This window comes from Vreelandella aquamarina (genome assembly GCF_900110265.1).
Taxonomy (GTDB): domain Bacteria; phylum Pseudomonadota; class Gammaproteobacteria; order Pseudomonadales; family Halomonadaceae; genus Vreelandella; species Vreelandella aquamarina.
Genome location: NZ_FODB01000005.1, coordinates 1 through 90,039, shown reverse-complemented (window position 1 = coordinate 90,039; position 90,039 = coordinate 1). Strand labels below are relative to the sequence as shown.

General features: G+C 57.8%; 90 protein-coding genes and 5 pseudogenes. 44 read left to right on the top strand and 51 right to left on the bottom strand.

Features of this window, described 5'->3' with window-relative positions:
- Positions 1 to 300, top strand: a 300-nt coding sequence (locus BMY49_RS02605) for a hypothetical protein (protein WP_244154897.1), incomplete at its 5' end; no start/stop codon positions are given.
- 108 nt (positions 301 to 408) lie between these two features.
- Here the strand turns inward: BMY49_RS02605 and BMY49_RS02600 are convergent.
- The 8 genes from BMY49_RS02600 to BMY49_RS02565 form a co-directional block, all read right to left on the bottom strand.
- Positions 409 to 2,193 (bottom strand): methyl-accepting chemotaxis protein, encoded by a 1,785-nt coding sequence (locus BMY49_RS02600; protein WP_089674749.1) that lies wholly within the window; start codon positions 2,191 to 2,193, stop codon positions 409 to 411.
- A gap of 316 nt (positions 2,194 to 2,509) precedes the next feature.
- Complete coding sequence (gene ureG / locus BMY49_RS02595) at positions 2,510 to 3,145, bottom strand: urease accessory protein UreG (RefSeq protein ID WP_044630219.1); 636 nt, start codon at positions 3,143 to 3,145, stop codon at positions 2,510 to 2,512.
- A gap of 26 nt (positions 3,146 to 3,171) precedes the next feature.
- Positions 3,172 to 3,885, bottom strand: coding sequence for an urease accessory protein UreF (locus tag BMY49_RS02590; RefSeq protein ID WP_089674739.1), 714 nt, complete (start codon positions 3,883 to 3,885; stop codon positions 3,172 to 3,174).
- Positions 3,875 to 4,426 (bottom strand): urease accessory protein UreE, encoded by a 552-nt coding sequence (gene ureE, locus BMY49_RS02585; RefSeq protein WP_089674747.1) that lies wholly within the window; start codon positions 4,424 to 4,426, stop codon positions 3,875 to 3,877. Before ureE ends, BMY49_RS02590 begins: the two co-directional genes overlap by 11 nt.
- Positions 4,427 to 4,717: 291 nt before the next feature.
- Positions 4,718 to 6,433 carry an urease subunit alpha gene (ureC, locus tag BMY49_RS02580; protein ID WP_089674737.1) on the bottom strand — a complete coding sequence of 572 codons (1,716 nt, stop codon included), beginning with the start codon at positions 6,431 to 6,433 and terminating at the stop codon, positions 4,718 to 4,720.
- Between the two features lie 161 nt (positions 6,434 to 6,594).
- Positions 6,595 to 6,903, bottom strand: a complete 309-nt coding sequence (locus BMY49_RS02575; RefSeq protein WP_089674735.1) for an urease subunit beta — start codon at positions 6,901 to 6,903, stop codon at positions 6,595 to 6,597.
- A gap of 23 nt (positions 6,904 to 6,926) precedes the next feature.
- Positions 6,927 to 7,229, bottom strand: a complete 303-nt coding sequence (ureA, locus tag BMY49_RS02570) for an urease subunit gamma (RefSeq protein ID WP_016915359.1) — start codon at positions 7,227 to 7,229, stop codon at positions 6,927 to 6,929.
- 33 nt (positions 7,230 to 7,262) lie between these two features.
- The gene (locus BMY49_RS02565) at positions 7,263 to 8,147 is read right to left on the bottom strand and encodes an urease accessory protein UreD (protein ID WP_089674732.1); all 885 of its coding nucleotides are present in this window, start codon (positions 8,145 to 8,147) and stop codon (positions 7,263 to 7,265) included.
- A gap of 145 nt (positions 8,148 to 8,292) precedes the next feature.
- Here BMY49_RS02565 and BMY49_RS17680 point away from each other — a divergent pair, with 145 nt between their 5' ends.
- Both BMY49_RS17680 and BMY49_RS17675 read left to right on the top strand, forming a co-directional pair.
- Positions 8,293 to 8,562, top strand: a complete 270-nt coding sequence (locus BMY49_RS17680) for a PepSY domain-containing protein (protein WP_062375536.1) — start codon at positions 8,293 to 8,295, stop codon at positions 8,560 to 8,562.
- Positions 8,559 to 8,741 carry a PepSY domain-containing protein gene (locus tag BMY49_RS17675; RefSeq protein WP_062375534.1) on the top strand — a complete coding sequence of 61 codons (183 nt, stop codon included), beginning with the start codon at positions 8,559 to 8,561 and terminating at the stop codon, positions 8,739 to 8,741. Before BMY49_RS17680 ends, BMY49_RS17675 begins: the two co-directional genes overlap by 4 nt.
- A 17-nt stretch (positions 8,742 to 8,758) precedes the next feature.
- Here BMY49_RS17675 and BMY49_RS02555 read toward each other — a convergent pair whose 3' ends face one another.
- Both BMY49_RS02555 and BMY49_RS02550 read right to left on the bottom strand, forming a co-directional pair.
- A complete protein-coding gene (locus tag BMY49_RS02555; RefSeq protein ID WP_244154896.1) occupies positions 8,759 to 9,259 on the bottom strand; it encodes a copper chaperone PCu(A)C in 501 nt (166 codons plus the stop codon).
- Between the two features lie 73 nt (positions 9,260 to 9,332).
- Complete coding sequence (locus tag BMY49_RS02550; RefSeq protein ID WP_062359182.1) at positions 9,333 to 10,694, bottom strand: diguanylate cyclase; 1,362 nt, start codon at positions 10,692 to 10,694, stop codon at positions 9,333 to 9,335.
- Positions 10,695 to 10,956: 262 nt separating this feature from the next.
- Here BMY49_RS02550 and parS point away from each other — a divergent pair, with 262 nt between their 5' ends.
- Both parS and BMY49_RS02540 read left to right on the top strand, forming a co-directional pair.
- A complete protein-coding gene (parS, locus tag BMY49_RS02545; protein WP_089674729.1) occupies positions 10,957 to 11,406 on the top strand; it encodes a type II RES/Xre toxin-antitoxin system antitoxin in 450 nt (149 codons plus the stop codon).
- Positions 11,403 to 11,867: an RES family NAD+ phosphorylase gene (locus BMY49_RS02540; RefSeq protein WP_089674727.1), complete on the top strand. Its 465-nt coding sequence runs from the start codon at positions 11,403 to 11,405 to the stop codon at positions 11,865 to 11,867. Before parS ends, BMY49_RS02540 begins: the two co-directional genes overlap by 4 nt.
- A gap of 16 nt (positions 11,868 to 11,883) precedes the next feature.
- On the opposite strand, the pseudogene BMY49_RS17670 reads toward BMY49_RS02540, so the two are convergent.
- Positions 11,884 to 11,976 (bottom strand): annotated as a pseudogene (locus BMY49_RS17670) (ABC transporter ATP-binding protein); the annotation flags it as partial.
- A 435-nt stretch (positions 11,977 to 12,411) separates the two neighbouring features.
- On the opposite strand from BMY49_RS17670, the gene BMY49_RS02535 reads away from it, so the two are divergent.
- Genes BMY49_RS02535 through BMY49_RS02525 form a run of 3 tightly spaced genes read left to right on the top strand, consistent with a single transcriptional unit; the run spans position 12,412 to position 15,250 of the window.
- Entirely contained in the window at positions 12,412 to 13,500 is a 1,089-nt protein-coding gene (locus tag BMY49_RS02535) for a DUF262 domain-containing protein (protein ID WP_089674743.1), read from the top strand.
- Positions 13,497 to 14,210, top strand: a complete 714-nt coding sequence (locus tag BMY49_RS02530; RefSeq protein ID WP_089674725.1) for an MAE_28990/MAE_18760 family HEPN-like nuclease — start codon at positions 13,497 to 13,499, stop codon at positions 14,208 to 14,210. The genes BMY49_RS02535 and BMY49_RS02530 overlap by 4 nt, the downstream gene beginning before the upstream one ends.
- Positions 14,210 to 15,250, top strand: coding sequence for a DNA cytosine methyltransferase (locus BMY49_RS02525; RefSeq protein ID WP_089674723.1), 1,041 nt, complete (start codon positions 14,210 to 14,212; stop codon positions 15,248 to 15,250). Before BMY49_RS02530 ends, BMY49_RS02525 begins: the two co-directional genes overlap by 1 nt.
- Positions 15,251 to 15,463: 213 nt before the next feature.
- On the opposite strand, the gene urtE is transcribed toward BMY49_RS02525, so the two are convergent.
- The 10 genes and pseudogenes from urtE to BMY49_RS02475 form a co-directional block, all read right to left on the bottom strand.
- Entirely contained in the window at positions 15,464 to 16,171 is a 708-nt protein-coding gene (urtE, locus tag BMY49_RS02520; protein ID WP_089674721.1) for an urea ABC transporter ATP-binding subunit UrtE, read from the bottom strand.
- Positions 16,171 to 17,007, bottom strand: a complete 837-nt coding sequence (urtD, locus tag BMY49_RS02515) for an urea ABC transporter ATP-binding protein UrtD (protein WP_089674720.1) — start codon at positions 17,005 to 17,007, stop codon at positions 16,171 to 16,173. The genes urtE and urtD overlap by 1 nt, the downstream gene beginning before the upstream one ends.
- A complete protein-coding gene (gene urtC, locus BMY49_RS02510) occupies positions 17,004 to 18,149 on the bottom strand; it encodes an urea ABC transporter permease subunit UrtC (RefSeq protein ID WP_062359185.1) in 1,146 nt (381 codons plus the stop codon). Before urtC ends, urtD begins: the two co-directional genes overlap by 4 nt.
- Before the next feature lie 3 nt (positions 18,150 to 18,152).
- Positions 18,153 to 19,763 carry an urea ABC transporter permease subunit UrtB gene (gene urtB / locus BMY49_RS02505; protein ID WP_089674718.1) on the bottom strand — a complete coding sequence of 537 codons (1,611 nt, stop codon included), beginning with the start codon at positions 19,761 to 19,763 and terminating at the stop codon, positions 18,153 to 18,155.
- Between the two features lie 83 nt (positions 19,764 to 19,846).
- Complete coding sequence (gene urtA / locus BMY49_RS02500) at positions 19,847 to 21,199, bottom strand: urea ABC transporter substrate-binding protein (RefSeq protein WP_089674716.1); 1,353 nt, start codon at positions 21,197 to 21,199, stop codon at positions 19,847 to 19,849.
- A gap of 378 nt (positions 21,200 to 21,577) precedes the next feature.
- Positions 21,578 to 23,077, bottom strand: a complete 1,500-nt coding sequence (locus BMY49_RS02495) for a tripartite tricarboxylate transporter permease (protein ID WP_089674713.1) — start codon at positions 23,075 to 23,077, stop codon at positions 21,578 to 21,580.
- A gap of 49 nt (positions 23,078 to 23,126) precedes the next feature.
- On the bottom strand, positions 23,127 to 23,609 hold the full coding sequence (locus BMY49_RS02490) for a tripartite tricarboxylate transporter TctB family protein (protein WP_054644893.1): 483 nt from the start codon (positions 23,607 to 23,609) through the stop codon (positions 23,127 to 23,129).
- Positions 23,610 to 23,716: 107 nt separating this feature from the next.
- Positions 23,717 to 24,712: a Bug family tripartite tricarboxylate transporter substrate binding protein gene (locus BMY49_RS02485; RefSeq protein ID WP_044629922.1), complete on the bottom strand. Its 996-nt coding sequence runs from the start codon at positions 24,710 to 24,712 to the stop codon at positions 23,717 to 23,719.
- A gap of 244 nt (positions 24,713 to 24,956) precedes the next feature.
- Positions 24,957 to 25,688 (bottom strand): annotated as a pseudogene (locus BMY49_RS02480) (response regulator).
- Positions 25,689 to 25,730: 42 nt separating this feature from the next.
- Positions 25,731 to 27,425: pseudogene (locus BMY49_RS02475) on the bottom strand (ATP-binding protein).
- Between the two features lie 137 nt (positions 27,426 to 27,562).
- Between BMY49_RS02475 and BMY49_RS02470 the strand changes: the two are divergent.
- Positions 27,563 to 28,300 carry a DUF481 domain-containing protein gene (locus BMY49_RS02470; protein WP_044629928.1) on the top strand — a complete coding sequence of 246 codons (738 nt, stop codon included), beginning with the start codon at positions 27,563 to 27,565 and terminating at the stop codon, positions 28,298 to 28,300.
- Positions 28,301 to 28,326: 26 nt separating this feature from the next.
- Here the strand turns inward: BMY49_RS02470 and BMY49_RS02465 are convergent, their stop codons facing one another.
- The 4 genes from BMY49_RS02465 to BMY49_RS02450 all read right to left on the bottom strand — a co-directional run bounded on the left by BMY49_RS02465 (position 28,327) and on the right by BMY49_RS02450 (position 31,797).
- Entirely contained in the window at positions 28,327 to 29,073 is a 747-nt protein-coding gene (locus BMY49_RS02465) for an outer membrane protein OmpK (protein ID WP_044629921.1), read from the bottom strand.
- An 85-nt stretch (positions 29,074 to 29,158) separates the two neighbouring features.
- Positions 29,159 to 29,920 carry an ABC transporter permease gene (locus tag BMY49_RS02460; RefSeq protein WP_044629920.1) on the bottom strand — a complete coding sequence of 254 codons (762 nt, stop codon included), beginning with the start codon at positions 29,918 to 29,920 and terminating at the stop codon, positions 29,159 to 29,161.
- Positions 29,921 to 29,959: 39 nt separating this feature from the next.
- Positions 29,960 to 30,742, bottom strand: coding sequence for an ABC transporter ATP-binding protein (locus BMY49_RS02455; protein WP_044629919.1), 783 nt, complete (start codon positions 30,740 to 30,742; stop codon positions 29,960 to 29,962).
- A complete protein-coding gene (locus BMY49_RS02450; RefSeq protein WP_089674711.1) occupies positions 30,742 to 31,797 on the bottom strand; it encodes an ABC transporter substrate-binding protein in 1,056 nt (351 codons plus the stop codon). Before BMY49_RS02450 ends, BMY49_RS02455 begins: the two co-directional genes overlap by 1 nt.
- A 397-nt stretch (positions 31,798 to 32,194) precedes the next feature.
- Here BMY49_RS02450 and BMY49_RS02445 point away from each other — a divergent pair, with 397 nt between their 5' ends.
- Positions 32,195 to 33,748 carry a BCCT family transporter gene (locus BMY49_RS02445; protein ID WP_089674709.1) on the top strand — a complete coding sequence of 518 codons (1,554 nt, stop codon included), beginning with the start codon at positions 32,195 to 32,197 and terminating at the stop codon, positions 33,746 to 33,748.
- A 20-nt stretch (positions 33,749 to 33,768) separates the two neighbouring features.
- Here the strand turns inward: BMY49_RS02445 and BMY49_RS02440 are convergent, their stop codons facing one another.
- The gene (locus tag BMY49_RS02440; RefSeq protein ID WP_089674707.1) at positions 33,769 to 34,590 is read right to left on the bottom strand and encodes a flagellin N-terminal helical domain-containing protein; all 822 of its coding nucleotides are present in this window, start codon (positions 34,588 to 34,590) and stop codon (positions 33,769 to 33,771) included.
- A gap of 127 nt (positions 34,591 to 34,717) precedes the next feature.
- Positions 34,718 to 35,158, bottom strand: a complete 441-nt coding sequence (folK, locus tag BMY49_RS02435) for a 2-amino-4-hydroxy-6-hydroxymethyldihydropteridine diphosphokinase (RefSeq protein ID WP_089674706.1) — start codon at positions 35,156 to 35,158, stop codon at positions 34,718 to 34,720.
- A 231-nt stretch (positions 35,159 to 35,389) separates the two neighbouring features.
- Between folK and BMY49_RS02430 the strand changes: the two genes are divergently transcribed.
- Positions 35,390 to 36,148 carry an SDR family oxidoreductase gene (locus tag BMY49_RS02430; protein WP_074211295.1) on the top strand — a complete coding sequence of 253 codons (759 nt, stop codon included), beginning with the start codon at positions 35,390 to 35,392 and terminating at the stop codon, positions 36,146 to 36,148.
- 52 nt (positions 36,149 to 36,200) lie between these two features.
- Here BMY49_RS02430 and ybiO read toward each other — a convergent pair whose 3' ends face one another.
- The 4 genes from ybiO to trhO form a co-directional block, all read right to left on the bottom strand.
- Positions 36,201 to 38,591, bottom strand: coding sequence for a mechanosensitive channel protein (gene ybiO, locus BMY49_RS02425; protein ID WP_074211294.1), 2,391 nt, complete (start codon positions 38,589 to 38,591; stop codon positions 36,201 to 36,203).
- A gap of 210 nt (positions 38,592 to 38,801) precedes the next feature.
- Positions 38,802 to 39,233 carry a YqaA family protein gene (locus BMY49_RS02420; protein ID WP_044629912.1) on the bottom strand — a complete coding sequence of 144 codons (432 nt, stop codon included), beginning with the start codon at positions 39,231 to 39,233 and terminating at the stop codon, positions 38,802 to 38,804.
- 19 nt (positions 39,234 to 39,252) lie between these two features.
- Positions 39,253 to 40,077 carry an IclR family transcriptional regulator domain-containing protein gene (locus BMY49_RS02415; RefSeq protein WP_044629911.1) on the bottom strand — a complete coding sequence of 275 codons (825 nt, stop codon included), beginning with the start codon at positions 40,075 to 40,077 and terminating at the stop codon, positions 39,253 to 39,255.
- 188 nt (positions 40,078 to 40,265) lie between these two features.
- Positions 40,266 to 41,225, bottom strand: coding sequence for an oxygen-dependent tRNA uridine(34) hydroxylase TrhO (trhO, locus tag BMY49_RS02410; RefSeq protein ID WP_062359201.1), 960 nt, complete (start codon positions 41,223 to 41,225; stop codon positions 40,266 to 40,268).
- Positions 41,226 to 41,449: 224 nt separating this feature from the next.
- Between trhO and BMY49_RS02405 the strand changes: the two genes are divergently transcribed.
- Entirely contained in the window at positions 41,450 to 42,139 is a 690-nt protein-coding gene (locus BMY49_RS02405; RefSeq protein ID WP_074211293.1) for a pirin family protein, read from the top strand.
- Positions 42,140 to 42,192: 53 nt separating this feature from the next.
- On the opposite strand, the gene serA is transcribed toward BMY49_RS02405, so the two are convergent.
- Complete coding sequence (serA, locus tag BMY49_RS02400) at positions 42,193 to 43,437, bottom strand: phosphoglycerate dehydrogenase (protein WP_089674705.1); 1,245 nt, start codon at positions 43,435 to 43,437, stop codon at positions 42,193 to 42,195.
- A gap of 277 nt (positions 43,438 to 43,714) precedes the next feature.
- On the opposite strand from serA, the gene BMY49_RS02395 reads away from it, so the two are divergent.
- The 5 genes from BMY49_RS02395 to BMY49_RS02375 all read left to right on the top strand — a co-directional run bounded on the left by BMY49_RS02395 (position 43,715) and on the right by BMY49_RS02375 (position 48,308).
- Positions 43,715 to 43,990: an exodeoxyribonuclease VII small subunit gene (locus BMY49_RS02395; RefSeq protein WP_074211292.1), complete on the top strand. Its 276-nt coding sequence runs from the start codon at positions 43,715 to 43,717 to the stop codon at positions 43,988 to 43,990.
- A complete protein-coding gene (gene ispA / locus BMY49_RS02390) occupies positions 43,984 to 44,877 on the top strand; it encodes a (2E,6E)-farnesyl diphosphate synthase (RefSeq protein ID WP_044629906.1) in 894 nt (297 codons plus the stop codon). The genes BMY49_RS02395 and ispA overlap by 7 nt, the downstream gene beginning before the upstream one ends.
- A gap of 3 nt (positions 44,878 to 44,880) precedes the next feature.
- Complete coding sequence (dxs, locus tag BMY49_RS02385) at positions 44,881 to 46,815, top strand: 1-deoxy-D-xylulose-5-phosphate synthase (protein ID WP_074211291.1); 1,935 nt, start codon at positions 44,881 to 44,883, stop codon at positions 46,813 to 46,815.
- Between the two features lie 43 nt (positions 46,816 to 46,858).
- On the top strand, positions 46,859 to 47,617 hold the full coding sequence (gene djlA / locus BMY49_RS02380; RefSeq protein WP_044629904.1) for a co-chaperone DjlA: 759 nt from the start codon (positions 46,859 to 46,861) through the stop codon (positions 47,615 to 47,617).
- A gap of 67 nt (positions 47,618 to 47,684) precedes the next feature.
- Positions 47,685 to 48,308 carry a glutathione S-transferase family protein gene (locus tag BMY49_RS02375; protein ID WP_044629903.1) on the top strand — a complete coding sequence of 208 codons (624 nt, stop codon included), beginning with the start codon at positions 47,685 to 47,687 and terminating at the stop codon, positions 48,306 to 48,308.
- A gap of 3 nt (positions 48,309 to 48,311) precedes the next feature.
- Here the strand turns inward: BMY49_RS02375 and ribA are convergent, their stop codons facing one another.
- Entirely contained in the window at positions 48,312 to 48,947 is a 636-nt protein-coding gene (ribA, locus tag BMY49_RS02370) for a GTP cyclohydrolase II (RefSeq protein WP_089674704.1), read from the bottom strand.
- Positions 48,948 to 49,168: 221 nt separating this feature from the next.
- Between ribA and hemE the strand changes: the two genes are divergently transcribed.
- The 7 genes from hemE to BMY49_RS02335 all read left to right on the top strand — a co-directional run bounded on the left by hemE (position 49,169) and on the right by BMY49_RS02335 (position 56,723).
- Positions 49,169 to 50,284 (top strand): uroporphyrinogen decarboxylase, encoded by a 1,116-nt coding sequence (gene hemE, locus BMY49_RS02365; protein ID WP_044629901.1) that lies wholly within the window; start codon positions 49,169 to 49,171, stop codon positions 50,282 to 50,284.
- On the top strand, positions 50,281 to 51,141 hold the full coding sequence (speE, locus tag BMY49_RS02360) for a polyamine aminopropyltransferase (protein WP_089674703.1): 861 nt from the start codon (positions 50,281 to 50,283) through the stop codon (positions 51,139 to 51,141). Before hemE ends, speE begins: the two co-directional genes overlap by 4 nt.
- A gap of 88 nt (positions 51,142 to 51,229) precedes the next feature.
- Positions 51,230 to 52,255 (top strand): amino acid ABC transporter substrate-binding protein, encoded by a 1,026-nt coding sequence (locus tag BMY49_RS02355; RefSeq protein WP_089674702.1) that lies wholly within the window; start codon positions 51,230 to 51,232, stop codon positions 52,253 to 52,255.
- Between the two features lie 225 nt (positions 52,256 to 52,480).
- Positions 52,481 to 53,506 (top strand): amino acid ABC transporter substrate-binding protein, encoded by a 1,026-nt coding sequence (locus BMY49_RS02350; RefSeq protein ID WP_044629898.1) that lies wholly within the window; start codon positions 52,481 to 52,483, stop codon positions 53,504 to 53,506.
- A gap of 89 nt (positions 53,507 to 53,595) precedes the next feature.
- Positions 53,596 to 54,786, top strand: a complete 1,191-nt coding sequence (locus tag BMY49_RS02345) for an amino acid ABC transporter permease (RefSeq protein WP_062359210.1) — start codon at positions 53,596 to 53,598, stop codon at positions 54,784 to 54,786.
- Positions 54,787 to 54,807: 21 nt separating this feature from the next.
- Positions 54,808 to 55,908, top strand: a complete 1,101-nt coding sequence (locus BMY49_RS02340) for an amino acid ABC transporter permease (RefSeq protein WP_054640765.1) — start codon at positions 54,808 to 54,810, stop codon at positions 55,906 to 55,908.
- An 86-nt stretch (positions 55,909 to 55,994) separates the two neighbouring features.
- Positions 55,995 to 56,723: an amino acid ABC transporter ATP-binding protein gene (locus tag BMY49_RS02335; RefSeq protein ID WP_054640785.1), complete on the top strand. Its 729-nt coding sequence runs from the start codon at positions 55,995 to 55,997 to the stop codon at positions 56,721 to 56,723.
- 97 nt (positions 56,724 to 56,820) lie between these two features.
- On the opposite strand, the gene BMY49_RS02325 is transcribed toward BMY49_RS02335, so the two are convergent.
- Positions 56,821 to 57,408 carry a histidine phosphatase family protein gene (locus tag BMY49_RS02325; RefSeq protein ID WP_228219191.1) on the bottom strand — a complete coding sequence of 196 codons (588 nt, stop codon included), beginning with the start codon at positions 57,406 to 57,408 and terminating at the stop codon, positions 56,821 to 56,823.
- 89 nt (positions 57,409 to 57,497) lie between these two features.
- Between BMY49_RS02325 and BMY49_RS02320 the strand changes: the two genes are divergently transcribed.
- The 3 genes and pseudogenes from BMY49_RS02320 to BMY49_RS02310 all read left to right on the top strand — a co-directional run.
- The gene (locus BMY49_RS02320) at positions 57,498 to 57,929 is read left to right on the top strand and encodes a host attachment protein (protein ID WP_044629926.1); all 432 of its coding nucleotides are present in this window, start codon (positions 57,498 to 57,500) and stop codon (positions 57,927 to 57,929) included.
- 101 nt (positions 57,930 to 58,030) lie between these two features.
- Complete coding sequence (locus BMY49_RS02315) at positions 58,031 to 59,899, top strand: methyl-accepting chemotaxis protein (RefSeq protein ID WP_089674700.1); 1,869 nt, start codon at positions 58,031 to 58,033, stop codon at positions 59,897 to 59,899.
- 125 nt (positions 59,900 to 60,024) lie between these two features.
- Positions 60,025 to 60,534 (top strand): annotated as a pseudogene (locus BMY49_RS02310) (methyl-accepting chemotaxis protein); the annotation flags it as partial.
- A gap of 3 nt (positions 60,535 to 60,537) precedes the next feature.
- On the opposite strand, the gene BMY49_RS02305 reads toward BMY49_RS02310, so the two are convergent.
- On the bottom strand, positions 60,538 to 61,464 hold the full coding sequence (locus BMY49_RS02305) for a LysR family transcriptional regulator (protein ID WP_044629892.1): 927 nt from the start codon (positions 61,462 to 61,464) through the stop codon (positions 60,538 to 60,540).
- A gap of 191 nt (positions 61,465 to 61,655) precedes the next feature.
- Here BMY49_RS02305 and BMY49_RS02300 point away from each other — a divergent pair, with 191 nt between their 5' ends.
- Positions 61,656 to 62,432, top strand: coding sequence for a ferredoxin--NADP reductase (locus BMY49_RS02300; RefSeq protein WP_089674698.1), 777 nt, complete (start codon positions 61,656 to 61,658; stop codon positions 62,430 to 62,432).
- A 175-nt stretch (positions 62,433 to 62,607) separates the two neighbouring features.
- Here BMY49_RS02300 and glnK read toward each other — a convergent pair whose 3' ends face one another.
- The 3 genes from glnK to BMY49_RS02285 form a co-directional block, all read right to left on the bottom strand.
- On the bottom strand, positions 62,608 to 62,946 hold the full coding sequence (glnK, locus tag BMY49_RS02295) for a P-II family nitrogen regulator (RefSeq protein ID WP_009098335.1): 339 nt from the start codon (positions 62,944 to 62,946) through the stop codon (positions 62,608 to 62,610).
- Between the two features lie 265 nt (positions 62,947 to 63,211).
- The gene (locus BMY49_RS02290) at positions 63,212 to 64,459 is read right to left on the bottom strand and encodes an ammonium transporter (RefSeq protein ID WP_089674696.1); all 1,248 of its coding nucleotides are present in this window, start codon (positions 64,457 to 64,459) and stop codon (positions 63,212 to 63,214) included.
- Between the two features lie 100 nt (positions 64,460 to 64,559).
- Complete coding sequence (locus tag BMY49_RS02285) at positions 64,560 to 64,898, bottom strand: P-II family nitrogen regulator (protein WP_044629889.1); 339 nt, start codon at positions 64,896 to 64,898, stop codon at positions 64,560 to 64,562.
- Positions 64,899 to 65,247: 349 nt separating this feature from the next.
- On the opposite strand from BMY49_RS02285, the gene BMY49_RS02280 reads away from it, so the two are divergent.
- The 5 genes and pseudogenes from BMY49_RS02280 to BMY49_RS02260 all read left to right on the top strand — a co-directional run.
- Positions 65,248 to 65,604 (top strand): accessory factor UbiK family protein, encoded by a 357-nt coding sequence (locus BMY49_RS02280; protein ID WP_089674694.1) that lies wholly within the window; start codon positions 65,248 to 65,250, stop codon positions 65,602 to 65,604.
- A gap of 134 nt (positions 65,605 to 65,738) precedes the next feature.
- Positions 65,739 to 66,674 carry an AraC family transcriptional regulator gene (locus BMY49_RS02275; protein ID WP_089674691.1) on the top strand — a complete coding sequence of 312 codons (936 nt, stop codon included), beginning with the start codon at positions 65,739 to 65,741 and terminating at the stop codon, positions 66,672 to 66,674.
- A 137-nt stretch (positions 66,675 to 66,811) separates the two neighbouring features.
- The gene (locus BMY49_RS02270) at positions 66,812 to 68,908 is read left to right on the top strand and encodes a TonB-dependent siderophore receptor (protein WP_089674689.1); all 2,097 of its coding nucleotides are present in this window, start codon (positions 66,812 to 66,814) and stop codon (positions 68,906 to 68,908) included.
- 109 nt (positions 68,909 to 69,017) lie between these two features.
- On the top strand, positions 69,018 to 69,887 hold the full coding sequence (locus BMY49_RS02265) for an ABC transporter substrate-binding protein (protein WP_058579763.1): 870 nt from the start codon (positions 69,018 to 69,020) through the stop codon (positions 69,885 to 69,887).
- Between the two features lie 17 nt (positions 69,888 to 69,904).
- A pseudogene (locus BMY49_RS02260) lies at positions 69,905 to 70,075 on the top strand (magnesium chelatase domain-containing protein); the annotation flags it as partial.
- Between the two features lie 12 nt (positions 70,076 to 70,087).
- Here BMY49_RS02260 and BMY49_RS02255 read toward each other — a convergent pair.
- Both BMY49_RS02255 and BMY49_RS02250 read right to left on the bottom strand, forming a co-directional pair.
- Positions 70,088 to 70,585: a type II toxin-antitoxin system YhaV family toxin gene (locus BMY49_RS02255; protein ID WP_089674685.1), complete on the bottom strand. Its 498-nt coding sequence runs from the start codon at positions 70,583 to 70,585 to the stop codon at positions 70,088 to 70,090.
- On the bottom strand, positions 70,582 to 70,917 hold the full coding sequence (locus tag BMY49_RS02250) for a type II toxin-antitoxin system PrlF family antitoxin (RefSeq protein WP_044629885.1): 336 nt from the start codon (positions 70,915 to 70,917) through the stop codon (positions 70,582 to 70,584). The genes BMY49_RS02255 and BMY49_RS02250 overlap by 4 nt, the downstream gene beginning before the upstream one ends.
- A gap of 199 nt (positions 70,918 to 71,116) precedes the next feature.
- Between BMY49_RS02250 and BMY49_RS02245 the strand changes: the two genes are divergently transcribed.
- Positions 71,117 to 72,625: a YifB family Mg chelatase-like AAA ATPase gene (locus tag BMY49_RS02245; RefSeq protein ID WP_089674684.1), complete on the top strand. Its 1,509-nt coding sequence runs from the start codon at positions 71,117 to 71,119 to the stop codon at positions 72,623 to 72,625.
- Between the two features lie 9 nt (positions 72,626 to 72,634).
- Here the strand turns inward: BMY49_RS02245 and BMY49_RS02240 are convergent, their stop codons facing one another.
- Complete coding sequence (locus BMY49_RS02240) at positions 72,635 to 73,219, bottom strand: NADPH-dependent FMN reductase (protein WP_089674683.1); 585 nt, start codon at positions 73,217 to 73,219, stop codon at positions 72,635 to 72,637.
- 218 nt (positions 73,220 to 73,437) lie between these two features.
- Between BMY49_RS02240 and BMY49_RS02235 the strand changes: the two genes are divergently transcribed.
- Positions 73,438 to 74,751: an esterase-like activity of phytase family protein gene (locus tag BMY49_RS02235; RefSeq protein WP_089674681.1), complete on the top strand. Its 1,314-nt coding sequence runs from the start codon at positions 73,438 to 73,440 to the stop codon at positions 74,749 to 74,751.
- 106 nt (positions 74,752 to 74,857) lie between these two features.
- On the opposite strand, the gene BMY49_RS02230 is transcribed toward BMY49_RS02235, so the two are convergent.
- Positions 74,858 to 75,841: an alpha/beta hydrolase gene (locus BMY49_RS02230; RefSeq protein WP_089674679.1), complete on the bottom strand. Its 984-nt coding sequence runs from the start codon at positions 75,839 to 75,841 to the stop codon at positions 74,858 to 74,860.
- A 219-nt stretch (positions 75,842 to 76,060) separates the two neighbouring features.
- On the opposite strand from BMY49_RS02230, the gene BMY49_RS02225 reads away from it, so the two are divergent.
- The 3 genes from BMY49_RS02225 to BMY49_RS17665 all read left to right on the top strand — a co-directional run bounded on the left by BMY49_RS02225 (position 76,061) and on the right by BMY49_RS17665 (position 79,243).
- Positions 76,061 to 78,235, top strand: coding sequence for a malate synthase G (locus BMY49_RS02225; protein ID WP_089674677.1), 2,175 nt, complete (start codon positions 76,061 to 76,063; stop codon positions 78,233 to 78,235).
- A gap of 245 nt (positions 78,236 to 78,480) precedes the next feature.
- Positions 78,481 to 78,897 carry a PaaI family thioesterase gene (locus BMY49_RS02220; protein ID WP_054640757.1) on the top strand — a complete coding sequence of 139 codons (417 nt, stop codon included), beginning with the start codon at positions 78,481 to 78,483 and terminating at the stop codon, positions 78,895 to 78,897.
- Positions 78,875 to 79,243: an EAL domain-containing protein gene (locus tag BMY49_RS17665; protein WP_244154888.1), complete on the top strand. Its 369-nt coding sequence runs from the start codon at positions 78,875 to 78,877 to the stop codon at positions 79,241 to 79,243. The genes BMY49_RS02220 and BMY49_RS17665 overlap by 23 nt, the downstream gene beginning before the upstream one ends.
- Here the strand turns inward: BMY49_RS17665 and BMY49_RS02210 are convergent.
- The gene (locus BMY49_RS02210; protein WP_044629873.1) at positions 79,230 to 79,670 is read right to left on the bottom strand and encodes a DUF411 domain-containing protein; all 441 of its coding nucleotides are present in this window, start codon (positions 79,668 to 79,670) and stop codon (positions 79,230 to 79,232) included. The two genes, BMY49_RS17665 and BMY49_RS02210, sit on opposite strands and share 14 nt — an antisense overlap.
- A gap of 165 nt (positions 79,671 to 79,835) precedes the next feature.
- Here BMY49_RS02210 and BMY49_RS02205 point away from each other — a divergent pair, with 165 nt between their 5' ends.
- Positions 79,836 to 80,591, top strand: a complete 756-nt coding sequence (locus tag BMY49_RS02205) for a glutaredoxin (RefSeq protein WP_198517525.1) — start codon at positions 79,836 to 79,838, stop codon at positions 80,589 to 80,591.
- Between the two features lie 6 nt (positions 80,592 to 80,597).
- Here BMY49_RS02205 and BMY49_RS02200 read toward each other — a convergent pair whose 3' ends face one another.
- A complete protein-coding gene (locus BMY49_RS02200; RefSeq protein WP_044629871.1) occupies positions 80,598 to 80,978 on the bottom strand; it encodes a DUF423 domain-containing protein in 381 nt (126 codons plus the stop codon).
- A 142-nt stretch (positions 80,979 to 81,120) separates the two neighbouring features.
- On the opposite strand from BMY49_RS02200, the gene thiS reads away from it, so the two are divergent.
- Genes thiS through trmB form a run of 3 tightly spaced genes read left to right on the top strand, consistent with a single transcriptional unit; the run spans position 81,121 to position 82,926 of the window.
- Positions 81,121 to 81,342 (top strand): sulfur carrier protein ThiS, encoded by a 222-nt coding sequence (thiS, locus tag BMY49_RS02195; protein WP_044629870.1) that lies wholly within the window; start codon positions 81,121 to 81,123, stop codon positions 81,340 to 81,342.
- 27 nt (positions 81,343 to 81,369) lie between these two features.
- Positions 81,370 to 82,164 (top strand): thiazole synthase, encoded by a 795-nt coding sequence (locus BMY49_RS02190; protein ID WP_044629869.1) that lies wholly within the window; start codon positions 81,370 to 81,372, stop codon positions 82,162 to 82,164.
- Positions 82,165 to 82,176: 12 nt separating this feature from the next.
- A complete protein-coding gene (gene trmB / locus BMY49_RS02185; protein ID WP_044629868.1) occupies positions 82,177 to 82,926 on the top strand; it encodes a tRNA (guanosine(46)-N7)-methyltransferase TrmB in 750 nt (249 codons plus the stop codon).
- Between the two features lie 3 nt (positions 82,927 to 82,929).
- On the opposite strand, the gene BMY49_RS02180 is transcribed toward trmB, so the two are convergent.
- Both BMY49_RS02180 and BMY49_RS02175 read right to left on the bottom strand, forming a co-directional pair.
- A complete protein-coding gene (locus BMY49_RS02180) occupies positions 82,930 to 83,532 on the bottom strand; it encodes a glutathione S-transferase family protein (RefSeq protein WP_054640752.1) in 603 nt (200 codons plus the stop codon).
- Between the two features lie 365 nt (positions 83,533 to 83,897).
- Entirely contained in the window at positions 83,898 to 84,812 is a 915-nt protein-coding gene (locus BMY49_RS02175) for an AEC family transporter (protein ID WP_089674674.1), read from the bottom strand.
- 122 nt (positions 84,813 to 84,934) lie between these two features.
- On the opposite strand from BMY49_RS02175, the gene BMY49_RS02170 reads away from it, so the two are divergent.
- Together BMY49_RS02170 and BMY49_RS02165 are read left to right on the top strand one after the other, a co-directional pair.
- Complete coding sequence (locus BMY49_RS02170) at positions 84,935 to 85,438, top strand: hypothetical protein (protein ID WP_062373046.1); 504 nt, start codon at positions 84,935 to 84,937, stop codon at positions 85,436 to 85,438.
- A gap of 4 nt (positions 85,439 to 85,442) precedes the next feature.
- Positions 85,443 to 86,048, top strand: a complete 606-nt coding sequence (locus BMY49_RS02165; RefSeq protein ID WP_089674672.1) for an SCO family protein — start codon at positions 85,443 to 85,445, stop codon at positions 86,046 to 86,048.
- 39 nt (positions 86,049 to 86,087) lie between these two features.
- Here the strand turns inward: BMY49_RS02165 and BMY49_RS02160 are convergent, their stop codons facing one another.
- The 5 genes from BMY49_RS02160 to BMY49_RS17140 form a co-directional block, all read right to left on the bottom strand.
- Positions 86,088 to 87,125 (bottom strand): alpha/beta hydrolase family protein, encoded by a 1,038-nt coding sequence (locus BMY49_RS02160; RefSeq protein ID WP_244154887.1) that lies wholly within the window; start codon positions 87,123 to 87,125, stop codon positions 86,088 to 86,090.
- Positions 87,126 to 87,158: 33 nt separating this feature from the next.
- The gene (locus BMY49_RS02155; protein ID WP_054640749.1) at positions 87,159 to 87,839 is read right to left on the bottom strand and encodes an FKBP-type peptidyl-prolyl cis-trans isomerase; all 681 of its coding nucleotides are present in this window, start codon (positions 87,837 to 87,839) and stop codon (positions 87,159 to 87,161) included.
- Positions 87,840 to 87,992: 153 nt separating this feature from the next.
- The gene (locus tag BMY49_RS02150; RefSeq protein ID WP_054640748.1) at positions 87,993 to 88,436 is read right to left on the bottom strand and encodes a universal stress protein; all 444 of its coding nucleotides are present in this window, start codon (positions 88,434 to 88,436) and stop codon (positions 87,993 to 87,995) included.
- A 21-nt stretch (positions 88,437 to 88,457) separates the two neighbouring features.
- Positions 88,458 to 89,741 carry a TRAP transporter large permease gene (locus BMY49_RS02145; protein ID WP_044629862.1) on the bottom strand — a complete coding sequence of 428 codons (1,284 nt, stop codon included), beginning with the start codon at positions 89,739 to 89,741 and terminating at the stop codon, positions 88,458 to 88,460.
- A gap of 179 nt (positions 89,742 to 89,920) precedes the next feature.
- Positions 89,921 to 90,039: transposase (locus BMY49_RS17140; RefSeq protein ID WP_143058107.1), on the bottom strand; the 119-nt coding region annotated here is incomplete at its 5' end.

Here is a 90,039-nt window from a genome sequence, read left to right as displayed (position 1 = left end):
GACAGAGCAAACAGCCGGAGGCCACCGTTCATGCGCATTGAGGACATGAGCATCGACCAGTTGCTGGAATTGAATCAATACGTCTGCCGGCGCATCGACGAACTGAGGGATCAGGAAAATCTGCAGGCACTGAGTCAGTTGCGGGTGGGCCTGAAAGTAACCTTCGAGGGCCGGGAAGGCCCGGTGTTGGGGATCGTCACCAAGATCAACCGCAAGAGTGTGATTGTTCTGGCCGAGGACGGCCCCAAACAGTACAAGGTCTCGCCGGAGTTATTAAGGCCTCTGCGTGACGTGAAGTAGGTCAACTACGTCGTGGAATGAACGCTTACGCTAAACAGCGCCACTAGTAGAAAGAAAAAAAGGGCTTGCCGTTTGGCAAGCCCCTTTTGATTGATATCACCTCATAACTTAAAACTCTTCCCAGTCGTCTCCACCAGCTTTAGTGGGTGCAGGCTTAGAGGAGAGTGCCGGGCGCTTGAGCTCTTGGCTGGTCCCGGACCGGCTGGCAGGCAGCGCTTGGCGCGTCTGGTCATTCAACTGGGGTGTTGTCTGGCTTTGTGAGTCGTCTTCCCCTAATACGAAGGAGTTGACTAGCTCATTAAGGTGCTCAGCGTGGCGGCGCATATCCGCAGCGGCCGTGGTGGACTCTTGCACCATGGCCGCGTTCTGCTGGGTCATGGTATCCATTTCGGCTACGGCGGTGTTGATCTGGCCAATACCACTGCTCTGCTCTTTGGCGCCGGCGCTGATTTCACCGATCACATCGGTAACTTTTGATACGCTCTCAACGATCTCGCGCATGGTGGCACCGGCATTACGCACCAGCTCGGCGCCAGTGTGGGTGTGCTGAACGGAGGTATCGATCAGCGCGCGGATCTCTTTAGAGGCATTACTGGAGCGGCTGGCCAGGGTGCGTACTTCTTGAGCAACCACCGCAAAGCCACGGCCATGCTCACCCGCACGGGCAGCTTCCACCGAGGCGTTTAGCGCCAGAATGTTGGTCTGGAAGGCAATCGCATCAATCATGGTGATGATTTCACTGATGCGCGTAGCCGAGTCGTTGATATCGCGCATCGTGTTTTCTACCTGCCCCATGGCCTCTTCACCCTGGTGGGCCACTTCCGCAGTGGACTGCACCAGCTTGTTGGCCTGTTGGGCATTGTCAGCACTGTGGTTCACGGTGGAGGTAATCTCCTCCATGGAGGCCGATGTCTCTTGAAGATTGGCCGCCGCCTGCTCGGTGCGAGTAGACAGCTCCTCGGAGCTACGCGAGATTTCGCCAGCAGAGTGATAAACGCTGACCGTGCTGCGGCGTACGTCGCGCAGAGTATCCTGCATGCGGCTGGCAAAGGCGTTGAACTGCACGGCTAAGTTGCCCACTTCGTCGTTGCTCTCGACCGAGAGACGGCGGGTCAGGTCGCCACGGCCTTGCGCAATATCCCCCATCGCATCAGCGGTGCGCTTTATCGGACCGACAATACGACGCACAAAGCCAAAGGCCAGCAGAGCAATAGCTGCAAATAGTGCAGCGCCTAGCAGCGTCGCGGATATAATCGTATTTCGTAGGTCGGCAGCGGCAGCAGCCTCTAACTCGGCCATTGCTTCATCAACATCTGTTACATACACACCAGCGCCTACAATCCAGCCCCATTTTTCTAAACGATCAATGTAGGAGTGCTTGGGCTCAGACTCATTGGTACCGGGGTATTCCCACGGGTATTCGTAAAAACCACCGCCATCTTGGCCAACTCGGATGAAATCCCGCACGATATAGGTGCCATCAGGTGCTTGCAGGTCTCTCAGGTTTTGACCTTCACGCTCCGGAGAGTGAGGCAATACGATGTTAGTACCATCGTACTCATATACGAAAATATAGTTTTCGCCTTCAAAGCGCATGGAGCGCAGCATTTCGGCAGCGCGCTCCTTCGCTTCACGGTCATTGGCACCGGCGTTTTCATAAATCGGGGCAATAGCCGTTGTTGCCATCTGCACGATATTGCGCACCGAGGCACGACGCTCTTCAATCAACAACTCACGCTGTGCCGCTAACGCTTCGCGGGAGTCCTTGACATTGCTATAGGCTTCAAAGCAGACCAAGACAACGGTGACCAACAGTAAGGGGAGTAATACCAGCATCAGCACCTTGGTCTGCAAACCCAAGGCCCAACGACTTCTCTTCTCAGAAGTAGCCATCATGTTCGAGTTCTATCCTCATCAAGTGGGGGATATGCGTTGTAATCGGTGCTTTGTTATCGGCAAAAAGTGTGTCAACTTTAGTCACTTCTCATGATTTTTTGCTTTATGAACAATAAATTCAAGCTACAAAACACCTTTACATAACATGAGTTAAGGATATCAACAGCCTATCAGTTCATTGTAGAAATGTGGTGGCCAGGGATGGCCCGTTTTGGCAGGATCTCACCTAAACAACTGCAACTGCCCAGCCTTTCATACCATCAAAGCTGGGCAGTTTTTTATATCTGCTAATTATACCTATACCCACTTCCATTTAATGTGTTACAGCGGCCCTTGGGCGACGCTCGTCCAGCATGCCTTTATCGAGAATAAAGCGGATGATCTCTTCAAGCCCGACGCCATCGTAGAGGTTGGTGAACACGAACGGGCGCTCACCGCGCATCTTTTTCGAGTCGCGCTCCATCACTTCCAGTGAGGCGTGGACCTGCTCGGCAATATCGATTTTGTTGATAATCAGCAGGTCGGATTTGGTGATGCCGGGACCGCCTTTGCGGGGAATTTTGTCGCCTGCCGACACGTCGATCACGTAGAGCGTTAAATCAGAAAGCTCGGGGCTAAACGTGGCGGAAAGGTTATCGCCGCCAGACTCGACCAGCACTAGCTCCAGCTTGGGATGACGGGCGTGTAGCTCATCAATCGCCGCTAGGTTCATCGAAGCATCTTCCCGAATCGCCGTGTGCGGGCAGCCGCCAGTTTCTACGCCCAAGATGCGATCCGCTGGCAGCGCATCGTGCTTGAGCAGGAAATCGGCGTCTTCGCGGGTATAGATATCGTTGGTGACAACGGCAATGTCATAGTGGTCTCGCAGCGCGGTGCAGAGCTGCTTGAGCAGGGCGGTTTTACCTGAACCGACCGGGCCACCCACGCCAACGCGTAAACAGTGAGTCATGGTTTTCTCCTAAATAACAACGCTCGTTAGCTTCTAAACAAACGGGAATATTGGGTTTCGTGTAGGGCGCTGGCCAGCGCCAAGCCGGGCAGCGCAGGGCCAAGCTCGTCATCGTCTAGCCGCTGGGCCTTCTCGACGGCATTCACCAGTTCGCCACGTAACTGCTCGATAATGCGCTGAGCAGCGGTGTGCCCCAGCGGCAGCGCTTTACAAGCCACCGCGAGTTGATTTTCCAGCCACGCCCAGCCAAAGCCGAGCTGCGCTTGACGCACAGGGATGCCGCGCTGGTAGGCCGCCCAGGCAAATAGGGTCACATAGCCTGCCTGTACCGGTAGCAAGGGCGTAAGTGAGTCTTCACTAGGCAGCCCTTCATTTTTGGGTAATAGGTCGAGGCTGCCCAGCAGCCGCTTCAGCGAGGCGCCCAGGCGGCTGTCTTCAGCAGCCAGTTCAGCGGTTTCACGGGTAGCGGCCAGCCAGTCGTCCCACTTTGACACCGCAGTGCCATCCTGCTGCTCGAAAGCACGATATAGCCGCTCGATCAGCGGCAGCTCACAGCAGCTTATGCCATCTTCCAGCACGCCGGATAGCCACTGAGACAGGCTTGGCTCATCACTCACCCAGCCTAGTTCAAAAGCGCTCTCTAGCCCTTGGGAAAAGGCGAAGGCCCCAATGGGCAGTGCGGGGCTGACGAGCTGCATCAGCCCTAGCAGGGCGAGGTCTGAGGGCTGTTCAGTGGGCATGGTGGTGCTCATGCGCGTGGTCGTGGTCGTGGTCGTGGGAGTGAGCATGACCGTGGCTGTGTGAATGACCGTGCGAATGGCTGTGCGAATGTCCACCGCCCACTTGGTTGTAGGCGCCCGGTTCGGGGTCGAAGGTGGCGTTGTGGTGCTCGAGCGTCGCGCCCAGCAGCTCAGCCAGCTCTTCGAGAACGTGGTCGGGCGGGAAGCGTACCCAGCCACCTTTAGCATCTTCACCCAGCGCCAGCTGTACATGGCGGTTGCCGAGGTGGTAAGCCAGCCGGGCCAGCGGTAAGCCAGTACTCACTCGCGCGGTCACCACGGGTTCAATGGCGGCGCAAATGCGCACGATCTCGCCATTTTCGGCTTTCAAGCCTTCGCCATCGCGCAGCACGGGGCCGCGATCCAGAAACAGCCCCAGCGGCTGGCCGCTGTCGCTTTCGGCTTTTAAGCGGCCACGAATGCGTAGCTCAAAGGGCAGTGTCAGCGTGTCGCTGGCGGTGCCCTCATCTATGGGGCCGAGGCGTTCAATCAGTTTCAACATTACTACCGTCCCGTTGAAAGAGTTGTTCGTCATATTCTGTGTCTCACTCTCCAGCTTGAAGCCATGGAGCCAGCAACCTCTGTGGGAGGCCGCTTCAGCGGGCGAAGGGTACCGAAGGCACGCTCAATTAATTTCAGCATGATGCTCTCATCCTTTCTCGATCCATGAAGGCTGAGCCGGGGGTAGGCCGTAGAGAGGGTCTTTTGCCATGGATGGCAAAAGTAGCGTACAGGGAGGTATTTACAGCGCCCTCTCGTAGGCCTACCCCCGGCGCCCCGGGCAACAACTCAATCAAAACAAGTGATACCGCTGCGCCAGCGGTAGCTCGGTCGCGGGCTCGCAGGTGAGCAGTTCGCCGTCGCAGCGCACTTCGTAGGTTTGCGGGTCGACGGTGAGTTCTGGGCAGGCATCGTTGAGCTTCATGTCTTTTTTACGCACGCCGCGCACGTTTTTACAGGCAGAAAGCGTGCTTTGTAGTCCCAGGCGCTCTTTGATGCCCGCGTCAATCGCCGCTTGGCTGACAAAGTTGAGCCGTGTCTGGCTGGCGGCGCGGCCAAAGGTGCCGAACATGGGGCGGTAGTGCACCGGCTGCGGCGTGGGGATGGAGGCGTTGGGATCGCCCATGGGCGCACCGGCAATCATGCCGCCTTTCAAAACCAGCGCCGGTTTGACGCCGAAGAAGGCCGGCTTCCACAGCACCAAATCGGCCAGTTTGCCCACTTCAATGGAGCCTACTTCATGGGCGATGCCGTGGGTAATGGCGGGGTTGATGGTGTACTTGGCGATATAGCGTTTAGCACGCAGGTTATCGGCCCCCAGCGCTTCATCTTCCGGCAACAGGCCGCGCTGCACTTTCATCTTATGGGCGGTTTGCCAAGTGCGGCAGACCACTTCGCCCACGCGGCCCATGGCCTGGGAGTCAGAGGCGATCATCGAGATCACGCCCAGGTCGTGCAAAATATCCTCGGCGGCGATGGTTTCACGACGAATACGCGAATCGGCAAAGGCCACGTCTTCGGGAATATTGGGATCCAGGTGGTGGCAGACCATGAGCATGTCGAGATGCTCGTCGATGGTGTTCACCGTGTAGGGCCGCGTGGGGTTGGTGGAGGACGGCAGCACGTACTCTTTGGAGCAGGCGGTGAGGATATCCGGGGCGTGGCCGCCGCCTGCGCCTTCGGTGTGGTAGGTGTGAATGCCGCGCTCTTTAAACGCCGCCAGGGTGTCTTCCACGAAGCCGGATTCGTTGAGCGTGTCGGTGTGAATGGCGATCTGCACATCGTACTTTTCCGCCACGCTTAAGCAGGTATCAATCGAGGCGGGGGTGGTGCCCCAGTCCTCATGCAGTTTGAGACCCATCGCGCCCGCTTCCAGCTGTGCTTCGAGCCCTTCTGGCAGGCTGGCGTTGCCTTTGCCGAGCAGACCGATGTTCATGGGCAGGTCGTCCACCGCTTGAAGCATCTTGCCAATGTGCCACTCGCCGGGGGTGCAGGTGGTGGCGTTGGAGCCGGTAGCAGGGCCGGTGCCGCCGCCCAGCATGGTGGTAACACCGCTCATCAGCGCTTCTTCCACCTGCTGGGGGCAGATAAAGTGGATGTGGGCGTCGATGCCGCCTGCGGTGAGGATTTTGCCTTCGCCAGCAATCACTTCGGTGCCGGGGCCAATAACGATCTCCACATCCGGCTGGGTATCGGGGTTGCCTGCTTTACCAATGGCGGCGATGCGGCCGTTTTGCAGACCTACATCGGCTTTGACGATGCCCCACCAGTCGAGAATCAGCGCATTGGTGATCACGGTGTCCATCACCGTGGCATCTTGGCGCTGGCTTTGGCCCATGCCATCGCGGATAACTTTACCGCCGCCGAACTTCACTTCTTCACCGTAGTGGGTGGCGTCTTTTTCGACTTGAATCCATAGCTCGGTGTCGCCCAGGCGCACGCGGTCGCCTACGGTGGGGCCGTACATATCGGCGTAGGCTTGCCGACTGATTTTGTTTACCGGTTTCATATTTGCCTCTGCCTCAAGCGTTGAGTCCAGTGCTGGGCGGCCATCGTCTGTGTGACACGCTGTGAATACATCCCTGTAAGCTTGACTGCGCCATCCATGGCGCAGACAGTCACCCAACCGATGCCCGCCCTACCGTCGGTTGTTCTTTATTAATCCGTTGGCTAATCGAGCGGCCCCATCACATCGCCACGGAAGCCGTAGATTTCCCGCTTGCCGACAAACGGAATCAGCGTGACTTCGCGGGTTTGGCCGGGTTCGAAACGGATAGCGGTTCCGGCGGCGACGTCCAGGCGGTAGCCACGGGTTTTATCGCGGTCAAACACCAGCGCGGGGTTGGCTTCGGCAAAGTGGTAGTGGGAGCCAAGCTGAATGGGCCGGTCGCCGGTGTTGGCCACCTCCACGGTGATACGCTCGCGACCCGCGCACAGCTCGATATCACCCTCTTGTAACTGATACTGTCCTGGAATCATGGCGCTCTCCTAACGGTGGATGATTAGTTGATCGGCGTGTGAACGGTGACCAGCTTGGTGCCGTCGGGGAAGGTGGCTTCCACCTGTACTTCATCGACCATCTCCGCCACGCCTTCCATCACGTCGTCTCGGGTGAGGATTTCGCGGCCGTAGCTCATTAAATCCGCCACGCTGCGGCCATCTCGCGCGCCTTCCATAATCTCAAAGCTGATCAGCGCTACCGCTTCGGGGTAGTTCAGTTTTAAACCACGCGCTTTGCGGCGCTCGGCAAGCTGGGCGGCGGTAAACAGCATCAGCTTGTCTTTGTCTCGTGGGGTCAGTTCCATGGAGTGTCTCCAGCGTTATCAGCGTGTTGCCAATTAAGTTAGCCAAATGCGCGGCGTATGCGCTTCGCGCCCGATCCAGCGCGGCCGTAGTAGCTGCCAGGCGTGTTCACACAGGGCCCAGGCTTCGTTACGGGATGTGCCTAGATAGCGCATCAGCAGTACGCCGTGGCGCACGGTTACCGCCCAGCGGGGGTTATCCGGCAGCGCTTCGCGCAGTGCTTCAATAGCCACAGCGGCATCGTCAATACCCACCGCCCAGAGCGTGGCCTGCACCGTGGCGCCGCCCTGCCCCCAGCGGCCCGCAAAGCGTGGGTGTGCGGGGTCCAGCGGCTGGCGTTCAAGCCACAGCGGCTTGCCATCCAGGGTTAAGCGAAAGTGCTGTTCGATGCGCCCCGTGACATAGGGCAGATCGCTGGCCGGGCGTCCGAGCGCCATCACTTCCCAGCCTAGGCAGCGGGCATTACCCTGCAGCGCAATATGGGTGCGCTGAGTACCCTTTGAGCCGTTAAACGCGATGGTTTCCTGGGGTAGCCACTCTAAGGTGCCGCCCTCTTCTACCGTCAGCTCGGTGTGCTGCGTCCAGGCCACGCCTTGGCTGTCGGCTTTGTAGAGCTTATTGGCAGCGGGCGTGGTGAGCAGCGCATGGGCACCGCGCTCTACATGGGCGCGGATGGTCAGCGCATCACCGCTCACGAGCCCGCCGGGCGGGTGCAGCACGTAAATGTGGCACGCTTCCTGGCTGCCTTCCGGGTAGAAGGGGCGCTGTACCCGTAACGGCCCTTGGTGGCGCGCCTGAATTAGCCTTGTCACGTCGTCGCGGTTGGCAAAGCGCAAGGCCAGCGAGGCGGCCCAGCGGCGCTCGGCGTCAAAGCGGTGGCCGGAACCAGCAGCGGGTGGGGCAAGTTCGCTCAACATCATGGGGCGCTGTCGCTTCCTTGTGGATTCATCATTGCCTTATAAATGCAAAGAATGCGCCAAAATGGTGAAAGGCGCTTTTTTACCGTCATAAAGACCTTTTTTTGAGCCTCAACCCTCTTGCCCAGCCCTCCAATGCACCAAATATGTGCATATAGCCATCACATTGCACCTAACCGGCGAACGGCTGGCCGTGTACGTCAATCCCTATACGGCTGAGGTGCTTGGTTCGCTGGATGACCGGGGAACGGTGATGTGGACCGTTCGCTACCTGCATAGCTTCAAGTTCTTCGGGCAAACCCCGCGCAAGCTGATTGAGATTGCCGCGGGCTGGTCGATTTTGTTAGTCGCCACCGGCATTTATCTCTGGTGGCCGCGCAACGGCAGGGGCGGCGTGGTGAGCCGCTGCTCGATATGAGCTACGCCGACTATGGCCCGCTAGGCCGCTGGCTGGAGTTTGGGATTAACGTTCACTTGGGGCAGGAGTTTGGGCTTACCAATCAGCTCTTCCTGCTGGCGGTATGCATCGCCATCATCGTGATGTGCGTGGCCGCAGGCGTGATATGGTGGAAGCGTCGCCCCGCTCGCCAAGGCTAACAGGACGGTAGGCCGACTTAGTGCGCCGCGTGCCCATGATCATGGGCACCTTCATGGTGGCTCCCTTCCGGAGAGGCACCCACTGGCAGCACCTGAAGTTCGATCTCCATCGGCTCGGCGTGCTGGAATTCAAGCGTCACAGGGACAGGTTCACCCTCAACGATGGGAGAACCCAGTTCCATCAACATCAAGTGTAAACCGCCCGGCGCTAGCGTCACGCTCTCGCCCGCCGGTAGCTCAATGCCACCGGGCAGGGGTGCCATGCGCATCACATCGCCGTCCATCTCCATAATATGAATCTCGACACGCTCGGTGATCGGGCTGGTCGCCCCCAGCAGCATGTCATCGCCATCGCCGTGATTGGTAAGGGTGACAAAGCCACCGCCCGCTCCGGCCCCCGGCGGAGTGGCGCGTGCCCAGGGGTGGGCAACCTCAATAGAGGATGCCTGCCCCGCCATACCTTCCTGGCGGGCACCACCATGATGGGCGGCCGATAGCGGTGCGCTTATTAACAGCATCGTTAGTAGCCACACAACCTTTGACGGCATTATGCGCTGCGGAAACATGATTCTCTCCCCAATCAATCCGTTACTAGCAGACAACCACTCGGTCGCGACCACTGCGTTTCGCCTGGTACAGCGCTTGGTCGGCGCGCTGCATCGAGCGTTGGTAGTCTGGGTGGCCATCATGAAGCGTAACCCCGACGCTCACCGTGACGTTCAATAGCGTATCGGCAGCGGCTAACATCGGCTCTTTGGCCACCGCGTGGCGCAGCCGTTCGGCAAACAGTCGGCTGCCGTCTTGATCCGTATCCACCAGCACAATCAGAAACTCTTCACCGCCCATACGAAACACGTAGTCGCCACCTCGGGTCGAGCGGTCAAGAATTCTGGCCACCTGCTGCAGTACGTTATCGCCAGCATCATGGCCATGGGTGTCATTAATTGATTTGAAGTGATCAATATCCACCATGAGCAGCGCAAAACACTTTTCCGAATGCCGGGCGATCTCTATTTCACGGCTCAGCACCACCGAGAGGAACTTGCGATTGAGCAGACGCGTCAGGCTATCGCGGCCTGCTTCGAGCCCCGAGGCGCGATCCAGAACGTCATCCAACAGCATCAAGATCGTGCGAGCCGCATCGCGAATGCTGCTCAACGCAGTCAGGCGACGCTGGCTGTCTGAGTCGCCTAGCTGGGCGAGCCACTCCTCGTCCACGCGACGAACATGCTGTGAAATGGTGGTAATTTCCGGCGCGCCCTCAAAGGCGTGGCACGCTTTATGGTGATACCAAAGCCCAAACTCGGAGCTGGCTAATCGGGGTAAAGCCGTCGTTGCCTGCTGCGCAGCCACGGCAAACATCAGTGCGTTCTCCCAATCGAGCAGTGCGGAGCGCTGTCGCTCGCGCTCATCGCCGATGCTCTGGGTTAAAGAGAACAGCTTATAGGCTTCTTCCATACGGGTATTACGATTATTCGCCACTGAATAGGCATGGCTCATTATTTCCATGGCCATATCAATATGATCAGACACGTAAACCGCTGCATCACCGGAAGAGAGTTCAGCGCTAAAGGTGCTGTTAATGTGCTCATAAAGCGCCTGCTTTAGCTGCCGTGCGCCATTAAGTACCAAGTTCACCGGGATATCGATACGCGCATGCACCTGGCCGACTTTTTCCTGCTGCTCGACCAGGGATTCGAAATCGGCGTGCTCGACGGCAAACATAGCGCTGAGCCAGCGCTGCATGGAGGGGTGAAGCCGGTTTTTCACCTGCTCATTGGAGAGAAACAGCGACGCGTGGGGGTCTTCCAGCATCACTTGATAGAAATGATCGGCAAAGATATCGCGGCGGGATTCCACCAGTGTCTCCACCGCTTGGCGTAGCGCCAAAGGCGTGCGCTCCAGGAGTGACTGCCACTCGGCAGCGAGCTGATGTTTGTCTTTATAACGCATATCCCACCCGATGGTTATTGTTGAAACCCGCCATATTACACATAAAACGCAGCGCCAAAACCTACTCAGCGCAGGGTTTTAAGCAAAAAGCCCGCCTTTTTGATGTTTTAATAAGAGCGGGTAAAGTGAGCGCGCATAATTCATTATTGCTAATAAAGCATATTTTTATAAAAATATTTAACTAGCCATGTCGCTTGACGGTGAAGCAGGCACCACGTATACCAATTGATATTCTTTAAAAGTATCAAACGAGGATAAGGCCATGGATATCCACTTCACGCAATACCAGCCACCCAAAGCGCTCGCTTCCGGATTCTGGCAGCAGATCGGCTTGCCTGCTCGCGGCCGGAAGCTGCATGAGCTGCTACATGCAGGCGTCGAATATCGTGTTTACCCCAAGCTTGCCAAGGTGTCAGGTATTGAGCAGAAAGCGCTGGCACGCTATGTGGATATCCCTTCTGCCACGCTGAGCCGCCGTGCCAAGTCAGGCCGCTTCAAGATGGCGGAAAGCGACCGGTTATATCGCTTTGCCGAGTTGTTCAAGGCGGCGCTGGACCTGTTCGAGGGCGACGCGGAGGGTGCCCGTGCCTGGCTGCTCAAACCCAATGCCGGGCTAGGCGGGCGTCGCCCTGTCGAAATGAGCGCTACCTCAGCAGAGTACCAAACGGTACTAAACCTGATTGGACGGTTGGAGCACGGGGTCTCGGTATGAGCGAGGTCACCGCTTACCGGCTGGTGAAGCGCAAGTTTCAGGAGACAGCGTTTGATGGCGAGGGCGCACGGCTTTACGGCGGGCGTTGGAACAGCCCAGGCAATGCCTGTGTGTATGTGGCGAGCTCAGAGTCGTTGGCGCTGCTGGAAATCATGGTGCATCTGGAAAGCTATCGGCTGCTCAACGCCTATGCACTGCTGCGCCTGACGCTGCCCGCAGAGAGTATTTTAAGCGTTGGCGTAGACGACCTACCAGATCACTGGCAGGAAGCGCCAGCGCCTGCGGAAACGGCTGATTTAGGCGATGGCTGGCTAGCCTCCGGCCAGAGTTTGGCGCTGGCCCTGCCCAGCGTGGTGGTGCCGAGAGAGCTTAATTACATGCTCAACCCGGCCCACCCTTTATTCGAGCAAGCCATTGCCAGCGCCGAGGAACTGCCCTTCCAACCCGATACACGGCTGTAAACCGGGTGTGGATAACTTAAACCGTCAAATGCTGCTTAATCAGCTCGTTAGAGAGCTCGCTGATCTCGCCTTTGGCCACTGGGCGTCCGCGGCCCATGATCACGATGCGACCCATTTCAGCACAACGCTTAATTTTATTTCTATCGCATCCATCAGCCGCAGCACATATTTAAAAAACTCTTACCAATCAATAAGATAAATATATAAAATGCATGCCAGCACTAGATGTACTCCACCACGACTGCATCTTCTTGCAAGGACAAGTTTCATGATAGAATGTTAACCCTAAAACGGTTCGTATCACTATGTCCTTACGATGGACTATTACATGGCAATCTCAGTCATAAATAGAAAAAAATATTTAACTTATTAACGAAGTGACGCAAAAAACTTTACATCACCCTTCTTAAAGCATTTCTATTTAACTATTTTTTGTTAATTACTGGCTATTAAACTTCTGGAGCTAAAACATGGCTCTATAAACTTCAATCAACTTTATGACTTGAGGATCACTATGACTAACAGTCAAAAAAAACAACCAGACATGATTCAGATTGAAGAAGCTGAAAAGCAGATAAAAGATTACTCTCGCACTGTAAAATTTACGGTCACGGAATATTCTTTTGAATTCATTGTTCAGAAATTAAAGCAAGAACGGTACTATGTCCCTGAATATCAACGAAATCTGATTTGGTCTCCCGCCGTTCAATCTAAATTCATAGAGTCTGTACTCATGGGGCTTCCAATTCCTTTTGTTTTCTTTTGGCAAGATGAAAATGGTCGGATGGAAATTGTAGACGGCTCACAGCGATTAAGAACAATTCGAGCCTTTATGGAAAATAAAATTCGCTTGCAAGGCCTTGAAACTATTCCTGCAGCTAATGGACTACTTCACTCAGACTTCCCAATTTCAAGGCAACTTAAATTTGCAGAAACACCTATACGAGTCATCATCTTAGACAATGCGACTGATGCACTTACCAGAACAGAGATGTTTGCCCGTATAAACACTGGCGGAACAACAGCTAATGACGCTGAGGTTAGGCGTGGCAGTTTGCCTGGCCCAGTAATGGACTTAATCATTGAATTGGCCAATAGCCCCGAATTCATATCCCTAACCCCTATAAGCAAAGCTCATATCGAAAAACGTGAGCGAGAGGAGTTAGTTACAAGGTTCTTTGCTTATCTAGAGAGATTTGAGCCTGATTTAGCTGACGGCTCGGGAGACATTCCTACCTATAAGGAATCTCCCAGAACCTTCTTTTTCAAATTTATAAAAGATGAAAATGCGAGAATTCTAGCAGAGTTAGAGAATAATGGCGCTTCCAGCTCGTTAGAAAAAATGCGGAACGATTTTTACCAGATGCTTTCTTTTGTGAAAATGACATCTCCTAACGGCTTCACGAAATCGACAACAGGGACGCAAGTTCCAAGGGTAAGATTTGAAGCAATTGCTGTTGGTTCAGCTCTTGCATTGCGTTCTGACCCAAAGGTAATGACACGTGCAAAAGATATGACCAATTTTTTAGAGTCAAAGGATTTTCAGTCTGTCACTAAATCAGACGCAGCCAATGTGAAAAGCAAACTCCTGGGACGAATAAATCTCGTCCGCAATTGGTTGGTAAAGCAATGAATGAAGTTTTAAGCTATTTAGAAGAGCGAAGAGAGGAATTCAATCGCCATCTTAAGATTGCGCGCATGCTTGAATCCCGAGTCGATGAATCACTTGACGAAGGAGATGAACCGATTGAGATCAGGCACGTCAACACTTTAAAATCAGGACTCTTAATCCATCTTTATAATATCGTTGAGGCAATAACTACAAGAACACTTGAAACAGTTGGCCAGACAATCGTAGCTGACAGGCCTGCAAATTGGAAAGAAAAAGTCTTAAACGAATGGGTACGTGCTGAGATTTGGAGCGGTGAAGATCGAATTGGCGACGGTGCTTTAAAGCGTTTAACTGAATTAGGAGCAACACTTGCATCTGGAAATTGCCCTCCAGGCTTCAGCATTAAAGGTGAGCCCGGCAGTTGGAACGATAAGTCGATAAAAAAAGTTGCTTCTCGTCTTGAGTGCGAAATTTTTTTATCAGGAGAAGTCCGTAGGGGAGCGTATGAGCCCTACTATCGCAATGATACAACAGCTTTGACTTATCTTGCTAATAGAAGAAATGCAATAGCTCATGGAGCAATTACTTTTGAGGAAGGAGCATATGACTTAACTCTCAACGAAATTGATCAACTAGCTAATAGAATTTTACCTTATTTAAAAGAGGTTTCAATTTCTTATCAAAACTACCTTGAAAACAAACTCTATCTTGCAAACGAGGAGGTAGGGTAATGAGTTCTACGAAAAAAATCGCTGCCGTAGATTTATTTTGTGGCGCTGGAGGTCTTACCCATGGCTTAATAAAAGCAGGCATTGATGTGCGCGTCGGTATCGATCTTGATCCAGCATGTCACTATCCTATTGAAAAAAACAATAACACCCGCTTTATAAAAGCTGACGTATCTCAATTGACCCCATTAGAAATACTAAGTATATTTAAAAATTCTGAGATTAATTTAATGGCTGGCTGTGCGCCCTGCCAACCATTTTCATCATATTCACGTTCCACTAAACAACATAAAGCGCATAAAGACTGGGGTCTTCTTTCCTCCTTCTCAGACCTAGCAATCAAGGTTAAGCCAACGCTTGTTACAATGGAGAATGTTCCTCCTCTACGGAATCAGGAAATTTTTAAAAACTTCGTCTCACAACTTATTGCGCATGGCTACTTTGTTGATTTTAAAGTGGTAAAATGCACAAAAATTGGCTTACCACAAAGTCGTCAACGCCTGGTTTTAGTTGCATCTTCTTTAGGGCCCATCACACTTCCAGACACATATATATCAGCTAAAACAGTCCGAGAAACTATATCAGATCTTCCTGCAATTTCAGCGGGTTCTTCTCATTCTCAAGACCCATTGCATGCTGCTGCATCATTGAGTGAACTGAATTTGGCACGTATACGACATTCCAAGCCTGGAGGAACATGGAGAGATTGGCCAGAGGAGCTTCGCGCGCCATGTCACGTTCGAGACAGTGGCTCGACTTACCCATCAGTGTACGGTCGAATGGAATGGGATGAACCAGCACCAACAATTACTACTCAGTGCTATGGTTTTGGAAATGGAAGGTTTGGGCATCCTGAGCAAGACAGAGCTATCAGCCTAAGAGAAGCTGCCATGTTACAGAGTTTTCCTAAAGAGTATTCCTTTTCTCCAGCTGGCACTCGTATCAACTTTAATAATCTTGGACGCCTAATTGGGAATGCCGTTCCTGTAGTACTGGGAGAGTATATTGGAAAGACTCTTGTTGAGCATGTCAGAACTGCTTAATCAAAGGAGTAATATTTAAACAAATAAATAGCATTCATAAAATTTCCTTTAGCGATTTCAAGGCACATTTTAAAATTTTCTGTTCCAGAAAAATTGATCATATAAAAACTGCAACTCACATTCCTAGTATAGGCATGGCGGAGAGAAGCCTCCGCCATGCATTCTTCATTTTGAGCTTGATCAGCACATAAGCCTATATAGCTATAATAATTATCAAACCGTCAAATGCTGCTTAATCAGCTCGTTGGAGAGTTCGCTGATCTCGCCTTTGGCCACCGGGCGGCCGCGGTCCATGATCACGAAGCGGTCGGCGTATTTGCGGGCGAAGGGCAGCTTTTGCTCGACCAGCAGCACCGTTAAACCATCCTCTTTGATCAGTTGGCGAATCACCTGGCCGATTTGGGCGACGATATTGGGCTGAATGCCCTCCCCTGGCTCATCGAGAATCAGCAGCTTCGGTTCGATTACCAGCGCGCGGCCAATGGCGAGCTGCTGCTGTTGCCCGCCGGATAGGTCACCGCCTCGGCGGTGCTTCATCTCTTTGAGCACCGGAAACAGCTCGTAGATGCGCTCGGGGATTTTTTTCAGCCCATCACCTCGGGCGGCCAGTCCAGTGCGCAGGTTCTCCTCCACCGTGAGCAGCGGGAAGATCTGCCGCCCCTGGGGCACAAAACCGATGCCCAGTCGCGAGCGCGCTTCCACGGCTTTTTTGGTGAGTTCGATCTCGCCATCATTGCCCTGGTAGCGCAGTTGGCCGCTCTTCACCGCGACTTCTCCCATGATGGCTTTCATCAGGGTGGTTTTACCCACCCCGTTGCGACCCATCACACAGGTGCACTGCCCGGCGGGCACGTCTAGGTCTAAGTCCCACAGCGTATGGCTCTCGCCGTAGAACTGGTTGAGCTTTTCAATCGCCAGCATCAGGCGCTCTCCTCTTCATCCGACCCTAGATACACCTCGACCACTTTGGGGTCGTTGGAGACCTGATCCATGCTGCCTTCGGCCAGCACGCTGCCCTGGTGCAGCACGGTTACTTTGCGCGCAATCGAGCGCACAAAGCCCATGTCGTGCTCTACCACCACCACCGACTGCTTGCCAGCAAGGCCGGTGAGCAGCTCGGCGGTGCGCTCCATCTCCTGCTCGGTCATCCCGGCCACCGGCTCGTCCACCAGCAGCAGGCGCGGGCGCTGCATCAGCAGCATGCCAATCTCCAGCCACTGTTTTTGGCCGTGGGAGAGAATCCCGGCGGGCTGGAAGCGCAGCGCGGTCAGGCCGATGGTTTCCAGCACGTCGTCGATGCGGTCGCTGATCTCGCTGGTCATGCGGGCGGTCAGCGTGGGAAAGATGCGCTTGTCGGCGGCCATGGCGAGCTCCAGATTGTCGAATACGCTGAGCGCTTCGAACACCGTGGGCTTCTGGAACTTGCGGCCAATGCCGAGGCTAGCGATTTCCGGCTCGTTCATCTGCAGCAGGTTATGGCGGCTGCCGAACCACACGCTGCCTTCGGTGGGGCGGGTTTTGCCGGTAATGATATCCATCATGGTGGTTTTACCGGCCCCGTTGGGGCCGATAATGCAGCGCAGCTCGCCGTCGTCGATGGTCAGGTTCAGGTTATTGATCGCCTTGAAGCCATCAAAGCTGACGGTGACATCTTCCATATACAGAATCGGGCCGTGGCGCACGTCGACCGGCGAGGCCTCGGTGGCCATAAAATCAAACACCCGATCCCGCGCTTTTAGCGATTGTAATAGGCTCATGCGGCGGCCTCCTTGGGTGGGTGATCATCCTCTTTGCGGCGTTTTAGGTGGCCTAACAGCCCCGCTACACCTTTGGGCAGCAGCACCGTGACCAGCACGAATAGCGCGCCCAGAGCGAACAACCAGGCGTCGGGCATAATGCCGGTGAAGATGGTTTTGGCGTAGTTGACCAAAATAGCGCCGATCACCGCGCCGTACAGCGTGGCCCGGCCACCCAGCGCCACCCACAATACAATTTCAATCGAGAACAGCGGCGAGAACTCGCTGGGGTTGATAATTCCTACTTGCGGCACATAAAGCGCCCCGGCAAGGCCCGCCAGCATGGCCGAGACCACAAACACAAACAGCTGGAAGCGCTCGACGCGGTAGCCAATAAAGCGCGTGCGCGCTTCGGCGTCCCGGGTTGCCACACATACTCGGCCCAGCTTGCTGGTCACAATCGCCCGGCAGAGGATATAGCCCAGCGCCAGCGCTACGCCGGTGGCGATAAACAGCCCCAAGCGCGTGGCATCGCTACGCAGGTTAAAGCCCAGCAGCTCACGGAAGTCGGTCAGGCCGTTATTGCCGCCAAAACCCATCTCGTTGCGGAAGAAGGCTAGCATCAGGGCAAACGTCAGCGCCTGGGTAATAATCGACAGATACACCCCGGTCACCCGCGAACGGAACGCCAGGAAGCCGAACACCAGCGCCAGCAGCCCCGGTGCCAGTAGCACCATGGCAAAGGCGAACCAGGCCATATCGAAGCCGTGCCAGTACCAGGGCAGGCTGTCCCAGTTGAGGAACACCATAAAGTCCGGCAGGACCGGGTGACCGTAGGTGCCACGGTCACCGATTTGGCGCATCAGGTACATGCCCATGGCGTAGCCGCCAATGGCGAAAAACGCCCCGTGGCCCAGGCTCAAGATGCCCAGGTAGCCCCATACTAAATCTACCGCCACCGCGAGCAGCGCGTAGCTCAGGTACTTGCCGAACAGGTTAACGGTGTAAGCGTTCACATGCAGCGGGTGCCCCTGGGGCACCGCCAGATGCAGCACGGTGACCAGCAGCAGCGCGGCAAACAGCACGCCGAGGAAGGTCTGAGTGGCCCGCTCACCGAACGGGCGGGTGAGCCAAAACTGGCTGGATGTTGCTTGCGTCATCATGGGTTAGCCCTCCGCAGCCCGGCCCTTCTGCGGGAAGAGTCCACGCGGGCGTTTTTGAATAAACAGAATGATGAAGACCAGCACGATAATCTTGGCCAGCACCGCGCCCGCCCAAGGTTCCAGCACCTGGTTGATCACCCCCAGCGAGAGCCCCGCCACTAGCGTGCCCCACAGATTACCCACGCCGCCGAACACCACCACCATGAACGAGTCGATGATGTAGTTCTGGCCGAGATTGGGGCCTACGTTGGTGAGCTGGGAGAGCGCCACGCCCGCCAAGCCCGCCACGCCGGAACCTAGCGCAAAGGTCATGATATCCACGCGGGTGGCGCGAATACCCATAGAGCGCGCCATAGCGCGGTTCTGGGTAACGGCACGCACTTCAAGCCCTAAGCGGGTACGGCGCATAATCAGCATCAGCGCAGCGAACACCACCAGCGCAAAGCCCAGCACGAACATCCGGTTGAGCGTGAGCGACAGCGCGTCGTTGATGACCAGCGAGCCGCTCATCCACTCCGGCGTCACCACGGTGCGGTTGAGTGGAGAGATCACCGTGCGCACCAGCTGCTGCAGAATCAGGCTGATACCGAAGGTTGCCAGCAGGGTTTCCAGCGGGCGGCCTTTGAGGAACTGGATCACACCCCGCTCAATGGCAATGCCCACCAGGGCGGCCACCATAAAGCCTGCGGGGATAGACAGAATCAGCGCCAGCCCGGGCTGGCCCGGCAGCAGCTGCTGCATCATCCAGGTGGTGTAGGCGCCCAGCATCATCAGCTCGCCATGGGCCATGTTGATCACGCCCATCACGCCAAAGGTAATCGCTAAGCCAATCGCTGCCAGCACCAGCACCGAGCCCAAGCTCAAGCCGAAATAGAGCGTTTCCAGGCCCCGGTTAATTTTGAGCTGCTGTTCAATACCGGCCAGCGCCGTGGCTGCTGCCTCGGCAACAACAGGGTCGTCGCTATTAGCCGCACGGCCTAACGCCACGCGAGCACGCGGGTGAAGGCTGCCGGTGAGCGCCTCGACACCCGCCATCTCGCCCTGCTCGGCGCGATAAATCGCTACCGCTTGGGCCAAGCGCGTGCGAACGTACTCATCTTCCGCGTCAGCAATCACCGGTTCCAGCGTTTCGGCCAGCTCGCCGTCCACTTCGCCCAGCAAACGGTCGGCGGAGGTACGGCGGCGTTCCACATTGGGCGAGTAGAGGTCCACCACGGCGATGGCGCTACGTAGCTGGTTACGCAGCGCATTGTTGATGCCGATACGGTCCAGGTCGCGGCGGGACATTTCACCCAGCGGCTCGTTAGTCAGCGCATCGGCCACCGGCCAGTCACGGCCGCGATTATCCAGCACCAGCACGAAGCGGCCATCGTCAGTGCGCTGCAGGCGGCCATCCAGCAGTGCCTGCAGCCAGTCGCGGGCGCGCTCATCGTCGCTTTGTAGAATAGCGGTAATGGCTTCGCCTTTATCGCGGTAGGAGTCCACATCCAGCGCGGTCAACAGCGCGAGTGCGGCTTGGTCATCGGGAGTCGAGGAGCTGCTTTGTGCCTGCGCCGACACGGCGGTGCCGAGTAGCATCAGGCACAGTAGCCCCAAGGAAAGGAAACGCCTCATGGGGTTCTTCCTTTGGTGATCAAATGGGAGAGGTAGCGTGCTCCCCTACTGCGCCATTGCGCTGGCACAGTAGGGGACGAAAGTTACTCGGCGAGCGCTGCTTCGGCTTCTTCTGCTGCGGTGCTGCCCCCACAGGAACCGTTCACAACGTTAAAGTTGCCGCACTCCATAGGCTTGCGCCAATCAGAGATCAGGTCACGGGAGCCCGGCAGGTAATCCGACCACGCATCACCGGCCACGGTAGAGGGCGTTTGCCAGACGATATCGAACTGACCGTTATCCTGAACTTCACCGATCAACACCGGCTTGGTGATGTGGTGGTTAGGCATCATCGCCGAGTAACCGCCGGAGAGGTTCGGCACGGTCACGCCGATAATCGCGTCTTTCACCGTATCCACGTCGGTGGTACCCGCTTTACGCACCGCTTCGGCCCACATGTTGAAGCCGATGTAGTGCGCTTCCATGGGGTCGTTGGTGACCGCTTCTTCATCGCCCGTCCAGTCGATCCAGGCGTCGATAAAGTCGTAGTTGGCGTCGGTGTCCACGCTCATGAAGTAGTTCCAGGCGGCCAGGTGGCCCACCAACGGCGCGGTATCGATACCGGAAAGCTCCTGCTCACCCACCGAGAAGGCAATCACCGGAATGTCGGCGGCATCGATCCCCTGGTTGGCCAGCTCACGGTAGAACGGCACGTTGGCATCGCCGTTAATGGTGGAGATCACGGCGGTGGGCTTGCCCTCTTCGCCAAAGCGGCGGATTTCGGAGACGATGTTCTGCCAGTCCGAGTGACCAAACGGCGTGTAGTTGACCATGATGTCTTCTTCGGCCACACCGTGCTCATCTTTCAGGAACGCTTCCAAGATGCGGTTGGTGGTGCGCGGGTAGACGTAGTCGGTGCCGATCAGCGCGAAGCGTTCAATACCGACTTCGTTGATCAAATACTCAACGGCAGGAATGGCCTGCTGGTTGGGGGCGGCACCGGTGTAGAAGACGTTTTCAGACGACTCTTCGCCTTCGTACTGCACCGGGTAGAAAAGCAGGCCATTCAGCTCTTCCACCACCGGCAGCACCGCTTTACGGGAGACGGAGGTCCAGTTGCCGAAGATCACATCCACTTCTTCCTGGGCCAGCAGCTCGCGGGCGCGCTCGGCAAACAGCGGCCAGTTAGACGCGGGGTCAACCACCACGGCTTCTAGCTGACGGCCAAGCAGGCCACCGGCTTCGTTCTGCTGCTCGATGAGCATTTCCACGGTGTCTTTCAGGGTCGATTCACTGATGGCCATGGTGCCGGAGAGCGAGTGCAGAATACCGACTTTGATGGGGGCGTCGTCTTGGGCAACCGCTTGCACGCTGGCGCCCATCACAGCGGCGGTGACCAGGGCAGTGGCGAAACGGCTAAGGGTACGTGGGTGTGTCTTGCGCTGCAGTGTGGTCACTTGAACCTCCTTGCGCCCCTTATGGTTAGGGCTCGTGTTTGGGGTACCGCGACCAAGCGTTGTCGTTATTGAGGCGACGGGGCACTTGGTGCGTCCACTCGTGGGTCGCGAGTTACAACTCGTATTCACACGTCGCTATACACACTGCAAGGGGTGCGCCAATGTGGAACAAAGGCCACTATTAAAAATACAATCAATCACTTAGCCGTGTACAAAAAAACACAACTCAGGCGGCTTAGCACCAAGATGGCGCAACGCGGCGGCGCGCATGCACGATATTCATGCACCAACACGGCGCTTTGCACCACCGGCGGGGATGCACCATAAAAAAAGCGCCCTAGCAGACGCTAGGGCGCTTTGGGGGTACCGCACTGAGCGTTAGTTAGCGGCAGTGGCCGCTTTATTACGACGCTTCTTGAGCAACGGCAGGCCCAGCGACAGCATCGCAATCACCAACAGAGAGAGCGAAATCGGCTTATCGATAAAGGTGCTCCAGTCGCCACCAGAGATCTGCAGCGCCCGGCGCATGGACTCTTCCATAATGTTACCCAGGATCAGCGCCAGAATCAGCGGCGCGGTGGGGAAGCCAAACAGGCGCATGCCCAAGCCCAACAGGCCAAAGCCCAACAGCAGCAGCAGGTCGAAGACGCTGAAGCTCATGCCGTAAACGCCGATCATGCAGAAGATTAAAATCATCGACAGCAGCAGCGGGCGCGGCAGATCGAGGATTTTAGCGATCAGCGGGATCAGCGGCAGGTTCAGTACCAGCAGGAAGATGTTGCCGATGTACATACTGGCAATCACGCCCCAGAACACATCCGGACGTTGCTCCAGCATCATCGGGCCAGGGGTGACGCCCATTACCAGCAGCGCGCCCAGCAGTACCGCCGTAGTGCCGGAACCCGGTACACCCAGGGTTAAAAGCGGCACGAAAGAGCCGGTACAGGCGGCGTTGTTCGCCGCTTCCGGGGCGGCCACGCCCTTAATGTTGCCCTGGCCAAAGGTGTCGCCATCTTTCGCCAGGCGCTTCTCCATGCTATAGCCCAGGAAAGAGCCAATGGTGGCGCCCGCCCCCGGCAATACGCCGGTAAAGAAGCCCAGTACCGAGCTGCGGCTGATGGGGCCAGCAATTTTCTTCACTTCACTACCGCTCAGCTTGAGCGAGCCGATGGCATTGCGCGGAGCTTCCTTGCCACCGCCCCCACGCAGCAGCATGTAGAACACTTCCGCCAGGGCGAAGATACCCAGCGCCACTACCAGAAAGTCGATACCGTCGAGCAGTTGAATCGAGTTGAAGGTAAAGCGCTCGGTACCGGTTTGCGTGTCGATCCCCACAATCGAGATCATCACACCCACTACCGCCGCAATCAGGCCTTTTACCAAGGATTTATCCGACAGTGACACCACCGCCGTTAAGCCCAGCACCATCAGTGCAAAGTACTCAGCAGGGCCAAAGCTTACCGCCACTTTGGAGAGCAGCGGTGCCACCAGCATCAAAAAGATCACCGATACCGTACCGCCGATAAAGGAGGCATACGCCGCAATGGCCAGTGCCTTACCCGCCATGCCCTGCTTGGCCATCGGGTAGCCGTCAAAGGAGGTTGCCACCGTGCCCGCCACGCCGGGGGCGTTGAGCAGAATGGATGAGGTCGAGCCGCCGAAAATAGCGCCGTAATAGACCCCTGCCATCAGAATCAAACCGGAGGAGGGCTCCATGGCAAAGGTAATCGGAATCATCAGCGCCAGCGCGCTGATCGGCCCTAGGCCTGGCAGCATACCGATAATGGTACCGGCAAACACACCGGCGAAAACGTAAGCGATATTGATTGGCTCAAGCGCGATGCCAAAGCCATACATCAGATTGTTTAAGGCATCCATGGGAGTGTCTCGCGTTAAAACCCGCTAAGCGTGCGTCAGCACGCCCTGCTTAGAACGGCAGTACGCCGGTGGGTAGGTAAACATCCATTACCCGTGTCATGGTCAGGTAAAGGGCCAGTACCACACCCAGCGATGCCGCCAGGTTGACGCCGTGGCGGCGATAGCCGTAGTAGGCGGTTAAACCAACGCTTAAGAGCGTGGAAGCCAAGACAAAGCCCAGCGGCACCAGCAAAAACGCATAGGCGGCGATGGCTAACGAGGTCACAATGACACGCGCCCAGGGGGTGAACAGCAGCGGGCCGTTGGTGGCCTCATGGTCGATCTCATCGGCCCCGGCAATAGCGCTCGGCTTTTCAAAAAACAGCAGCGCCGCCAGCAACAGCAGAGACACGCCCAATACTTTGGGGAACAGGTCGGAATCCACCGGACGCGGTAAGGGGAACGTCGGGATTTGCCAAGCCATGGCTAAATAAGCAGCCGCCACCAGCGCCAGTACAAGCGCTAGCCACTGGTTAGTATTCAATCGGGTCATTGGGATTTCTCCGAAGGAGCCAACGCGGATGCGCTGGCCCTCGCGGTAACAGACAGAAGATCCCAGCGGCGTGGCGCCACCGGGGAATCTCTAACGGGCGCTGGCGCTTACTGGCGCAGCAGGCCCAGATCGGTCAGCACGCTGCTGAACTGCGCTTGCTGCTCATCCAGGAAGGCACCAAACGTTTCGCTATCCTGGTAGGCATCGATCCAGCCCAGCTGGTCGCTGGCTTCGCGCCATGCGTCGGTTTCGAGCATTTCAGCGAATAGCGTTTCGTAGTACTCCACCGCTTCTTCCGGCATTTCCGGCGCGCCCATCACGCCACGCCAGATATCGAAGGTGTAGTCGTAGCCCTGCTCTTGGTAGGTGGGCACTTCGGCCAAACCGCCGCCCAGACGCTCTTCAGAAGAGACGCCCAGCGCGCGCAGCTGGCTACCTTCGCCAAGCTGGCCCACGGCTTCACCAGCACCACCGATCACCGCTTCAATGTGGCCGCCCATCAGGTTGGTCATGGCATCGCCGCCGCCAGAGAACGGGATATAGTTCACTGCCGAGGGCTCCATTCCCGCCGCCGACGCCAAGCCCGCCATCGAGATGTGGTCCATGGAGCCTGGCGCACTGCCGCCGCCCACACTCAGGCCGGGGTTGGCTTTGAGCGCTTCAAACAGGTCTTCCAGGGTTTGGTATTCGGAATCCGCCGCGACCAGAATAATCGAGTAGTCGGTGTTGATACGCGCAATCGGCGTGAAGTCAGTGTGGTCGTAGCGGGAAGCGCCTGCCAGCGGTACCAGAATCATCGGCGGGCTGGTGGCAAACAGTTTGTGGGGGTTGCCGCTATCGCGGGCGACCTGGGCCCACGCCACGACACCGCCGCCGCCAGGTACGTTGATGGCCGCGAAGCTTTCGTCTGCCAGAGACTCCTGCTGAATCACGCGGGACATGGTGCGTACCAGGGTGTCCCAGCCGCCACCGGGGTTGGCGGGGGCGATGAATTCGATGGACTTGCTCGGCGTCCACTCCTGCGCTTGGGCAGATGTCGTCATGGCCAGGGCCGCCATCGGCAGGGCCAGCACGGCGATGCGCTTCAAGGAAAGCGTAGTCATTGGCGTTCTCCACGTTTTTGTTCAGGCGTTATTGTTCAAACGGTGTTTTGGTGGGCGCGGTTTGTTGTGTGCGCCGAACAAACCAAAAGCACGGCTAACCAGCAGCGCGGGCGCTGGAGTGGTTAGCTTTGTGTGGTTACGCCGTGAACGTTAGAAGAGTGCTACCCCCGACGACAAGCTTATGACCATAAACGACAAACTGTTCTTTTTGTGCGTTTTGTTCATTTTGTTCACGCCGAGGCACTTAGAGACTGTCCAACCACCCCTTAGCGGCGCCTAGCAGCCGATAGCGCCGTTCGGGGCGGCCAACATCGCCATACCCTAGCTCGGCGCTCACCGCCTGTTCAGCGACTAAAAACTCCAAATAGCGCCGCGCGGTTGAGCGGCTGGCGCCCATGGTGCGTGCTACCTGCATCGCGGTGAGCGAGTCGGGCGCGGCAGCCAGCGCATCCACCACCCGGCGCAGCGTTAAGCGGTCGATGCCCTTGGGTAGCGCTCGGCTGTCGGAGCGTGTGGGTTCGCTCGGGGTAACCCGGGCCAACACGTGATCCAGCTCGTCCTGGCTCATCTCGGCACGGTTCGCCAGCACTTCACGCTCGCGGCGGAAGCGGGTCAACATCTGGTTCATGCGGGCCGCTTCAATGGGTTTGATCAGATAATCGAATACGCCGCCGCGCAGCGCTTCGCTGATGGTCTCCACCTCCTTGGCGGCGGTCACCATCACAATATCCACATGAACATGATCCCGTCGGATGGCTCAGAGTAGTTCGAGCCCCTCCACGTCGGGCAAGTAGGCATCCAGCAAAATGAGCTGAATATCAGCGGCGTGCTGGGCCATCAGCGCCTTGGCTTCACTGCCGTTGCGCGCCATGCCGACCACATAAAACCCGTCGCCCTGCTCAATAAAGGCGCGGTGGATATCGGCGATGCGAAAATCGTCTTCGACGACCAAAATGCCGTATTGCGTCGCAGACATGGCGTTTCCTCTTATTCATTAGCGTCGTCATTATTCGTGTCGTTATGAGGGCGCAGGCTCGGTGGCGGCCTCGGCGCATAGCGAGCGGTCCAGCACGGCAATAAAGCATGCGCCGCCCAGTTCGCTCTCTTCCAGCGTCACTGCGCCCCCGTGCTGGCGGCACAGCCGCGCCACCAGAGCCAGCCCTATGCCCCGATGCTTGCCGGTTTTGGTGGAAAATCCTTCGGCAAAAATCGACTCCGCATGCTCGGCGGGCACCCCGGCACCGTTATCTTCCACTTCAATAAGTAGCTGCTCGCCCAGGTCGGTGAAAAACAGCCGCACAGTGGGCTGGTCGCCGTGAGGGCCGTTGAGCGCGGCGTGGCAGGCGTTATCCAGTAAGTTACCCACCACGCTCATCATGACCTCTTGGCCGGTGGGCGTTAGCGGGCAGGAGAGCGAGCTCTGCTCGTCGATTTCTAACGTAACGCCCAGCTCGCGGGCGCGGGTGAGTTTGCCCAGCAGCGTGCCGCTCAATACCGCATCCGCCACGTGGCGCATTAAAAAGCTCATTTGCGCCTGGGCGCGCTCGGTTTCCTGATGAATCAGCGCCAGCGCTTCGTCGATACGCTGCAACTGCAACAGGCCGGAGATGGTGTAGAGCTTGTTGGAGAACTCGTGGGCCTGGGCGCGCAGCATATCCACATCGCGACTGGCTTGGGTGAGTGCTTGGGAGAGGTCGATAATTTCTCGGCGGCTACGAAAAGTGGCCACAGCCCCTTCTATTTCCCCTTCATGCAGAATCGGCACTCGGTTGACCACCACCGGGTGATCCCCCAGCCACATCTCCTGGTCAAACTCCTGCTCGCCATGCTTCAAGACTTCCAACAGCCGCGAATTGGGCACCACCTCACGGATCGGCTGACCCAGCAGCACATGCTCGTCGGGCAGCTCTAAAAAGCGCCGCGCCTGCTGGTTCACCAGGGTGATATGGCCATCCTGGTTCACCGCGAGAATGCCTTCGTGAATCGATTGCAGGATGGCCTCTTTCTCCATCGCCAAGCGGGCGATTTCGTAAGGCTCCAGCCCTAAAATGATCTTTTTCAAGTGCTGCGACAGCCAGTAAGCGCCCGCAAACCCCAGCACAATCATCAGCGCCACCAGCGCCCAGCCGAGGCTGGTGTAGCGGGCCACATCCATATCGACGCGGTCGAGCATAAAGCCCACCGAGACCACCCCGATGATATTGCCCTCCTCATCCCACACCGGCGTTTTGCCGCGCATGGCCGTACCCAGCGTGCCGGTGGCTTCGGAGACATACGACTGGCCATAGATAAGCGCCTGGTCGTTATCGCCGCCCACCATGGGCTGGCCGATACGCTCGGGCACAGGGTGGGAGTAGCGGATCGATTGGGCATTACCCACCACCACGTAGCGCGCGCCGGTCTCCTGACGCACTCGTTCGGCAAGGGGTTGAATAATGGCGGAGGGGTCAGGAGAGGAAAAAGCGTTTACAATCTGCGGCATCCCGGCCACGGTTTTGGCCACAGCCAGTGCCCGCTAGCCCATTTGGTGGGTGATGATCTCGGCTTTGCGGTGGTTCAAATAGGTGCCCTGGGCCAGCAACATGCCCGATAACAGTAGCCCCACCAGCATCATTACCTGTAGGCGAAAACTGCGCTTATACCAGCGGCGCTTGGCGCGGGTGCGGCGCCAGCGCTGTAATTCGGCCAGTGTTCTAGGGCGGGGGGCGGTCATAACGGAACTCATGGTGCGCGACCGCGTCATTATGGCACGCAGTGCCAAGCGGCGTTAGTCGTTGCGCTTTCACCTCACTTTGCTTATATAGCAGCCACTTACTGAACCCAAGCTCAAGGAGGAGTGTCGTGCGACATTTGCTACGCTCACTGGTATTCACTAGCAGCGCACTTTGGGCGACCGGCGTTGCGGCCTCGCCGTTCTATGCGCCGCCGCCTCCGAAAGAGGACACCCCCGAATTTAGCGGCGATGCGGAGCTTGGTTTTACCCGTCTTTCTGGCAACACCGACAGCCAAACACTGATCGGCAAATCGCGTCTGACCTGGCTGACCGGTCAGTTGACCCATTCGCTACGCGGCGAAGTGCGTAACGTCAGCAAGGATGGCGAAACCAGCGCGGAGCAATATCTGCTCGCAGGGCGTGAACGCTACGACTTTAGCGGGCCGCACTACCTGTTTGGCTTTGCCCGCTGGGAGAAGGACCGTTTTGCCGGGTACGACCAACAGCTTTCGGTAATTGGTGGCTATGGACGGCAGTTGTTAGAGAATAAGCAGCACACGCTCTCGCTGGAAGCAGGCCCGGGTTACCGCAATGATCGCCCGCGAAAAGAAGATAACCAGCAGTTGGCCGTGGCCTATACCGCGCTGGACTACCGCTACCGACTCTCTGATTACGCTGATATTGCCCAGGAGATGTCGGTAGAGTACACCGATGCAAACACCACCGGCCGTTCGCTAACGGCGCTTACCGCCCGTCTTAACGCTAGGCTGTCGCTGCGCCTCTCTTATGAAGTGAAGCACAACTCACAACCCCCGGAGGATGCCAGCGAGCGCACTGATACCACGACCAGCGCCTCGCTGCTGTATAGCTGGTAGCACCATCATGGTGCTACCCACGCCGATTAGAAGTGAAATTTAACCAGTGCACTCACCGCGCTTTCCGTATCCATAACGCTGTCGGAAAGGCCATATTTATTGTGCCAGTAGGAGTACTCAATCCCTGCGTAGAGCACTCCTGGACGGCCACGGTAGTGCCCTAAGTCTAATTTTAGCTGTGGGTTGAAATGAAACTCTGCGTCATGGTCCGATGCCGACGTTGAGTAGTCGATATAGCCATCAAACAGAAAACGCGATGCTCCCACCTCAAACGGCGCACCCCAGGTGAGCGTCATTTGCAGATCATCGGCGATTTCACTGTTATTGACGTAGTAGAACGTGCTGTTGAAGTACGTTGTGCCTGGCACGTCCCAGGCGAAGCTCACGCCTGTCAGAATGTTGGTAGCATTGGTGCCACCGCCAAATTCATAGGTTCCTGCTAGCGACACATCTTTCAGCGCGCCCCGCTGCAAATCGACGCCACTTAGCCAGCCAAGGCTGAGCGTTGGGGAGAATTCGCCATACAGATCGTCGTCACCATCGGCTTTACCTCGCCCTTGGTTACGATCCACAAACAAAAAAGTGCCGCCCCAGTCGTGTGCCGTCACGTTTTCAAAGGTGACATAGGTATCGGTGCGCTCATTACGCCCAAACGCTTGGTACTGATCGCTATATAGCAGCGAGATACTTGAGTCTGAAAATAGTTTTTCAGCCGAGGCAAGCGGTGATATCAACATGGCAGCGGCTAAACTAGCGATGGGTAAATATTTCATTGGGTCCCCTTATTGTTCAACACTGGCTATGCCAGCAAATTCAGTTAAACCGCAGCGGTACTTCGCCGCTACGGCGTTTCTTTTCTCAACTACGGTGTGCCCAGGCAGTCATACGCTTTTCTAATTGGGCAAACAGTTCGTACATCACCATGGCCATCGCGCTGATCACCAGCAGCCCGGCGAATACCAGCCCCATACGCATTTGCGAACCAGCGCTCATCATCAGGTAGCCGATGCCCTGGTTAGAGGCGACGGTTTCCGATACGACGGTGCCCACAAACGCTAGGGTGATGGCGATTTTCAACGAGGCAAAAAAGTACGGCAGCGAACGCGGCAGCCCTACTTTCAAAAGCACATCCATGCGCCGCGCACCCAGTACTCGCAGCACGTCTTCCATTTCTGGCTCCAGGGTTGCCAGCCCTGTGGCCACATTCACGACAATGGGAAAAAAGCAGATTAAAAAGGCAGTGAGAATCGCAGGTACCGAACCGATACCAAACCAGACCACCAGAATTGGCACAAAGGCCACTTTAGGAATGGCATTAAACCCCACCAGCAGCGGGTAGCAGGCGTTATACAAAAAGCGCGACGAGCCGATGATAAAGCCCAGCACTAACCCGACCGCCACTCCCAACCCAAAACCGATCAGCGTGGTCCAGAAGGTTTGCCAAGAGTGCTGACCAATGGGGCCTGCATAGGTAATCAACGCCTGCGCGGTTTCCAAGGCGCCGGGGAAGATAAAGCTCGGTACGTTAAATAGCCGCACCGTGACTTCCCAGATCATCACCAGCACCACCACCGCAATCCAGGGCGCCAGACGTTCAATCAGTTTGCTATTTACGGTCATAAAAAATGCCTTAATGGTGCCGACGCAGAGAGTCATCGATCAGGTGCTACGCACTTCACCAATCTGGGCGCGTAGTTCCTGCACCAGATCAATAAAGGGTTTTTCGTAGGTGGTCTCCAACGCTCGGGGGCGAGGCAGCTCAATGGAGCGACGCTCAATCACGCGTCCTGGGCGGCGGCTCATCACATACACCGTATCGGCTAAGAAGGCCGCTTCACGAAGGTCATGGGTCACCAGCACAACGGTAAATCGCTGGGCTTCCCATAAATCCCGCAGTACGCACCACAGCTCTTCGCGTGTAAACGCATCCAGCGCGCCAAACGGTTCATCCAACATCAGCAGACGCGGCTGGTGGATCAGCGCCCGGCAAATGGACGCCCGCTGCTGCATACCGCCTGATAGCTGCCAAGGGTATTTATTCTCATGCTCGGCGAGCCCGACGGTTTTCAGCAGTGAGCGCGCCCAGCCCACAAACTCCTCGCGGCGCTTACGAAACTGCCGACGGTAGGGCTCAACAATTTCCAGCGGCAGCAGCACGTTATCCAGCGTGGTACGCCAGGGCAGCAGGTTGGCATTCTGAAACGCCATACCGGAGATTTTCAGTGGTCCGGTGACCGGCGCGCCATCCACGCTGACACTCCCTTGGGTAGGTGCGTGCAGGCCTGTGCATAACTTCATAAAGGTGGATTTACCGCACCCGGATGGCCCCACGAAGGCGACAAACTCGCCCTCGCGGATGGAGAGATTAATATCCTCAATGGCGTTGCCTGTGCCGTCATAGGCCAGGCTTACATCATCAAAGCGGACAAACGCTGCCGACATTACTCAGCCTCCGGCAGCAGCATGCGCTCATCGACGGGCGGTAAGAAACGGGAGTCGAAGACTTGGCTGGGTGATGGCAGTGTGGGTAGGTCGTAGGCCTTAGCCACTAGCGCAACAGCATCCCGTAGGCGCTCATCGTCCACTCCCCCCACGCCATATTCGCGGGCATCTGGGGTGTCTACCACGCTTTCCAGGGCCAGCTTCAGACGGCGGGTTTCCATTTCAACGTCAATCAAGCTATCGCGCTCGCGCACGTACTCAATCGCCGCTTCGGGATCATCCAGGGTGTCGCCCAGGGCGCGGTTAAACGCCCGCAAAAAGCCTTGCACAGCCTCAGGGTTCTCGTTGGCGAAGGACTCGCTAACAATGATGGCATTGCCGTAAAGCGGAACCCCATACTCGGGGAACGGCATGATGGTGAGCTCCTCTTCGCTCATTCCCCGCTCTTCCAGGTTCAGCAGGCTGGTGAAGTAGAAGCCGGTAATGGCATCTACATCACCTCGGGTAAGCAGTGTTTCGCGCAGCGTAGGGTCGACGTTTTGCCACTCCACCGCATCGGCCGCTAGATCATTGGCCGCTGCAAAAATACCCCAAGCGCGGTAGCCGGTATCAAAGGCCGGGGCAGCGATGGTTTTACCGGCTAAATCAGCGGGACTTTCGATCCCGCTCTCTTTACGGGTGAATACCGCGGTGGGCGTTCCGTCGTAAACGATATAGACACCTTGAATGCCAGGGCCATCAGGGTTTTCAGCAAGAAATTCGACTAGCGCGTTAAGATCACCAAAGCCCATCTCATAGGCACCCGAGGCCACTCGGTTAATCGCGCCTGCTGACCCGCTGCCGGAATCAATTTGTACATCAAGGCCTTCTTCAGCAAAGTAGCCGCGGGATTCAGCCAACAGAAAGGGGGCGGAAGGCCCTTCAAAGCGCCAATCTAACTGGAAGCGAATGGTTGTCTCTTCCGCCTGACCGACCCCAGGCAGCCATAAAAGAGCCGACGCCCCCAATAATGCAACGCGTTTTAATCCCGGAAAAACCGCTGTTGAAGCATTCATAGCAAGCACACCTTGTATACAAAATTGTGCTACGTACCAAGCATGAATGCTGCCAATCTTTTACAACTATAATTATCTCAATACGTTAATAAGCATTGATAGATAATACTTAGGAATATATCGCCGTCTATCGCCTTATCTTCCCAAGCCAACATGCCTTATGAAGGTGCGTAGACATAACCATATGCACCAAATAGCAACTTTTTTAGACTTTCGTCTATACACCACGTATACTATGCGCAGTTTCCTGTCCTCGCGCCATTCATTGAATGGCGCTTTTTTTTGCTTTGAAAACCTGTGGCCAGCGGCGTTAAGTCGGCTCCCTCTTGGGTTTATTAAGCTAAAGGTTCTGCTCCCGCTCTTTCCTGCAACCTCCCATTCCAAATAGGTACTCTTCATGAACCAACCTGCCCAACGCGCCGAGGGGCCCTCGCGGTTTTCCCTCGGTGACCCTATTGTGCTGGTGCTTAGCATCGGCTTCATCGTGGCATTTCTGGCGCTTTCGTTTTACGACATTGACCTAGTCGCCAATTCCATCAGCGCAGGCTTTGCCTGGACCGCGCTGGTGCTGGGCAGCTATTTCCAGCTGCTGCTTCTGCTGACGTTTTTTATCGCCATTGGCGTGGCGTTAACGCCTGCGGCAAAAGCTAAGATCGGCAATCTCGATGCACCAGAAATGAGCACCTTTAAGTGGCTCTCGATCATTCTATGTACGCTGTTAGCCGGTGGTGGGGTGTTTTTTGCCGCAGGCGAGCCGGTGTACCACTTTGTGGTTACCCCACCCGCCTTTGATACCGAAGCGGGCACCGCTGAAGCGGTATCCGGCGCGCTGGCGCAGTCGTTTATGCACTGGGGCTTTATGGCCTGGGCGGTGCTGGGCTCGCTCACTGCCGTGGTGCTGGCACATGCGCACTACGTGAAAGGCCAACCGCTGCAGCCGCGAACGCTGCTCTACCCTGTTTTGGGAGAGCGCTTGATGCGTGGCCCGCTGGGCGGCTTAGTGGATGCCTGCTGCGTGATTGCGCTGGTGGCGGGCACAGTCGGCCCCATCGGCTTTTTGGCCACTCAGGTAAGCTTTGGCCTGCATGAGCTGTTTGGCCTGCCGGAAGGCTACACCGGGCAGCTGATGATTCTGGCCGTACTGGGCACTGTTTATGTGCTCTCTTCGATGAGCGGGGTGCATAAAGGCATCCAACTGCTGAGCCGTTTCAACGTACTGCTGGCCTTAGCGATCGGTGCCGTGATTATCGTGTTCGGCCCCACGCTGTTTTTGGTGAACACCTACGTTTCCAGCATGGGCGCGTATGTCAGCGAGTTTTTCACCATGGCCACGATGACCGCTGAAACCGCCCCGGCGTGGTGGATGCAGTGGTGGACGGTGTTCTTCTTTGCTTGGTTTATCGGCTATGCACCGCTGATGGCGATTTTCGTGGCACGCATTTCACGGGGCCGCAGCATTCGCGAAATGATTCTGGCGGTTGCCGTACTCGCCCCGATTGCCACTACCGTATGGTTTACGCTACTGGGCGGCTCCGGCATTTACTATCAGTTGACCGGGGTAATTGACCTGACCGAAGCGCTCAATAACTTCCAGTTTGACGTGGCGACTCTCACGGTGGCTCAAGCTCTGCCCGGCGGCACCTGGATGGCGCTGGCGATTCTACTACTGACCACGATTTTTGTGGCCACCACCGGCGACTCCATGAGCTATGCGATTGCCGTCGTCGGCGCAGGCCATGATGACCCTAGCCCTTACATGCGCGCTTTTTGGGGTATTGCGATGGCCCTGATGGCGGCCGTGCTGCTGTATATGGGTGCAGGTCAAATTGGCGCGCTGCAGCAGTTTATCGTGATCACCGCGATCCCGGTGTCGCTGATTCTGCTGCCCTCGCTATGGAACGGCCCGCAAGCGGCTTACGCCATGGCGCGGGAACAGGGCATCATCGACTAACGGTGATCAGCTAGCTCTAACTACAGCCCTTCCAACAGCCGCAGAATCATCTGCGGCTGTTGGTTCACTCGGGTTAGCATGGCAATACCCACCTGCTGAAGCAGTTGGGCGCGAATAAGATTGGAGACTTCTTGCGCGTAGTCGGCGTCTTGAATACGCGACTGTGCGGCGGAGGTGTTAATGATGTTGGTGTTAAGCCCGTCAATGACGCTCTCGAAGCGGTTCTGCACCGCGCCTAAATAGCTGCGCTGGCGGTCGACCTGCTTCATGGCTTCATCCACGACATCCATCGGCTTGGGCGTGGCCGAACCATTATCTAATACGCTGAAGTTATCCAACCCCAGCGCCTGACGCCCCATCGCCGAAAAGCTCACGCCAATCACATCCCCGGCGTTGGCCCCTACCTGAATATTGAGCGTTTTATCGCGCTCGATCAGCTTAATGCCGTTAAAGTTGCTCTGCTTGGCGACGCGGTCAATCTCTTCCAGCCGTTGGTCGATCTCTAACTGAATAGACGCCCGATCTTCTGAGGAATTGGTGCCGTTGAGCGCCTGAACGCTGAGTTCGCGGATGCGCTGAAGGCTGTCGTTGATCAGGTCCAGCGAGCCTTCGGCGGTTTGCACCATAGAGATACCGTCGTTGGTATTGCGGATCGCCTGGTTCATACCGCGAATTTGTGCGCCCATGCGATTGGCAATCGCCTGGCCTGCCGGATCATCCTTGGCGCTATTAATACGCAGCCCAGATGACAGACGCTCCATGGAGGTCTGCATCGCTTGCTGGCTACTGCGTAGATTATTCATCACCAGTAGCGACGTGATATTAGTCGCAAGGCTGATCACGGGCGTGACCTCGGAAGTGAACGCAAACAGTGCGGTGGTAGCGTGAATATCGGCCTATCTTTAGAAAACGTGAGCCCTGCCCCGTAAAACTTTCCCAGTCGCTACTATTTTTTTCAGTTCGTTTTTTTCAGTTCGGTCTCTTCAGTACGGCTAGCACTTCGTCCACTGGCCCCCGAACATAGTCGTGATGAAAGTAGCCATCGTCGACCACTTCGCCATCCCAGACCACAATGTCTAAGTCCATGGTCCGGGGGCCAGATTTGATCGGCCCGCGAACACGGCCTAAGCGATGCTCAACCTCTTTTAGGTAGGCTTTAAAGTCGCCCAGCTCAAGCGTAGTGCGCACCACCAGGGCGGCATTTAAGAAGTCTGGCTGCTGCTGAAAGCCTACCGGGGCAGTGCGCACCGCTTCGGAGCGGGCCAGCAGTTCGCACTCACTGCTCAAAATCTCAAGGGCTTTGGCAAAGTGATGCTCTGGCTCAATATTGGTTCCTAGCGAGATAACGCACTCGTGTTGAGCCGACGCGGGCGGGGGGGTTGACGTTACGGGTGACGACCTTAATGACATAACTATATCCCAATATAAGAGGCTGGATGACTAACGGCTGGTGAGCCGATGACCTAGCCCACACCGTTTTAGCGTATAGGTATCAATCGGCGCTCCAACAGAGTAGACGGTTAACCATCCCGTTCAAGCTCTGTACAAGTTATTGACAAACGCTGCACTCACGCAGAGAGTCTTTTTGATTACCATGACAACGTTAGTTAACAAACACTACCTGCTGCGAGGGATAAAGCAATGGAGACACCTGCTGCACTTGTAACCGGCGGCGCCACGCGCCTGGGCCGCTATTTTGCTGAAGCGCTAGCCGATAAGGGCTTTGATATCGCGCTACACGTGAATAGCTCCCGGGGGGAAGCAGAGGAAGTGGCAGACGCAATTCGCGGGAAGGGTCGTGAGTGCGAGATTCTGCCCTGCAACTTTTTAGAGGATTCGCTAGAAGGATTAATCACCCAAGCTAAAACGCGTTTTCCTGGGTTGAACGTGCTGCTCAATAGCGCCTCAGCTTATGAACCAGCGCCGATTGCCCGTACCGATATGGCCATGCTGGAGACTCAGTTTCGAGTCAATATGTTTACCCCGCTGTTATTGACGCGCCACTTTGCCGAGGTGGTCGAACACGGCCAGGTCATCAATATCATCGACAACAAAGTGGCCTATCACCAATATCCGTATGCGGCGTACCTGCTCTCCAAGAAAAGCCTAGCTGAGATGACCCGTATGGCAGCGCTGGAGTTTGCTCCGCGCCTACGGATTAACGGTATCGCCCCTGGTGTCGTGCTGCCTGCCTCCCAGCGTACCAGCGACTATATCCAGTGGCGCATCGAAGGCATTCCGGTCAATCACCAAGGCAACCCAGCACACCTTGTACAAGCCCTGCACTATTTGCTGGATAATGCCTTTGTGGCCGGGCAAGTGCTATTTGTAGACGGCGGCGAATCGATCAACCTAGAGGGTCGCCACTCCGAAAACTACCCTGGCGAGCGGCGCGACTGACCCAACACAATGAGGCCGCCCGAAGGCGGCCTTGTCGTTGATGCGTCGAGGATCACACGTCCTCATCGTCAGGCTTATGGTGCTCAGCCTCTTGCGCACTCGGTGATTTTCCACGCCGTGGGCGATGGCGGTCATCCACTTCGAGCTCTGCTCGTTTGGGCTGCCCTGCCGGGCTACCATCGATGGTGAAGTCCTGCTGCATGACACGCAGGTTGGCAGGCGGCGCAGAGCCGGACTTGTCCTGCCCGAAGTACAGGGTGGTATGCGGGAACGGAATCTCGATACCCGCCGAGTCGAAGCGCATCTTGACGAGGCGATTGTATGCCCGGCCAACGCCCCACTGGTCACCCGGCGTGGTCTTGATGACCACACGGATATTGACCGAGCTGTCGGCCAGCGCAGTAACGCCCGCCACAGTCATGTCCGCCAACAGTTGATGGCCATGTTCGTCACTGGCTTTAAGGTCTTCGAAGGCCAACTGGAGCTGGGCAATGGCATCGTCGATGTTCTCGCGGTAGGCAATACCGTATTCGCCCACGTGATTACCGTACTCACGCATGTAGTTGGAGACCGTGTCCACACTGGAGAACGGCACGATATGGTAGGTGCCGGAAAGGTCGCGAATACCCACCGAACGTATGCTCAACCGCTCAGCAGTGCCGGTAATACCGCCTACGGTCACGACATCGCCAGTATTCATGGCGTTTTCGACCTGGATGAAGACGCCGGTGATGACATCCTGCACCAGTCTCTGGGCACCGAAACCGATCGCCAGACCCAGCACACCGGCACCGGCAATCAGCGGCCCGATGTTGATGCCGATCTCCGACAGAACGATCATGCCGGTAATGGTCACCATGGCAATGGCCAGCGCATTACGGAACAGGCTCAGCAGCGTTTTGGCACGGGCAGAGGGTTCGCCGTGACCGGTTTCCGGGTTGAGCTTGTGCTCAATCAGGCTTGCCAAGCCCAGCCATATGCCCAGCGACACAATCAGGATCACTGCTACGCTGATCAGGTTACCCACCAGATTGGCACCGCGCTCGGAAGCATACCAAGCGGCGAGGTTAAAGGCTCCCCAGGCATCCAGCACCACCATGATCACCGCAACGACGATCACCGTGCGCAGCACGCGCAGCGCGTTGGGCACGTAGCTATTCAAGCGCACTTCCAAAAGCGGCAGTTTGCGGCGCAGGTCATCGGAGAGTTGAATACGACGACCAATGGTCTGTGTCAGGAACGTAGACAGCAGCAGGCCCACGACCACGGCGCCGAGCGTCTTCAACGTCGCAAAGAGGACAAAGGGCAGCGCATCACCCGGACGGGTAAGCGTCAGCACAAACACCATTAAGAAATAGATCAGCGCGAATAGGTGCCACGTGCGGGCAAACAGCTGCAGCGATACACGGCTCGCCGTCAGCGTCGAGCGCGCGCTCATTTTATTTAGATTATCGCGCAGGCGCACGCGGTTTTTGAGCACCACGCCCACCGCATAGATGAACGCCAGCAGCATGATCAGCGTGCCGACCGCTTGTCCCAGGGTGGCGGCCACATAGAAGTTGACCAGCGGTACGACGACCATCAGGCCGTATCCCACCATGCCAATCAGGCGCGCCAGCCAGCGGTTCCAATACGAGGCTTCTTGAGCTGAAATCGGTAATAAGCGAAGACCCTCGTAACGCGAGGAGAACAGCATTCGCACACCGGCTTTGAGCAGCTCGATGATCAAGAAGGCATTTAAAAAGAGCGACGCGCGGGTAGAGAGTTCACCGGTCTCCCCCACGGCAAAGGTGGCCACCAAGTTACCGCCAACGTACGCCAGGGCGATCAAAAGAATATCGACGACCGCGGCGACCGCGACACACAGCACTAAACGTAGCACCGGCGTCAGTCCCGTGCCCTGCTGTGACCAGCCGCTGATTTTGGTGAACAATGATTTTGCCAACCGGCGGAACACCATAAAAATGGCGAAGGTCGCCACGATCACGATTCCCAGATTGATGGCTGCGTTCATGAAGGCCGCCATATCGAAGCTGCTGCCCGCGCCTTGGCCGGTAAATATATTGCCGACGATCGCCACAGCCTGCTCGATCTGACCGCCCACATCACCTACTACACGGCTGGTCAACTCTGCCAACTGGCGGGGTAGTGAGACGTCCTCGGGCGCTACGTTGCCCCCCGCGGCAGCGGCTTCCGGCGACAGCTCGGCCGCAACGCCAGCAGGCAACTCAGACGCTTGATTACGCAGCAGTTCAATGAGCTCCTGGCGGGCCTGCTCGTCTTCCAGCAGGTCGGCCAGCGCCGCATAAGAGGGCTGCTCTTCAGCGACGGACGCATCGCTCTCGGCGCTTAACGTGGTTTGCGCCATGGCTGGCCCGGCCAGCATGGCGAACAGCGCCAGCATCCAGACGCTGAGCCAGGGGAGTAAACGTAGTGACGTCACACCATAACCTCCTTTTGGGTGAGTATTTGCCATCCTGCCCTCGTTAAAGTTCAACCTAAGAATGTTAAACACAGGATAGTGCATCCAATGGAAATGCAAGCTTTGTATAACGCTCGATCCAAAGTGACTAGCGTAACATGACTCGATGTAAGAGACGTTAACGCGGCTGTTTTTGGTACACCAATGAAACCGAGTGAAGGTAATTGCCGTTTATTGGCAGTAAGGCGCCAACCATTGATGGGCCAGCGCAATCAGCAGCCCATAGCGGGCACCTTTTGCCAGCACAATCCAGAGCAGCGCCCGCCACCAGGCAAGGCGCATCACCCCTGCCAGCACGGTGAGCGGGTCGCCAATCACGGGTAACCAAGACAGCAGCAGGCTCGCCTCACCAAAGCGGTGGTACCAGCGCTCGGCGCGGGCCAGACCCTCAGGCGACGCCGGAAACCAGCGGCGATGTTGAAACTGACGAGCGTAGCGGCCCAGGGCCACATTGATCAAACTGCCCAGCGTGTTGCCAGCCGTCGCCACAACCCACAGCACCAGTGCCGGCTCACCAACACACCATAGCCGCGCCAGCCACACTTCCGAGCCACCAGGCAGCAGGGTGGCACTGGCAAGCGCCACCCAAAACAGGCTGAACACGATACGCGCCCTCTAACGTTTAACGGGGCAGCTGGCCGCCGAGCTGCTGGGTAATTTCGTCGGCTATTTGACGCACCAGCGCCCCCAGTACCAGCAGGCGCTCTTCGGGAATGCGCGCCATGGGGCCAGACACAGAAATAGCGGCTAACGGGGTGCGGTGCTCGTCGAAAATGCAGGCCGCCACGCAGTGCAGGCCAATCGCATGCTCTTCCCGGTCGCAGGCAAAGCCTTGGGCGCGAATGGCGGCCATTTCCGCCTGCAGTGAATCCGTTTGATAGAGGGTATTTTCAGTCACACGGGCCAGCTCGTAGCCGCCTTCTAACAGCGCGCTGCGCTCCTCCTCGCTCATCCACGCCAGCAGCGCCTTGCCCACGCCGGAGGCGTGCAGCGGCGCACGGGACCCCAGCCGCGTGATCATGCGCATCATCTGCGGGGATTCGTTTTGAGCCAGGAAGACCGCCGTAGCGCCATCGCGGATACCCAGGTTCGCCGTTTCGCCGGTTTCTGCGGTTAAGCGGCGCAAAAACGGGCGGCTTTTGGCCACCACGTCGCGAGCTTCAAGGAAACTGTTACCAATGCGGAAGGTTTTGACGTCGATGCGCCACAGGCCCTGTTCGCTCTCTTGGGTAACAAAGCCCTGGCTTTGCAGCGCCTGCAGCAGGCGGTGGGTGGTCGAGGGGGCAAGGTCAGCCATCTCCGCCAGTTCCGAGAGCGCAAGGCCCAAGGGGCTGGCGGACAAATACTCGAGTAGCGTGAGGCCGCGTACTAACGATTGGCTATGCCCACCGCTGGCTTTGGTGGCTCCCGCCGGACGTCCGACTGATCTGCGCTTGGCTTCACTCACCTGATACTCTCCTGAAGGCGCTGAATGACGTAAAAAGCCAGCAGGATAACGCGCCGCGCGGGCGCTGTCGCGTTTACGGAAACAAATTCCACCAATGGCTAGCAGCGTGTACTAGCGATGCTGCCAGCGAGGCGCGCGCTTTTCGATAAACGCATCGATGCCTTCTGCCACATCGTCGACCAGGATGATTACGCTTTCTCGCGAGTGCCTTGGCGATGGTTATAGCCCAGCGGATGAGGCTCACCACGGGCTTTGGCCAGCTCAATCTGGCGCTGACGCTCGCGGGCGGCGGCGCGGGTTTTCTCGGGCAGTGAGTCGATACAGTGCGGGCAGCTGATGCCGGGCTCGTAGGCCGACGACTGCATATCTTCCTGAGAGATAGGCATCCGGCAGGCGTGGCACTGCTCGTGCTCGCCTTCGGTGAGGTCGTGGCGAACGGTGACCCGGTTATCGAACACGAAGCATTCGCCGCGCCACAGCGACTGCTCTTCCGGCACTTTTTCCAGGTAGTTCAGCACGCCGCCTTTCAGGTGGTACACCTCTTCAAAGCCCTCTTTCAGCATAAAGCTGGAGGCCTTTTCGCAGCGGATACCGCCGGTGCAAAACATAGCAACCTTCTTATGCTGCTCCGGGTTATAGTGCTTGCGCACATACTCTGGAAACTCGCGGAAGGTGGTGGTTTTCGGGTCCACCGCACCTTCGAAGCTGCCAATCGCCACTTCGTAGTCGTTGCGAGTATCGATTACCAGCACTTCGGGGTCGGAGATGACGTCGTTCCAGTTCTCTGGCTCCACGTAAGTGCCCACGGTGTCGTTGGGGTCGATGCCCGGCACGCCCAGCGTGACGATCTCTTTTTTCAGTTTGACCTTGGTGCGGTAGAACGGCGGCTCGTCGCAAAATGACTCTTTGTGGTCGATATCGGCAAGGCGCGGGTCGGCGGTGAGCCATGCTAGCAGCGCGTCGATGCCTTCGCGGCTACCGGCCACGGTACCGTTGATGCCCTCTTTGGCCAGCAACAGCGTGCCTTTTACGCCGTTATCCAGCATAGTTTGGCGCAGCGGCTCGCGCAGGGCTTCGAAATCGTTCAGGGTGACAAATTTATACAGCGCTGCCACCACAACGGGCGCAGTGGGAGTTGGGGTCGTCATGGAGTGCTCCTGGTAGTCGCCCTCGCAAAGGGCGGACCGGGTCAATAAAGGCGCGCATGATAACAAAAAGCCCGCCGTGGGTGCATCTCGGCGTGTTTGATGCAGATCAACGACACCGCCAACCGTCGATTATTTCGACGACATCATTGAGAAAGCTTCACCCCACGCCACGCGCACTCGGTCGTATAGTAGGCGGTAACTTAACTCAGTGATGAGGTGCTTTAATGAAGATTCGTCGCTCCCACGAGCGGGGCTACGCCGACCACGGCTGGCTGCGCTCCTACCACACGTTTTCGTTCGCCAATTACATGGACCCCAACCACATGGGCTTCCGCGCGCTGCGGGTGATCAACGAAGACCGTGTGGCCCCCGGCCACGGCTTTGGCGCCCACCCCCACCGGGATATGGAAATTATCTCCTACGTGCTTGATGGCGAGATGGAGCACAAGGACAACATGGGCAATGGCGAAGTGATGCGCCCCGGCGATGTGCAGCGCATGTCCGCAGGCACGGGCGTACTGCACAGCGAGTTCAACCACTCTCAAGAAAACGGGCTGCACTTTCTGCAAATCTGGATCGAAACCGCCCAGCGTGGCATTCAGCCCAGCTACGAGCAGAAGCACTTCTCCACCGCCGAGCGGCAGGGCCAGTGGCGCTTGGTGCTCTCCCCAGATGGTCGCGATGGCTCGGTGAGCGTGAATCAGGATGTCAGCCTGTACGCCAGCCTGCTGAGCGCCGGGGAGCAAGTCACGTCCCCGCCCTCACGCTACGCATGGCTGCATGTGGTGAAGGGGGCTGTCGAGGTGAACGGCGAGCGGCTCACCACCGGCGATGCCGCTGCGTTTACGCCGGATGAGCACGTCGAGCTCACCAGCAGCGACGCCAGCGAAGTACTGCTGTTCGACCTGGCCTGATAGGCAAAACGGCCCTTTCGGGCCGTTTTGTGACGCTGCGCGGGTCGGTAATATCAGCTATTCTGCGCCGAATAGAGCACGCGAATCTTCAGCGTGTGCTCTACTTGCTTCAACGCTTCCAGCGCCTGCGGGCCGTAGGCTTTATCGACATCAATCACCACGTAACCGACCTTATCGTTGGTCTGCAGATACTGGCCAGAAATGTTGATGCCGTTTTCTGACAGCACGCGGTTGATCTGAGAAAGCACGCCGGGCACGTTGTCGTGAATGTGCAGCAAACGGTGCTTGTCCGGGTGCGCGGGCAGTGCCACTTCGGGGAAGTTGACCGAGGTGACCGTGGTACCGTTGTCCGAGTACGTGATCAGTTTTTCGGAGACCTCGATACCAATGTTCTCCTGGGCTTCCAGGGTAGAACCACCGATATGCGGCGTCAGAATCACGTTATCCAGGCCGCGCAGCGGGCTTTGGAACTCTTCATCGTTGCCTTTCGGCTCAACCGGGAAGACGTCGATGGCCGCCCCATTGAGTTTTCCTGCTTTAATGGCATCCGCCAGCGGCTCGATTTCCACCACGCTGCCACGGGCGGCATTGATCAGGATAGCGCCATCCTTCATGGCGGCGATCTCTTTCGCGCCAATCATCCAGCGGGTAGAGGGCAGGTCCGGCACGTGCAGGCTGACCACGTCCGAACGATCCAGCAACTCCTCCAGGCTGGCGACCTGGCTGGCATTACCCATACCCAGCTTAGTGATCACATCGTAGTAAATCACGTTGAAGCCGAGCGACTCTGCCAATACAGAGAGCTGTGCGCCGATACTGCCGTAACCCACGATACCGAGGGTTTTACCGCGCGCTTCGTGGGAGTTTTTCGCCGACTTCAGCCAGCCGCCCTGGTGCGCGCGAGCATTCTTCTCGGGAATACCGCGCAGCAGCATAATGGCTTCTGCCAGTACCAGCTCCGCCACTGAGCGGGTGTTGGAGTAAGGCGCATTAAATACCGCGATACCGCGCTTGAGCGCCGCATCCAGGTCAACTTGGTTGGTACCGATACAGAAACAGCCAACGCTTACTAACTTCTCGGCCGCCTCAAACACGCGCTCGGTTAGCTGAGTGCGGGAGCGGATGCCGATAAAGTGAACATCACGAATCTTCTCGATCAGCGACTCTTCATCCAGCGAAGTCGGCAGATGCTCGATGTTCTCGTAACCTGCGTTGTGAAAATTGTCCACCGCGCTTTGGTGGACGCCCTCGAGTAGCAGGATCTTGATCTTGCTCTTTTCCAGGGACGTTTTGGCCATGGCTGAATCAACCTCTATGGTCGGCGGCATGCGCCGTGTATCGGTTCACGGGAGGCCCGTATAGTAGCACAGCCGCTTGCGCTCCCGGTGTCTTGGCGTGATGAAAAGTGTGCGCTTTCAAGATGAACAGAGTGCAAGTCGAACAATCACCCCATAGGGAGGGCAGACGCCACCCCCTCGCCTCGGTGTATACTGTGCGTTTATTTAACAGCATCCGCAGCCACACTCGTCGCCCTTGCTGATACCAGGGCGCCCGGAAAACGGTAGGCATTGCCCAATGAGCGACACCACACCCCCACAAGATTTTGCCGCAACGGTTGCCCAGCTAGAGACCATTGTGGAACGCCTGGAGTCCGGCGAACTCTCATTGGAAGATGCGCTGACCGCTTTTGAGCAGGGCGTTCGCCTGACCCGCGACGCCCAGCAGCGCCTCGATAGCGCTGAGCTAAAAGTACGGGCCCTGAGCGAAGATACCGACGGCAAACTGGCAGTTGCCCCGTTCGCAGGTGCCCCGGATGCTGGCAACGACAGCGAGGAGACGCCGCCATGGTGACCGCCCACGCCTCCCGACTAGCCACGCTGCGCCATGCCAGCAGCACCCGAGTAGATGCCACGCTGGCCGCGCTATTCGATGCACGCCCAGCGGTAGATGAGCGTTTAGAGGCGGCCATGCGCCACGGGCTTTTGGTCGGCGGCAAACGTTTACGCCCGCTGCTGGTCTATTTAGCGGGTCAAGCCCTTGGGGCAAGTGACGACGCCCTGGATGCTCCCGCGGCGGCCATCGAGCTGATTCACGCCTACTCGCTAATTCACGACGATCTGCCCGCCATGGATGATGACGACCTGCGCCGCGGCCAGCCCACGGTGCATAAAGCCTTTGATGAGGCGACGGCTATTTTAGCGGGCGATGCCTTGCAAGCCCTGGCGTTTGAAGTGCTGGCCAGCCGCCCGCACCCGCGCCTGGGCCAGCTAGTCACCACGCTGGCGGTCGCCTCTGGCCGCGATGGCATGGTGGCTGGCCAAGCGCTGGATTTAGCCGCCGTAGGAGGCCACCCGGACGCCGAAGCAATGGCGCATATGCACGCCCATAAAACCGGCGCGCTGATCGTGGCGGCCGTACGCTTGGGCGGTCTGGTCGCGGTGGAAGAGGACGACCCGCGCCTAGCAGCGCTAATTCGCTATGCCCGCGCCATTGGCCTAGCCTTCCAGATTCATGACGACATCCTGGATGTGACGGGTGACACCGCCACGCTGGGCAAAATTTCCGGCGCTGACGCCGCCCGTGCCAAGCCCACTTACCCAAGCTTACTGGGGCTGGCGGGGGCGCAGCGCAAAGCGAACACGCTTATTGACGAGGCCATTGCCGCCCTCGCCCCGTTAGGCGAGCAGGCCGCACCCCTGGCCGATCTTGCCCACTATATGATCGAGCGCGACCACTAACACATGCCTATGAAGCTGTTCGACGAGATACCCCGCGAGCGCCCGGCGACGCCACTGCTCGACTCTTTTGATCATCCCGCCGCGCTGCGGGCCATGAATGCTAAACAGCTCGCCCAGCTAGCGGATGAGCTGCGCGCCTACCTGCTCTACAGCGTTGGCGTGACGGGTGGCCACTTTGGCGCAGGCCTGGGCGTTGTTGAGCTCAGTGTCGCGCTGCACCACGCCTTTCACACGCCGAAAGACCGCTTGGTGTGGGACGTGGGTCATCAAGCCTACCCGCATAAAATCCTCACCGGGCGACGCGATGCCATGCTCAGCATTCGCCAGCACGGCGGCCTGGCGGCGTTTCCCCGCCGGGCAGAGTCCGAATACGACACCTTTGGCGTTGGCCACTCCAGCACTTCCATTTCTGCAGCGCTGGGCATGGCCCTGGCCGCCCAGGCGCAAAACGACCCGCGCAAGGTCTGCGCCATCATTGGCGACGGTGCGCTCACCGCAGGGATGGCGTTTGAAGCGCTGGCCCACGCAGGCCACGTGAATGCCAATATGCTGGTAGTGCTGAACGACAATGAGATGTCGATTTCTGAAAATGTCGGCGGCATTGCCACGTATTTAGCACGGGTGCTCTCCAGCCAGCCCTACCTCAAAATGCGCGAAGAGGGCAAAAAGGTGCTATCCCACCTGCCCGGCGCCCTGGAGCTTGCCAAGCGTACCGAAGAGCACATGAAGGGCATGGTCAGTCCCGCCACCCTGTTTGAGGAGATGGGTTTCCACTACGTTGGTCCCATCGACGGCCACGACTTAGAGGCGCTGACTCAAACGCTGCGTAACCTGCGCGACCAGAAAGGCCCGCAGTTCCTGCATATCAAAACGGTCAAAGGGAAAGGCTTCCTGCCCGCCGAAGCCGACCAGATTGGCTATCACGCGATTACTAAGCTGGAAAAAACCACCACGACCGTCAGCGCTCCGCTGGTGAAGCAAGCAGCGGCCTCCAGTGCGCCGAAGAACGCCCTTAAGAAAAAGTATTGCAACGTGTTTGGCGACTGGCTATGCGACATGGCCGCCGCCGACTCACGCCTCATGGGCATTACCCCCGCTATGGGCGAAGGCTCGGATCTGATTCGCTTCTCGCAAACCTATCCCGAGCGTTACTTCGACGTCGCCATTGCTGAACAGCACGCGGTCACGCTGGCCGCCGGCATGGCCTGCGAAGGCATGAAACCAGTGGTGGCGATCTACTCCACCTTCTTGCAGCGCGGCTACGACCAGCTGATTCATGACGTGGCGGTACAGGAGTTAGATGTCACCTTCGCCATCGACCGGGCAGGCCTAGTGGGCGAAGACGGTCCCACCCACCACGGCAGCATGGATCTTTCGTTCCTGCGCTGCGTGCCGGGCATGGTGATTCTCGCCCCGTCGGATGAAGCCGAATGCCGCGCCATGCTCAGCGCTGCCTACCACCATCCTGGCCCGGCTGCCGTACGCTACCCCCGTGGCACCGGCCCTGGGGCCGTCATTCCAGAGCACCTAGAGCCGCTGGCGATTGGCGAGGCCCAGGTGCGTCGCGAGAGCACCAGCGACGGCGTACGCATCGCGCTGCTGGCGTTTGGCAGCGTCAATAGCGCCGCCGCCGAAGTGGCTGAGAAGCTCAACGCCACCCATATCAACATGCGCTCGGTGAAACCACTGGACCGCGATGCTGTGCTCCACGCGGCGGACGAGCATGAACTGCTGGTCACCCTGGAAGAGAACGTCATTGCGGGCGGCGCGGGTAGCGCAGTGAACGAGCTGCTCAACGCGGAAGGCGTTCAGGTGGAAGTGCTGAACTTAGGCCTGCCGGACGCCTTTGTGGAACACGGCACCCCCGCCGAGCTATTGCGCGACTGCGGCCTGGACGCTGAAGGCATCGAGCGCGCTATTCGCGCCCGGCTGCCGTAACCTCCGCGTGTGAACCACGTATTTTTAACCTGTTGAGATGTCTATGTTATTTCTAATTATTGTGTTTGGTTTGATTGGCCTTGCCGTCGGTGGCCCCATTGGCTTACTCGTAGGTGGCGGCCTTGGCTGGTGGCTGGGTCGGCGCATCAGCCGTCGCTTGAACGCTGCCCGTGTGCAAATTCAAGAAGGCTTTTTGGAATCGATCTTCTCCGTGATGGGCTGCCTCTGCCAAGCCGATGGCAAAGTCACCGAGGGCGAGCTAGACGTTGCCGAAAAGCTCTTCGATCAAATGCACCTGCAGGGCGAGCACCGCGCCAAAGCTCGCGCCGCCTTTGACCGGGGCCGCGCGGCTGACTTCAACCTGGATGCCGAGCTGGCCAAGGTCAACCGCCTCACCCAGCGCCAGCCGGTACTGCGCCAAGTGTTTTTACAGGTTCAGTTGAGCGCGATTGCCGCCGATGGCGTGCTGCACCCCGCCGAGCACGAGATGATTCTGCGCGTTGCCCGCGGCGTTGGCTGTAGCGAGGCCGAAGTTCAGCAAATCGAAGCGATGCTGCACGGTGCGGCGGCCAACTCCCAAGGTGCCAGCGAAGAAGCCTTAAAAGATGCTTACCGCGTTCTTGGGGTATCAGAAGACGCCAGCGACGCCGAGATCAAGAAAGCGTATCGTCGCCTGATGAGCCAGAATCACCCGGACAAGCTGGCGGGCAAGGGGCTTCCGGAGAGCATGCGCGAGGTGGCGCAGGCCCGCACCAGCGAGATTGGCAATGCCTACGAGCGCATCCGCGCGGCGCGGGGCTAGTAGCTCGTGACAGGGTTCCAGGGAGTCGCTACAGTGAAAACTTCACGGTACTGCCTGGAGCCGCCAAATGATCACGCTATACAGCTTTCCCAATTCCCGCTCGCTACGCGCTGCTTGGACGCTTGAAGAGCTGGGCCTAGAGTACCAGTGCCACCACGTAGCGCTGGATAAAGGCGAGGGGCAAAGTACCGAGCATCTTGCTCGCCACCCGGATGGCAAGGTGCCGGTGCTGGAAGATGGCGAGCTAATGCTGTTTGAGTCTGCGCCTATCTGCCGTTATCTCGCCGAGCAGTATGGCGCTGGGCAACTGCTGCCTCAAAGCGTTGCCGAGCGCGCCCAGGTCGACCAGTGGCTCAGCTTTATCGTTACCGAGATCGAGCAGCCGCTGTGGTTACAGGCCAAGCACAAGTTCGCCCTGCCTCAAGATAAGCGAGTCCCCTCAGTGCTACCCACCGCCGCTTGGGAATTCCAGCGAGCCCTGCTCGCGCTCGAGCGCCGCTATCGTGGCCAGGAAAATCTAGTGGGTGATACCTTCACGTTGGCGGATCTGTTCTTAACGCACACGCTCACTTGGGCCACAAGCATGAAACATCGCTTGCCGGAGCCGCTGGTGGCCTATCGCGCCCGCCACGCCAATCGCCCAGCGCTTGCCCGCGCCGCCGAAAAAGAGCAGGCGGCAGCGCAAGATTGAACGCTACCCCTTACGCTCGATATCCACATCGCTGGCTTGGGTAAAGTCATCCAGCACCATCATGTGGCCGAGCTTGCCCGCTTTGGTGGAGAGGTACTGTTCGTTGTGGGGGTTTAAACCGGTGGTAATGGGCAGACGCTCGACGACGTTCACGCCATCGCGGGTTAGCGCATCCACCTTGCGGGGGTTGTTGGTCATCAGCTTGAGCGCGGTAATGCCCAAGTGGTTGAGCATCGGCACGCAGAGGTCGTAGCGGCGCATGTCGGCGCCAAAGCCGAGCTGCTCGTTGGCTTCTACGGTATCGGCGCCCTGGTCCTGCAGATGATAGGCGCGAATTTTATTGAGCAGGCCAATGCCACGCCCTTCCTGGCGTAAATAGAGCAGCACGCCGCGCCCCTCTTCGGCAATACGCTTCAGCGCTTCTTGCAGCTGGTAGCCGCAGTCGCAGCGCATGGAGAATAGCGCATCGCCGGTTAAACACTCAGAGTGCACGCGCCCTAACACCGGCTCGCCGCCGCTCACATCGCCCAACGTTAGGGCGATATGGTCTTTACCCGTGGCGTCGTCTTCGAAGCCATGCATGGTGAATGTGGCCCAGGGAGTGGGCAGCCGAGAGGCAGCAATGAAGCGAATGGTCACAGGGTTCCTCGCTGATTAACCAAACCAGTTAACCACACCAGTGTTGGCGAAGTGGGCGGACAGTTTACCAGGAAGCCGCGCAGGCCTCACGGTCTTAGCGGGGTGCGACGATTTTTGCCACGGTTTGCGCCGCCACCCACGGCTATCTTCACGTACAATTCCTATCTTCAGGTACGATGACTCCCTTACAATGCGGGCAAATTTCTCAAGAGCAAGTGTTTATGACCACCACACCTTTGCAAAACGACCGTTTTCTTCGCGCGCTGGCTCGCCAGCCCGTTGACCGCACTCCGGTGTGGATGATGCGCCAAGCCGGCCGCTACCTGCCGGAGTACCGCGCCAGCCGCGCCGACGCAGGCAGCTTTATGGACCTGTGCCGCAATCATGACCTGGCTTGTGAAGTGACCCTCCAGCCGCTAGAGCGCTACCCGCTCGACGCTGCAATTCTGTTTTCGGATATTTTGACCATCCCCGATGCCATGGGGCTGGGCCTCTACTTCGAAACCGGTGAAGGCCCCAAATTCAGAAAAACCGTCCGCACACCGGAAGAAGTCGCTGCGCTGACGGTGCCAAACGCCGAGCGCGACCTGGACTACGTGATGCGGGCGGTATCCACGATTCGCCGCGAGCTGAACGGCCGCATGCCGCTGATCGGTTTCTCCGGCAGCCCCTGGACGCTGGCGACGTATATGGTGGAAGGCGGCTCCAGCAAAGACTTCCGTCACTTAAAAACCATGCTGTATGACACGCCGGACACCATGCACCAGCTGCTGGACACCCTGGCACAAGCGGTCACCGACTACCTGAATGCGCAGATCCGCGCCGGTGCCCAGGCGGTACAGATTTTTGATACCTGGGGCGGCGCGCTCTCCACGCCTGCTTATTTAGAGTTCTCGCTGCGCTATATGGAGCAGATCGTTTCCGGGCTGATCCGTGAACACGATGGCCGCCGCGTGCCGGTGATCCTGTTCACCAAAAACGGCGGCCAGTGGCTTGAACACATTGCTTGCGCCGGTGCCGACGCGCTGGGTATCGACTGGTCGACCGAGCTTTCCGACGCCCGCGCCCGCGTAGGCCATAAAGTCGCCCTGCAGGGTAATTTAGACCCCAACGTGCTGTTTGCTCGCCCTTCGGCCATTCGCGCCGAAGTGGCCCGCGTGTTGGAGAGCTACGGCCACGGCCCGGGCCACGTGTTCAATTTGGGCCACGGCATCAGCCAGTTTACCAATCCCGATCACGTCACCGCCTTTATGGAGGCGCTGCACGACTTAAGCCCGCAGTACCATCAGGGCATTCCGACTCAAACGAACGACCAGTGCCCAGGAGCCAAGCAATGAGCGACTTACGCGACGACCAGTGGTTTACCGAAGTTTTTGATAGCCACGGCAGCGCTTTCTCGCTGAAAGTGACCGAAAAGCTGCTGGATGTGCAGAGCCCTTACCAGCACCTGGAAGTGTACGCCACCGAAACCTACGGCAACCTGATGGTGCTGGATGGCTGTGTGATGCTCACCGATCGCGACAACTTCCTATATCACGAAATGATCGCCCACCCGGCGCTGTTCACCCACCAAGACCCCAAGCGGGTGGTGATCATTGGCGGCGGCGACTGCGGCACGTTGAAAGAAGTGCTGCGCCATCCGGGCGTTGAAAAAGTCACTCAGATCGATATTGATGAAGAAGTGACCAAGGCTTCCGAGCGTTTCTTCCCGTCGCTGGTAGAAGCCAACGGCGACCCCCGCGCCGAGCTGCTGTTTGCCGACGGCGTGAAGTGGGTAGACGACGCGGCCGACGAGAGTATCGACGTGCTGATCATCGACTCCACCGACCCGGTCGGCCCAGCCGAAGGCCTGTTCAAAACCGACTTTTTGAAGCGCTGCCACCGCATTCTGAAAAGCGGCGGGGTGATGGTACAGCAGAGCGAATCGCCGCTTTATCATAGCGGTTCGATCATTCGCGAACTGCGCAACGACATGCGCGAAGCAGGCTTCGATAGCGTTGCCACGCTACCTTTCCCCCAACCGGTGTATCCCTCGGGTTGGTGGAGCGTGACGTTGGCCGGTAAAGCGACCAGCGTTGAAAGCTTCCGCGAAGAGGCTGCCGCCAGCCACGAAATGCCGCTACAGTACTACACAGTAGATGCCCACCGTGGTGCCCTGGCGCTGCCGCCCTTTATGCGTAAAGACTTCGCATAAGGTTGCGGTAACGTCATGCATCAGGCCGGGCTCTGCTCGGCCTTTTTTATGCGCAAGTGTTGCTGCGCTCGACGTTAAGGAATAACAAATGAACACCACGCGTTGGTTAGGATTGGGAATCACTCTATTAGCCCCGACCCTCTGGGTACCTGCCACGGCCATGGCCGATACCCTTGAGGCTGTTCAAGAGCGCGACAGCGTGCGCTGCGGCGTTAACGCCGCCCAGCCCGGCTTCTCATCGCTGGACGATAACGACCAATACCGCGGCCTGGACACCGATGTGTGCCGCGCCATTGCCGCTGCCGCGCTAGGTGATGCCAGCAAAGTCAATTTCGTACCGTTAGACTCGGTGGAGCGTTTTGCCGCGCTGCAGTCTGGCGAGGTGGACGTGCTCTCCCGCACCACCACCTGGACCTCTAGCCGCGACACCACGCTAGGGATGAACTTCACTGGCGTCAGCTACTACGACGGCCAGGCGTTTATGGTGGCCAGCGACCTCGGCGTACAGAGCGCCAAAGAACTGGATGGGGCGGCTATTTGCACTCAGTCAGGCACCACCAGCGAACTAAACCTTTCCGACTACTTCCGCATTAACAACATGACCTATGATGCGGTGGTGTTTGATTCACCTGAACAGTCGATTGCAGGCTTCGAAGCAGGCCGCTGCGACGTATTGAGCTCGGATGCCTCGCAGCTCTATGCCCAGCGCATTCAACTGGCCGACCCCAATATGGCCGTGGTACTACCGGAGATCATCTCCAAAGAGCCGCTTGGCCCAGCAGTGCGCCAAGGCGATGACCAGTGGTTCAACATCGTGAAGTGGTCGCTGTTTGCCATGCTGAATGCCGAAGAGCTGGGCGTCAGTCAAGCCAACGTGGATGAGCAGCTAAGCTCAGAAAACCCCGATGTGATGCGCCTACTTGGGCAAGATGGCGATTTTGGTGAAGCCATGGGCCTTTCGTCAGACTGGGCTTACCAAATCGTCAAACAGGTGGGTAACTATGCGGACATTTATGACCGTAACGTGGGCGCGGACTCTGATTTCAACATTGCGCGCGGCCTGAACGCTCTGTGGAAAGATGGCGGCATTCAGTACGCGCCACCTATTCGCTGACACGCTAGGCGACTAGCCACCGACCTCCGCCAGCGGCTGCGCACCAAAAAAGCGCAACGCGTAGCTGCTGACCTACTTTTTTGCACCACTACCTTCGTCAAATTCGCTGATTTTACGTTGAAAAGCGCTGAATTTGACGGCATATCTTTCTTGGCACCTTCCTTGCTAGCTTTTAATGATGCATCACCATGCATAATGACATTAAATCGAGGAAGGGGAACAAACATGATTAATAAGAAACACCTGGTACTGCTCGCCTCAGCGGGTGCCATCTCCCTCGCCGGTATCGCCACCGCACAAGCCAATACGTTAGAAGATACCCGCGCGCGCGGTGCTGTACAGTGTGGCGTTAGCGACGGCCTACCAGGTTTTTCCGCCCCAGATGATAGCGGTAACTGGCAGGGCCTCGACGTTGACGTATGTCGCGCCGTTGCTGCAGCGGTACTGGGCGACGCGGATGCCGTCAACTACATCTCCCTGAATGCTGTTGAGCGTTTCACCGCGCTGCAGTCTGGCGAAGTGGATGTACTGTCCCGTAACACCACTTGGACCACTACCCGTGACACCACCTTGGGCCTGAACTTCACCGGCGTTACCTTCTACGACGGTATCGGCTTCATGGTGAACAAGGATTTAGGTATTAGCAGCGCAGACGAACTCGATGGCGCCGCGATCTGTATCCAGTCTGGTACTACCACCGAGCTTAACGTCGCCGACTACTTCCGTGCCAATGGCATGGAGTTTGACCCCATCGTATTCGACACGTCTGAGCAAACCGTGGGCGGCTTCCAAGCTGGCCGCTGTGACGTGCTGACCTCCGACACTTCTCAGCTAGCGGCCTTACGCATCCAACTGGACGACCCCGCTTCTGCAATGATTCTGCCTGACATCATCTCCAAAGAGCCGCTGGGCCCAGTGGTACGTCAAGGCGACGATGAGTGGTTCAACATCGTAAAATGGTCGCTGTTCGCCATGATCAACGGTGAAGAGTATGGCATTACCAGCGAAAACGTTGACGAGATGCTCAACTCAGACAACCCGGATATTGCTCGCCTGCTGGGTCAGGACGGCAACTACGGTGAAGGTATGGGCTTAGAAGCCGACTGGGCTTACAACATTCTGAGTCAGGTAGGTAACTACGGCGAAAGCTTTGATCGCAACGTAGGCATGGGCTCACCGCTGGAAATTGAGCGTGGTATTAACGCTCTGTGGACCCAAGGCGGCATTCAGTACGCACCGCCGATTCGCTAAGCGTCTCGCTTGACCCCGGCCCGCCGCTCCCTCTTAACAGGGAATGGCGGGCCATCTGATTGACCTGCCGTATCGCGGAGACGCCATCCATGTCTGTAAGACCTAATGCTCGCCCGGCTGGCCACAAGCCACCGTTTTGGCGAGACCGCGCCAAGCGTGCGCTCATTTTCCAGTGTCTATTGATTGCCGCTGTCATTGTGTTTCTGTTCTATATTGTCGGCAATGTTCAAGACAACTTATCCTCACGGGGTATCACCACCGGCTTTGGTTTCCTAAACAATACCGCCGGTTTTGGGATCGTGCAGAGTCTGATCGACTACTCCTCCCAAAGCACCTATGGCCGCACCTTCTTCGTGGGCCTGCTGAATACGCTGCTGGTGGGTGGGTTAGGCGTGATCGCCGCCACCATCATTGGTTTTATTGTCGGTATCGCTCGTCTATCGCCCAACTGGCTGATCGCCAAGCTAGCCGCCGCGTATATCGAAACCTTTCGTAACATTCCGCTGCTGCTGCAGATTTTCTTTTGGTACTTTGCCGTGCTGCGCACTCTGCCAAGCGCCAGGGACAGCCTTGCCTTTGGGGAAGCGTTTTTCCTCAACGTGCGCGGACTGTATCTACCAGAACCGCTGTTTGAGTCCGGTTTTGGGCTAATTCCCGTGACCTTTGTGATCGCCATTGTGGCCAGCATTGCGCTGGTGATTTGGGCGAAGCGCCGCCAGGAAGCCACGGGGAAACGTATTCCTGCCTACTGGATCTCCTTTGCGCTGATTTTTGGCTTGCCGCTGTTGGTTATGTTGGTGACTGGCGTGCCTATCACTTGGGAAATGCCCGAACTGCGTGGCTTTAACTTCCGCGGCGGTATTACGGTGATTCCCGAGTTCCTGGCGCTATGGTTTGCACTATCGATCTACACCGCCTCGTTCATCGCCGAAATCGTGCGCTCCGGCATTCAGGCCATTTCCCATGGCCAAACCGAGGCCGCACAAGCGCTGAGCCTGCCGCGTAACCTGGTGCTGCGTCTGGTGGTCATTCCGCAGGCGCTGCGGGTCATCATCCCCCCGCTCACCAGCCAGTACCTCAACCTGATCAAGAACTCGTCGCTGGCCACGGCCATTGGCTACCCGGACCTCGTTTCGGTCTTTGCAGGCACCACGCTGAACCAGACAGGCCAAGCCATCGAGGTCATTGCCATGACCATGGCGGTTTATCTGACCATCAGTCTGCTGGTCTCCATGTTCATGAACTGGTTCAACGCCCGTGTGGCGCTGGTTGAACGCTAGGCCGTTGTCGAGGGCATTCCCATGATTCACAACCGAACGATGATCGAGCCAAAGCCGGCGCCCAGCAGTTCTGTGGGCCCTGTGGCATGGCTACGCAGCAACCTGTTCAACGGCCCGATCAACACGATCTTTACTCTGATCGGCCTGTATATTCTCTACCTGCTCGTGGTTCCCACGGTGCAATGGGCGTTTATCAACGCCGACTGGGTAGGCACTACCCGCGACGACTGCTCTCGCGAAGGCGCCTGCTGGGTGTTCATCAACGCACGCTTCACCCAGTTCATCTACGGCCTGTACCCGCGCTCGGAAATCTGGCGTGCCAATATCGTCTTTGCCGGGTTCTTCACCCTGATTGCCTGGCTGGCGATTCCACGCCTGCCCTTCAAGCACTGGGTGGCCGTGTTTGCGCTGGTCGGCTTCCCCGTGATCGCCTACGTGCTGCTGCACGGCGGCTATTTCGACCTGCCGCGTGTGCCGACCCATCGCTGGGGCGGCCTGATGCTGACCCTGCTGCTGGCCACCGTGGGCATGGTAGGCGCGCTGCCGATCGGTATCGTGCTGGCCCTGGGGCGGCGTTCGAACATGCCCATCGTCAAGAGCTTCTGCGTCATCTTTATCGAGTTCTGGCGTGGCGTGCCGCTGATCACCGTGCTGTTTATGGCCTCGGTCATGCTGCCGCTGTTCCTGCCCTCCGATATGAGCGTTGACCGCCTAGTGCGTGCCCTGATCGGCTTAACGCTGTTCCAGAGCGCCTATATGGCAGAGGTCATTCGTGGCGGCTTGCAGGCGATTCCAAAAGGCCAGGAAGAGGCCGCGGCAGCGCTCGGCATGACTTACTGGAAGCGCATGGGGCTGATCATTCTTCCCCAAGCGCTGAAGATGATGATTCCCGGCATCGTGAATACGTTTATCTCGCTGTTTAAAGACACCACCCTGGTCATGATTATCGGGCTCTTTGACCTTTTGGGGATCGTGCAAGCGGCACTGGCCGACTCACGCTGGTTAGGCTTCTCGTTGGAAGGCTATGTCTTTGCGGCCTTCATGTTCTGGATCTTCTGTTTCAGCATGTCGCGCTACAGTCAGTACCTAGAACGCAAGCTGCATACCGGCCACAAGCGCTAACGCCGCTTTTATCAACGATTTTTTAGCAGGATAGTGACATGACTCAAGCAGCCACCAACAACCCTGGTACCAGTACTTCTGACCTGATGGTTGAAATGCGCGGCGTGAACAAGTGGTACGGCGATTTCCACGTGCTGCGCGATATCTACCTGGAAGTAAAACGCGGCGAACGGATCGTCATTTGCGGGCCTTCTGGCTCGGGAAAATCCACCATGATCCGCTGCATCAACCACCTGGAAGAGCACCAAAAGGGCGAGATCGTGGTCGGCGGCGTGCCGCTGACCCAAGATGTTAAACGCATCGAGCAGATTCGCCGTAGCGTCGGCATGGTGTTCCAGCACTTCAACCTGTTCCCTCACCTCACGGTGCTGGAGAACTGCTGTATCGCACCGATGTGGGTGCAGAAGAAGCCCCGCAAAGAGGCCGAAGCCATGGCCATGCAGTACCTGGAGCGCGTGCGCATCGCCGAGCAGGCCAAGAAATATCCTGGCCAACTCTCCGGTGGTCAGCAGCAGCGGGTCGCCATTGCCCGATCGCTGTGCATGCACCCGGACGTGATGCTGTTTGACGAGCCCACCTCTGCCCTTGACCCGGAAATGATCAAGGAAGTGCTGGACGTCATGGTGGAACTGGCCGAAGAAGGCATGACCATGCTCTGTGTCACCCACGAGATGGGCTTTGCCAAAACCGTGGCCGACCGCGTGATCTTTATGGACCAAGGGCAAATCATTGAAGAGAACGCGCCTGAGCCGTTCTTCAATAACCCGCAGTCCGAGCGCACCCAGCTCTTCTTGAGCCAGATTCTGGGGCATTAACGCTGCCCACCCGCACCTGCATCGGCGTGACCGGGCTTGCGGGCAGTGCGGATGTGGAGGTAGATATGATCGCCTGGATTCCTCCTAAAGAGGGCGCTTAACCGCCCACAAGCGTAATGCTGGCAGGCAGTAGCGCAGGCTGCTCCCGATGCTTCGTCAGCGGCTTGCCCGCCAGCGCCGTGAGCAGAATTTGCAGGGGGTCGCCGTGGCTGACCACCAGCACCGTTTCACCCTCAAAGCGTTGCTCCAACGCTTCCAGCGCAGCGACCATGCGCGCCGCGACACGCTTGACCGGCTCCACCTGCCACTGGGTGTGGTCGGCGTTCTGGGCATCGAAGGCCCACACCTCCGGGTAGTGGCTATCCGCCTTGCCCTCCAATTCACCAAAGTGGCGCTCCCTCAAGCGCTCCTCTTTTTGCATCTCCAACCCAAACGCGGCGGCCACTCGGGCGGCGGTGTGCGTGGTGCGTAAAAAGTCCGAATGCACGACCTGTGTGGGTACCGGCCAGTGCCACCGTGCGACGGTATCTGCCAGCTGCTGCTCGCCCTGCGGCGACAGCCCATACGCCAACAGCCCTCGCTCGGGGGAGCTGATGATGGTGCCTTGTGCGTTAGCCTGGCTATGGCCGTGGCGCATCAGCAGATAGCGGTTTCGCCAATGATGACGTGAGTCGTCTATATCCATGCTCTTTTCTCTATGAAAACCGTGTTTGACCAAACACGGAACGGTTGCCATGGTTAAAGGGTAATCAATGACATGGAGGACGTATGACAATGACCACCTATATCGTGGTAGCCGACGCCGCTCGGGCACGTATCTTCACCCGTGATGCACTTCACCTCGCCGAGCAGGAGAGCTTGGTACACGCTGCAGGCAGGCTGCATGAAGGCGACTTGATCACGGACCGCCGCGGTGCCGATGTTCATGAGTCTACGTCAACGTCATCGCGCTCATCCGGCGAGGAAGGCGCGGCCTCCCAACATGAAAACGAGCTGTTTGCCAAAGAAGTCGCCCAGCGACTCTACACTGCGCGGGTGGACAACAGCATGGACAAGCTGATCATGGTCGCGCCTCCCAAGTTCTTGGGGCTGCTCAAAGAGAAGCTCGATAACCCCACGCAGAAGCTGGTCACCCACACGCTCTCGAAAGACCTCAGCAAAGCGTCCATGGCTGATATTCAGAACGCGGTCAGCGATCTTCGTTAACACTACAGTTAGCGCTTACTAACTTTTTTCCTGCTTTTTACTAAAGGCGTAGTCGCTCTCGCCGATACCCATCATGAACCCTGATGATCCCGAGAGCGACTATGTTTTCTTCCCTACGTTTACGTATCTTGCTAGCGGCCCTTATCGCTATTGTGTTGGCTTTAACGGTGAATGGCATTGCTAGTTACACGACTGTAAAGCATCACAATAGTGAGCAGGTTAATCGCAACCTAAGCGCTGTTGTGAATGGAAACACACAGGCCATCGATGAGTGGTTCAATGCGCGCTACACGATGTTAGCCAGCATGGAACACACTGCAGGTAGCGAAGAGCCGCTACAAGCCTTGCGACAATTAGCCGATTCTGGCGACTTTATGACCGCTTACATTGCTTACCCGTCCACATCAGAGGGAATTTTCTCAGACGGCTGGCAACCCCCTAGCGATTATGACCCACGCCAGCGTCCCTGGTATCAAGGCGCGGTGAACGCGCAAGACACTATCATCACCGCCCCGTATGTCGATGCTCAAACGGGCGGCCTGATCATTACCTTCGCTCGCCCCTTCTATCAAAACGGCGAACTAGCCGCTGTGGTTGGGGCCGATATTACGATTGCTGACGTTATCGATATTGTTGCCAGCATTTCCCCCACACCGTCTAGCTTTGGCTTTCTAACCACCAACGATGGCACGCTGGTTGCCCATCCGGATGAGTCGCTGACGCTGGAGCCTTCAAGTGTATTAAGCGATGCGCTCACGCCTTCGGACCTCACTCGCATCGTGCAGGCAGACTCCCCACAGCCGCTAGCTCTGCAAGGCAGCGATAAACTGCTAATGGGCAGTGCTGTAGGCGGCAACAGCGGTTGGCAGTTGGTCGTCGCGTTAGACGAAGCAGAGGCCACCGCAGACCTGCGCGCCATTGCCACCACGTCCATCGTTACCCTGCTGATCGTCGCGGCCATTACCGCTGTGGTATTTGGGCTGCTGCTGTCGCTACTGTTGCGCCGCCTGCTGGGGGTGCGCAACGCGATGGATAATATCGCCTCCGGCGAGGGCGACCTCACCCAGCGTCTGCCAGAAGAAGGCAACGACGAAGTCACTCAAATCGCTAGCGCCTTTAACCGCTTTGTTAACAAAATGGAGCACGTCTTAATCGATGTGCGCACCAGCAGCGAATCGGTGCACCACGCCGCTAACGAGATTGCCATGGGCGGCCAAGACCTCTCCCGCCGTACCGACAACGCGGCGTCTAGCCTTCAGCAAACCTCCGCATCGGTAGAGCAAATCACCAGCACCGTGCAGCACACGGCGGCCTCAGCACAGGAAGCCAACAAGCTCTCCCACGCGGCCACCGAAGTCGCGAAAGAGGGCGGTCAGGTGGTGTCGAACGTGGTCACCACCATGGAAGATATTTCCGACGCCTCCAACAAGATTGGCGAGATCGTCACGCTGATGAACAGCATTGCCTTCCAGACCAACCTGCTGGCGCTCAACGCCTCGGTAGAAGCAGCGCGGGCTGGCGAGCATGGCCGTGGCTTTGCCGTCGTGGCAGAGGAAGTGCGCAAACTGGCTGGCCGCAGCAGCGACGCGGCCAACGATATCCAGAAACTGATCGAAGACTCGCAAGCCAAGGTGAATAACGGCACCTCGTTGGTACGCAATGCGGGTAGCACGATGAAGGATATCGTAGACCACATCACCCGCGTAACCGACGTACTGGAAGAGATCAACGCTGCAACCAGCGAGCAAAGCGATGGCATCAAACAGGTCAACATCGCCGTGGCCGAGCTGGACCGGATGACCCAGGAAAACGCCGCCATGGTGGAAGAGTCCACCACCGCCGCCGAGCAGTTGAAAGAGCAGGCGGATCGCCTGACCGGCACGATCAGCAGTTTCAAACTCTCTAACGCGGCATCACCCGCGCTGCAAGCGCCGCAGGATCGCTTACCGCGCACGTCAGAGACCTTCTAAACGTCTCGTCTGCCACTCCTCCATGGCCGCCGCAGCGCTCGCGGTGGCGGCCATGTCATGCGTTAACCATGAATCTTTGTTCTACTGGTTCAAGGATGGCACTCGATACACTCTTTCGCCTCTTGCTGATGAACAGCATTGCCTTCCAAACCAACCTGCTGGCACTCAACGCCTCAGTAGAAGCAGCGCGGGCTGGCGAACACGGGCGCGGCTTTGCCGTGGTGGCCGATGAAGTGCGCAAGCTCGCCTCGCGCAGCAGCGACGCCGCCAAGGACATTCGCCAGCGCATCGATGCGTCTGCCGATAAGGTCGAAAGCGGCACGCAAATGGTACGCGACGCCGAAGCCGCCATGCACGAGCTGGCCGATAGCGTGACGCGCGTCACCCAAATGCTGGGCGATATCAGTACGGCAGCCGGTGAGCAGAACGACGGGATCAACCAAGTCAGCATCGCGGTGACCGACCTGGATCAGATGACCCAGCAAAACGCCGCCCTGGTGCAAGAGTCCACCACCGCGGCCGAGCAGCTTAAAGACCAAGCGGACAGGCTGGCCGCGCTAGTGGGTGGCTTTACGCTAGAGGCGTCGCAGCACCTGGCTCAGGCGCTGCCAAGCCCTGAAAAGGCCAAGGTGTAACCGCTAGGGAATCGGTGGCAGCGGAATATCGTCACTGCGCTTGGCCCCGGCGGTCATTTCGCGGCAGAGGCGTAAAAACTCCCGCACGCCGGTGGTGAGGTACTTGTGGCGATGCCAAATGAACGTGAACTGGCGCTTGAGATCCAACTCCGGCGTGGGCAGCGGCACCAAGCTGCCGCGCCGGAAGGCATCACGCAGTGCCAGCCGCGACACGCAGCCAATCCCTAATCCCGACTCCACCGCGCGTTTAATGCCCTCGGTATGCTCCAGCTCCAACAGCGTATTGAACCGGCTACGACGGTGGCGGGCGGCATGCTCCAGCGTCATGCGCGTGCCTGAGCCCTCCTCACGCATGATCCAATCCTCCCGCAGCAGCTGATCCAGCTCCAGATGCTCCCGCCCCGCCAGCGGGTGGCGCGGCGAGCAGAATACGCACAGCTCATCCTCGACCCAGGGCTGGCTGATGATCATATCGTCATCGCACTGCCCCTCAATCAGCCCTAAATCCAGCGAGTGCTGGCGCACGCCCTCGATAATATGCCGCGTATTGCGCACCGCCAGCCGCACCCGGCTGCCAGGATAGCGCTGCATAAAATCGCTGATCAGCAGCGTGGCGAGATAGTTACCAATGGTGAGCGTTGCCCCCACGTCCAATGCGCCCACGCCCTGTTGGCCCCGCAGTAGCTCCTCGACCTCCTCGGCGCGGTCGAGCAGGGCCACCGCCTTGGGCAGTAGCTGGAAGCCGAGCGCGTTGAGTTTCAGCCGTTTCCCGATGCGATCAAGCAGTTGGCAATCGAACTGGCGCTCCAGCTCGGCCAGCGCCGTGCTGGTAGCCGATTGCGACATGGCCAGCGCGCGCGCCGCGTGGGAAACGCTCTCGTGCTGGGCAACGGCTACGAAGACTTCTAGCTGACGCAGGGTGTAGTGCATGACCAAAACCTATCTGTAGAGTGATCGGCGAAGGGATATATCGATTTTAAAGATAAGCGTTATCAAGATAATTTGCTTAACAGATATACCACCCTTATTTAGAATTGAGAGCAACCTATAGAGCTATTTTTTATTCTTTTTTGGAATATGGCGAGCAAGGCTTAGGCCTCGCTGCCCCTGGAGGAGTTAGCATGAGCAAGTTTGCCCTGGAAGAAGTGTTAAGCGTTCACCACTGGAACGATACCCTATTCAGCTTCCGCACCACTCGCGAGCGCAGCCTGCGCTTCAAGAACGGCCAGTTCGTTATGATCGGCCTGGAAGTGGACGGCAAACCCCTGATGCGCGCTTACTCCATCGCCAGCCCCAACTACGAAGATCACCTTGAGTTCTTCAGCATCAAGGTGCCGGATGGCCCGCTCACCTCGCGCCTGCAACACCTGAAAGTGGGCGACCAGATCATGGTCAGCCGCAAGCCGACCGGCACACTGGTGTGCGACGACCTGCTGCCGGGCCGCAACCTGTATATGCTCTCGACCGGCACTGGCTTGGCGCCGTTTATGAGCCTGATCCAAGACCCGGAAATCTACGAGCGCTTTGAAAAAGTGGTGCTGGTACATGGCGTGCGTGAAGTCTCTGAGCTGGCCTACGCCGACTTCATCACCAAAGAGCTGCCCGCCCACGAGTACCTGGGCGAAGAGATCGCCGAGAAGCTGGTGTACTACCCCACGGTGACTCGCGAAGAGTTTCACACCATGGGTCGCCTGACCGACCATATTCGCACCGGCAAGCTGTTCGAGGACACCGGCCTACCGCCCATCGACCCGCGCCAAGACCGCGCGATGATTTGCGGCAGCCCGGCGATGCTGGACGACACCAGCGCCCTGCTCGATGAGCTGGGCCTGAACATCTCCCCGCGTATGGGCGAGCCGGGCGACTACGTCATCGAGCGTGCGTTCGTTGAGAAGTAAGTGCTGCTTGGATGGTGAATGGTGAATGGTGAATGGTGAATGGTGAATAGAAAATCGTAGCCCGTATCACCATCGCCTTATGCACAAAGCCCCTGTGGATGATATCCACAGGGGCTTTGTCTATTCAGCGCAACTCACTGTTCACGCCTTACCCTTCACTACTGACGCTTCACCGTTAAACCGCGTCTTTACCGGTTTCACCAGTACGGATACGGATGACCTGCTCAAGGGGCATCACAAAGATTTTACCGTCACCGATCTTACCGGTATTGGCGACCTGGGTAATCGCGTCGATCACCTGCTCGGCCATATCGTCGTCAACGGCGACTTCCAGCTTCACCTTGGGCAGGAAATCCACCACGTACTCCGCACCACGGTAGAGTTCCGTGTGGCCTTTCTGACGGCCAAAGCCTTTCACTTCCGTTACCGTAATGCCCTGCACGCCGATATCAGAGAGCGATTCGCGTACGTCATCAAGCTTGAACGGCTTGATAATGGCTGAGATCAATTTCATTGCGACATCCTCTAGCTTGGTGGCCCACTGTTATCAAAACAGCGTTGTTAAACGGTTGTCATAACCCATCAAGGTTGGCGGGGCGCTTGCATAGCCAAGCCCGTTACCCAGTCGGTTAAGCATACACCGCCATGGGCGGAGAATAAAAAACCCGTATGTACCTAGCTCATAACAACCAGCGTGCAACCTACCTGTGAAGGACAAAAAGGCCTCCCACGGTGGGGAGGCCAAAAGGAGCACGCCAGCTCACATGATTAGCGCAAGCTTATTTCTTAACGCTAAACTCGGGGTAGGCTTCCAGACCGCACTCAGCGATATCGACGCCTTCATACTCTTCTTCTTCGCTAACGCGGATACCTATGATCGCTTTCAGCACCAGCCATACCACTAAGCTTGCGATGAAGACCCAGCCAAAGATGCCCACGATACCGATCAACTGTGCACCGAAAGAAGCATCGCCATTATTCAGCGGTACTGCCAACACACCCCAGATACCGACCACACCGTGAACGGAGATCGCACCAACCGGATCGTCCAGCTTCAGTTTGTCCAACGTTACGATAGCCGCGACAACAATCAGGCCACCTACTGCGCCAATAATGGCAGCACCCAGCGCTGAAGGAGAAAGCGGGTCAGCGGTGATAGCGACCAGGCCAGCCAGCGCACCGTTCAGCGCCATGGTGAGGTCCGCCTTGCGGAACCACAGCTTGGCTAGAATAAGCGCGGCGATGACACCACCAGCAGCCGCTGCGTTGGTGTTCACGAACACTTGCGCAACGTTGTTAGCTGAACCGATATCGGACATTTTCAGCTCAGAGCCACCGTTGAAGCCGAACCAGCCCATCCACAGGATGAAGGTACCCAGCGTTGCCAGCGGCATATTGGCACCGGGAATGGCGTGGATAGAGCCATCTTTACCGTACTTGCCTTTACGCGGGCCAAGTACCAGCACACCTGCAAGCGCTGCAGCCGCACCGGCCATGTGCACAATGCCGGAACCCGCGTAGTCAGAGTAGCCCACTTCAGACAACCAGCCGCCGCCCCAGGTCCAGTAGCCAGACACCGGGTAGATGAACGCAGTCATCACCACGGCAAAGGCCAGGAATGCCCACAGCTTCATACGCTCAGCCACGGCACCCGAAACAATCGACATGGCGGTGGCCACAAACACCACCTGGAAGAAGAAGTCAGAGCGCATCGAGTAGTAAGGCGCATCGTCGCCACCGGCCAGCACTGCATCGGCGCTGTTTTCAGTACCGATCAAGAAGCCCAGGTTCGGCAGGAAGCCGCCTGCGCTGCTGGAGTACATGATGTAGTAGCCCACCAGTAAATACATGGTGCAGGCAATCGCAAACAGTGCGATGTTTTTAGTCAGGATTTCGGCGGTGTTTTTGGAGCGAACTAGGCCCGCCTCCAACATAGAGAAGCCTGCAGCCATCCACATGACCAGCACGCCGCAGATCAAGAAGTAAAACGTATCGAGCGCATAGCTCAAATCAGCTAACTCATTCATGAGGTGTTCCCCGTTTGTACTAAGAAGAGGTACTTGGAAAAGGTACTTGGAAGAGATACTTGTTGACGTTGCAACGTCATCAGCAACTCAAAGTCGGCCCTTAAACGGCGTCGGCACCGCGCTCACCGGTACGAATACGGATCACATCTTCCAACGGTGTGACGAACACTTTACCGTCGCCGATTTTGCCGCTATTCGCTGCATTGCAGATGGCATCCAGCACGCTATCCAGGCGCGCATCGTCGACGGCGACTTCCACTTTCACCTTGGGCAGAAAGTCGACCACGTATTCCGCACCACGGTAGAGTTCGGTATGCCCCTTTTGGCGACCAAAGCCTTTCACTTCAGTAACCGTAATCCCTTGAACGCCGTTGTCGGCGAGTGCTTCACGAACGTCGTCAAGCTTGAATGGCTTGATGATAGCGGTGATGAGTTTCATCCCGGATCTCCCCTGCTGGCTCGGTGGATAGCGGCATGGCCGCCCGAATTTAGTGCTTACCCTACTAATGCTCATACCGTGCCACTCACTTTTTTATTATTTAAATTCAAAAACTTAAATTATTAACATAAGTAAGTGGCGGTAACTAAGCACCGCTACCTACTACGTGCCGGACTTGCCCTGCACCATAAAAGAACATTGAAAAAAGCTAGTCGCTCCATTTCGATGCATTTGTACACGTACGCCCACCGCGCTTAATTAACAAACGGTACATGCGAATCGTCGGCGGGTTGCGTATCCTTACTCACAAGCAGTTCACATTTATGCGTGATCGTTTAAGGAGAGAGCCATGGCGCCCCAAGACCGCATTAGCCGCTTAGCCCAGCAGATCGGCGACCGCTTACAGAATGCGTCGCAAGCCCCGGAAGATATTCAGAAAGGTGTCCAGCAAGTGGTACGCGGCGCGTTTGACCGCCTGGAGCTGGTATCGCGGGAAGACTTTGATATTTTGATGGATGTGCTGCAGCGCACCCGCTCGCGGGTAGAAGCTCTAGAGCGCCAAGTGGCCAGCCTGGAAGCGGCCGTAGAAGCCTCTAGCAACACCGCGTCCACGCCCGTAGAAGCCGAAGTGCCGCTCGCCCCTGCGCACCCCTCCGGGGCGACGAAACCAACGTCCGATAAACCGTCCACTGGCGATACTGAGTAAGCCGCCGTTGTGCTCAGAATGGGGCAGGCTGAGCTGCCCCAAATTAGCGAACAAGAATCACTATCATTGACTCCCGTCGCGATAGTGCTATCGTGCGTTGATTGGCTGCCTCATTCACGATAGCGACGGCTCAGATGCCCCCGCAGGAACGCCTCATCACGCCCGAAATCACCCACCGCTCGCTGGTCCAGCTTGGCCAACGATTTGGCATTCACTACCGCGTGGACGGCACCCCTTTACAGCACCAGCCGGTCGCGCTGGGCCATGTGCACGATGTTGGCTTACCCCAAGGGCTGCACCTAACGCTGTCTAACCTGCAAGTAGAGCGCGGCTATACCTCCACGTCTTACCAAAGCGTCCCCTGGTTCTTTAGCATTATTTTGGAAGGCACGATTCAACTACAAATAGGCCAGCAGCACCTGCAGCTAGGTGCCGGGGAGGGAGTGTGCGCTCACTTTGATGCCCACCACCCGCTAACGGTGCACCAACCGGCTCAGCCGCGCCTGAGTACCGTGAATATTGCGGTGCGTACGACCGCGCCGTTAGGGCTTCCCGCTCCCGGCAGCCAACCGGCCTTGCACCGTTGGCGGCTGCCGAGTGCCTTACACCAGCACCTTTGCACCATAAGTGAGCAACCACCCACCACCTGGCGCCAGCCCCTCGTGTGGCAAGGTCTCGCGATACAACTGATTGGCCTGGGACTGCCGGAAACGACGCCCGCACTCCCCAAGCATCACGGCCTCTCCACCCGAGACAGACGCCGCCTAGCAGCACTGCACGCGCGCATCACTCAGCATCCCGCCGAGCCCTATAGCCTCGCGGCTCTAGCCAAAGAGGCCGCCATGAGCGCCAGCAGCCTGCGGCAGAAATTTCGCGCCTGCTACGGCTGCACGCTGTTCGACTATATTCGCCAAGTGCGCCTGGAGCAGGCGCACGCATCGTTGCGCCAAGGCCACAGCGTTCAACACACGGCCCACCGCTGCGGTTACCGCCATGCCAGCAATTTTTCGAGCGCCTTTAAGCGCCACTTCGGTGTTTCCCCTCACGAGCTTCAACGAGACAAGCCATAAGCCATCGTTCCCTTGATGCGATCACTTATGACAGCGCGCATAGCTGGCTTGGCACAACGCATACCTTTACGATGCCATAAAAAGTAATAATTCTCATTGCTTAATAATACTGATTCCACTTCCTCCCAGGATCACTTATGGCCTCCACCCATCGTCTGTTTTTACTGGCTCCCTTGAGCAGTGCGCTGCTCATCGCGCTGGCAACGCCTGCTGCGGCACAGCCGAGCACTGCTTTAGCCACCGTCACTGTGACTGCCCAACAGGCGGCGACCAAAGTTGCTACGCCCTTTATCGAAACCCCGCAGAGCGTTTCGACCATCACCGAAACGCAGATGTCGCAACGCGGCGTCAGTACCGTACAGCGCGCCACCGACTACACTCCCAGCGTGTACAGTAACCAAGTAGGGGCTTCTAACCGTTTTGATTACCTGGTGTTAAGAGGCTTCTCCGACGGCAGCTTGAGCAACACCTTTTTAGATGGCTTGAAGGTGATGGGCGACGCCAACTCCCATAGCAGCATGCGCATCGACCCCTGGTTTTTAGACAGCATCGAAGTGGTGCGCGGCCCTGCATCCGTGCTGTATGGCCGCGCCTCACCGGGCGGCGTGGTGGCCCTCAACAGCAAACGCCCTGAGTTTGAACCGGGCGGCGAGCTGCGCTTCAGAGTCGGCAACAATAACCAGCGCAGTGCCGCGTTCGATCTCACGGGCCCGCTGGGGGAAGAGCAGCGCGTTGCGTTTCGGCTCACCGGTATTGCCAGCGCCGCCGATACCCAGTTTGGCCCAGCCGAGGAGGAGCGCTACGCCATTGCGCCACGGCTGACCTGGGACATGACCGACGCTACCAGCCTCACCGTAGAAGCCTACCTGCAAGACGAACCGGAGGGCGGGTACCACTCCGGCGTACCTTATGAAGGCGCTGTGGTGGCTCGCAATGGCCGTACTATTAGCAACAACTTTTTCGATGGCGAAGCCGACTACGACGCCTATGAGCGCACCCAGCGCATGCTCGGCTATACCCTTGAGCACCGCTTTAACGATCGCGTGTCCGCCCGCCAACTGCTGCGCTATCTCAATTCAGATGTGACGCTAAATCAGGTGTATGGTTTTGGCTGGGCATCGCCGACCTCAAACGAACTGGCCCGCTACTACTCCGGCAGCGAGGAGTCGCTTCAGGCCTTAACGGTGGATAATCAGTTAGAAGCCCGCCTGACCAGCGGCTTTATGGAGCACACCCTGTTGTTAGGAGCGGATTACCAGCAGCGTGAAAACGAGGTTGCCTGGCCTTCCGGGGCGTTTCCCTCGCTGGATGCCTTCAACCCAGTCTACGGTAGCGAGCCGCTGGCGTTCTATGCGCCCGTTCGTGAGAACCACGAGTTGGAGCAAACCGGCGTCTACCTTCAGGATCAGATCGCCGTGGATAACTGGCGCGTGACGCTGGGCGGGCGCTTTGACTGGGTGAATATCGATAACACCAACCGCGACAGCGGCGCTACCAGCACGCTCAGCGACACCCAATTTAGCGGCCGCGCCGGGGTGGTATACTTGTTCGATAACGGCATCGCCCCCTACGTCAGCTACTCGACGGCCTTTACCCCCACCAGCTTCGTCGATGCCAACGGCGACCTGCTTGCTCCTATGGAGGGTGCACAGTGGGAAACCGGCGTGAAATACCAGCCCAACGAACAGCAGCAGTACAGCGCAGCGCTGTTCCACATCAGCCAGGAGAACGTGGCTACCAAAGAGCAGCCTACCGACCCCTACCGTGCCGTGGGCGAGATTGAGTCGCAAGGCATCGAACTGGAAGCCCAAACGCAGCTCACCGAGGCGCTCTCGCTCCAGGCGGGCTATAGCTTTACCGATATTACCTACGCCAAAAGCGACGACGGCAACCAGGGTAATAACGCCATTTACTCACCCCGCCACCAAGTACAGCTGTGGGGCCACTATGCCGTGCAGAAGGGTTGGCTAAGCGGTGTGGATATCGGCGTGGGCGTGCGCCACTACGCTGACATTGCCGCTGACCGAGCCAACACTGCCACGGTGCCGGACTACACCCTCGTTGACGCCACGCTGGGCTACGACTGGAGCCAAGCAGGCCTCAATGGCGTCGAAACCCGCCTGAATGTGCACAACGCGCTGGATAAAGCGTACGTGGCGTCGTGTAACTCACTGGAGTACTGCTATTTCGGTGCTGAACGCGGCGTCACCGCCAGCGTTCATTACCGATTCTAAGCAGCGACCACACCCAGACGCACGCGCCCTGTGCATGCCTGGGTGTTTCTATTTGCAATTGATAAACAGACTCGTTTAAATAAGGCGCTTATTGCTAGGTACTAACCTCATGCGCTGTTTCCCCCGACTGCTTATCCTGGCTCGCCGCAGCCTGCTTGCGGCTGGCCTGCTGTTGTCTACCGCCAGCCACGCCCAATGGGCCACCATCGACTGGACCATTGCCGAGACGCTGCTCGCGATTGACGCGCCGGTCAGCAGCATTGCGCAGCAGCCCGACTACCACAACTGGGTGGGCGAGCCGCGCATTCCCGAGCATGTGATGGATATTGGCCTGCGCACCCAGCCCAACTTCGAGCTGCTGGCCCAATCGCCCCCCGAGCAAACGCTGCTCTCGCCTATGTTTACCGGGCTAATTCCCCGGTTGGAGAAAATCGCCCCAGTAGGCACCTTCACCCTCTACTCACCGGGCGCGGATACATGGCAAGAGATGCAGAGCCTCACCCACCAACTGGGCGAGCTGACCGACCGCAACGCCGAAGCCGAGGCGCTGATCGAGAGCACCCAACAGCTGATGGCCGAGCTGCGCCGCCAGCACAGCGACTCGCCCCCACTGCTGATGGTGCAGTTTATGGATGCCCGGCATGTGCGGGTATTTGGCGAGAACAGCCTCTACAACGCCGTGCTAGAGCAGCTTGAACTGCCCAACGCCTGGGACCAACCCACTAACGCCTGGGGGTTTTCACTGGCCGGTATTGAAGCGCTGGCACGCTACCCCGATGCCACGCTGGTGGTCGTCGACCCGCTCCCCGCAGGCGTGGAAGAGCAGCTTGAAGGAAGCGGCCTCTGGCAGCACTTACCCAACGTGCAAAACGGCCGACTGCTGCGCCTGCCGCCAGTTTGGAGCTTTGGCGCTCTCCCCTCCGCCCAGCGCTTTGCCCGCGAGCTAACCAGCGCGTTGAATGCCCATTATGCTGAGTAGCGCTCAACGCTTGAAATAAAGTAGGCTTAGCCAACGGTTTGCCGGGGTTAACCCTGGTGGGCTTGCCGGAAACCGCCGTGAAAGAGAGCCGCGAACGGGTGCGCAGCGCCTTGATCAACGCGGGTTTTGATTTCCCCAACACCAAACGCATTACCCTCAACCTCGCCCCGGCGGATCTCCCCAAAGAGATCTAGTGTGAATTAGTTATCGTTGTTATCTGCCGTTAAAAGTAAATGCATTCGTTCAACTTCGCTCATTGAGGCTTTCTGTAAGGCTTTCCAGCTATCCGGTGGGTTGCCACTGCTGAGCATTTTCTGAAAGACAGAGTAAGCATCATGCTTACTGCCATAAGCGCGTTTTGCAGCGTCATCATTGACCCACGCATAAATAATGATTTTGCTCGCAGCATCGTAGCGAAAGAACAGCCGGTACTGCTGGTAGAACTTTGCTCGTTGCCAATGAGTGTGCTCTGTGCCAAGCGTGTTCCCTTGGCGGTATTGAGTGCCTGATGGATCCTGCGGAATATCATTCAAGGCCAGCTTCATGATCGCTGCTAGGCGCTTGGTGGCCGCCTTGTTGCGATATCCGGCAGGATCTTTCGATTGAAGATGTCTCACCTTCAAGGTGAGTGCTTCGACTTGTTCCAAGAACAAGGGATGGGCATAAATCGTCCATCCATTAACCTCCAGAGGCTTCATTCGTCGTCATCATCCTCTTCCAGCGCCTCTTCGAGATCTACCTCAATACCTGCGGTAAGCCGTTCGGCCTCGGCAAAGCTACTGGCAGTCACCGGGCGAATATTTTCCGGATGCGCCAGAAGATCGCGCTCTAGAAAATTGAGGAAGTTGACCATCACAGGGTCGTGCTTGGCCTCATCACTCGCCCGTGAAAGCACCACTTCTCCATCAGGACGAACGGTATAATGGATACGGTCTCGGCGCTTCAGCTTTAGCGCCCGGCGAATCGATGCCGGAACAGTCGTTTGATAGCGATCCGTCAGAGTTGAGTCGTCTTCGATAAACGTGCTCACTGTCGCTCTCCGCTTGATAGCAATGCAAAGGTAATGCATACAAAGTTAATGCAAGCGCATTACCTCGTCAAGCCGTCTCCGCTACTTGAACCAGTTGCTTAAGCGCTACCAAAGCCCTCTTAATTACGTTAGGTTAAATACTTAAGCTAATGTAGCTTTATCCTACATTGGAGTAAGTGACAACAGCAGAGGAAAGGCGATGACGCTAGCCATTGTGGCCACGCGGGCGGGCGTGGGGTTGGAAGCACCGGCGGTACATGTAGAGGTTCACTTAGCTAACGGTTTGCCGGGGTTAACCCTGGTAGGGTTGCCGGAAACCGCCGTGAAAGAGAGCCGCGAACGGGTGCGCAGCGCCTTGATCAACGCGGGCTTTGACTTCCCCAACACCAAGCGCATTACCCTCAACCTCGCCCCGGCGGATCTACCCAAAGAGGGTGGCCGGTTTGATTTGCCGATTGCGCTGGGCATCCTCGCCGCCTCCGGCCAAATCCCGGTGGATGCGCTGGAAGGCATGGAGTGCGCAGGCGAACTGGCCCTGGATGGCAAGCTGCGGGCGGTACCCGGCGTACTGCCATTTGCGCTGGCGACCCGCCGCGCCAACAAAGCGCTGATTGTGCCCCGCGCCTGCGCCGATGAAGCCGCTCTGGCGGGCGATTTACCGGTGCTGCCCGCCGACTCGCTTTGGCAAGTGGTGGCTCACTTGCTGGGCCAGGAGAAAATTCAGCCCCACCAGCTCTCAGCCTCCGTTAAATCCACCGCCCCGGTGGCGGACTTAGCCGACGTGCGCGGCCAGCATCAGGCGCGCCGGGCGCTGGAAGTCGCCGCGGCAGGGGGCCACAACTTATTGCTGGCAGGCCCACCCGGCACCGGCAAAACCATGCTCGCCAGCCGCTTACCCGGCATTTTGCCGCCGCTTTCCGAGGACGATGCGCTACAGGTGGCGGCAGTGCGTTCGGTATGTGGCTTGCCGCTGGAAGCCGACTGGGGCCAGCGGCCCTTCCGCCAACCCCACCACAGCGCTAGCGCCGCCGCACTGGTCGGCGGCGGCTCCAAACCCAAACCGGGTGAAATATCGCTTGCGCACCACGGCGTGCTGTTTTTGGATGAGCTGCCAGAGTTCTCCCGCAACGTACTGGAGGTCCTTCGGCAACCCCTAGAAACAGGGGAAATTCATCTGTCTCGCGCCAGCCATGAGCGCCGATATCCCGCTCAATTTCAGCTCGTTGCCGCGATGAACCCTTGCCCCTGCGGGCACCTGGGCGACCCACGCCAACGCTGCCAGTGCAGTGCCAGCCAAATTCAGCGCTATCAGGCACGCCTCTCTGGCCCGCTGTTGGATCGTATTGATCTGCAAGTGGAAGTGCCCGCGCTGCCCCCGGAGCAACTCACCGCACAAACCCAGGGCGAGCCCTCCAGCGCGGTGCGCGAGCGAGTGATGGCGGCCCGGGAGCGGCAAATGGCTCGGGGCGCGCTCAACAGCCAGCTCAGCGGTAAAGCGCTGGAAGCCGCCTGCGCCCTTAATGATGAAGAGCGCGCCTGGCTGGCAGGCGTGCTGGAAAAGCTCAAGCTCTCCGCCCGCGCCTACCACCGCGTGCTGCGCGTTGCCCTCACCCTGGCCGACCTGCAGGGCGAGCCCAAGCCCTCCCAGCCGCACTTTATCGAAGCCATCGGCTACCGGCAGTTGGACCGGCTGTTGAAAGGGGCATAAGCCCCTTCGTCATTGGGCGTGCGTTGCTGCAAGGGCATCGACCAAGCGCTGGCACAGCGCATCCAGCTTTTGCCCCGTGGCGTCATCATGCAGCGCGCCGCTGTCGTTGAAGGCGCTGCCCGCTTTAGGTAGCGAGAGCGGCTGGAGCAGTACGGTGAGGCTCAAGTTGGCCAGCAACTGCTGGCCCAATGGCAGCGCGCGAATACCGCCTAGGCCGCCGGGGGAAGCCGCCACCAGCGCCGCCCACTTACCGGCAAACAGTCCCAAGCCGGGGGTATCGCCGTAGGGGCGCGAGAGCCAGTCCAGGGTGTTTTTCAGCAGCGGCGTGATAAAACCGTTGTACTCCGGCGAAGCGATTAGCAGCGCCTGGTGATCCGCCAAGATTTCACGCAGTTTCAGCACGTTCTCCGGCATTCCTTGGGCTTCGATATCCTCATCGAACAGCGGGCAGGGGTACGCTTTCAAGTCGATGAACGTGGCCTTGCCGCCCAACGCCTCGATGCGCCGGGCGGCTAGCTTGGCAAGCTGTTTATTGAGTGAGCCTTCACGGGCGCTGCCTGCAAATACAAGAACTTTCGCTACCGATGACGCCATTTTCCTCCCCTTCCGTAACGTACTTTAAAGACTCAACCATTTAGCATTTACGCCTGATAGGCAAGGCGTTTTTGGCTTATTAACGGACAGGCTCACGCTGGACACTAACAGCCACTGAAACGTCTGCTGATTGTCACCCAATCGTCACCATTGCCGAGGAGAATCATCGAAAGCTGAACCAGCCCCAACCACTCCTCGTCTAAAATGGTGAGATAGCAATGATAAAGCCAGCACTAGCCACTGCCCTTACTACTCTCTTTGCGCTTACCGGCACGGCAAACGCTCAAGCAGTCTTTCCCGCCACCTTAACCGGTCATGCCCAGCTGCCCGGCAGCACCTTTGTGGCGGCTCCGGCCGGCGCCCCTGAGCACTACAACGTCTCTGGCCGCTTTACCGCCCAAGAGGGACGCGCTGAGCAACTCTACACCACCGTTCAAGCCACGGGGCTAGCGCTTCCGTTCCCCAGCCAGCCACTGCAGGGTTTTTCAGGCATTCGCTCGCTGGGCGATGACCGTTTCTTGGTCTTAACCGATAACGGCTTTGGCTCCAAAGCGAACTCCTCCGACGTCATTCTGATGTTTAACATCATCAAGCCCGACTGGGACACCGGCCGCGTCGCCATCGAAAAGACCGTTCGACTATCGGACCCAAACCGCCGAGTCCCCTTCCCGATTATGAATGAAGCCACGCCAGGTCGTTTTTTAACCGGCGCTGATTTCGATATCGAATCGATACAGCCAGTGGGCGATAACTACTGGATTGGCGATGAATTCGGCCCCTGGATCATCCAGGTCGATAGCGAAGGCGAAGTGCTTCAGGTGCTGGCCACAGACCCCAACGGCACGCCGCTGCGCTCCCCTGACAATGCCTTTGCCCTCACCCCAAATCCCGGCGCACCTCTCGCTGAGGATGTGGTGGTGTTTCGCTCCGGCGGTTATGAGGGCATGGCGCTCTCCGAAGATCAAACGACCCTCTATCCGCTGTTGGAAAAGCCGATCTGGGACAGCACCGCCAATGCCCCGGAAACCATCAATGGCACTCCCGTCTTGAGAATGTTCGAACTCGACACTGACACCGGCGAATGGGGCGACACCACCCGCTATTACCCATTGGAATCAGCGGGTCACGCCATCGGCGATTTCAATCTTATCGGTGGCACCCGCGGCCTAATCATCGAGCGTGATGGTCGCCAGGGCGATCCGCGAGAAGCGTGGGCAGAGAACCCCGCCGAATTCAAACGTATCTATCTCATTGATCTCGAACGTAAGGACGAGCAGGGCGTGCTTGAGAAAATCGCCTATATCGATTTGATGGACATCCAGGATCCAGAGGGCCTTGCGCCGAGAGGCACGATCGACGGCACCTTTAATTTCCCCTTCGTCACCATTGAGAACGTTGATCGCGTCGATGAGCGCACCATCGTAGTCGCCAACGATAATAACTATCCGTTCTCGATTGGACGCCAGCAGGGGCAAGCGGATGATAATGAGCTGATACTGCTCGATGTAGAGGACTTTCTGAACGCCCAGTAAGATGAGTGTGAACATAGGTCGGTGAAGCACGGAATGAATGCTCAGCGGCGTTCATTTCGTGCTCGTAACGTTTAGACAGACCTCTCACCGATATCGTTGACGAAACCTATCGGTGAGCACTCTCGACAACCCCATCGACAAAATTATCCAGCGCTTCAAACAGTACTTCACGGATAGGATCTGCTTCGTTCACCAAGTGGTGGCGCGCCTCCGGGTGGCGGTGAATCTCCGCGTTGGGGAATTTTTCCGCCAGGATGGCCAGGTTCCACTCCCAATCCACGGTGAGGTCCTGCTCGCCCTGCAGAATCAGCGTGGGCAGCGGGTTGGGCTCAAGCGCTAACAGGCGCGGCATCCAACGGCGCATGGCCGTGATCCAGGCCACGCTCAAGCGCTCGGGCTGTAGCGGGTCCTGGTCGCGTAGAAAGGCGGTGAACGCTTCATCGGTGGAGTTGGGACGATACTTGCGCGGCAGCTCTTTGACAAAGGGGCTGGCGATTAAATGCAGCCAGCTGGCTTGGCTCCAGCGCCAGGGGCGCACCAGCGGGGCCAGCAGCACAATGCCAGCCCAGCCGGCCGTGTCGCGACGGGTGAGCGCATCGGTGGCGAGAATCGCCGCGCCGGTGCTTTGGCCAACGCCCAGCCACGGTTCCGGTGCCATGCCGAGAGTTTGCAGCGTCTCTTGCAGGTGCGCCAAGCAGTGCTGGTAGTCATCGAAGTCCTCAATTTCCGCCCGGGGGCCGCTGGAAAGCCCGTGGCCGGGCAAATCCCACAGCACCACGCGCCAGCCTTTGGCCAGCAGGCAACTGAGCAGGTGGCGGTACAGGCCCAAATGATCGAAATAGCCATGAATGACAAAGGCGGTGCCGGTAGGCTCGGGGGGACTCCACACTTGGCACCACAGCGCGAACCGTCCGGTATCGACGAATCCAGCATGCACTTCGCTAGTGTCGTTGAGCAGCGCCTCTAGACCGTAGTGGCGAAAGTAGTCATGCACAGCGTCCGTTAGCGCATCGCCTGGCGCCAAGCGGGAGAGCGACGACTCCCCTTGCGCCTGCCGGAACAGGTCTTCCAAGTGCTGGAAATTATGCATTGACATCTCTCCGTGAACACCACACTTCCATGGACTGAGTAACAGCACAAAATAACAGCGGCGGTGCCGCCCGCTCTTATCATTTGGTCGAGCATTTTAACGCTTTAGGGTCTACGCTGTTTACATGCCAACGCAGGTGTGGAAGTATTTTCCATAAATCACCCTTCACCCGAACCGTGGCACTCAAACCAACCACGGGCACCTTCACAGGAGAACCCCATGAGCGAGCGTATCACGCGTCACCGTTTACAGGTGGCAGCCGACCTAGATCGTTTCATCAACGAGCAGGCTCTGCCGGGCACCGGCGTCGACGAAAGCGCCTTCTGGGCCGGTGTCGATGCTCTGTTCCACGATTTGACCCCAAAAAACCGCCAGCTGCTCGAAGAGCGCGACACGCTGCAAGAGAAGCTGGACGCCTGGCATCGGGAAAACCCCGGCCCGGTCAGCGACATGCCCGCCTACCGCAGCTTCCTGAAAGAAGTGGGTTACTTGGTAGACGCGCCAAATAGCGTGAAAGCCACCACGGCCAATGTTGACCGCGAAGTCGCCACGCAAGCAGGCCCGCAGCTGGTGGTGCCGGTGAGCAACGCCCGCTACGCCCTGAACGCGGCCAACGCCCGCTGGGGCAGCCTGTACGACGCGCTGTATGGCACCGACGCCATCTCCGAAGAGGACGGCGCGGAAAAAGGCACCAGCTTCAACCCGAAACGCGGCGAAAAAGTCATCGCTTACGCCCGTGGCGTGCTGGACCGTGCCGCCCCGCTGGCCACTGGCTCGCACCGGGATGCCGTGAAGTACACCATCCGCGACGGCCACTTGGTCGTCAGTCTGGAAGGCGGCCGTGAAACCGGCCTAAAAGACTCCGGTAAGCTGATTGGTTTTAACGGTGATGCTTCCGCCCCCGAATCGATTCTGCTGGCCAACAACGGCCTGCACCTGGAAATCCAGATCGACGCCAGCCACCCCATCGGCAAGACCGACCCGGCACACGTCAAAGACGTCGTGGTTGAAGCCGCGCTGACCGCCATCATGGATTGCGAAGACTCCGTTGCGGCGGTGGATTCTGAAGATAAAGTCGGTGTGTACAGCAACTGGCTCGGCCTGATGAAGGGTGACCTGGAAGAGACCATCGAGAAAGGCGGCAAAACCTTCACCCGTAAGCTGCACGCCGACCGCACTTGGCAAACCACTGACGGCAACACCGTCACGCTGCCGGGCCGTTCGCTGATGTTCGTGCGCAACGTGGGTCATCTGATGACCACCCCGGCGATTCTGGACGAAAACGGCAACGAGCTGCCGGAAGGCATTCTGGACGCGGTGGTGACTTCGCTGCTGGCCCTGCACGACCTGAAGAAAGACGCCGACCAGCCGCGCAACTCCCGTGCAGGCTCGGTGTATATCGTCAAGCCGAAGATGCACGGCCCTAAAGAAGTCGCCTTCGCTAACGAGCTATTTGGCCGCGTGGAAGACATTCTCGGCATGAGCCGTGACACCCTGAAAATGGGCATCATGGACGAAGAGCGTCGCACCACGGTCAACCTCAAGGCATGTATTGCCGAAGCCACCTCGCGCGTGGTATTCATCAACACCGGCTTCCTGGATCGTACCGGCGATGAGATGCACACCGCCATGGAAGCAGGCCCGATGGTTCGCAAAGGCGATATGAAGAGCGCCGCGTGGATCACTGCCTACGAGAAAAACAACGTGCAGGTCGGTTTGGCCTGTGGCCTGCGCGGCCGCGCCCAGATTGGTAAAGGCATGTGGGCCATGCCCGATTTGATGCACAGCATGCTGGAGCAGAAGATTGGCCACCCGAAAGCCGGTGCCAACACGGCGTGGGTCCCTTCCCCCACAGCGGCGACCCTGCACGCGCTACACTACCACCAAGTAAACGTGAACGACGTTCAGCGCGAGCTGGAAGCCCAGGGCGAGCCGGACTTCCTGGATGACCTGCTCACCGTGCCGGTAGCGGAAAACCCCAACTGGTCGGATGAAGAGATTCAGCAAGAGCTGGATAACAACTGCCAGGGTATTCTGGGTTACGTCGTGCGCTGGGTGGAACACGGCGTCGGCTGCTCCAAGGTGCCGGATATTCACAACGTTGGCCTGATGGAAGACCGTGCCACGCTGCGTATCTCAAGCCAGCACATTGCCAACTGGCTGCACCACGGCATCGTTGATGCACCCCGCGTTGAGGAAACCCTCAAGCGTATGGCGAAAGTAGTTGACGAGCAGAACGCTGGCGACCCCACTTACACGGCCATGAGCGCCGACTTTGAAAGCTCTACCGCGTTCAAAGCCGCCTCTGACCTGGTATTCAAAGGTCGCGTACAGCCGTCTGGCTACACCGAGCCGCTCCTGCACGCATGGCGTCAGGTACATAAGGCTAAGTAAGCCCTATCGCTTAATAGCCCCCAGCCCTAAGGCTCGCGCCTTGGGGCTTTTTTATTTATGCTAGCCTTACGTTGACGTAAAAGAAACACACAGCAAGCTACGCGACAATTTAATGCGCTGGCAGTAGGTTGCCGAGAGGGTCTTATGCCAAGGATGGCATAAGTAGCGCCCAGGGATGGGTTCACAGCGCCCTCTTGGCGACCTACTGGCAGCAGATCCCCAGCCTGTCAGAGTGAATAACAACAATGACCGTGATGACCGCCGAGCAGATTGAGCACTTTTTAGATGAAGTCTTTCCCCAGCGGATGGGCAAGATAGTGAGCGTTGGAGAGATGTGCGCCACCATGCGCCTACACATTGGCCATGAGCACCTGCGCCCTGGCCCCCGCGTGTCAGGCCCTACCATGATGGGCTTTGCGGATGTGGCGCTGTACGTGGCGATACTCGCCCAAATAGGCCCCGAAGCGATGGCCGTGACCAGCGATTTAAACTGCCACTTTCTACGCGCAGCCTCCGGCGATCACGATATTATCGCCCACGCCAAGCTGATTAAGCTGGGCCGCCGCCTGGCGGTGGGCGAAGTACAGATTTTCTCCGCCAGCGATGACACGCGCCCCGTGGTGCATGTCACCGCCAGCTATGCGCTGCCGGATAAACTCTAGGCAGCCGAACAGCGCGGTCGTTCACGCTTTAACGCGCTCAACTCACTTTGGGGAGCTGGTCGATCAGCCGATCCAGCGTCATCGGGTAGTCCCGTACGCGAATACCGGTGGCGTTAAGGAAACGCTGCACAAACCCCGCCACAGCCACCTGGCAGCCGCCACCATTATCGCCCTAGCAGAGAGCCTGGGATTAGACGTGATTGCCGAAGGCACGGAAACTGCCGACCAGTGCACGGTGCTGGTTCGCTTAGGATGCCATGTGTATCAAGGCTACTATTTTGGCAAGCCAGCACCCGCAGCAGAGTTTGCGCGACGCAACGGCGCTTCTTCGCCTACAGCGTCATAAACGGCTGGGCGTCTTGATCGCTGAATAGGTAAACGTTGTAAGGCTCGCTTTGGGGCCCAGGCATGCCCGGTGTGCCAATTGGCATACCGGCTAAGCCGATGCCATCGACATCCGGTTGCTGTTCAAACAGTGCCTCAACCGCTTCCATCGGCACGTGTCCTTCAATCCAATAGTTGCCTATCTCAATGGTGTGGCAAGAGCCCATGCCGTAAGGCACGCCCGCCTGCTGTTTGATATCACCCAGCTCGACGTCATCAATAATGGTGACGTCTACGCCCAGCGCTTCAAGATGACGCGCGTACTCATCGCAGCAGCCGCATTGCGGGTTTTTATACAGCGTCGCCTCATCCGGCAGCGCCGCTTGGGCTGTTGCGGCACCAAACATCAGTGCACCGGATACCAAGAGCGCCGTGGCGTTACGTTTCATATGTATCTCCTGTTAAATGGTCTCTGTTATAAAGCTTACAACCTAGGGGTTGCCCATAGGTCAAGCCCGCTGCAGCAGCATCAGCCCGGTTATTTGACCTATGGGCGGCACCAGGTTCTACGCTAAAGGTTGGACGTTGATCGTAAGACGACAAGGAGGCTGATGATGGCAGCAACGACCCACCACACCGCACAGGTGTATCGGATGAAAACCGCCGAGCACATGTGCCCGTTCGGCTTGAAGACCGTCGACCTGCTCAGGCGCAAAGGCTACGCGGTGGATGACCACACCCTCACCTCTCGTGAGGAGATCGACGCGTTCAAGGAGCAGGAGAACGTCGATACCACGCCACAGGTGTACATAGATAACCAACGTATCGGCGGCTACGAAGAGCTGCGTGAGCATCTAGGGATGAGCGTTCCCAATGCCAAAGAGACTACCTACCGCCCGGTGCTGGCCATTTTTGCCATCGCGCTATTGATAGGCCTGGCGATGAGCTGGACGACCCAGGGCACGCTGCTCACGGCGCGCATGCCAGAGTTTGCCGTAGCGACCGCGATGGTGCTGCTGGGCCTGCAGAAGCTGCAGGATATCGAAAGCTTCAGCACCATGTTTCTCAACTACGACCTGCTCGCCCAGCGCTACGTGCCCTATAGCTACGTTTACCCCTACGCCGAAACCGCCGCCGGGCTGTTGATGCTGGCTGGTACACTGATTTGGGTAGCCGCGCCGCTGGCGCTATTCGTCGGCACCGTGGGCGCGGTATCAGTCTTCAAAGCGGTTTACATCGATAAGCGCGAACTCAAGTGCGCCTGCGTGGGTGGCAACAGCAACGTACCGCTCGGCTTTGTGTCGCTCACCGAAAACCTGGTGATGATCGGCATGGGCCTGTGGATGCCGCTGCGCATGCTACTGGGCTAGCGTCGATTAAGAGCGGCTTAGCAGCGCCGTGACGCCCAGGGCCAGCCAACCGGCCATCAGCAGCAGTCCGCCGATCGGCGTCACGATACCTACGCTCAACCCGGCCAGCGCCATCAGGTAGAGCGAACCGGCAAAGGCCAGTACACCTAACACCCATAAGGCGAGTACGACCTGCTGACCGGGGAGCGGACGTTGGCTGCGCCAAGCAAGCACCGCCAGCATGGCCAGCGTGTGCCACGCTTGGTAGCGCACGCCGGTTTCTACGATATCCACCATGGCAGCGCTGGTGCGTGCCGCCAACCCGTGGGCGGCGTAAGCCCCCAGCATCACCATGGTTGCCCCTAAAAGCGCCACCACACACCACCACAGCTTGTCGATTCGCTGCACGCCTGACTCCTTTTCACCTATGTTGGCGGCGCATCGCCACCCCGTTAATCATTGAGATATTCACCCCGCTGCATACCTTGCACGGGTCGAAACCGCTACAATAGAGGCCGTTTTGCCTCATCCACCAGGGTGCTTACTGTTTATGCCTACCCCCAATGAGTCGATACAGCTTACGCTCAACGGCGAACCCTACGCCATGACCGCTGGCCTCACCGCTGCCGACTTGGTCGAGCAGCTTGGCCTGGGCGGGCGTCGTATCGCTGTCGAAATCAACGAACAGATTGTGCCCAAGAGCCAACTGGCCGCGACCCCGCTGGCCGCAGGCGACCAGATCGAAGTGGTCCATGCCATTGGCGGCGGCTAGCTGCCGGTGCTTTTTCAAGGAATCGCTATGACGCAACTGACTGATACACCGTTCACCATTGCCGGACGTGATTTTAGCTCCCGCCTGTTAGTGGGTACCGGCAAGTACAAAGACTTTACCGAAACCGGTGCTGCCATTGCCCAGAGCGGTGCCGAAATCGTCACCTTTGCCGTGCGCCGTACCAACCTTGGCCAGGATGCCGATGCGCCGAACCTGCTCGACGTCATCTCGCCCAAGCAGTACACCCTGCTGCCCAATACCGCTGGCTGCTACAACGCGAAAGATGCCGTGCGCACCTGCCGCTTGGCCCGCGAACTGCTGGATGGCCACAACCTCGTCAAGCTGGAAGTGCTCGGCGACGATCACACGCTCTACCCCAACGTGGTCGAGACGCTCAAAGCGGCCGAGACCCTGCTGGCCGACGGTTTCGACGTGATGGTGTACACCAGCGATGACCCGATTGTGGCACGCGAGCTGGAAGCCATGGGCTGCTGCGCCATCATGCCGCTGGGCTCATTGATTGGCTCGGGCCACGGCATTCAAAACCCGCATAATGTCCGCCTGATCGTGGAGCAGAGCAGCGTGCCGGTCCTGGTGGATGCAGGCATTGGTACGGCCTCCGATGCCGCTATGGCCATGGAGCTTGGCTGCGACGGCGTGCTGCTCAACAGCGCCATTGCCCACGCCCGCGACCCGCTGCGCATGGCCAACGCCATGAAGCTCGCCGTCGAGGCTGGCCGCGATGCGTTTTTGGCAGGCCGCATGCCGCGCCGCCAAAGTGCCGACCCCTCTTCGCCTTTTGCAGGCCGAATCAACGGCTGATACAGAGACACCATGACCGATACGAACGACACCGCGCCCGAGAGCAACACCACTGGCCCCGAAAGTGCCGATGCGCCGCTGCACCGCCGCGGCATTAAAAGCTATGTGATTCGCGCCGGGCGCATGACCCAAGCCCAACAACGCGGCCTGGAAGACGTATGGCCGCGCCTGGGGCTGACCATTGCCGATGGTCGCCAGGATTTAGACGCCCTGTTTGGCCGCCAAGCCCCCCGCGTGGTGGAAATTGGCTTTGGTATGGGTAACTCGCTGATCGAACAGGCTGAAACTCATCCCGATACCGACTTTATCGGCATCGAAGTGCACGCCCCCGGCGTTGGTAAACTGCTCGATGAAGTGGATAAACGCGGCCTGACCAACCTGCGCGTTTACCGTGAAGACGCCCTGGCGGTACTGGAGCAGTGTCTGCCCGAAGGCTCGCTGACTACGCTACAGCTATTCTTCCCCGACCCATGGCCGAAAAAGAAGCACCATAAGCGGCGCATCGTGCAGCCTGCGTTCGTGGAGCTGATTCGCACACGCCTCAAGCCCGGCGGCACGTTCCACATGGCCACCGACTGGGAAGCCTACGCCGAGTGGATGGCGGAAGTGATGGAAGCTGCCCCCGGCTACGCTAACACCGCCACCGCCGAGACGTCGCCCTACGTGCCCCGCCCGGCCTTCCGCCCGCTCACCAAGTTTGAGGCCCGCGGCGAAAAGCTCGGCCACGGCGTGTGGGATCTGATTTACCGGCGGGAAGCGTAACGCTTACTCAAACGCCGTTAGCGCAAAGCTGTCGCACTCGGTCACCTTGGCAAACCACGCCTGCAGCCGTGGAAAGCGGTTCGGCCAATCAAAGGCCGGTAAGCGAAAGCTGAGGTAAGCCAGGGCGACAGCGACCACAATCGCCCCTAGCGTGCACTGGGTATGGCCAGCCAGCACGCTAGGGTGCGCTTCCAGCGTCACCAGTGTGCGCTCAATCGCTTTTAACCGCCGGTTTCCTAACAGCGTCTCATCCACGTCTGGCCCACCATGCTTGCGGCCAATCACCACGTTAAACGCCGCCTCCATCAAGCCCTGCCCCAGCCCCGCCAACGCCAGGGTTTCCGCTAAACCATCCGCTGGTAGCAGCTTCGCGCCTTCGCCCACGGCATCCAGATAGTGGGCAATCAGTAGCGACTCTGTCAGCACCTCGCCGCCTTCCGTCACCAGCGTCGGAATACGACTCAGCGGGGTAATCTTTAAAAGCTCGCTATCCGCTGCCCAGGGGTCGCACCAGCAAAGCTCTGTGCGCTCCATTAGCTCTTTTTCATACAAGCATACCCGCACGACGCGGGCGTAAGGTGAAGAAGTATTGAGATAAAGCTGCATGGTGGATTCCCCTCAGGTGACGAAAACGTATCGTAAACCACTCGATGCGGCCTGCCGCTACCACTTTTGAGGTAGGCCACCGACGTCAACGCACAACCCATGGGAAAAAGTTTGCCCTACAGCCCATCAACAGGGCATGAAGGGCTGAGTGGTATTTATAGGAAGGCATAAAAAAGAAAGCCGCTCCAAAGGAGCGGCAAAAGACCGTGACTAGCAATGAGAGGGAGAAACCATAACAGGGTACCGGCGCTGAACTGCCTAGTCGCTGTCGTGGTTGCCAGCGGCTCATCAAACGCTGACAAACACAATATAATCATTCTCATTCACCCCGTCAACACAAATGCGAATACTTTTTATTTATTTTTTCACCCGACCAGCTTGAGCCAAAACGGCAGCGTCAGCATGGCAAGCAGTGTTTGCCCGGTGATAATGGCCGCCATTAATTCCGCATCGCCGCCCAGCTGGCGGGCAAGGATGTATGCCGAGGTGGCCGTGGGTAGCGCAGCAAACAGCAGCGCGACGTTCCGGCTGACGGGGTCGAGCCCCAGTAGCCACGCTAACAGCAGTACACATGCTGGCATGCACAGTAGCTTAATGGCGTTAGTAGCAATCACCCCTCGGTCAATACGCAGCAGCGCCATAGGCTTAAGCGCGACCCCCACGGCCACCAGTCCCAGCGGTAGTGCTGCGCGTCCCAGTAACGTGACGGTATCTTCGCTCCAGCCGGGCAGGCCAACGCCGCTAAGATTCAGCCCAATCCCTGCCAAGCAAGCCAAAATCAGCGGATTTTTCGCCAGCGCTAGCGCGCTTTTACCCAGACTTGCGCGACCCAGCGTGCCCGCCGCCACAAAGCTGGCCACGCACATAACGTTCACCACGGGCACCATCAGCGCCACGGCGACCGCAGCCGTTGTGGCCCCCAACGGGCCGTGCAGCGCGGCGGCCCCCGCTACGCCCACATAGGTATTAAAGCGCACGGCACCTTGAAACACCGAGGTGAATGCCGCCGGGCTGAGCTGTAACCAGGCTCGAAAATGCCACAGCACAAGGCCAAACAGCGCTATTGCCCCCAGCAATGCCAGCGCCAACCGGCCAACGGGCACTTGGCTCACATCGGCTGTCGCCAGCGTGCCCACCAGCATGGCAGGGAACAGCACAAAATAGATAAACCGCTCCATTTGCGCCCAAAAATCGAGATGAGGCCAGCGCCCATACCCCATGGCGGCACCCAATAAAATCAATAAAAACAGCGGTCCTAGTGCTCCGGTAATGCTCTCCATTGTTCTTCCTTATTAAGTGCGACATCCCAGCACAGCGACATCTGCGGGATAGCTGTTACCATGAAACGCATACCATGTAATAAATTTCCCCGCCTTATGGCCTGCGTAGCGACTATTCTGCCATGAAGAATTTGCCTAAACCTGTCGATGTTACGGGTTTTCCAGCGCTAAAAGTGCTTATCCTGGTGACTGGCCTCGCGCTGGCTGCGTGCACATGGTACGTGTTCGCTAACTGGCTTCGCGCCGATAGCGATATCGTGTGGTTCTCTCCTAGCGGCGAATGCAACTTGCATATGACTCCCTGTTCGACAACGCTGGGGGACAGAGGCCGTCTTACGTTAGCCATTGATGCCGATGGCCGTATCGAGGCGCTTGAAGTGCTGCCCTTGGATGTCGAGGTGGAGGGCATCACCCCCAGCCAAGTGACGGTGGATTTTGTTGGCCGCGATATGGATATGGGGTTAAACCGCTTTGCGCTTACCACCACTGCGCCCGGACACTTTCATGGCCAGGGCCAAGTGGGCGTTTGCACGCAAGAGGTGATGCCGTGGCGCGCTAGGGTTATTCTGGAGACGCCTGACGGTAAGCTGGGTAGCTGGTTCGATTTCGATGTTAAAAGGAGTTAAGCGCATGGCAGCCTCCATAAAATGCAAGCCGCTTTGGCTTGGCCTAGCCCTGTTAGGCGTGCTAGTGGTGGCGGCCACCCTGGGCCTTTACCAGCTAGGCGTCGGCCAGGAGAGCGACGAACCGCAGGGCGGCCCTATCGCAATGCCCTCTACCCTGGGTGACGTCTCCCTTACCCAGCTAGGCGATGATGAAATTGCCATTATCTCCTTTGGCTACACTTACTGCCCCGATGTCTGCCCCATGAATCAGGCGGTCAAACGCCAAGCCCTGGCTCAATTGAGCGATGCTCAACGTGAGCGGGTTGTGCCTGTCATGATTACGGTCGACCCAGAGCGCGATACGCTCGACCGGATGAGCGAATATATGCAATTCTTCGGCAGTGAGTTTATCGGCTTAGTGGGAAGCCAAGAGCAGCTTACCGATGTGGCTGAGCGTTACGGGGTGATTTGGCGGCGGGTAGAAGCGCCGGAATCGGCCATGGCGTATACCATCGACCACAGCGCTTCGCTGTTTTTGGTCAACCGTGAAGGGGAAATATTGCAGCGGGTGCTCTACTCTCCAACGCCCCACGGGTTAGTATCGGCGCTGGAAAGCGAACTTGGCAGCTAACGCTAAAAGGGGAACCTCAATAAGTTAGCTGCCATGTAGTTACTCAGCCGTTGCGGCTTTGTTAGCAGTTGCCGATTGTAGATGATCCAACATCGCCATCAGCGCCTGTGTCTGGGTGCCATCGCGGGTATCGTGCAGCGGATTGATCTGCCACGTACTCTCAGCAAAGCCCCACCAGTCCCAGCACGCTTGCGGGTTGGCCATGCTGCTCTCTGCCTGTGGGTAAAGTACCACCTGACCATGCTCCGCCGCCCAGCGGTTTAAGCCGCTGTAGCGAACAAAGGTGTCGTCGATGGCCTCCGCGTTCATCTGGCAGCCGTGCAGCGCCACCGTTACCGGGCAGCCGCCCGCCTCACATGCCTCTGGTACGAACACATAACCGGTATCGGCAAAGCCCTTCGCTGCAAAGTCGGACTGGTCAAAAGCTAACAGCTCGCCTTCGCTGGCGTTCGTCTCACGCTCGGGATAGAGCCAAGCCATCATCTCACCGGCCACGTCTTCTCCACACGCCAGCACATGACTGCCGCCGCCGTTGCGACAATCGCCCAAAGACTGCGGGTCAATAGGGGCGTCTTTTGGCATCGCTACCGGCCAGCCGTGCCCGGTGTTTGCCCGCTGAACGTAGCGCAGTTGCTGCTCAGGGCTTTCCAGCCAGCCTTGCCACTGCTGAGCCAGCAGATCTCCTAACGCAGGCGACACCGTCTCGTCCGCATCGCCATGCCACACAAAAGCGCGTAGCTGGCTTAGCGCGTCTTGGCTGCCTACTTGGTCTAATGAAAGATAGCGCTCACGCCGCTGTTCCAGTTCATCCAGCGATGGGAGCCCGCGGCGTGTCATCATGCACTGGTTCAGGGCTAGGCTTAATGCCCCTTGAGCGCACCCCCATGGGCCTGCGGCTAGCATGCCCACACCGCTAAAGCGCTCAGGCCAAGCAACTGCCAACTGAGAGGCCATATAGCCGCCAGAAGAGACTCCTACCACGCTGGCTTGGTCGTTAGCAGCACCCAGCGCAGGTAGGCCGGGTGCCTCTTCCTCGGCGTGGGCAACGGCGCTGCCCAACAGAATAAGCGCAGCCATGAGACGGCGCTGATGAACGGCTATGCCCATGGCTTATTCAATGCCTAGCAGTTCAACGCGGAACGTGAGCATTTCATTCGGGCCAATGGGGCCTTGGCCGCGTTCGCCATACGCAAGATCAGCAGGAATATAGAGCATCCAGCTATCGCCAACGCTCATCAGTTGCAGGGCTTCTTGCCAGCCTTCGATCACTTGGTTGACCTGGAAGCTAACCGACTCACCGCGCTCGAAGGAACTATCAAATACGGTACCGTCGAGCAGCATGCCTTCGTAGTTCACCTCTACGGTGTCTTCTGCGCCGGGCGTTGCGCCGTCGCCAGACTCAAGCACTTCGTACTGCAAGCCAGACTCGGTTACTTCGACTTCATCCCGCTCAGCGTTTTCTGCCAGGAAGTCTTGTCCTTCTTCAAGATTCGTCTGCGCCAGCTCGGCGGCTTGCTGTTCACGCGCTTCCATTGAACTCTCTTGGAAAGCCATTAGCGCTTCCATCATCTCTTCTTCGTTCATCGCCAGCTCGTTGCCATCGAAGACATCGCGCATACCGTCGGTGAACGCATCAATATCGAGATCTTCAATATCTGCCTGCATGCTTTCGCCCAGCGTAACACCCAGGCTGTAAGCCAAGCGCTGCTCGTCGGTTTCCGGGGCGGCGGCGGCAAACGGCGCTACCAGCAGAAGGCCAGTCAGCGCGGTAGAAGAGAGTAGTGCTTTCATGGAAAAACCTTATCCAGCGGCGCAGTGCGCCATATGTTTTTGGGTGCCTCAAAGACTAACACCCGCTGCTTCAGGCTGCATTACCTGAAACGGCGGGTGTTAGTCAGACCACAATGATGCGTAGAGGTTTAGCCAATGCTACCGCGTACGTTATTACACCACCAGCGTTGGGCAGTGGGCGGCCCCGGCAACACGCTGGGACACACTGCCCAGCAGCAGATTTTTCTCACCGTTCGTGCCTTGAGCGCCAATCACAATCAGGTCGCACTCCCGTTTACGGGCAAAGCGTACAATTGTGCGGGAGGGTCGTCCTCCTTTCACAAAGGCACGTACTCGCATGCTATCCGCCCCTAATTCAATGGCGTGGGACTTAGCGTGTACAGCAATTTCCGTGGCGTACTCTTTGAGCGCATCATCGGGGATATCCAGCCTATTGGGGCGCACCATAGAGAGCGACGCTTCCAATAGGCTGTGGTGCTTAAATACGCACAGCAGGTACAGCTCTGCACCAGTGAGCATATGCAGGCCAACGGCTTTCTCTAGCGCTTTGATGGCCCCCTTGGAGCCATCGACTGGAACCAAAATGCGATTAAACATCCGCGTTCTCCTTGTGACTGCTTAACGGAAGGCAACATCACGCAGGAACAGCGCAATTTGCGGGAACATAATCAGCAGCGCCGCCGCCAGAATCAGCATAAAGATAAACGGCGGGGTGCCTTTGATCACCTCCCAGTAGGGGCGCTTAAAGATTGCAATAGCGGTAAAGATATCGCAGCCAAACGGTGGCGTTGCCGAACCTATCGCCACCTGCAAGGTAATCAGAATACCCACCAACACGGGGTCTAGCCCGGTGGCCGCAATCGCCGGTGCAAAGATAGGTGTGAGCACCAGAATAACCACGATAGGGTCAACGAACATACAGGCCACAAAGAACGAGATACAGATAGCGATCAGTACGCCCGTTGGCCCGGCGTCATTCACGCCCACGGCCTCCAGGATAGCCTGGGGTATCTGCGCAAAAGAGATAATCCAGGAGAACCCATTGCCTACGGCCACCAGGATAAATACCACAGCGGTAATCAGGCCAGTGGATTTGGCGATGGCGTAGATATCGCGCATTTTCAGCGAGCGGAACACCACAAACTCTAACAGCACCGCGTATAGCACACAGGCTGCCGCCGCTTCGGTGGGGCTAAAGATACCGCCATAAATACCACCCACGATAATCACCGGGAAACCCAGCGGCCAGAGCGCTTTTTGCACGGCGGTGGCCCGCTCTTTCCAACTGGCGCGCTCTTCGGTAGGAACATCTTTTACGATGGCATAAACAATGCAGTAGGCAGAGAACATAAACAGTATTAACAGGCCCGGCCCAATCCCGGCGATAAACAGCTCGCCAATCGAGGTACCGGAAATCACCCCATAAATAATCATGCCGATGCTGGGTGGGATCAAAAAGGCAATGTCACTGGCATTAATAATCAGCGCCAGCGTAAAGGGATCAGAGTAGCCCGCCTTTAACATCTTCGGACGCAGCGGAGACCCCACAGCCACCACGGTGGCCTGGGTCGAACCCGATACCGCCCCAAACAGCGTACAAGAAGCGGCAGTACTCACCGCCAGCCCACCTTTAATATGGCCAATAAACGACATCACCATATCAATCAGGCGGTTCGCGGATTGCCCACGAGTCATAATATCGGCGGCCAGAATAAACATCGGTACGGCGATCAGCGAGGCAGGGCGAATGCCCGCCATCATCTGCTGAATCAGCGTATCCATTTGACCAAAGCCGTTAAACATCATATAGAAGCCAATCACCGCGGCGGTGATCAGCGGGATCATCATTGGAAAGCCCAGCAGCAGCAGGGCAATCATGGTGACTACCATTATCGTCGTCATAGCGTTCCCCTAGCAGTCTGTCGGACTTGAGGTTAATGGATGAGCTGAGGCGTGGGTTCTTCACCCCCCCCTGTGTTGGTGTTGGTGTTGGTGCTGTTGTGTGGCTCTTAACCTGCCCCTCAGCTTCTGCAAGGCGGTTCTGACGCCTTGCCTGCTGGCCGGTTGGGCGCGGCGAGCCCTCAGCCCGCCGTCAACCGGTGCATCCGCTTGATATTCCACGCCATGGTGGCCAATCGCCACTCGCCGCTGACCTTATCCAGTCCGCGTAGCGAGAACTGCCGGAACCCCATCACGTGTT

Coding starts and splice junctions, on each gene's coding strand:
- BMY49_RS02150 (WP_054640748.1), bottom strand. CDS start 88,436: ATGTTTAATCGCATTTTGGTTCCAGTCGATGGCTCCAAGGGGGCCATC.
- BMY49_RS02590 (WP_089674739.1), bottom strand. CDS start 3,885: ATGCCCACTGAACAGCCCTCAGACCTCGCCCTGCTAGGGCTGATGCAG.
- serA (WP_089674705.1), bottom strand. CDS start 43,437: ATGGCCAAAACGTCCCTGGAAAAGAGCAAGATCAAGATCCTGCTACTC.
- BMY49_RS17665 (WP_244154888.1), top strand. CDS start 78,875: ATGCGCTGCCGGATAAACTCTAGGCAGCCGAACAGCGCGGTCGTTCAC.
- BMY49_RS02180 (WP_054640752.1), bottom strand. CDS start 83,532: ATGCAGCTTTATCTCAATACTTCTTCACCTTACGCCCGCGTCGTGCGG.
- BMY49_RS02280 (WP_089674694.1), top strand. CDS start 65,248: ATGGCGCCCCAAGACCGCATTAGCCGCTTAGCCCAGCAGATCGGCGAC.
- BMY49_RS02255 (WP_089674685.1), bottom strand. CDS start 70,585: ATGAAGCCTCTGGAGGTTAATGGATGGACGATTTATGCCCATCCCTTG.
- BMY49_RS02210 (WP_044629873.1), bottom strand. CDS start 79,670: ATGAAACGTAACGCCACGGCGCTCTTGGTATCCGGTGCACTGATGTTT.
- BMY49_RS02265 (WP_058579763.1), top strand. CDS start 69,018: ATGCGCTGTTTCCCCCGACTGCTTATCCTGGCTCGCCGCAGCCTGCTT.
- speE (WP_089674703.1), top strand. CDS start 50,281: ATGAGCGACTTACGCGACGACCAGTGGTTTACCGAAGTTTTTGATAGC.
- BMY49_RS02430 (WP_074211295.1), top strand. CDS start 35,390: ATGGAGACACCTGCTGCACTTGTAACCGGCGGCGCCACGCGCCTGGGC.
- BMY49_RS02245 (WP_089674684.1), top strand. CDS start 71,117: ATGACGCTAGCCATTGTGGCCACGCGGGCGGGCGTGGGGTTGGAAGCA.
- BMY49_RS02555 (WP_244154896.1), bottom strand. CDS start 9,259: ATGCTGTTAATAAGCGCACCGCTATCGGCCGCCCATCATGGTGGTGCC.
- ureG (WP_044630219.1), bottom strand. CDS start 3,145: ATGACTCACTGTTTACGCGTTGGCGTGGGTGGCCCGGTCGGTTCAGGT.
- BMY49_RS02220 (WP_054640757.1), top strand. CDS start 78,481: ATGACCGTGATGACCGCCGAGCAGATTGAGCACTTTTTAGATGAAGTC.
- BMY49_RS02155 (WP_054640749.1), bottom strand. CDS start 87,839: ATGAAAGCACTACTCTCTTCTACCGCGCTGACTGGCCTTCTGCTGGTA.
- BMY49_RS02240 (WP_089674683.1), bottom strand. CDS start 73,219: ATGGCGTCATCGGTAGCGAAAGTTCTTGTATTTGCAGGCAGCGCCCGT.
- BMY49_RS02600 (WP_089674749.1), bottom strand. CDS start 2,193: ATGGCTACTTCTGAGAAGAGAAGTCGTTGGGCCTTGGGTTTGCAGACC.
- BMY49_RS02495 (WP_089674713.1), bottom strand. CDS start 23,077: ATGGATGCCTTAAACAATCTGATGTATGGCTTTGGCATCGCGCTTGAG.
- BMY49_RS02230 (WP_089674679.1), bottom strand. CDS start 75,841: ATGCATAATTTCCAGCACTTGGAAGACCTGTTCCGGCAGGCGCAAGGG.
- BMY49_RS02550 (WP_062359182.1), bottom strand. CDS start 10,694: ATGCGTTATAAAGACAAACATCAGCTCGCTGCCGAGTGGCAGTCACTC.
- ureE (WP_089674747.1), bottom strand. CDS start 4,426: ATGTTGAAACTGATTGAACGCCTCGGCCCCATAGATGAGGGCACCGCC.
- BMY49_RS02270 (WP_089674689.1), top strand. CDS start 66,812: ATGGCCTCCACCCATCGTCTGTTTTTACTGGCTCCCTTGAGCAGTGCG.
- BMY49_RS02335 (WP_054640785.1), top strand. CDS start 55,995: ATGGTTGAAATGCGCGGCGTGAACAAGTGGTACGGCGATTTCCACGTG.
- ispA (WP_044629906.1), top strand. CDS start 43,984: ATGGTGACCGCCCACGCCTCCCGACTAGCCACGCTGCGCCATGCCAGC.
- dxs (WP_074211291.1), top strand. CDS start 44,881: ATGCCTATGAAGCTGTTCGACGAGATACCCCGCGAGCGCCCGGCGACG.
- urtD (WP_089674720.1), bottom strand. CDS start 17,007: ATGAGCCTATTACAATCGCTAAAAGCGCGGGATCGGGTGTTTGATTTT.
- parS (WP_089674729.1), top strand. CDS start 10,957: ATGGATATCCACTTCACGCAATACCAGCCACCCAAAGCGCTCGCTTCC.
- BMY49_RS02315 (WP_089674700.1), top strand. CDS start 58,031: ATGTTTTCTTCCCTACGTTTACGTATCTTGCTAGCGGCCCTTATCGCT.
- BMY49_RS02340 (WP_054640765.1), top strand. CDS start 54,808: ATGATTCACAACCGAACGATGATCGAGCCAAAGCCGGCGCCCAGCAGT.
- urtC (WP_062359185.1), bottom strand. CDS start 18,149: ATGATGACGCAAGCAACATCCAGCCAGTTTTGGCTCACCCGCCCGTTC.
- BMY49_RS02465 (WP_044629921.1), bottom strand. CDS start 29,073: ATGAAATATTTACCCATCGCTAGTTTAGCCGCTGCCATGTTGATATCA.
- ureC (WP_089674737.1), bottom strand. CDS start 6,433: ATGAAACCGGTAAACAAAATCAGTCGGCAAGCCTACGCCGATATGTAC.
- BMY49_RS17675 (WP_062375534.1), top strand. CDS start 8,559: ATGAGCTACGCCGACTATGGCCCGCTAGGCCGCTGGCTGGAGTTTGGG.
- folK (WP_089674706.1), bottom strand. CDS start 35,158: ATGTCATTAAGGTCGTCACCCGTAACGTCAACCCCCCCGCCCGCGTCG.
- BMY49_RS02275 (WP_089674691.1), top strand. CDS start 65,739: ATGCCCCCGCAGGAACGCCTCATCACGCCCGAAATCACCCACCGCTCG.
- BMY49_RS02405 (WP_074211293.1), top strand. CDS start 41,450: ATGAAGATTCGTCGCTCCCACGAGCGGGGCTACGCCGACCACGGCTGG.
- BMY49_RS02325 (WP_228219191.1), bottom strand. CDS start 57,408: ATGGATATAGACGACTCACGTCATCATTGGCGAAACCGCTATCTGCTG.
- BMY49_RS02490 (WP_054644893.1), bottom strand. CDS start 23,609: ATGACCCGATTGAATACTAACCAGTGGCTAGCGCTTGTACTGGCGCTG.
- BMY49_RS02345 (WP_062359210.1), top strand. CDS start 53,596: ATGTCTGTAAGACCTAATGCTCGCCCGGCTGGCCACAAGCCACCGTTT.
- BMY49_RS02225 (WP_089674677.1), top strand. CDS start 76,061: ATGAGCGAGCGTATCACGCGTCACCGTTTACAGGTGGCAGCCGACCTA.
- BMY49_RS02565 (WP_089674732.1), bottom strand. CDS start 8,147: ATGATGTTGAGCGAACTTGCCCCACCCGCTGCTGGTTCCGGCCACCGC.
- BMY49_RS02205 (WP_198517525.1), top strand. CDS start 79,836: ATGGCAGCAACGACCCACCACACCGCACAGGTGTATCGGATGAAAACC.
- trhO (WP_062359201.1), bottom strand. CDS start 41,225: ATGACGACCCCAACTCCCACTGCGCCCGTTGTGGTGGCAGCGCTGTAT.
- trmB (WP_044629868.1), top strand. CDS start 82,177: ATGACCGATACGAACGACACCGCGCCCGAGAGCAACACCACTGGCCCC.
- urtE (WP_089674721.1), bottom strand. CDS start 16,171: ATGCTGGCGATTGAAAAGCTCAACCAGTTCTACGGCGAGAGCCATACG.
- BMY49_RS02175 (WP_089674674.1), bottom strand. CDS start 84,812: ATGGAGAGCATTACCGGAGCACTAGGACCGCTGTTTTTATTGATTTTA.
- BMY49_RS02530 (WP_089674725.1), top strand. CDS start 13,497: ATGAATGAAGTTTTAAGCTATTTAGAAGAGCGAAGAGAGGAATTCAAT.
- djlA (WP_044629904.1), top strand. CDS start 46,859: ATGTTATTTCTAATTATTGTGTTTGGTTTGATTGGCCTTGCCGTCGGT.
- urtB (WP_089674718.1), bottom strand. CDS start 19,763: ATGAGGCGTTTCCTTTCCTTGGGGCTACTGTGCCTGATGCTACTCGGC.
- BMY49_RS02575 (WP_089674735.1), bottom strand. CDS start 6,903: ATGATTCCAGGACAGTATCAGTTACAAGAGGGTGATATCGAGCTGTGC.
- glnK (WP_009098335.1), bottom strand. CDS start 62,946: ATGAAATTGATCTCAGCCATTATCAAGCCGTTCAAGCTTGATGACGTA.
- BMY49_RS02285 (WP_044629889.1), bottom strand. CDS start 64,898: ATGAAACTCATCACCGCTATCATCAAGCCATTCAAGCTTGACGACGTT.
- BMY49_RS02445 (WP_089674709.1), top strand. CDS start 32,195: ATGAACCAACCTGCCCAACGCGCCGAGGGGCCCTCGCGGTTTTCCCTC.
- ureA (WP_016915359.1), bottom strand. CDS start 7,229: ATGGAACTGACCCCACGAGACAAAGACAAGCTGATGCTGTTTACCGCC.
- BMY49_RS02170 (WP_062373046.1), top strand. CDS start 84,935: ATGAAGAATTTGCCTAAACCTGTCGATGTTACGGGTTTTCCAGCGCTA.
- hemE (WP_044629901.1), top strand. CDS start 49,169: ATGACCACCACACCTTTGCAAAACGACCGTTTTCTTCGCGCGCTGGCT.
- BMY49_RS02160 (WP_244154887.1), bottom strand. CDS start 87,125: ATGGCTGCGCTTATTCTGTTGGGCAGCGCCGTTGCCCACGCCGAGGAA.
- BMY49_RS02485 (WP_044629922.1), bottom strand. CDS start 24,712: ATGACTACGCTTTCCTTGAAGCGCATCGCCGTGCTGGCCCTGCCGATG.
- BMY49_RS02190 (WP_044629869.1), top strand. CDS start 81,370: ATGACGCAACTGACTGATACACCGTTCACCATTGCCGGACGTGATTTT.
- BMY49_RS02320 (WP_044629926.1), top strand. CDS start 57,498: ATGACCACCTATATCGTGGTAGCCGACGCCGCTCGGGCACGTATCTTC.
- thiS (WP_044629870.1), top strand. CDS start 81,121: ATGCCTACCCCCAATGAGTCGATACAGCTTACGCTCAACGGCGAACCC.
- BMY49_RS02290 (WP_089674696.1), bottom strand. CDS start 64,459: ATGAATGAGTTAGCTGATTTGAGCTATGCGCTCGATACGTTTTACTTC.
- BMY49_RS02300 (WP_089674698.1), top strand. CDS start 61,656: ATGAGCAAGTTTGCCCTGGAAGAAGTGTTAAGCGTTCACCACTGGAAC.
- BMY49_RS02350 (WP_044629898.1), top strand. CDS start 52,481: ATGATTAATAAGAAACACCTGGTACTGCTCGCCTCAGCGGGTGCCATC.
- BMY49_RS02305 (WP_044629892.1), bottom strand. CDS start 61,464: ATGCACTACACCCTGCGTCAGCTAGAAGTCTTCGTAGCCGTTGCCCAG.
- BMY49_RS02375 (WP_044629903.1), top strand. CDS start 47,685: ATGATCACGCTATACAGCTTTCCCAATTCCCGCTCGCTACGCGCTGCT.
- BMY49_RS02145 (WP_044629862.1), bottom strand. CDS start 89,741: ATGACGACGATAATGGTAGTCACCATGATTGCCCTGCTGCTGCTGGGC.
- BMY49_RS02535 (WP_089674743.1), top strand. CDS start 12,412: ATGATTCAGATTGAAGAAGCTGAAAAGCAGATAAAAGATTACTCTCGC.
- BMY49_RS02235 (WP_089674681.1), top strand. CDS start 73,438: ATGATAAAGCCAGCACTAGCCACTGCCCTTACTACTCTCTTTGCGCTT.
- BMY49_RS02450 (WP_089674711.1), bottom strand. CDS start 31,797: ATGAATGCTTCAACAGCGGTTTTTCCGGGATTAAAACGCGTTGCATTA.
- BMY49_RS02540 (WP_089674727.1), top strand. CDS start 11,403: ATGAGCGAGGTCACCGCTTACCGGCTGGTGAAGCGCAAGTTTCAGGAG.
- BMY49_RS02460 (WP_044629920.1), bottom strand. CDS start 29,920: ATGACCGTAAATAGCAAACTGATTGAACGTCTGGCGCCCTGGATTGCG.
- BMY49_RS02525 (WP_089674723.1), top strand. CDS start 14,210: ATGAGTTCTACGAAAAAAATCGCTGCCGTAGATTTATTTTGTGGCGCT.
- BMY49_RS02455 (WP_044629919.1), bottom strand. CDS start 30,742: ATGTCGGCAGCGTTTGTCCGCTTTGATGATGTAAGCCTGGCCTATGAC.
- BMY49_RS02395 (WP_074211292.1), top strand. CDS start 43,715: ATGAGCGACACCACACCCCCACAAGATTTTGCCGCAACGGTTGCCCAG.
- BMY49_RS02165 (WP_089674672.1), top strand. CDS start 85,443: ATGGCAGCCTCCATAAAATGCAAGCCGCTTTGGCTTGGCCTAGCCCTG.
- BMY49_RS02355 (WP_089674702.1), top strand. CDS start 51,230: ATGAACACCACGCGTTGGTTAGGATTGGGAATCACTCTATTAGCCCCG.